At 69.5% G+C, this 112,788-nt stretch carries 99 protein-coding genes and 1 pseudogene (2 of these 100 cut by a window edge); 55 read left to right on the plus strand and 45 right to left on the minus strand.

The window, feature by feature from the left end; all coding sequences use genetic code 11:
- A protein-coding gene (locus tag ACIPV2_RS10855) for a GNAT family N-acetyltransferase (protein WP_400841124.1) crosses the window boundary here: on the minus strand, positions 1-127 show its start. The gene continues 383 nt to the left of window position 1, outside the view; the window shows 127 of its 510 coding nt (coding positions 1-127); the start codon lies at positions 125-127; its stop codon lies beyond the left edge, outside the window.
- A gap of 120 nt (positions 128-247) precedes the next feature.
- On the opposite strand from ACIPV2_RS10855, the gene ACIPV2_RS10860 reads away from it, so the two are divergent.
- From ACIPV2_RS10860 to rocD, 3 genes are all read left to right on the plus strand, one after another.
- The gene (locus ACIPV2_RS10860; RefSeq protein ID WP_400841126.1) at positions 248-808 is read left to right on the plus strand and encodes an acyl-CoA thioesterase; all 561 of its coding nucleotides are present in this window, start codon (positions 248-250) and stop codon (positions 806-808) included.
- Positions 809-978: 170 nt separating this feature from the next.
- Complete coding sequence (ddaH, locus tag ACIPV2_RS10865) at positions 979-1,863, plus strand: dimethylargininase (protein WP_400841128.1); 885 nt, start codon at positions 979-981, stop codon at positions 1,861-1,863.
- Complete coding sequence (gene rocD / locus ACIPV2_RS10870) at positions 1,860-3,080, plus strand: ornithine--oxo-acid transaminase (protein WP_400841130.1); 1,221 nt, start codon at positions 1,860-1,862, stop codon at positions 3,078-3,080. The genes ddaH and rocD overlap by 4 nt, the downstream gene beginning before the upstream one ends.
- Positions 3,081-3,175: 95 nt before the next feature.
- On the opposite strand, the gene ACIPV2_RS10875 is transcribed toward rocD, so the two are convergent.
- The 6 genes from ACIPV2_RS10875 to ACIPV2_RS10900 form a co-directional block, all read right to left on the minus strand.
- Positions 3,176-3,397 (minus strand): hypothetical protein, encoded by a 222-nt coding sequence (locus tag ACIPV2_RS10875; protein WP_400841132.1) that lies wholly within the window; start codon positions 3,395-3,397, stop codon positions 3,176-3,178.
- Positions 3,398-3,519: 122 nt separating this feature from the next.
- On the minus strand, positions 3,520-5,379 hold the full coding sequence (locus ACIPV2_RS10880) for a BCCT family transporter (RefSeq protein ID WP_400841134.1): 1,860 nt from the start codon (positions 5,377-5,379) through the stop codon (positions 3,520-3,522).
- A gap of 29 nt (positions 5,380-5,408) precedes the next feature.
- On the minus strand, positions 5,409-5,675 hold the full coding sequence (locus ACIPV2_RS10885; RefSeq protein WP_400841136.1) for a hypothetical protein: 267 nt from the start codon (positions 5,673-5,675) through the stop codon (positions 5,409-5,411).
- Between the two features lie 31 nt (positions 5,676-5,706).
- Positions 5,707-6,891 carry a multidrug effflux MFS transporter gene (locus ACIPV2_RS10890; RefSeq protein ID WP_400841138.1) on the minus strand — a complete coding sequence of 395 codons (1,185 nt, stop codon included), beginning with the start codon at positions 6,889-6,891 and terminating at the stop codon, positions 5,707-5,709.
- Positions 6,892-8,250: an MFS transporter gene (locus ACIPV2_RS10895; protein WP_400841140.1), complete on the minus strand. Its 1,359-nt coding sequence runs from the start codon at positions 8,248-8,250 to the stop codon at positions 6,892-6,894. It lies immediately after the preceding gene.
- Positions 8,247-8,678: a MarR family winged helix-turn-helix transcriptional regulator gene (locus ACIPV2_RS10900; protein WP_101188825.1), complete on the minus strand. Its 432-nt coding sequence runs from the start codon at positions 8,676-8,678 to the stop codon at positions 8,247-8,249. Before ACIPV2_RS10900 ends, ACIPV2_RS10895 begins: the two co-directional genes overlap by 4 nt.
- Positions 8,679-8,776: 98 nt before the next feature.
- Here ACIPV2_RS10900 and ACIPV2_RS10905 point away from each other — a divergent pair, with 98 nt between their 5' ends.
- The 5 genes and pseudogenes from ACIPV2_RS10905 to ACIPV2_RS10925 all read left to right on the plus strand — a co-directional run bounded on the left by ACIPV2_RS10905 (position 8,777) and on the right by ACIPV2_RS10925 (position 14,206).
- Positions 8,777-9,520 carry a copper homeostasis protein CutC gene (locus ACIPV2_RS10905; RefSeq protein ID WP_400841143.1) on the plus strand — a complete coding sequence of 248 codons (744 nt, stop codon included), beginning with the start codon at positions 8,777-8,779 and terminating at the stop codon, positions 9,518-9,520.
- Between the two features lie 51 nt (positions 9,521-9,571).
- Positions 9,572-10,453, plus strand: coding sequence for an alpha/beta fold hydrolase (locus tag ACIPV2_RS10910; protein ID WP_400841145.1), 882 nt, complete (start codon positions 9,572-9,574; stop codon positions 10,451-10,453).
- A 13-nt stretch (positions 10,454-10,466) separates the two neighbouring features.
- Positions 10,467-11,147, plus strand: a pseudogene (gene pnuC, locus ACIPV2_RS10915) (nicotinamide riboside transporter PnuC); the annotation flags it as partial.
- Between the two features lie 977 nt (positions 11,148-12,124).
- Positions 12,125-13,174 carry a biotin/lipoate A/B protein ligase family protein gene (locus ACIPV2_RS10920; RefSeq protein ID WP_400841147.1) on the plus strand — a complete coding sequence of 350 codons (1,050 nt, stop codon included), beginning with the start codon at positions 12,125-12,127 and terminating at the stop codon, positions 13,172-13,174.
- Between the two features lie 171 nt (positions 13,175-13,345).
- Positions 13,346-14,206, plus strand: a complete 861-nt coding sequence (locus tag ACIPV2_RS10925) for a DNA-methyltransferase (RefSeq protein WP_400841816.1) — start codon at positions 13,346-13,348, stop codon at positions 14,204-14,206.
- Position 14,207: 1 nt separating this feature from the next.
- Here the strand turns inward: ACIPV2_RS10925 and ACIPV2_RS10930 are convergent, their stop codons facing one another.
- Positions 14,208-14,846, minus strand: a complete 639-nt coding sequence (locus ACIPV2_RS10930) for a DUF6226 family protein (protein WP_400841149.1) — start codon at positions 14,844-14,846, stop codon at positions 14,208-14,210.
- Between the two features lie 32 nt (positions 14,847-14,878).
- Complete coding sequence (locus tag ACIPV2_RS10935) at positions 14,879-15,772, minus strand: LysR family transcriptional regulator (protein ID WP_400841151.1); 894 nt, start codon at positions 15,770-15,772, stop codon at positions 14,879-14,881.
- A gap of 160 nt (positions 15,773-15,932) precedes the next feature.
- Here ACIPV2_RS10935 and ACIPV2_RS10940 point away from each other — a divergent pair, with 160 nt between their 5' ends.
- Positions 15,933-19,409: a bifunctional proline dehydrogenase/L-glutamate gamma-semialdehyde dehydrogenase gene (locus tag ACIPV2_RS10940; RefSeq protein WP_400841153.1), complete on the plus strand. Its 3,477-nt coding sequence runs from the start codon at positions 15,933-15,935 to the stop codon at positions 19,407-19,409.
- 243 nt (positions 19,410-19,652) lie between these two features.
- Here ACIPV2_RS10940 and ACIPV2_RS10945 read toward each other — a convergent pair whose 3' ends face one another.
- Together ACIPV2_RS10945 and ACIPV2_RS10950 are read right to left on the minus strand one after the other, a co-directional pair.
- The gene (locus ACIPV2_RS10945) at positions 19,653-21,119 is read right to left on the minus strand and encodes a carboxylesterase/lipase family protein (protein ID WP_400841155.1); all 1,467 of its coding nucleotides are present in this window, start codon (positions 21,117-21,119) and stop codon (positions 19,653-19,655) included.
- Entirely contained in the window at positions 21,116-21,685 is a 570-nt protein-coding gene (locus ACIPV2_RS10950) for a TetR/AcrR family transcriptional regulator (protein WP_400841157.1), read from the minus strand. The genes ACIPV2_RS10945 and ACIPV2_RS10950 overlap by 4 nt, the downstream gene beginning before the upstream one ends.
- Positions 21,686-21,838: 153 nt before the next feature.
- On the opposite strand from ACIPV2_RS10950, the gene ACIPV2_RS10955 reads away from it, so the two are divergent.
- From ACIPV2_RS10955 to ACIPV2_RS10965, 3 genes are all read left to right on the plus strand, one after another.
- Positions 21,839-23,140 carry an MFS transporter gene (locus tag ACIPV2_RS10955; RefSeq protein WP_400841159.1) on the plus strand — a complete coding sequence of 434 codons (1,302 nt, stop codon included), beginning with the start codon at positions 21,839-21,841 and terminating at the stop codon, positions 23,138-23,140.
- A gap of 23 nt (positions 23,141-23,163) precedes the next feature.
- Positions 23,164-24,639 (plus strand): carboxylesterase/lipase family protein, encoded by a 1,476-nt coding sequence (locus ACIPV2_RS10960; RefSeq protein ID WP_400841161.1) that lies wholly within the window; start codon positions 23,164-23,166, stop codon positions 24,637-24,639.
- Between the two features lie 67 nt (positions 24,640-24,706).
- Positions 24,707-26,941 carry a glycoside hydrolase family 3 C-terminal domain-containing protein gene (locus ACIPV2_RS10965; protein ID WP_400841163.1) on the plus strand — a complete coding sequence of 745 codons (2,235 nt, stop codon included), beginning with the start codon at positions 24,707-24,709 and terminating at the stop codon, positions 26,939-26,941.
- Positions 26,942-27,017: 76 nt separating this feature from the next.
- Here the strand turns inward: ACIPV2_RS10965 and ACIPV2_RS10970 are convergent, their stop codons facing one another.
- From ACIPV2_RS10970 to ACIPV2_RS10980, 3 genes are read right to left on the minus strand one after another with little or no spacing between them, the layout of a single operon-like run.
- Complete coding sequence (locus ACIPV2_RS10970) at positions 27,018-27,488, minus strand: DUF3237 domain-containing protein (RefSeq protein ID WP_400841165.1); 471 nt, start codon at positions 27,486-27,488, stop codon at positions 27,018-27,020.
- The gene (locus tag ACIPV2_RS10975; RefSeq protein WP_400841167.1) at positions 27,485-28,735 is read right to left on the minus strand and encodes a flavin-dependent oxidoreductase; all 1,251 of its coding nucleotides are present in this window, start codon (positions 28,733-28,735) and stop codon (positions 27,485-27,487) included. The genes ACIPV2_RS10970 and ACIPV2_RS10975 overlap by 4 nt, the downstream gene beginning before the upstream one ends.
- A gap of 29 nt (positions 28,736-28,764) precedes the next feature.
- Positions 28,765-29,445, minus strand: coding sequence for a TetR/AcrR family transcriptional regulator (locus ACIPV2_RS10980; protein WP_400841169.1), 681 nt, complete (start codon positions 29,443-29,445; stop codon positions 28,765-28,767).
- Between the two features lie 150 nt (positions 29,446-29,595).
- Between ACIPV2_RS10980 and ACIPV2_RS10985 the strand changes: the two genes are divergently transcribed.
- Genes ACIPV2_RS10985 through nikE form a run of 5 tightly spaced genes read left to right on the plus strand, consistent with a single transcriptional unit; the run spans position 29,596 to position 36,431 of the window.
- Entirely contained in the window at positions 29,596-31,290 is a 1,695-nt protein-coding gene (locus ACIPV2_RS10985; RefSeq protein ID WP_400841171.1) for an amidohydrolase, read from the plus strand.
- Entirely contained in the window at positions 31,287-32,939 is a 1,653-nt protein-coding gene (locus ACIPV2_RS10990) for an ABC transporter substrate-binding protein (RefSeq protein WP_400841173.1), read from the plus strand. Before ACIPV2_RS10985 ends, ACIPV2_RS10990 begins: the two co-directional genes overlap by 4 nt.
- A 38-nt stretch (positions 32,940-32,977) precedes the next feature.
- A complete protein-coding gene (locus ACIPV2_RS10995; RefSeq protein ID WP_400841175.1) occupies positions 32,978-33,934 on the plus strand; it encodes an ABC transporter permease in 957 nt (318 codons plus the stop codon).
- On the plus strand, positions 33,931-34,800 hold the full coding sequence (locus ACIPV2_RS11000; protein WP_400841177.1) for an ABC transporter permease: 870 nt from the start codon (positions 33,931-33,933) through the stop codon (positions 34,798-34,800). Before ACIPV2_RS10995 ends, ACIPV2_RS11000 begins: the two co-directional genes overlap by 4 nt.
- A complete protein-coding gene (gene nikE, locus ACIPV2_RS11005; RefSeq protein ID WP_400841179.1) occupies positions 34,797-36,431 on the plus strand; it encodes a nickel ABC transporter ATP-binding protein NikE in 1,635 nt (544 codons plus the stop codon). Before ACIPV2_RS11000 ends, nikE begins: the two co-directional genes overlap by 4 nt.
- A 315-nt stretch (positions 36,432-36,746) precedes the next feature.
- Here nikE and ACIPV2_RS11010 read toward each other — a convergent pair whose 3' ends face one another.
- Both ACIPV2_RS11010 and ACIPV2_RS11015 read right to left on the minus strand, forming a co-directional pair.
- Positions 36,747-38,132: an aspartate aminotransferase family protein gene (locus tag ACIPV2_RS11010; RefSeq protein WP_400841181.1), complete on the minus strand. Its 1,386-nt coding sequence runs from the start codon at positions 38,130-38,132 to the stop codon at positions 36,747-36,749.
- An 18-nt stretch (positions 38,133-38,150) separates the two neighbouring features.
- A complete protein-coding gene (locus ACIPV2_RS11015) occupies positions 38,151-39,635 on the minus strand; it encodes a CoA-acylating methylmalonate-semialdehyde dehydrogenase (protein WP_400841184.1) in 1,485 nt (494 codons plus the stop codon).
- A 99-nt stretch (positions 39,636-39,734) separates the two neighbouring features.
- Here ACIPV2_RS11015 and ACIPV2_RS11020 point away from each other — a divergent pair, with 99 nt between their 5' ends.
- A complete protein-coding gene (locus ACIPV2_RS11020; protein ID WP_400841187.1) occupies positions 39,735-41,288 on the plus strand; it encodes a PucR family transcriptional regulator ligand-binding domain-containing protein in 1,554 nt (517 codons plus the stop codon).
- Positions 41,289-41,467: 179 nt separating this feature from the next.
- Here ACIPV2_RS11020 and ACIPV2_RS11025 read toward each other — a convergent pair whose 3' ends face one another.
- The 3 genes from ACIPV2_RS11025 to ACIPV2_RS11035 are packed head-to-tail and all read right to left on the minus strand — an operon-like array spanning position 41,468 to position 43,724.
- Positions 41,468-41,821 carry a cupin domain-containing protein gene (locus tag ACIPV2_RS11025; RefSeq protein ID WP_400841190.1) on the minus strand — a complete coding sequence of 118 codons (354 nt, stop codon included), beginning with the start codon at positions 41,819-41,821 and terminating at the stop codon, positions 41,468-41,470.
- Positions 41,818-43,215: an NAD(P)/FAD-dependent oxidoreductase gene (locus tag ACIPV2_RS11030; protein ID WP_400841193.1), complete on the minus strand. Its 1,398-nt coding sequence runs from the start codon at positions 43,213-43,215 to the stop codon at positions 41,818-41,820. Before ACIPV2_RS11030 ends, ACIPV2_RS11025 begins: the two co-directional genes overlap by 4 nt.
- 41 nt (positions 43,216-43,256) lie before the next feature.
- The gene (locus ACIPV2_RS11035) at positions 43,257-43,724 is read right to left on the minus strand and encodes an Lrp/AsnC family transcriptional regulator (RefSeq protein ID WP_101188838.1); all 468 of its coding nucleotides are present in this window, start codon (positions 43,722-43,724) and stop codon (positions 43,257-43,259) included.
- 100 nt (positions 43,725-43,824) lie between these two features.
- On the opposite strand from ACIPV2_RS11035, the gene ACIPV2_RS11040 reads away from it, so the two are divergent.
- A complete protein-coding gene (locus ACIPV2_RS11040) occupies positions 43,825-45,258 on the plus strand; it encodes a gamma-aminobutyraldehyde dehydrogenase (protein ID WP_400841196.1) in 1,434 nt (477 codons plus the stop codon).
- Between the two features lie 39 nt (positions 45,259-45,297).
- Here ACIPV2_RS11040 and galK read toward each other — a convergent pair whose 3' ends face one another.
- Both galK and galT read right to left on the minus strand, forming a co-directional pair.
- On the minus strand, positions 45,298-46,497 hold the full coding sequence (gene galK / locus ACIPV2_RS11045) for a galactokinase (RefSeq protein WP_400841198.1): 1,200 nt from the start codon (positions 46,495-46,497) through the stop codon (positions 45,298-45,300).
- The gene (gene galT / locus ACIPV2_RS11050; RefSeq protein WP_400841201.1) at positions 46,494-47,678 is read right to left on the minus strand and encodes a galactose-1-phosphate uridylyltransferase; all 1,185 of its coding nucleotides are present in this window, start codon (positions 47,676-47,678) and stop codon (positions 46,494-46,496) included. The genes galK and galT overlap by 4 nt, the downstream gene beginning before the upstream one ends.
- Before the next feature lie 71 nt (positions 47,679-47,749).
- Here galT and ACIPV2_RS11055 point away from each other — a divergent pair, with 71 nt between their 5' ends.
- The 3 genes from ACIPV2_RS11055 (at position 47,750) to ACIPV2_RS11065 (ending at position 49,654) form a co-directional block, all read left to right on the plus strand.
- Positions 47,750-48,724 (plus strand): LacI family DNA-binding transcriptional regulator, encoded by a 975-nt coding sequence (locus ACIPV2_RS11055; protein ID WP_400841204.1) that lies wholly within the window; start codon positions 47,750-47,752, stop codon positions 48,722-48,724.
- Positions 48,725-48,885: 161 nt separating this feature from the next.
- Positions 48,886-49,251 (plus strand): YidH family protein, encoded by a 366-nt coding sequence (locus ACIPV2_RS11060; RefSeq protein WP_400841206.1) that lies wholly within the window; start codon positions 48,886-48,888, stop codon positions 49,249-49,251.
- A gap of 43 nt (positions 49,252-49,294) precedes the next feature.
- Positions 49,295-49,654 (plus strand): DUF202 domain-containing protein, encoded by a 360-nt coding sequence (locus tag ACIPV2_RS11065; protein ID WP_400841208.1) that lies wholly within the window; start codon positions 49,295-49,297, stop codon positions 49,652-49,654.
- A gap of 12 nt (positions 49,655-49,666) precedes the next feature.
- On the opposite strand, the gene ACIPV2_RS11070 is transcribed toward ACIPV2_RS11065, so the two are convergent.
- The 3 genes from ACIPV2_RS11070 to ACIPV2_RS11080 are packed head-to-tail and all read right to left on the minus strand — an operon-like array spanning position 49,667 to position 52,755.
- Positions 49,667-50,623 (minus strand): formylglycine-generating enzyme family protein, encoded by a 957-nt coding sequence (locus ACIPV2_RS11070; RefSeq protein WP_400841210.1) that lies wholly within the window; start codon positions 50,621-50,623, stop codon positions 49,667-49,669.
- A gap of 39 nt (positions 50,624-50,662) precedes the next feature.
- Complete coding sequence (locus ACIPV2_RS11075) at positions 50,663-51,691, minus strand: zinc-dependent alcohol dehydrogenase family protein (RefSeq protein ID WP_400841212.1); 1,029 nt, start codon at positions 51,689-51,691, stop codon at positions 50,663-50,665.
- Positions 51,692-51,747: 56 nt separating this feature from the next.
- Positions 51,748-52,755 (minus strand): hydroxyacid dehydrogenase, encoded by a 1,008-nt coding sequence (locus tag ACIPV2_RS11080; protein WP_400841214.1) that lies wholly within the window; start codon positions 52,753-52,755, stop codon positions 51,748-51,750.
- Between the two features lie 169 nt (positions 52,756-52,924).
- Here ACIPV2_RS11080 and ACIPV2_RS11085 point away from each other — a divergent pair, with 169 nt between their 5' ends.
- The 9 genes from ACIPV2_RS11085 (at position 52,925) to ACIPV2_RS11125 (ending at position 61,906) form a co-directional block, all read left to right on the plus strand.
- On the plus strand, positions 52,925-54,562 hold the full coding sequence (locus tag ACIPV2_RS11085) for an MDR family MFS transporter (protein ID WP_400841216.1): 1,638 nt from the start codon (positions 52,925-52,927) through the stop codon (positions 54,560-54,562).
- Position 54,563: 1 nt separating this feature from the next.
- Positions 54,564-55,019, plus strand: a complete 456-nt coding sequence (locus ACIPV2_RS11090; RefSeq protein ID WP_101188845.1) for a MarR family winged helix-turn-helix transcriptional regulator — start codon at positions 54,564-54,566, stop codon at positions 55,017-55,019.
- A 68-nt stretch (positions 55,020-55,087) separates the two neighbouring features.
- Complete coding sequence (locus ACIPV2_RS11095) at positions 55,088-55,564, plus strand: MarR family transcriptional regulator (protein ID WP_400841219.1); 477 nt, start codon at positions 55,088-55,090, stop codon at positions 55,562-55,564.
- A gap of 143 nt (positions 55,565-55,707) precedes the next feature.
- Positions 55,708-56,862 carry a Gfo/Idh/MocA family protein gene (locus tag ACIPV2_RS11100; protein WP_400841221.1) on the plus strand — a complete coding sequence of 385 codons (1,155 nt, stop codon included), beginning with the start codon at positions 55,708-55,710 and terminating at the stop codon, positions 56,860-56,862.
- Positions 56,859-58,052, plus strand: coding sequence for a dihydrodipicolinate synthase family protein (locus ACIPV2_RS11105; RefSeq protein ID WP_400841223.1), 1,194 nt, complete (start codon positions 56,859-56,861; stop codon positions 58,050-58,052). Before ACIPV2_RS11100 ends, ACIPV2_RS11105 begins: the two co-directional genes overlap by 4 nt.
- A complete protein-coding gene (locus tag ACIPV2_RS11110) occupies positions 58,049-58,912 on the plus strand; it encodes a sugar phosphate isomerase/epimerase family protein (protein ID WP_400841225.1) in 864 nt (287 codons plus the stop codon). The genes ACIPV2_RS11105 and ACIPV2_RS11110 overlap by 4 nt, the downstream gene beginning before the upstream one ends.
- Before the next feature lie 49 nt (positions 58,913-58,961).
- Entirely contained in the window at positions 58,962-59,762 is an 801-nt protein-coding gene (locus tag ACIPV2_RS11115; RefSeq protein ID WP_400841227.1) for a sugar phosphate isomerase/epimerase family protein, read from the plus strand.
- Between the two features lie 9 nt (positions 59,763-59,771).
- Complete coding sequence (locus ACIPV2_RS11120) at positions 59,772-60,797, plus strand: LacI family DNA-binding transcriptional regulator (protein WP_400841229.1); 1,026 nt, start codon at positions 59,772-59,774, stop codon at positions 60,795-60,797.
- A complete protein-coding gene (locus ACIPV2_RS11125; protein WP_400841231.1) occupies positions 60,794-61,906 on the plus strand; it encodes a glycerate kinase in 1,113 nt (370 codons plus the stop codon). Before ACIPV2_RS11120 ends, ACIPV2_RS11125 begins: the two co-directional genes overlap by 4 nt.
- A gap of 48 nt (positions 61,907-61,954) precedes the next feature.
- Here the strand turns inward: ACIPV2_RS11125 and pgm are convergent, their stop codons facing one another.
- Positions 61,955-63,598: a phosphoglucomutase (alpha-D-glucose-1,6-bisphosphate-dependent) gene (gene pgm / locus ACIPV2_RS11130; protein WP_400841233.1), complete on the minus strand. Its 1,644-nt coding sequence runs from the start codon at positions 63,596-63,598 to the stop codon at positions 61,955-61,957.
- A gap of 123 nt (positions 63,599-63,721) precedes the next feature.
- Between pgm and pheA the strand changes: the two genes are divergently transcribed.
- On the plus strand, positions 63,722-64,663 hold the full coding sequence (gene pheA, locus ACIPV2_RS11135) for a prephenate dehydratase (RefSeq protein WP_400841235.1): 942 nt from the start codon (positions 63,722-63,724) through the stop codon (positions 64,661-64,663).
- 208 nt (positions 64,664-64,871) lie between these two features.
- Here the strand turns inward: pheA and ACIPV2_RS11140 are convergent, their stop codons facing one another.
- Together ACIPV2_RS11140 and ACIPV2_RS11145 are read right to left on the minus strand one after the other, a co-directional pair.
- Positions 64,872-65,795, minus strand: coding sequence for an endonuclease domain-containing protein (locus ACIPV2_RS11140; protein ID WP_400841237.1), 924 nt, complete (start codon positions 65,793-65,795; stop codon positions 64,872-64,874).
- 392 nt (positions 65,796-66,187) lie between these two features.
- On the minus strand, positions 66,188-67,231 hold the full coding sequence (locus tag ACIPV2_RS11145; RefSeq protein ID WP_400841239.1) for an LLM class flavin-dependent oxidoreductase: 1,044 nt from the start codon (positions 67,229-67,231) through the stop codon (positions 66,188-66,190).
- Between the two features lie 71 nt (positions 67,232-67,302).
- On the opposite strand from ACIPV2_RS11145, the gene ACIPV2_RS11150 reads away from it, so the two are divergent.
- Positions 67,303-68,997, plus strand: a complete 1,695-nt coding sequence (locus ACIPV2_RS11150) for a cation:proton antiporter (protein ID WP_400841241.1) — start codon at positions 67,303-67,305, stop codon at positions 68,995-68,997.
- Positions 68,998-69,016: 19 nt separating this feature from the next.
- Here ACIPV2_RS11150 and ACIPV2_RS11155 read toward each other — a convergent pair whose 3' ends face one another.
- Both ACIPV2_RS11155 and ACIPV2_RS11160 read right to left on the minus strand, forming a co-directional pair.
- Positions 69,017-69,232 carry a DUF2795 domain-containing protein gene (locus tag ACIPV2_RS11155; protein WP_101188852.1) on the minus strand — a complete coding sequence of 72 codons (216 nt, stop codon included), beginning with the start codon at positions 69,230-69,232 and terminating at the stop codon, positions 69,017-69,019.
- A gap of 60 nt (positions 69,233-69,292) precedes the next feature.
- On the minus strand, positions 69,293-69,715 hold the full coding sequence (locus ACIPV2_RS11160) for an Hsp20/alpha crystallin family protein (RefSeq protein WP_101188853.1): 423 nt from the start codon (positions 69,713-69,715) through the stop codon (positions 69,293-69,295).
- 127 nt (positions 69,716-69,842) lie between these two features.
- Here ACIPV2_RS11160 and ACIPV2_RS11165 point away from each other — a divergent pair, with 127 nt between their 5' ends.
- Positions 69,843-70,130, plus strand: coding sequence for a MerR family transcriptional regulator (locus ACIPV2_RS11165; RefSeq protein ID WP_400841244.1), 288 nt, complete (start codon positions 69,843-69,845; stop codon positions 70,128-70,130).
- Between the two features lie 129 nt (positions 70,131-70,259).
- Here ACIPV2_RS11165 and ACIPV2_RS11170 read toward each other — a convergent pair whose 3' ends face one another.
- Positions 70,260-71,690 (minus strand): dicarboxylate/amino acid:cation symporter, encoded by a 1,431-nt coding sequence (locus tag ACIPV2_RS11170; RefSeq protein WP_400841246.1) that lies wholly within the window; start codon positions 71,688-71,690, stop codon positions 70,260-70,262.
- A 211-nt stretch (positions 71,691-71,901) separates the two neighbouring features.
- On the minus strand, positions 71,902-72,174 hold the full coding sequence (locus tag ACIPV2_RS11175; protein ID WP_400841248.1) for a helix-turn-helix domain-containing protein: 273 nt from the start codon (positions 72,172-72,174) through the stop codon (positions 71,902-71,904).
- Positions 72,175-72,190: 16 nt separating this feature from the next.
- Here ACIPV2_RS11175 and ACIPV2_RS11180 point away from each other — a divergent pair, with 16 nt between their 5' ends.
- Both ACIPV2_RS11180 and ACIPV2_RS11185 read left to right on the plus strand, forming a co-directional pair.
- Positions 72,191-75,979 (plus strand): DEAD/DEAH box helicase family protein, encoded by a 3,789-nt coding sequence (locus ACIPV2_RS11180; RefSeq protein WP_400841250.1) that lies wholly within the window; start codon positions 72,191-72,193, stop codon positions 75,977-75,979.
- Positions 75,912-76,133, plus strand: coding sequence for a type ISP restriction/modification enzyme (locus ACIPV2_RS11185; protein WP_400841818.1), 222 nt, complete (start codon positions 75,912-75,914; stop codon positions 76,131-76,133). The genes ACIPV2_RS11180 and ACIPV2_RS11185 overlap by 68 nt, the downstream gene beginning before the upstream one ends.
- Before the next feature lie 246 nt (positions 76,134-76,379).
- On the opposite strand, the gene ACIPV2_RS11190 is transcribed toward ACIPV2_RS11185, so the two are convergent.
- Together ACIPV2_RS11190 and ACIPV2_RS11195 are read right to left on the minus strand one after the other, a co-directional pair.
- Entirely contained in the window at positions 76,380-76,787 is a 408-nt protein-coding gene (locus ACIPV2_RS11190) for a PIN domain-containing protein (protein WP_400841252.1), read from the minus strand.
- Complete coding sequence (locus tag ACIPV2_RS11195) at positions 76,784-77,053, minus strand: type II toxin-antitoxin system Phd/YefM family antitoxin (RefSeq protein WP_400841254.1); 270 nt, start codon at positions 77,051-77,053, stop codon at positions 76,784-76,786. The genes ACIPV2_RS11190 and ACIPV2_RS11195 overlap by 4 nt, the downstream gene beginning before the upstream one ends.
- A 138-nt stretch (positions 77,054-77,191) precedes the next feature.
- Between ACIPV2_RS11195 and ACIPV2_RS11200 the strand changes: the two genes are divergently transcribed.
- The 5 genes from ACIPV2_RS11200 to ACIPV2_RS11220 are packed head-to-tail and all read left to right on the plus strand — an operon-like array spanning position 77,192 to position 85,358.
- Positions 77,192-78,640: a DUF3375 domain-containing protein gene (locus ACIPV2_RS11200; protein ID WP_400841256.1), complete on the plus strand. Its 1,449-nt coding sequence runs from the start codon at positions 77,192-77,194 to the stop codon at positions 78,638-78,640.
- A complete protein-coding gene (locus tag ACIPV2_RS11205) occupies positions 78,637-79,335 on the plus strand; it encodes a DUF4194 domain-containing protein (RefSeq protein ID WP_400841259.1) in 699 nt (232 codons plus the stop codon). Before ACIPV2_RS11200 ends, ACIPV2_RS11205 begins: the two co-directional genes overlap by 4 nt.
- A complete protein-coding gene (locus ACIPV2_RS11210; RefSeq protein WP_400841261.1) occupies positions 79,322-82,645 on the plus strand; it encodes an ATP-binding protein in 3,324 nt (1,107 codons plus the stop codon). The genes ACIPV2_RS11205 and ACIPV2_RS11210 overlap by 14 nt, the downstream gene beginning before the upstream one ends.
- A complete protein-coding gene (locus tag ACIPV2_RS11215) occupies positions 82,645-83,790 on the plus strand; it encodes a Wadjet anti-phage system protein JetD domain-containing protein (RefSeq protein WP_400841263.1) in 1,146 nt (381 codons plus the stop codon). The genes ACIPV2_RS11210 and ACIPV2_RS11215 overlap by 1 nt, the downstream gene beginning before the upstream one ends.
- A 56-nt stretch (positions 83,791-83,846) precedes the next feature.
- Positions 83,847-85,358, plus strand: coding sequence for a DUF222 domain-containing protein (locus tag ACIPV2_RS11220; protein ID WP_400841265.1), 1,512 nt, complete (start codon positions 83,847-83,849; stop codon positions 85,356-85,358).
- 150 nt (positions 85,359-85,508) lie between these two features.
- On the opposite strand, the gene ACIPV2_RS11225 is transcribed toward ACIPV2_RS11220, so the two are convergent.
- Positions 85,509-86,492, minus strand: a complete 984-nt coding sequence (locus ACIPV2_RS11225; RefSeq protein ID WP_400841267.1) for a helix-turn-helix transcriptional regulator — start codon at positions 86,490-86,492, stop codon at positions 85,509-85,511.
- 97 nt (positions 86,493-86,589) lie between these two features.
- Between ACIPV2_RS11225 and ACIPV2_RS11230 the strand changes: the two genes are divergently transcribed.
- Positions 86,590-87,042: a VOC family protein gene (locus ACIPV2_RS11230; RefSeq protein WP_400841269.1), complete on the plus strand. Its 453-nt coding sequence runs from the start codon at positions 86,590-86,592 to the stop codon at positions 87,040-87,042.
- 125 nt (positions 87,043-87,167) lie between these two features.
- Here the strand turns inward: ACIPV2_RS11230 and ACIPV2_RS11235 are convergent, their stop codons facing one another.
- The 3 genes from ACIPV2_RS11235 to ACIPV2_RS11245 are packed head-to-tail and all read right to left on the minus strand — an operon-like array spanning position 87,168 to position 88,767.
- Positions 87,168-87,407: a helix-turn-helix transcriptional regulator gene (locus ACIPV2_RS11235; protein WP_101188799.1), complete on the minus strand. Its 240-nt coding sequence runs from the start codon at positions 87,405-87,407 to the stop codon at positions 87,168-87,170.
- Complete coding sequence (locus ACIPV2_RS11240; protein WP_400841271.1) at positions 87,404-88,144, minus strand: hypothetical protein; 741 nt, start codon at positions 88,142-88,144, stop codon at positions 87,404-87,406. Before ACIPV2_RS11240 ends, ACIPV2_RS11235 begins: the two co-directional genes overlap by 4 nt.
- Positions 88,144-88,767, minus strand: a complete 624-nt coding sequence (locus ACIPV2_RS11245) for a DUF2975 domain-containing protein (protein ID WP_400841273.1) — start codon at positions 88,765-88,767, stop codon at positions 88,144-88,146. The genes ACIPV2_RS11240 and ACIPV2_RS11245 overlap by 1 nt, the downstream gene beginning before the upstream one ends.
- Before the next feature lie 314 nt (positions 88,768-89,081).
- Here ACIPV2_RS11245 and ACIPV2_RS11250 point away from each other — a divergent pair, with 314 nt between their 5' ends.
- The gene (locus ACIPV2_RS11250; RefSeq protein WP_400841275.1) at positions 89,082-91,601 is read left to right on the plus strand and encodes an ATP-dependent Clp protease ATP-binding subunit; all 2,520 of its coding nucleotides are present in this window, start codon (positions 89,082-89,084) and stop codon (positions 91,599-91,601) included.
- A 63-nt stretch (positions 91,602-91,664) separates the two neighbouring features.
- On the opposite strand, the gene ACIPV2_RS11255 is transcribed toward ACIPV2_RS11250, so the two are convergent.
- Both ACIPV2_RS11255 and ACIPV2_RS11260 read right to left on the minus strand, forming a co-directional pair.
- Entirely contained in the window at positions 91,665-92,465 is an 801-nt protein-coding gene (locus ACIPV2_RS11255) for an SDR family oxidoreductase (protein WP_400841277.1), read from the minus strand.
- Positions 92,462-92,986, minus strand: a complete 525-nt coding sequence (locus tag ACIPV2_RS11260) for a MarR family winged helix-turn-helix transcriptional regulator (RefSeq protein WP_400841279.1) — start codon at positions 92,984-92,986, stop codon at positions 92,462-92,464. Before ACIPV2_RS11260 ends, ACIPV2_RS11255 begins: the two co-directional genes overlap by 4 nt.
- 101 nt (positions 92,987-93,087) lie before the next feature.
- Here ACIPV2_RS11260 and ACIPV2_RS11265 point away from each other — a divergent pair, with 101 nt between their 5' ends.
- The 3 genes from ACIPV2_RS11265 (at position 93,088) to ACIPV2_RS11275 (ending at position 94,894) form a co-directional block, all read left to right on the plus strand.
- Positions 93,088-93,591 (plus strand): amino-acid N-acetyltransferase, encoded by a 504-nt coding sequence (locus ACIPV2_RS11265; protein WP_400841281.1) that lies wholly within the window; start codon positions 93,088-93,090, stop codon positions 93,589-93,591.
- A gap of 9 nt (positions 93,592-93,600) precedes the next feature.
- Positions 93,601-94,245 carry a hypothetical protein gene (locus ACIPV2_RS11270; protein ID WP_400841283.1) on the plus strand — a complete coding sequence of 215 codons (645 nt, stop codon included), beginning with the start codon at positions 93,601-93,603 and terminating at the stop codon, positions 94,243-94,245.
- A 235-nt stretch (positions 94,246-94,480) separates the two neighbouring features.
- Positions 94,481-94,894, plus strand: a complete 414-nt coding sequence (locus ACIPV2_RS11275) for a dehydrogenase (RefSeq protein WP_400841286.1) — start codon at positions 94,481-94,483, stop codon at positions 94,892-94,894.
- Positions 94,895-94,905: 11 nt separating this feature from the next.
- Here ACIPV2_RS11275 and radA read toward each other — a convergent pair whose 3' ends face one another.
- Positions 94,906-96,273, minus strand: a complete 1,368-nt coding sequence (gene radA, locus ACIPV2_RS11280) for a DNA repair protein RadA (protein WP_101188791.1) — start codon at positions 96,271-96,273, stop codon at positions 94,906-94,908.
- Between the two features lie 143 nt (positions 96,274-96,416).
- On the opposite strand from radA, the gene ACIPV2_RS11285 reads away from it, so the two are divergent.
- Entirely contained in the window at positions 96,417-97,487 is a 1,071-nt protein-coding gene (locus ACIPV2_RS11285; protein ID WP_400841288.1) for a cytochrome P450, read from the plus strand.
- 91 nt (positions 97,488-97,578) lie between these two features.
- Here ACIPV2_RS11285 and ACIPV2_RS11290 read toward each other — a convergent pair whose 3' ends face one another.
- Positions 97,579-98,805 carry a nitrate/nitrite transporter gene (locus ACIPV2_RS11290; RefSeq protein ID WP_400841290.1) on the minus strand — a complete coding sequence of 409 codons (1,227 nt, stop codon included), beginning with the start codon at positions 98,803-98,805 and terminating at the stop codon, positions 97,579-97,581.
- 181 nt (positions 98,806-98,986) lie between these two features.
- Here ACIPV2_RS11290 and ACIPV2_RS11295 point away from each other — a divergent pair, with 181 nt between their 5' ends.
- The 4 genes from ACIPV2_RS11295 to narI are packed head-to-tail and all read left to right on the plus strand — an operon-like array spanning position 98,987 to position 105,838.
- Entirely contained in the window at positions 98,987-102,709 is a 3,723-nt protein-coding gene (locus tag ACIPV2_RS11295; RefSeq protein ID WP_400841292.1) for a nitrate reductase subunit alpha, read from the plus strand.
- The gene (gene narH, locus ACIPV2_RS11300) at positions 102,706-104,385 is read left to right on the plus strand and encodes a nitrate reductase subunit beta (protein ID WP_400841294.1); all 1,680 of its coding nucleotides are present in this window, start codon (positions 102,706-102,708) and stop codon (positions 104,383-104,385) included. Before ACIPV2_RS11295 ends, narH begins: the two co-directional genes overlap by 4 nt.
- Positions 104,382-105,077: a nitrate reductase molybdenum cofactor assembly chaperone gene (narJ, locus tag ACIPV2_RS11305; protein WP_400841296.1), complete on the plus strand. Its 696-nt coding sequence runs from the start codon at positions 104,382-104,384 to the stop codon at positions 105,075-105,077. Before narH ends, narJ begins: the two co-directional genes overlap by 4 nt.
- Before the next feature lie 2 nt (positions 105,078-105,079).
- Positions 105,080-105,838: a respiratory nitrate reductase subunit gamma gene (gene narI / locus ACIPV2_RS11310; RefSeq protein ID WP_101188808.1), complete on the plus strand. Its 759-nt coding sequence runs from the start codon at positions 105,080-105,082 to the stop codon at positions 105,836-105,838.
- 277 nt (positions 105,839-106,115) lie between these two features.
- On the opposite strand, the gene ACIPV2_RS11315 is transcribed toward narI, so the two are convergent.
- The 4 genes from ACIPV2_RS11315 to ACIPV2_RS11330 are packed head-to-tail and all read right to left on the minus strand — an operon-like array spanning position 106,116 to position 108,863.
- Positions 106,116-106,823 (minus strand): ATP-binding cassette domain-containing protein, encoded by a 708-nt coding sequence (locus ACIPV2_RS11315; RefSeq protein WP_400841299.1) that lies wholly within the window; start codon positions 106,821-106,823, stop codon positions 106,116-106,118.
- A complete protein-coding gene (locus ACIPV2_RS11320; RefSeq protein WP_400841820.1) occupies positions 106,820-107,623 on the minus strand; it encodes an ABC transporter permease in 804 nt (267 codons plus the stop codon). Before ACIPV2_RS11320 ends, ACIPV2_RS11315 begins: the two co-directional genes overlap by 4 nt.
- 47 nt (positions 107,624-107,670) lie before the next feature.
- Positions 107,671-108,462, minus strand: coding sequence for a molybdate ABC transporter substrate-binding protein (gene modA, locus ACIPV2_RS11325; protein ID WP_400841301.1), 792 nt, complete (start codon positions 108,460-108,462; stop codon positions 107,671-107,673).
- On the minus strand, positions 108,462-108,863 hold the full coding sequence (locus tag ACIPV2_RS11330) for a molybdopterin-binding protein (protein ID WP_400841303.1): 402 nt from the start codon (positions 108,861-108,863) through the stop codon (positions 108,462-108,464). The genes modA and ACIPV2_RS11330 overlap by 1 nt, the downstream gene beginning before the upstream one ends.
- A gap of 144 nt (positions 108,864-109,007) precedes the next feature.
- Between ACIPV2_RS11330 and ACIPV2_RS11335 the strand changes: the two genes are divergently transcribed.
- The 4 genes in view from ACIPV2_RS11335 to ACIPV2_RS11350 are tightly spaced (each overlapping or abutting the next) and all read left to right on the plus strand, a layout consistent with a single transcriptional unit that may run on beyond the window.
- Positions 109,008-110,219 (plus strand): ThiF family adenylyltransferase, encoded by a 1,212-nt coding sequence (locus ACIPV2_RS11335; protein ID WP_400841305.1) that lies wholly within the window; start codon positions 109,008-109,010, stop codon positions 110,217-110,219.
- Entirely contained in the window at positions 110,216-111,442 is a 1,227-nt protein-coding gene (gene glp / locus ACIPV2_RS11340) for a gephyrin-like molybdotransferase Glp (RefSeq protein WP_400841307.1), read from the plus strand. Before ACIPV2_RS11335 ends, glp begins: the two co-directional genes overlap by 4 nt.
- Positions 111,442-111,915 (plus strand): cyclic pyranopterin monophosphate synthase MoaC, encoded by a 474-nt coding sequence (moaC, locus tag ACIPV2_RS11345; protein WP_101188781.1) that lies wholly within the window; start codon positions 111,442-111,444, stop codon positions 111,913-111,915. The genes glp and moaC overlap by 1 nt, the downstream gene beginning before the upstream one ends.
- Positions 111,912-112,788, plus strand: the 5' portion of a protein-coding gene (locus ACIPV2_RS11350; RefSeq protein WP_400841309.1) for an NTP transferase domain-containing protein. 11 nt of this gene lie beyond the right edge of the window; 877 of the gene's 888 nt are visible here — the first part of the coding sequence; it begins with the start codon at positions 111,912-111,914; its stop codon lies off the right edge, out of view. Before moaC ends, ACIPV2_RS11350 begins: the two co-directional genes overlap by 4 nt.

Raw genomic sequence — 112,788 nt, forward strand, 5'->3', positions numbered from 1 at the left:
GGGCGGCCTTGCTGATCAGGTGGTCGTAGGTCTCGTGCCAGCACTGCGCATGCACGCGGCCCAGAGCCTCCGCATCGACATCGCGGACGGGACGGACGATGATCTCGGTATGGGCTTCGGTGCTCATGTGCGTGACTCTACGCGCCGCCGTCGCGGAGGTGAAATCGGCGAGGGACACACACCCGGGCCTGTGGTTATCGGCCAATGAAGTTGGGCGATCCATCGTGGATCACTACTATCGCCCCTTGTGAATGTGATCTGGCGCACCCTCCTCGTCATCCTCCAGGCCCGGCTGCGCACGCGACGCCGCGGTGCGCTCGATCCGTCGGCGATCAGCCGCATCCGGCTCACGACGCTGCCCACCGACATCGACATCCTCCGGCACATGAACAACGGCCGGTACCTGTCGCTGTTCGACCTCGGGCGCTGGGACCTGCTGATCCGCACCGGGCTCTTCGACGCGATGAACTCCCGCGGCTGGTACGCGGTCGTCTCGAGCGAGACGGTCACCTTCCGCAAGTCGCTGCAGCTGTGGCAGCGCTTCGACGTCGAGTCGCGCTTCGTCGGTCACGACGAAAAGGCAGTCTTCCTCGAGCACCGTGCTGTGGTCGACGGCGAGGTGTACGCGCGGGTGATCGTCAGATCCCGGATGCTGCGCCGCGGCGGCGGCATCGTGAGCAACGAGGAGCTGTTCGCGGCCGTCGGCAAGCCGGCGGGTCTGCCCGAGGTCGAGCCGTGGATCCACGACTGGGCGTCGGCCTCGGCACTGCCGTCGACGAAGAAGCCGGCGCCCAGCGTCTGGCGCTGACGGCAGTCGCGCCCATTCAGGCGCGGATGCTGGCGGCACCCAGCATCCGGATGCAAAAATAGGTGTGGCGTGCCTGTGTCGCATCTTCCCCGTGCTCCGACCGAGGAGCGGGTCGAACTTCCGCCAGGCCCCTGGACAGCGTCCGCCGCACCTTCTTCCGAGGAGCACTCATGTCCACGCCTGAAACCGCTACGATCGTCGACACCCCGCTGGCCACCCGCACCGCGCACCGCCGCCGCTACCTGATGTGCCGGCCCGAGCATTTCACGGTCAACTACTCCATCAACCCGTGGATGGAGCCCGCCCGACCCACCGACACGGCCAACGCCGTTGCGCAGTGGCAGAAGCTGTACGACCTGTACCTCGAGCTGGGCCACGAGGTCGAGCTCATCGAGCCGCTCGCCGGCTACCCCGACATGGTCTACACCGCCAACGGCGGGTTCGTCATCGGCGGGCGCGCCTACGTGCCGGAGTTCCGGTTCGTCGAGCGTCAGGGCGAGGCGCCCGCGTTCGCCGACTGGTTCCGCGCCAACGGCTTCGACACGGTCATGCCGGAAGAGGTCAACGAGGGGGAGGGCGACTTCCTGCTCGTCGGCGACGTGATCCTGGCCGGCACCGGCTTCCGCTCGACCGGAGACAGCCACCGCGAGGTCGGCGACGTCTTCGGGCGCGAGGTCGTCTCGCTCAACCTCGTCGACCCCCGCTTCTACCACCTCGACACGGCCATCGCTGTGCTCGACCCGGTGCAGGGCGTCGAAAACGGCGGCCCTGAGCACGCCAACATCGCTTACCTGCCCGGCGCCTTCGACGACGCCAGCCGCGCGATCCTCGAGGAGCGCTTCCCCGACGCGATCCTCGTCTCCGATGAGGACGGCGCGGTGTTCGGCCTGAACTCCGCCAGCGACGGATACAACGTGATCATCTCGCCGCGCGCGAAGGGCTTCGAGACGCAGCTGCGCGAGCGCGGCTACAACCCGATCACCGTCGACCTGTCCGAGCTGCTGCTCGGCGGCGGCGGCATCAAGTGCTGCACTCTCGAGCTGCGCGGTGCATGATGTCGACGATCGAGACTGAGACCGTGATGCCCGAGGGTGCGAGCCCCGAGCCCCACGTCGCCGAGAACTACCACCCGCTTCCCGTCGTGGTCGCCGAGGGCGAGGGCGTCTGGGTGACGGATGCCGATGGCAAGCGCTACCTCGACCTGCTGGCCGCGTACTCGGCGGTGAACTTCGGCCACCGGCATCCCGCCATCGTCGAGGCGCTCATCACGCAGCTGGGTCGCGTCACGCTCACCAGCCGTGCATTCATGAACGACCAGCTGGAGCCGTTCGCCGCCGCGCTCGCCGAGCTGTGCGGCAAGGACCTCGTGCTGCCGATGAACACCGGGGCCGAGGCGGTCGAGACCGGCATCAAGGTCGCCCGCGCCTGGGGCTACCGGGTCAAGGGCATCCCCTCGGGCCGGGCGCGGATCATCGTCGCGGCCGGAAACTTCCACGGCCGCACGACCACGATCATCAGCTTCAGCGATGACGAGCAGGCGCGCGACGACTTCGGTCCGTACACGCCCGGTTTCGACACCGTGCCGTACGGGGACGCGGATGCGATCGCTGCGGCGATCACCGATGACACCGCGGCGGTGCTCATCGAGCCGATCCAGGGCGAGGGCGGCGTGATCATCCCGCCCGAGGGCTACCTGCGCCGCGTGCGCGAGATCTGCGACGAGAAGAATGTGCTGTTCATCGCCGACGAGATCCAGTCCGGCCTCGGCCGGGTGGGCGAGACGTTCGCCTGCGACCGGGAGGGCGTCGTACCCGACCTGTATCTGCTCGGCAAGGCACTCGGCGGGGGCATCCTGCCCGTATCGGCCGTCGTCGGCGACCGCGACGTGCTCGGCGTCATCCGTCCCGGCGAGCACGGCTCGACGTTCGGCGGCAACCCGCTCGCGGCGGCGGTCGGCGCCAAGGTCGTCGAGATGCTCAGCACCGGTGAGTTCCAGGAGCGTGCTCGTCAGCTGGGCGCGCATCTGGCATCCGGGCTCGAGTCGCTCGTCGGGCATGGCGTCAGCGCGGTGCGCATCGCCGGCCTGTGGGCCGGCGTCGACATCGACCCGGCCTACGGCACCGGCCGCGATGTGGCGGAGAAGCTGCGCGAGCGCGGCGTGCTCGTCAAGGACACGCACGGTCAGACGATCCGCATCGCGCCGCCGCTGGTGATCCGCGCGACCGAGCTCGACTGGGCTGTCGAGCAGCTGCGCCTCGTGCTCGAGGGCTGACCCCCGCGCCCGCATCGCATCGCACTGAGAAACCACTTTCGGCATGACGAACCACGCTTGCGTGTGTTTGTCACGCTGAGGGTGGTTTCTCAGCGTCAGGAGACCGGCACGGTGATCGTGTGCCAGCCCGAAGCGCCGTCGGGGGCGGGCGGGGCGACGGCGTCGGTCTGGACGGTCCCGTCGGCGGCGATCGCGCGGCAGCGGATACTGTGCTCGCCGGGCTCCGCGCGCCAGGGCATCCGCCACTGCACCCAGGTGTCGGCGGAGAGGGCGGATGCCAGCTCGGCGTGCTCCCACGGGCCGTCGTCGATCTGCACCCCGACGCCGGAGACGCCGGTGCCCGGCCGCGAGACTTCCGTTGCAGCACGAGACCGAGCGCACAGCGCCATGTCTCGTGCCGGAACGGAAGTCTCGCCGGAAGCGGGCAAGCCCCAAGGGGTCAGTCCTTCAGGAACGGCCCAGCGTCCTGCTGACGGGCATCGGGATCATCGAGCCCCGACAGCTCGTCTTCGGCGATCAGCTGGTCGACGTCGCGCGTCGACGGTGTCGCGTCGACGTGGCTCTCCGCCGAGAGGGCACTCGGCGTCGCGCGAGTGGGGTCAGCCGGCGCGACGGGAAGCCGGAACGTGCGCTGCACACGGCGCACCCACCGCGGCTGCGCGCCGAACACCCCCGTCGCGTCGTGTGCCTCGACCTCGAGTCCGTAGTAGTCGCCGATCTTGTCGATGAACTGGGCCCGCTCCGCCTTCGCGTACGCGCGGCGCTCGCGGCTGAACGCGACCACGGTCGACCAGCACATCAGCAGCATGACGATGCTGAACGGCAGCGCGATGGTGATCGCTGCTGTCTGCAGGGCTGTCAGCCCGCCGGACATCAGCAGCGCGATCGCGAGCAGTGCGGTGACCGCGACGAAGAAGGTGCGGATCCATCGCTTGGGCTCCGGCTCGCCGCCGGTGGCGATCATCCCCATGACCAGCGCACCGGAGTCGGCGGACGTGATGAAGAAGATCGCGAGAAGCAGGATGGCGCCGATGCTCACGATCGTCGAACCGGGCACGTTCTGCAGCAGCGCGAACAGAGCGCCCTGCAGATCCACCGACCCGTCGGCACCGGTGAGCGCACCTGGCTCCCTCAGCTCGAGGGCGAGAGCCGATCCGCCGAGCACGGCGAACCACAGGATGCCGAGCAGCGTCGGCACGAGGATCACACCCACCACGAACTCCCGCACCGTGCGGCCCTTCGAGACCCGTGCGATGAAGATGCCGACGAACGGCGCCCACGAGATCCACCAGCCCCAGTAGAACGAGGTCCACGACGCCTGCCACTGCTCGCCCGCCGCGCCCTGGAAAGCGCTGACGTTGAACGACAGTCCGACGAAGTTCTGGATGTAGTACCCGATCGACTGCACGAAATCGCGAAGCAGGAACTCGGTGGGCCCCATCACCAGCAGGTAGACCACCAGGAGTCCTGCGAGCACGAGGTTCGCGTTCGAGAGCCACTTCATGCCCTTCGTCACGCCGGACAGCACGGACATGAGCACGAACACCGAGATGATCAGGATCAGGATGATCTGAGTGAATTCGTCGGGATCGGCGATGCCGGCCGCGTGCAGGCCCGCGCTCATCTGCAGCACGCCGAGACCGAGCGAGGTGGCGACGCCGAACAGCGTGCCCACCAGGGCGATCACATCGATCGCGTGGCCCCAGCCCCCCTCGACCTTCTTGCCGAGCAGCGGCTCGAGGGTCCAGCGGATCGATATCGGACGGCGCCGGCGGTGGATGGCGTACGCGAGCGCCAGCCCGATCACGACGTAGATCGACCAGGCGTGCACGCCCCAGTGCAGGTAGGTCTGGCCCAGCGCGGCCTGAGCCAGTTGAGCAGGGGTGCCTGTGACTCCTGGTCGGGGGTTGGTGAAGTGCGACAGCGGCTCACTGACGCCGTAGAACACGAGGCCGATGCCCATTCCCGCGGCGAACAGCAGCGCGAACCAGCTCATCGCCGAGAACTCCGGCTCTTCGTCGTCGCGTCCGAGCTTGATGTCGCCGAATCGACTGAAGCCCATGAACAGGCAGAACGCCACGAAGAAGGCGGCGATCAGCACGTAGTACCAGTTGAAGGCGTTGACGATGCTCGTCTGCACCGCCTGGAACGCCGTCTCGGCGACACCGGGCAGCAGCAGGGCGAACAGCGCGAACGCGAGGACGATGATGGCGGCGGGCCAGAAGACCCACCGCAGCACCTGCGGGGTGCGCTCCGTCGAGGTGCCGCTCGGATCCGACCCGTCTCTGCTTGCGCTCATGCCGCTCACGGTACCGGCACCTGGCGCCGTCACGCGGGAGTGTCGTCGGGGTCGAGCGATTTCAGGGCGTCGCGCTCGACGGCTGTGTCGGCCGTGAGCTGGTCCTCGGTGTTCTCATCGCCGCCGAGTGGGGCATCATCGTCGACGGGCTCGGAAGCGGTGTCGTCGGCGGATGCCTCGGTCTGCGCCTGCCTGGCCTCCTGCTGGCGCGGCAGGCCGCTGCCCAGCGGATCGTGTCCGGGGACGTGCGGGTGCTGACCGTCGGGGGAGCCGTACATCGGGGTCTGCTCGTTCATGCCCGCGAAGGTATGCGCCCGGCGGCGCCGGTCACACCCCCTTGACAGTGCGCGGCTGGCAGAGGAGCAGGAGCAGGGCGAGGGTGAAGGATGCCAGCATGGTGGCGCCCATGACGGTCGCAGACACCCCCAGCATCGAGACGAGCGGCGGCACGAAGGCGCCCAGCAGCATCGTCAGCGTGCCGAGCACTGCCGACGCCGAGCCGGCGCCGTGCCGGATGCTCCCGAGCGCGATCGCGGTCAGCGATGGGTTGTTCACTCCGTGCGTCGCCATGGCGATGAAGAGCGGTACGAGCACCCAGGGCACGGCAGATCCCAGCATCCCGGCCAGCGTCATCGCCAGCGATGCGGCGATCGCCGTGCTCAGCGTCCACCTCACCAGTCGCACGCCTTGCACTCGGCCGGCGAGGCGCCGGTTCAGCTGCGCCATGGCCATGATGCCGAGGGAGTTCGCCGCGAACACGAGCGCGAACGACTGAGCGGTGAGCCCGAACTGCTGCTGCAGCACGAACGGCGAGAGCTGCAGGTAGGTGAACAGGGCGACCGAGGCGAAGCCGAGCGTGACCGCCGTCAGCATGAATGCGCGGTTGCCCAGCGCCGCGCCGATGCCGCGGAAGTCGCTGCCGATGCCGCCGGTCGTGCGGTCGACGCGCTCCAGCGTCTCGGGGACCGATGTCGCGGCGACGACCAGCAGCAGAGCGCCGATGACGGCGAGCACGATGAACACCCCGCGCCAGTCCGAGAAGGTGGCGACCGCCCCGCCGACGAGCGGGGCGAGCACGGGAGCGACACCCATCACGGCGGCGAGGGTCGAGAACGCCGCGATCGCCTGGGTGCCGGAGAACACGTCGTGCACGACGGCTCGAGCGACGACCATTCCCGCGGCGCCGCACAGCCCCTGCACCATGCGGATGGCGATCAGCGCTTCGATGGTCGGCGCGAACGCGCAGAGCACGGAGGTGACGGCGAATCCCGAGATCGCGACGATCAGCGGCATCCGGCGGCCGAAGCGATCACTGATCGGCCCCCACAGCAGCTGCCCGAGGGCGAGGCCGATCATGCAGGCGCTCATGGTGAACTGCGTGAGCGATTCGGATGCGCCGAGGTCTGCGCCGAGCTGCGGCAGCGACGGGAGGTAGACGTCGAGGGAGATGGGGCCGAAGGCCGTGAGCGCGCCGAGCGCCAGCATGAGCCGACGCGAATGCTGCCGTGCCATTCAGCTCTCGCCGTCGCGCGGATCGGCCATCCGGATCGGCGTGGTCGTGGTGGGCCGATCGTCGAACGAGCCGGGGTCCATGGCCCGGATCACCGACAGCGGGCGCGTCTCGTCGAGAGTGAGTCGGAAGCGTCGTCCGTCCCGGCGGTGCAGCCGGCCCGACCACAGCGTCCATCCGACCCCGATCCCGAAGGCGACGACCCCGGCGATGCCCCCGACCGCGATGGCGGTTCTGGCTGAGAACGTGTCGACGATCCACCCGGCGATCGGCGCGCCGATCGGAGTCGAGCCCATGATCACCGCCATGTACAGCGCCAGCACGCGGCCGCGCAGCGCCGCGTCGGTCGTGGTCTGCACGTACCCGTTGGCGGTGGTGAGCATCGAGACCGTCGAGAAGCCGACCAGGATCAGGACGGCGGCGTACGACAGGTAGGTGGGCATGAAGGCGGAGACGAGGGATGCCACGCCGAACCCTCCTGCGGCCATCACCAGCACCCGCACCCGGGCCCGATCGCGGCGAGCGGCGAGCAGTGCGCCGGCCAGTGAGCCGATCGCGAGCACCGAGCTGAGCAGGCCGTAGCCGTCGGCGTCGCGCCCGAATTCGAGCGCCATGGTCGATGCGAAGATCGGGAAGTTCATGCCGAACGCGCCGATGAGGAACACCATCACGAACACGACCAGGAGGTCGGGCCTGCCCCGCACGTAGCGGAAGCCCTCGCCGAGCCCGCCGCCGCCGCGCCTGCTCTTCACCCGCGGAGTGAGCTCATTCACCCTGATCAGAGTCAGCGCGACGATCATCGCGAGGAAGGTGACCGCGTTGGCGACGAACACCCAGCCCGAGCCCAGCAGCACGATGAGGATTCCGCCGACGGCAGGTCCCACCAGACGAGCCATGTTGAACGCCGCGGAGTTCAGCGCCACGGCATTCGAGGTGTCCTCCAGGCTGACCATGTCGGAGACGAACGCCTGCCGGGCGGGGGCGTCGAACGCGTTGGCGACGCCGAACGCAGCCGCGAAGACGAGCATGAGCGGCAGGGTCATCACGCCCGTGAGCAGCAGGGCGGCCACACCGAGGGCGAGCATCATGAGTGCGGTCTGCGTGCACAGCAGAACCTTGCGTCGATCGAAGCGATCGGCCACCCAGCCGGTGAGGCTCACGAGCACCAGGGGAGGCCCGAACTGCAGGGCCATGGTGACGCCCATCGCCGTGGCGTCGTTGTCGGTGAGCTCGGTCAGCACCACCCAGTCCTGTGCGGTGGCCTGCATCCAGCCGCCGATGTTCGAGATGACGCCGCCGGCGAACCAGGTGCGGTAGTTGAAGCTGCGGAACGAGCGGAACATGCCGGAGGAGGCGCTCATGCGTCGGCCATCCTCTTCAGCAGGGCCGAGGCCGCGTGCAGCACGGCGAGCTCGTCGCCGTCGAACCGCTGCGCGTCGACCAGGTCGGCCATCAGGCGATTCCGCTTGCGGATCGTCTCGGTCACGACGCTCTCGCCCTGCGGGGTCAGCTCGACGTACACCCGGCGCCGGTCGCTCTCATCGGGCACGCGGATCACCAGTCCGAGCTCGGCGAGACCGTTCACGGTGGCGCTCATGGTCGGCGCGGTGACGTGCTCGTGCTCGGCGAGGCCCGACAGGGTGCGGCGCCCGTGTGCGCGCAGCGCGCCCAGGGCGGCCAGCTGCGCATCGCTCATGGCGTCGACCGCACGGGCGGATCGAAGGCGTCGGGTGAGGCGGAACAGCGCGTAGCGCAGCTCGGCGGCGGAGTCATCGAAGTCAATGGTCATTACTTAGATAGTCTAACTAATGTTCTCGCCGGCGGCGCTGGTGAAAATGATGTGCACGAATGTGTCGCCTTCTGGACGCGAATGCGAGAATAATTCTCATGCTCCTCGACCTCGAAGTCGCCGTCCAGAACACCGCCGGCATGCGCATCGCACGCGAGATCGGCGCCGCACGGGTCGAGCTCACGCAGGCGCTCAGCCTCGGCGGACTCACCCCCTCGCGCGGCACCGTCGAGCTCGCTCTCGAGGCGGGTGAGGGCGGCGGACCCGAGGTGCACGTGCTGATCCGCCCCCGAGCCGGCGACTTCCACTACGACCGCGACGAGTTCGCGGTTATGGAGCGGGACATCCGCGACGCGCTCGCCGCAGGGGCGCACGGTGTGGTGATCGGATGCCAGGACGCGACCGGCACGCTCGACCGCGACGGCCTGGCGCGGCTGCGCGACGCGGCCGAGGGCGCGTCGATCACCCTGCACCGGGTGATCGACACCACCCCCGACCCGCTTGCCGCGCTGCACCTCGCGCGCGAGCTGAGACTTCGCCGCGTGCTGACCTCGGGGGCCGCCTCGCGCGCGGTCGATGGTCTCGACGTGCTGCGCGCTCTCGTGCGCGAAGCGGCGGGAGACATAGAGGTGATGGCCGGCGGCGGGATCACCGCGGCCGATGTCGCCACCGTGGCCGGCGCAGGCGTCGATGCCGTGCACTTCTCCGCCAAGCGCACCGTCACCGTCGACGGCGGGGTGCGCCTGGGCTCCGCCAGCGACGGCGTCGGCGGCCATGAGGTCACCGACCTCGAGGCCGCGCGTTCGATCGTCGACGCGCTCGCGAAGTCGCAGGCGGCCTGACGGCGGGGCGGCAGGCGGCCCGCGCCGAGCCCGCTCCGTAGACTCGAAGGCATGGCCGCCCCTCGCACTGCTGAGTTCGTCGATGCCCACGGCATCGCCATCGTCTACGACGTCTACGAGGCCGCGGGCAACGCCAGGGGAGTGGTGCAGTTGCTGCACGGCGTGGGCGAGCACGCCGGCCGGTACGTCCGCACCATCGACGCGCTGGTCGCGGCGGGGTTCCACGTCTACGCCGACGACCACCGAGGACACGGCCGCACGGGCATCCGGCAGCACGGCGGTCCGGCGAAGCTCGGCCGCCTGGGCCCAGGCGGCCTGCGCGCGACCGTCGACGCGTGCTGGCAGCTCACCGAGATCATCCGCGGCGAGCATCCCGACCTCCCGCTCGTCCTGCTCGGCCATTCGTGGGGGTCGTTCCTGGCGCAGATGCTGCTGAACCGGCATCCGGAGGCCTATGACGCGGTCGTGCTCACCGGATCGGCGCTGCGCACCCCGACCGATCTCAACCCGCGCCCGCTGAACGCCCGATGGAAGGGGCCGAACGCGCACGGGCTGGAATGGCTCTCGCGCGACGAGGCGATTTGGGCGGCGTTCCGTGACGACCCGCTGACGACCGAGGTGCCGCTGCTCACCCTGTTCGGACCGGTCGAGGCGGCGCGCCTGTACGGACTGCCGAAGAAGAACCTTCTGGGGTCCCTGAGCTCGTCGAAGGGGATACCGGTGCTGCTGATGGTCGGCCGCGACGACCCGGTCGGCGGCCCGCGCAGCGTGCACAAGCTCGCCGACGCGTACCGCAACCGGTCGGGCCTGACCGACGTGACGACGCTGGTCTACCCCGACGCGCGGCACGAGCTCTTCAACGAGCTGCAGCAGGACGACGTGCGCGCCGACCTGGTCGCCTGGCTCGAGTCGCGCATCCCGGCGAAGGCCTGAGGTGCCCGACGTCCTGCAGTGGCTGATCGACGCGTTCAACGCGCAGATCGCCGTCGGCTCATCGACGCTGCTCGTGCGGGAAGTCGTCGGCAACGTCTTCGGTCTCGCCAGCGCTCTGGGTGCGATGCGCCGCCGGCTCTGGGCGTGGCCGATCGGGGTCGTCGGCAATCTGCTGCTGCTCACCGTGTTCCTCGGCAGCCTGTTCGGCACCGAGCACGCCGCGAACCTGCTCGGGCAGGCCGGTCGTCAGGTGATGTTCATCGCGGTGGCGATCTACGGCTGGGTGCGCTGGCGGCAGGCTCGCGACAGCGAGGGGCATGCCGTCACGCCGCGGTGGGCATCAGGGCGCACGCGCGTTCTGCTGGTCGGGGCTCTGCTGATCGGGACGGCGGCGCTCACCCCGCTGTTCCGGATGCTCGGATCCTACGAGCCGGTGTGGAGCGACGCGTGGACGTTCGTCGGATCGCTGCTGGCGACCTGGGCGATGGCCAAGGGCTGGGTCGAGTTCTGGCTGATCTGGGTGGCGGTGGATGCCGTGGGCGTGCCGCTGCTGTTCTCCGCCGGCTACTACGCCACCGCGTTCATGTACCTGTTCTACGGCGCGTTCACGATCGTCGGCTTCTTCGTGTGGATGCGCGCCTCGCGCGGCGCCAAGCCGCGCATCGACACAGACCTGCCCGACCCGACCGTGCGCGGTGGGCGAGTGACGTCACGGACTCGGCGACTCGGCCGCCTGCCACAGCCCGAGAAGCACGTACGCAAGACCGCCGATGAGCAGTCCTGCCCCGACGGCAAGAGCCATCTCGCGTCGGCGAAGAGGGATGCGGGTCCCGAGCGCACCGACCCCGACGACGGCCAGGCCGCTTAGCAGGGTCGCGAAGAGAAGCACGATGCTGAGCAGGAACCCGGCAACCGAACTGACCAGGAGCGCCGCACCCGTGGTGCGATTCCGCTGGCTGTGCTCAGTCATATGAAAGGTAGCAATTTTCAGAAGGTATAGGTGGCGTAATGGTAGCTAAGTAGACTACTGCAGTCTCCCCACTTATACATGTTCTGATAATAGGACCACGTGCCGCCCGTGCTGGTGGTGATCTTCGTGGCATTGTGGTTCGAGTAGGTGGCAACCAAGGGATTGCAGAATGCGAAGTTCTGGAATCGCGCAATAGTGTCCGAATATGTAGCTGTGTCTAGGGGAGTGTACCCGGTCATGGTCCACCCAGTGTTGGTCGCTTGATACCGATAATGGCTGCCGGAGTATCCGCCTGACGAGTTCCAGAACCGCTTCGTACTGGTTTTCGTGACGGTCAGACTTATCGGATCTTCGATCCACGCAAGAAGACTGCGCGGGTGCTCTTTCCTTCGGACTCGAACTGGCAGCCTTCTAGAATCATGTTTCCCTTGACGCTTTCGAACCGCGCACCGGGTTTCACGTGCATTGGATTCCCCTATGAATCGGCCCGCCCTAGTTGGGAAGACGATACGCCTCGACCAGCGCTGCGACAAGCGCCATCAAACGGGGTAGTCGTGAGAACGGCTGGCGAGATCGGTAAGCAATGTCGTTTCATGCCAGAGTTCCTCCGTCAAGGACTGCTCACTGCTCCCGCTGGCGGTCGTCCCGCATCATCGACACCCGGCCGGACGGTGCGGGGCGGCCGCAGTTAAGCTGGACGGGTGCATGGTGAGTACAAGGTTCCCGGTGGAAAGCTCGTCGTCGTCGACCTCGAGGTCGACGACGGACTGATCCGCGACTTCCGCCTCGCGGGCGACTTCTTCCTCGAGCCGGACACGGCGCTCGAGGCCATCAACGCCGCTGTCGACGGCATGCCGGTCGAGGCCGACGCCGCAACGATCGCCGCCGCCGTGCGCGCGGCGCTGCCCGAGGGCGCCCAGTTGCTCGGCTTCTCGCCCGAGACGGTCGGCACGGTGGTGCGCCGCGCCCTGGTGACCGCTCCCGGCTGGCGTGACTTCGACTGGGAGATCGTGCACGAGAAGGCCGTCTCGCCGCGCATGAACCTCGCGCTCGACGAGGTGCTCACCGCCCGCGTCGGGGAGGGGCGCCGGCGCCCGACCCTGCGCATCTGGGAGTGGAACGAGTCGGCCGTCGTGATCGGATCGTTCCAGTCGTACCGCAACGAGGTCGACCCGGAGGGCGCAGCAAAGCACGGCTTCGACGTCGTGCGCAGGATCTCCGGCGGCGGCGCGATGATGATGGCCGCCGGCCAGATCATCACCTACTCGCTATACGTGCCCGCCGCGCTCGTGCAGGGCATGACGTTCGCCGATTCGTACGCCTTCCTCGATGACTGGGTGCTGCAGGCGCTTCGATCCGTCGGCATCGACGCCACCTACCAGCCGCTCAACGACATCGCCTCGCCCACCGGCAAGATCGGCGGCGCGGCGCAGAAGCGTCTGGCAAACGGCGGTGTGCTGCACCACGCGACCATCTCGTACGACATCGACGGGCAGACGATGACCGAGGTGCTGCGGATCGGGCGCGAGAAGCTCAGCGACAAGGGCACGACCTCGGCGGCCAAGCGCGTCGACCCGCTGCGCACGCAGACCGGTATGGAGCGCAGCGAGATCATCGACCGCTTCAAGGCCACCTTCCGTGCGCTCACCGGGGCGGAGGACGGCGGGATCACCGCCGACGAGTACGCGGCCGCCGAGGCCCTGGTCGAGAGCAAGTTCGCGACCGACGCGTGGCTGCACCGTGTTCCTTGAGTGCAGGGCGTCGTGAGTGTGACATCTCCCACCTGGGTCCCTGAGCCTGTCAAAGGGTCGGGCGATGCTTCGGCAGGCTCAGCAGCCCAGGATCGGCCCGCCGCAGCAGCCCAGGACCGGCCCGCCGCAGCAGCCCAGGACCGGCCCGCCGCGGCGACGGGGACCGTCGAGATCATCGAGGGCGACAATCTCGCGGCCGCCGCGTCGCTGGCATCCGGATCCTTCACCCTGATCTATCTCGACCCGCCCTTCAACACCGGTCGCACTCGCGGCCGCGAGGTGGTCACCGCGCGGCGCAGCGTGCCCCCCGAGGCGGATGCCGTCGACGCAGAGCCGCTCGAGGTCGCGAAGGAGATCCGGTACGGGTTCCATGGGCACTCGTACGAGCGAGTGCGCGGCATGCTGCGCACCTTCGATGACCGCTTCGACGACTACGGCGACTTCCTCATGCCGCGGCTCGAGGAGGCCTGGCGGCTGCTCGCCGACGACGGCACCCTCTACCTGCACCTCGATTACCGCGAGGCGCATTACGCGAAGGTGATGATGGATGCCGTGTTCGGGCGCGACTGCTTCCTCAACGAGCTGATCTGGGCCTACGACTACGGCGCGAAGTCGCGCAGCCGCTGGCCCACCAAGCACGACACGATCCTTGTGTACGCGAAGAACCCCGGCCGGCACGTGTTCAACGCCGACGACGTCGATCGCGAGCCGTACATGGCCCCCGGTCTCGTCACCGCCGAGAAAGCCGCCCGCGGCAAGCTGCCCACCGACGTGTGGTGGCACACGATCGTGCCGACCACCGGCCGCGAGAAGACCGGCTACCCCACGCAGAAGCCCGAGGGAGTGCTGCGCCGCATCGTGCAGGCGTCGTCGCGGCCCGGCGACCGGGTGCTCGACCTGTTCGCGGGTTCGGGTACGACCGGAGCGGTCGCCTCGGCCCTCGGGCGGCATGCGGTGCTCGTCGACGACAATCCCGAGGCGGTCCGCGTGATGCGCGAGCGGATGCCGCACGCCCAGGTCCGACCGGTCTGACTCAGCGCGCCGGCGGCCAGGCCGCCCACGCCTCGGTTCGGCCGGTGAGGATCGGCAGCGCTGCGGTCAGACGTTCGGGCGGGAAGTCCTCTGCGCGGGCCTGCCCCGAGCTCGACCCGTTCGGGAACGTCGTCTCGGACTCGACCCACGGGCGACGCCCGCGGTCGATGCTCTCCCGGTAGTTCCCGGTCACGACTGCGAGGACCTGCTCTTCGAGACGCTCGGCCTCGGCCGTCCACTCCTCGTCGCACGCCTCGCATCCGCAGGTCGGATAGTGGAAGTCGTGCAGCAGCCCGGCGTGCAGGAAGACGCCGGGGTACGCCGTGAACACGAAGGTCAGCACCGCGCATGCCGGGTCAGGCGGCCGGATCCGCACGGCGCGGACGACGTCGGGATGCGGGTGGAGCAGATCGGATGCCACCTCGACGCCCTCCTGCACCTCCACGTCGTACGTGGTGCGGAGGTGGGCGACGAGGGCGTCGGCGACGGTGTGCAGGGGCGCGAAGCGCTCGGGATGCCGATCCACCGAGTAGGTGTCTTCTGGTGGGGAGTCCGGCCACCTGCGCCCGTACTCGATCACCCGGCCGTCGTCGTCGCGGAACACCGGCGACGCGATCGCGGGGCGGAGGTATGCGGTCACCTGCCCATCTTCACGCAGGGTCGGTGGGCCGTCTAGGGCGCGACGCGGCGGTGGGCGGCGAAGGCGTCGCGCAGCGCGGTGCGCACCACATCGACCGCCTCGTGTGCGCGCGAGGCGGCGCGCACCGCGGTGAACACCTGGCGCACCGGTGAGCCGGGCAGGTCGCCGACGGAGAGCGGGCTGGGCTCGTCGCCCCAGATCAGGTCGGGCAGCATGCCGACGGCATGACCGGATGCCACGAGGCGGACGTGCGCGGTGAGGTCGGCGGCCTCGAATCGCACGTCGGGCTCGAACCCGGCGGCACGGCACTGCTGCACCGTCCACTGCCGCACGGCGGTTCCCTCGGGCTCCATCACCCAGGCGCGATCACGCAGCTCCTGCAGGGCGACCGGAGGCTCGGCCGGCGGCAGCACGATGCGGATGGGGTCCTCGCCCAGCAGCTCGTGCACCACCCCGTCGCGCTTCTCGCGCGTCTGCCCCGGGTACTGCTCGGCGATGACCAGGTCGAAGCGCCGAGCCCACAGCTCGAACAGACTCTCCTCGGGCGGCAGCTCGGCGAGCTCCACACGCAGCCCGGGGGCGCGCTCGGCCAGCAGGGTCAGCGCGGCCGGCACGATGGTCTGCGCAGCGGTGGGCATCGCAGCGATGCGCACCGGCTCCCAACCTGCGTGCGCGGTCAATGCGGCACGTGCCTCCTCGTCGAGTTCCAGAGCTCGTGCGGCGTACTCGGCCAGCATCCGGCCCTGCGGGGTCAAGCGCACCCTGCGGCCGTCGGGCTCGAGCAGCGCGACTCCGGCCTCCTTCTCCAGCAGCGAGAGCTGCTGTGAGACGGTCGAGGGGGAGTAGGAGAGGAAGGCGGCGACCTCCGCGATCGTGCCGCGCAGCGCCAGCTCATGCAGCAGGCGCAGCCGTCTCAGCTCGAACATGTCAGTTCCTCTGATGAACGCGTTTCGTCTCGCTCGCGGTTCCTGAGCGACGAGCGCAGCGACGAGTCGAAGGGCGCTCAACGACCGGTGGGGATATCGAACAATACTATTCAGAAACGATCGCTTTTCTTGCACGGTGTCCCCGGGGCATCCTGTAGGAATGAGCACTTCTGCGCCCGCCTCCGAAGCATCCATCGCCGAACTCGCCGCGCTCGGCGACGACGCCGTCGCCCTTGTGAAGAAGTGGCTCGTGGAGAGCCGCGACGTCCCGACGGATGCCGCAGGCGAGCGCCTCGCCGGCGTGCTGCGCGATCCGAACGGACTCGACTTCACCGTCGGGTTCGTCGACGGCGTCGTGCGCCCCGAAGACCTCAAGGTCGCCGCGACCAAGCTGAAGGAGCTCGTGCCGCTGACCCCCGGGTTCCTGCCCGCGCCGATGCGCGCCGCGATCGGCCTCGGCGGCTTCACCGCCGGCATGCTGCCCGGCGTGGTCGTTCCCTCGGCCCGCGCCGTGCTGCGGCAGATGGTGCGCCACCTCATCGTCGACGCGCGCGACGAGAAGCTCGGTGCCGCCATCAAGCACATCCGGGAGACGCAGGGCGTGAAGCTCAACATCAACCTGCTCGGCGAGGCCATCCTCGGACGTGAGGAGGCGAAGCGCCGTCTCGAGGGCACCCGCCGTCTGCTCGAGCGCGACGACGTCGACTACGTGTCGATCAAGGTGTCGTCGACCGTTGCCCCGCACAGCCCGTGGGCCTTCGACGAGGCCGTCGCCGACGCCGCCGAGGCGCTGCTGCCGCTGTACCGGATCGCCGCGCGTGGCTCTTCGACGGGCTCAGGGACCCAGAAGTTCATCAACCTCGACATGGAGGAGTACAAGGACCTCGACCTCACGATCGCGGTCTTCACGAGCATTCTCGACCGACCCGAGTTCAAGAGCCTCGAGGCCGGCATCGTGCTGCAGGCGTACCTGCCCGACGCGCTCTCGGCGATGATGCGCCTGCAGGAGTGGGCCGCCGCCCGCGTCGCCGACGGTGGAGCGCCGATCAAGGTGCGCGTCGTCAAGGGCGCCAACCTGCCGATGGAGACCGTCGACGCCGAGACCCACGGCTGGCCGCTCGCGACCTGGTCGTCGAAGCAGCAGTCCGACTCGTCGTACAAGGCCGTGATCGAGTACGCGCTGCGCCCCGAGCACATCGGCAACGTGCGCATCGGCGTCGCAGGGCACAACCTGTTCGACATCGCCCTCGCCTGGCTGCTCGCTGAGAAGCGCGGCGTCACCCAGGGAGTCGAGTTCGAGATGCTGCTCGGCATGGCCACGGCCCAGGCCGAGGTCGTCAAGCGCACCGTCGGCTCGCTGCTGCTCTACACGCCCGTCGTGCACCCCGACGAGTTTGACGTCGCGATCGCCTACCTGATCCGCCGTCTCGAAGAGGGCGCCTCGCACGAGAACTTCATGTCGGCCGTGTTCGACCTCGACACCGATCCGGCGCTGTTCGAGCGCGAGAAGCAGCGCTTCCTGGCATCCATCCAGACCGTCCCCGTCGAGGTGCCTGCCGCGAACCGCACGCAGAACCGCCAGTCGCCCGACCCTTCGGCGGGCTCAGGGGCCCAGGAGGGATACGTGTTCCAGAACACGCCCGACACCGACCCGTCGCTGGCCGGCAACCGCGCCTGGGCTGACGCGATCCGCTCGCGGATGGTCGGCTCGACGCTCGGCGACGAGACCGTCGCGGCCAACACGCTCAGCACCTCGGAGCAGCTCTCCGAGCGCATCGCCACGGCCGTGGCATCCGGTGAGGCATGGCGCGCCCTCGGCGCCGCCGGCCGCGCCGAGATCCTGCACCGCGCCGGTGACATCCTCGAGGCGCGCCGCGCCGATCTGCTCGAGGTCATGGGATCCGAGGCGGGCAAGATCATCGAGCAGGGCGACCCAGAGGTCTCCGAGGCGATCGACTTCGCGCACTACTACGCCGAGAGCGCCAAGAAGCTCGCCGACGTCGACGGCGCGGTCATGCAGCCCGTCGGACTCACCGTCGTCACCCCGCCGTGGAACTTCCCGGTCGCCATCCCGGCCGGCTCCACCCTGTCGGCGCTCGCCACCGGTTCGCCGGTGATTATCAAGCCCGCCCGCCAGGCCCGCCGCTCGGGCGCCGTCATGATCGAGGCGCTGTGGGAGGCCGGCGTGCCGCGCGACGTTCTGCAGTACGTGCAGCTCGACGGGCGCGAGCTCGGCACCCAGCTGGTCAGCGACCCGGCTGTCGGTCGCGTGATCCTCACCGGGGGCTTCGAGACCGCCGAGCTGTTCCGCGGCTTCCGTGCCGACCTGCCGCTGCTCGCCGAGACGAGCGGCAAGAACGCCATCATCGTCACCCCGTCGGCCGACCTCGATCTCGCCGCGAAGGACGTCGCGTACTCGGCCTTCGGCCACGCCGGCCAGAAGTGCTCGGCCGCCTCGCTCGTGGTGCTCGTCGGCTCGGTCGCGAAGTCGGAGCGCTTCCGCCGTCAGCTCATCGACGCCGTGCGCGCCTACGAGGTGGGCATGCCGGAAGACGGCACGAACCGCATCGGACCGCTGATCGGACCGGCCGAGGGCAAGCTGGTCGGCGCCCTCACCGAGCTGCACCCCGGGCAGTCCTGGATGCTGGAGCCTGCGAAGCTCGACGACGCCGGTCAGCTCTGGAGCCCTGGCATCCGCGACGGCGTGCAGCGCGGCAGCGAGTTCCACCGGGTCGAGTACTTCGGCCCCGTGCTCGGTGTCATGACCGCCGACTCGCTGACCGAGGCGATCGACATGGTCAACGACATCGACTACGGCCTCACCAGCGGCATCCACTCCCTCGACGTCGACGAGGTGCAGCAGTGGCTGGCTTCGATCGAAGCCGGCAACGTGTACGTCAACCGCGGCACCACCGGTGCCATCGTGCAGCGTCAGCCGTTCGGAGGCTGGAAGAAGGCGGCCGTCGGCGCCGGGTCCAAGGCAGGCGGCCCGAACTACCTGGTCGCCCTGTCGGAGTGGACGGATGCCGCGGTGCAGTCGGCCACGACGCTCGACGCGCTCGCGTCATCGGCCGCGGCCCTCGTCGAGGGCGCCGACGCCGAGTGGCTGCGCGGCGCGCTGGCCACCGACATCGACGCGCTGGCAGCCGAGTTCGGCGTCGTGCGGGATGCCACCGGCCTCATCACCGAGCAGAACGCGCTGCGCTACCAGGCGCTGCCGGTCACGATCCGCTTCGAGGGTGGCCGCGTCGCCGAGCTGCTGCGCGTCGCCACCGCCGGAGCGCGCCTGCGCGCACGGGTGACCGTGAGCTCCGCATCCGCTCTGCCCGCGCCCGTGGTCACCTGGCTCGGTGCGCACGATGTCGTCGTGGTCACCGAGGACGCCGCGACCTGGGCATCCCACGCCCGTCGCCTTGCCGCCGCGGGTGGCCGCGTGCGCCTGATCGGCGCCGACGCGCTGGAGACCGCGACGGCCGTCGAGGGATCGCCGAGCCTCGCGATCTACGCCAACCCGGTCGTCTCGGCCGGTCGCGTCGAGATGCTGACCTTCCTGCGCGAGCAGGCCGTGTCGATCACCGCGCACCGCTTCGGCACGCCGCACCGCTACGACATCCCGCTGCTCGAGCCCGTGCGCTGAGTCGCGCGGCCGGTGGCCTTCTCGTCACTGGCTCTCTCGCCCGCTGGGCCCATATGGTCGCCTCCCCTCGTGTGAGGCGGCCATATGGGCCCTGTGCGTTGCATGGCGTTGGTGTCGCTCTCGCTGACTGGTCCCGGATGGTCGCTTCCTCTCGTGTGAGGCGGCCATATGGGCCGAGCGAGCAGATTTGACGGGGTTCGCGGTGTGGCGCCAGCCTCGCGGTGTTGCGCGAGACGCGCGGCGTCAAACCAGGGGCAGGGCGTCGTCGTAGGCCGAGCGGGAGAGCGCGGGCTGGTCACCGAACACGCGGGTGGTGCCGGGCTCGGTGCGCCAGGCCGGCCAGCCGGGGTCGCCGTCGCGGATGAACGAGACCGCGGCGGCGTGCATCTCATCAGCGAGGTGCTGTGGAGGATCGTCGCCTGCGATGCGAGCCACGTGCGGGTCGTCGAGGCAGTCGAACCAGAACGGCACGTCGAGGCAGTGGTACGACCACCCGTTCGTCGGCGACGTCCAGGCGAACCGGTACGCCCAGGTGCGGGCATCCCGTCTGGTCTCGGCGATCCGCACCACGAGCGAGCGGAACACCCTGTCGGTCACGAAACGACCGAGCGCCGCACCCGAGCCTCGCCGAGCCCGGTTCGCCCGGCGCCAGCCGCGACGCAGCGCGCGGGTCTTCTCGACAAGCAGCAGGGCGAGCGGCACCGGCACCCAGCGCAGGATGCGCGGGGCGCCGTCGAATACCATCGTGAACTCGTCGTCGGTCGCCCCGAGCAGCAGCGGCTTGTCGGCGCCCACGCCCGCGGCGTACGAGTCGACGGTCGGGCGGGTGATCAGCGCGCCGTCGATCACCGGTCCCCACGGCAGGCCGTCGGTGAGGGTCGCGGTGGTGGCGGCGAGGCGGGTCTTGCCCAACAGGGACGCCTCGTACTGGCGCCGCGTGAGTTCGCGCTCCTTCACACCGCGGAAGCCCTCGAGCGTCGGCTCGCAGCCGATCATCGATGCCAGACGCTCGCTGCGTCTCTTCGCGCGGTCGCGTGGCAGGTCGCCGAGGGCGCCGCTGATCGAGATCGCCGCGCGGAACAGATGCTGGGCCTCGGGCATCCCGAGTAGCGTCAGCACCGCGCCGCCGCCGGCGGACTGCCCTGCGATCGTCACACGGCCAGGGTCGCCGCCGAAGCCGTCGATGTTGCGCTGCACCCACTCGAGCGCGGCGAGCCAGTCGCGCACGCCGCGGTTGTCTGGCGCGCCGTCGATCAAGCCGAAGCCGTCGAAGCCGAGTCGGTACGAGATCGCGACGGTGACGATCCCGTCGCGCACGAAGGCGCGCCCGTCGTACCAGGGGCTGGCGGGCGAGCCCGAGGAGTACCCGCCACCGTGGATCCAGACCAGCACAGGGGCGCTGCCGGCGATCGCAGGGGTGAAGACGTTGAGATTCAGGGTCGCGGTGCCGGGGATGCTCGGTTCGGGGATGATCGCATTCGGCTCCTCGCGTCGCTGCGGCGTGGGGCCGTACTGCGTCGCATCGAGCGGATCCGCCCACGGCGTCACGGGCTGCGGAGGCTGGAACCGCCGGCGGCCGGTCGGCGGTGCAGCGTAAGGGATGCCGAGGAAGGCGAGCGATCCGTCGGGTCGGCGGATGCCTCGCACCGGGCCGTCTGCTGTCTGCGCGATCAACGCGTCGCTCGCGGACTCGTCTTCGGTGTCGTTCATACCGGGCGGAGCACCCGCAGGAACTCCTCCAGATCGGCGGCCATGTCGATCGTGGGGTCGAGCATCCACGCGGTCTGCAGGCCGTCAGCGGCGGCGTGCAGCACGCGCATGACCCACTCCGGTGAGACGTCGGCGCGGATCTCGCCCTCCTGCTGCGCCTCGGCCAGGGCATCGCGCGCCATCGTCTCGAGCATCGCCGTGCGGTCGAGGAAGAATTTCCGTGCGGGGTGCTCGGCGTCACCGGCATCGGCGGCGAGCCGGGCGTACAGGTGCACCAATCCGGGCACCGATGCGTTGTGCCGCACGATTGCGACCAACGATTCGGCGAAGCTGAGCCCCTCGTACTCCTCGGTGTCTCGGGCGTCGCGCGCGGCCAGGATGGCGACGAACAACTCCTCCTTCGAGCCGAAGTAGTGCAGCAGCCCGGCGGGGCTGAGACCGGCCGCCTCGGCGATCTCGCGCACGGAGGCCTTCCCGTACCCGCGCTCGGCGACGACGGCGAGCGCCGCGGCGAGGATCTCCTCGCGTTTGGCCACGCCCTTCGCATATGCCCCTCGTCGTGCCATGGCTCCACACTACCGACGCACACTAAAGCCGAACATTGTTCGAGAATAGCTTGCGTTACCCTCGCCGGGCCTGCAAGCATGGAAGCAAATACCGAACACCGTTCGGCATCCGGCCCTTTCCGACCCATTCTCACCGCTCGACGAGGAGCAGACATGTCCGCACCCGATCCGATCGTCGCCGTCGCGCCCACCGGCGTGATCTCCGCCACCCCACCCCGGGCGGGGGAGCCGGCTGCCAGTCCGCCCGCGGGGCGGGCGTTGCGCGCTGGACTGCTGGTCGCCGCGCTCACCCTCTATGCCACATACGGCGGTCTCGTCGTCATCCTGCTGCCCACCCAGATCGCCCTGCTGGACGACGCGAACAAGGTCGGCAACCTTTTCATCGTGACGACCGTGTCGTTCGTGTTCACGCTGTTCGCCCAGCCCCTCGCCGGCGCGCTCAGCGACCGCACCCGCTCGCGCTTCGGCCGACGTGCGCCGTGGATGGTCATGGGAGCACTGGTCGGCGGGATCTTCCTGTTCGGTATGGGCTCGCTCACCGACATCCTGTGGATCACCGTCTTCTGGGTGATCATCCAGGTGGCTCTCAACTTCCTGCAGGCGCCGCTGACCACGATCACCGCCGATCGCTTCACGCGGTCGCAGCGCGGCGGCGCGAGCGCCATGATCGGCCTCGGAACCCAGCTCGGCATGACCGTGGGCGTCATGCTCGCCGCTGCCCTGGGCACGCAGCTGGGCATCGGGTACTCGACCTTCGGCATCGCCGTCATCGTGATCACCGTGCTGTTCGTGCTCGTCAACCGCGACTGGTCGTCGAAGGATGCCGCGGTGGCTGACTTCAACTGGGCGACGTTCTTCAAGGGGTTCTGGGTCAACCCCCGCCGGCACCCCGACTTCTTCTGGGCGTTCACCGCCCGCTTCCTGCTGATCCTCGGCTACTTCGTCGTCGCGGCGTACCAGCTCTACCTGCTGACGGACTACATCGGCATGTCGATCGTCGAGGCACAGGGCGCCACGGTCACCCTCACGCTCGTGTCGTTGGTGCCGACGCTGGTGGCGATCCTGCTCTCGGGCTGGTGGAGCGACAAGGTCGGCCGCCGCAAGGTGTTCATCTACGTCGCATCGGTCGTGATGGTCGCGGGCCTCGCTGCCCCTCTGATCATGCCCGACATGACCGGGATGATCGTGCTGAGCATCGTCAACGGCATCGGCTTCGGACTGTACATGTCCGTCGATGCGGCACTGATGACCGAGGTTCTGCCCAGCGAGGGATCAGACGCCGGCAAGGACCTCGGCATCCTCAACGTCGCCACCAACATTCCCCAGGCGCTCAGCTCGGGCATCGCCGCGCTCATCATCACCTCGCTCGGGGGCTACCCGATGCTGTTCGTGTTCGGGATGATCTTCGTGGTGCTGGCCGCGATCGCGATCGCTCCGATCAAGGGCGTGCGATGACAGGCGTGACGAGAGGAGACTCCATGACCGAGCAGACCACAGACCTCGTCGAGGTGCAGACTGCGGCAGGCCGCGTGCGCGGGCGCTGGCGCCCCACCACCGGCAGCACGGGCAATCCCCGGTCGGCGGCGTTCCTCGGCATCCCGTTCGCCGAGCCGCCGGTCGGTGAGCTGCGATTCGCCGCCCCGGTGCCGAAGGCGCCGTGGCAGGGCGTGCGGGATGCCCTGGCCTTCGCACCCACGACGCAGCGCGGCGACCCCGGCGTGACCCTGATCCCCGAGCCGAGCGTTCCGGGGGAGAGCACTCTGAACGTCAACGTGTTCACACCGGATCCGGCGGTCACAGCCCCGGGAGGGGGTCTGCCCGTGCTGGTGTGGATCCACGGCGGCGGGTACTTCGCCGGGTCTCCGGCCAGTCCCTGGTACGACGGACGCAACTTCAACCGCGACGACGTCGTCACCGTGACGATCTCGTACCGGCTCGGCTTCGACGGGTTCGGCTGGATCGGCGGCGCGCCTTCGAACCGCGGGGTGCGCGACTGGCTGCTCGCCCTGGAGTGGGTGCAGCAGAACATCACCGTATTCGGCGGCGACCCTGCGCGGGTCACCATCGCCGGGCAGTCCGCCGGCGGTGGAGCGGTGCTCACCCTGCTCGGGATGCCGAGCGCGCAGCACCTCTTCCGTGGCGGGTACGCGATCTCGGGTGCGCTCGGAGACGTCTCGGCCGCCCGCGCTGAGGCGTTCGGGCGGCGAATGGCGGCGGATGCCGGGGTCGAGTCGACACTCGAGGGCTTGCGCAGCGTGTCGGAGGAGCGGCTGCTGGAGCTGCAGAAGAAGGCCACCGAGAACCTGATGGACTCGATCATCGACGACGGGCTCCCGCTGGGACCTGTGGTCGACGGCGATTTGCTGCCGCAGACCACTCGCGAATCGCTGCGTGCCGGAGTCGGTGCTGACAAGCCGCTTGTGATGGGGGCCACCGACGACGAGTTCACGATGGCGATGGCCGACGTGGCCAAGACCCTTCGCTGGGTGCCCACCGGCATGCTGCTCGGCAAGCTCGGCGTGCCGCGCAGTCGGCGTAAGGCGTACCTCGCCGCGAACGCCGACGTCGCAGCCCTCGGCAAGACCAGGCTGGCGGGCCGGGTGCTCACCGACCGGATGTTCCGCACCGCGGTGCTCGACATCGCCGCCGATCGAGGCCCGGCACCGACCTGGCTGTACCGATTCGCGTGGCCGTCGGGAGCGTTCGGGTTCGCCGAGCACTGCCTCGATGTGCCGTTCTTCTTCGACTGCCTCGACGGTCCGGCGATGCAGCCGCTCGCCGGACCCAACCCACCGCAGGCGCTCGCCGACGAGGTGCACTCGGCCGCCGTCGCGTTCGTGCGCGACGGTGATCCGGGATGGCCGCGGCTCGATGCCTCCGGCACTGCGCGTGTGTACGACACCCCCACCCGCGACGAAGCCAAGGCGTACCGCTCGGTCGACGCGCTGCGCTGAGCCGTGCAGACCAGCCGCACCTGAGCCGCGCTTGAGCCGCGACCCATCCGAGATCAGAAGGAACCCCATGACCGACCTCACATCCCTCACTCTCGAGCAGAAGGCATCCCTCACCAGCGGGGCCGACTTCTGGCACACGAAGCAGGCTCCGGGAATCCCGGCGATGATGCTCACAGACGGCCCGCACGGACTGCGCAAACAGGCGGGCGCCGGCGACCACCTCGGACTCGACGACAGCGTTCCCGCGACCTGCTTCCCTCCCGCGGCGGCGATCGCGTCGACGTTCGATCCGGCGCTGGCCGAACGGATCGGCAGCGCTATCGGTGTCGAGGCGGCCATCGAAGACGTGGCGGTGGTGCTGGGGCCAGGAGTCAACCTCAAGCGCTCGCCGCTGTGCGGCCGCAACTTCGAGTACCTCTCCGAAGACCCGCTGCTGGCCGGGGTGATGGGTGCGGGGCTGGTGCGCGGCATCCAGTCGCAGGGCGTCGGCGCGTCGCTCAAGCACTTCGCCGCGAACAACCAGGAGACCGATCGCATGCGCGTGTCAGCCGACATCGACGCGCGCCCGCTGCGCGAGATGTACCTGCGCGCCTTCGAGCGCGTCGTCACCGACGCCCAGCCGTGGACCGTGATGTGCTCGTACAACCGCGTCAACGGCGTGTACGCGTCGGAGGACCCGTGGCTGCTCACCCAGGTGCTGCGCGACGAATGGGGCTTCGACGGTCTCGTCGTCTCGGACTGGGGCGCTGTGAACGACCGGGTCGCCGCTCTCGTGGCCGGTCTCGATCTCGAGATGCCCGGCGGCGACGGCACGACCGACGCCCAGATCGTCGCGGCGGTCCGGGACGGCTCGCTCGACGAAGCCGTGCTCGATCGCGCGGCCGGCCGCGCGGCGGCGCTCGCCGGCAAGGCGCAGGCCCGACCCGCGGCATCCGGCCCGCTCGACGTCGAGGCGCACCACGCCCTCGCCCGCGAGGCGGCCGCGCGGTCCATCGTTCTGCTGAAGAACGATCCGGTCGGCGAGGGGAGACAGCCGCTGCTGCCGCTCGCACCGGATGCGTCGATCGCGCTCATCGGGGAGTTCGCGCGCACCCCGCGCTTCCAGGGCGGCGGCTCGTCGCACATCAACCCCTCCCGCGTCGATTCCGCGCTCGACGCGTTCACCGCAGTCGCCGGCGACCGGGTCGCGTTCGCAGCGGGCTTCCCTGTCTCCCGCGCTTCCGCCGCAGATACCGAGACGCTCGGCGCAGAGGCCGTCGCCCTCGCGGCTTCGCGCGACATCGCCGTCGTCTTCCTCGGGCTGACGGATGCGGAGGAGTCGGAGGGATTCGACCGCGAGCACATCGATCTGGCGCCTCGGCAGCTCGAGCTGCTGGACGCCGTGCTCGCCGTGAACCCGAACACCGTCGTCGTGCTCTCGAACGGCGCCGTCGTGGCTGTGCCGTTCGCTGAGCGAGTGCCTGCCATCGTCGAGGCGTGGCTGCTCGGTCAGGCCGGCGGGTCGGCGACCGTCGATGTGCTCACCGGCGTCGTGAACCCGTCGGCCCGCCTCGCAGAGACCATCCCGCACCGGCTCGAGGACACCCCGGCGTTCGGATCGTTCCCCGGCTCGTTCGGCCATGTGCGCTACGGCGAGGGGCTGTTCGTCGGGTACCGCTGGTACGACCAGCGCCGCATGGACGTCGCGTTCCCGTTCGGTCACGGGCTCTCCTATACGCGCTTCTCCTACGGGACGCCGAAGGCGTCGGTGAACGAATCCGGCGACGTCGTCGTGCGCGTGCCCGTGACCAACGCCGGCGAGCGGGATGGGCGCGAGGTGGTGCAGCTGTACACCGGTCGTGCCGGCTCGGCCGTCGAGCGTGCGCCGCGCGAGCTCAAGGCATTCGCCTCGGTGTTGATCGCGGCGGGCGCCACAGCGGACGTCGAGCTGGTGGTGCGGCGCGAGGACCTCGCGTATTGGGACATCCGCGTCGACCGGTGGGTCGTCGAGGGCGGCCCTTACCGCATCGAGATCGCGGCCTCCAGCCGCGATATCCGCGCGGGTGTCCAGGTCGACGTCGTCGGCGACGAGGTGCACCAGCCGCTGACCCGCGATTCATCTCTGGGTGAGCTGCTCTCGCATCCGATCGTCGGCGCGATCGTGCGCGAGCAGCTGATGGATGCCGACGACGAGCCTGGCGAGGATGATTTGATGGCGAAGATGATGGAGTCGTTCCCGATCGGGCGACTCGGCGCCTTCCCGAGCATGGGCGTGACAAGGGAACAGGTCGACGCGCTGATCGAGGCCGGAAACGCCGGCTGATCCGCTCTGCCCACAGAGGCGAAACGCCGGTCAGCGGGTGTGCTGACCGGCGTTTCCCACCTCCGAGGAGGGAGAGTCAGCCGATGCGGTGCGCGCGGTAGAGCACCGTCGAGGTGCGTCGCTCGGCGGATGCCAGGAACAGGGAGCGCTGCAGTGCGGCCAGCCGGGGTGACGCGGTCTCCACCCGCACGACCGTGCGGAACTCGTACTCGTGCGGGTCGACGTCCTCGCCGCGCGCGAGGCGCTCGAGCACCTCGGGAGTTCCTGTGCGCAGGCCCGAGGCGTGCAGCAGAAGCAGCTCGCCTTCAGCGGTGCGCGCCGTGTACCGGGCATCCACCTCGATGGTGCCGTCGGGGCGCACGACCTGCCAGTCGGCGCCGCCGGGCAGCAGGTCGGCTTCGACGGCGCCGGTGATGCGGCCGCCGAGGATCGGGACGACGCGGCGGAGGCCCGCGCTGGTCGTTCCGTGCACCTCGGGCGCGCCCAGGTCGACCGTGACGTCGAACGCGGGGGTCAGCGTCGGCAGGGGAAGCGCGTCGAACGTCATGCGCGCACCGCGGACAACGAGGCGCGCTCGTTCAACGTCGACGGGTGGAACCCGGCGGCCCGCTTGTAGCCGTTCGCCACCTCTTCGAGCTCTTCGGCGGAGATCACGTCGTGTACATCGGCGAACCCTTCGGGGGCGCGCTCGCGGGCGATCTGCATGACCCGCTCGGGGCCGGTGGCGCGAGTGGTCGCGAGCAGCTCTGTCATCGCGGGCCGTCGTGCGTGCTCGTAGGCAGCGAGGGCGGGGTCGATGTCGGGCTCGGTGGCGAGGTGGAAGGCGAGGGTGCGCGCGTCGAGAATGGCCTGCGAGCCGCCGTTCGAGCCGTTCGGGTACATGGCGTGCGCGGCGTCGCCGAGAAGTGTGGTGCGCCCGAACGTCCAACGGGGAAGGGCATCGCGGTCGACCATCGGGTACTCGAGGATCTGCTCGGCCGCCGAGATGACTGCCGGGATGTCGAGCCAGTCGTACGTCCATCCCTCGAACAGCGCGGCAATCGGCCAGGGGTCGACGGAGCGGTTCCAGTCTGCATCGGGGGATCCGGTGCCGCGGCGCTCGGCGATGAAGTTCACCCGTGCGCCCGCATCGCCCGGCTCAGCGGCGAGCGGGTACGCGACGAACTTCTGTTCGGGGTCGCCGGCCATGATCATGGTGCGTCCGTCGAGGAACTCGGGCACCACGGCGACGCCGCGCCACAGCGTCAGCCCGCTCCACGGCGGCGCACCCTCAGCGGGGTAGCGCAGCGCGCGCAGGGCGGAGTGGATGCCGTCGGCGCCGACGATCACATCGCCTTCGGCCTCGACCTTCAGGCCGTCGGCGTTCTCGAACCGGGCGATCTCGCGGCCGTGATCGCCCGTGCGCACGTCGATGAGCCGATGACCGAGACGGATCACGTCGCCGAGGCGCTCGATCACGGCATCCCGCAGTGCGAGCTGCAGCCGACCACGGTGCACCGACAGCTGTGGCCAGCGGTATCCCGCCTCGACTCCGCGTGGCTCACTCCAGATCAGCTGACCCTGGCGATTCATGTAGCTGAGGGTCGCCGGAGCCACGCCGAGCGTGCTGATGCGGTCGTCGAGGCCCAGCTCGGTGAGCTCGCGGATGGCGTGCGGCAGCAGGTTGAGGCCCACGCCGAGGCCGCGGATCTCGGTGGTGCGCTCGTGGATCTCGATGTCGCGGAAGCCGGCGGCCTCCAGGCTGAGGGCGGTTGCGAGGCCGCCGATGCCGGCGCCGACGATGACGATCTTCATTGATCTCTCCAGGTGGTGGGATTCAGAGGTCAGGATGCCGCGGTTCGCGCGGCGGATTCGATGATGAGGTCGACCCCCATCAGAAACAGATCGCGGTCCTGCAGATCGGCGAGCGCGGCGCTGTTGGCGGCGATGAGGGGGAAGGCGCGCGGGTCGGCGAGCAGGGGGGCGTCGAACCAGGCGTTCTCGTCCCCGCCGTCGCCGTCGCCGTCGCGTTCGGCGTGACTGCGCGCGATACCGGCGGTCACGGAGAGCACGTGGGTGGCCATCAGGGCGTAGTGCCGCACGAGCTCGTCGTCGCGGAGTCCTGCCCGGTGGAACGCGTCGAGCATGAGCTCGACGGCGGCGAGTTCGCCCGCGCCATGGGTGGTCAGCGAGGTAGCCTCGATGGCGATGGCCGGATGCCGGCGGTACCACTCGAGGGTAGAGATGGCGAGGGCTCGCAGACGCTCGGACCACTGGTCTGCGGGCACGTCGACCGATGCGACGGCCCGCGCGTTCAGCTCGTCGAGCAGGGCCGCCATCAGGGCTTCCTTGCTGCGGAAGTGCCGGTAGATCGCCGTGGGATCGGCGCCGAGTCTGGTGCCGAGCTCGCGCACCGAGACGGACGAGACACCGGGGGTGGATGCCAGGTCGAGCCCGGCCTCGATGATGACCCGGGGGTCGAGCCGGGCACGGGTGGTGCGGTCGGAGTCTGCGGCTTTCGCCATGGTGAGCGTCTCCTCGATCGGCGGATGAGCGGTCGCTACATCGTGCCACGCGGGCCACGACGTGCGCAACAATGCTGTCAACAGTGTTGACATCGGTGTTGCGCATCCCATAACGTGAGGCGATCCACACTTCGACGAGGAAGGAACGGAATGACGGACATCGTCTTCCACGGCGGCGCGGTCTTCACCGGCTCCGGTGAGCCCCTGCAGAACCACGCGGTCGTGATCCGCGACGGACGCATCGCCGCCGTCGCCCCCGAGGCGGAGGCTCTCGCCTTCGCAGCCCCCGGCGCTGAGCGCATCGACCTGGCCGGCGCCCTGCTGAGCCCCGGCTTCCAGGACGCGCACATCCACGCGGTCGGCGGTGGCGTCGAGCTGCTGCAGTGCAACCTCTCCGACGCGGAGTCGGCGGAGGAGGCGGTCGAGCTCGTGCGCGGCTACGCCGAAGCCAACCCCGATGAGGAGTGGATCCTCGGCGGAGGGTGGTCGATGGATCACTTCCCCGGCGGCGCGCCCGGGCGCACGCTGCTCGACGAGGCCGCCCCCGGCCGGCCCGTGCTGCTGCTGAGCCGTGACCACCACAGCGCGTGGGCGTCGAGCGAGGCCATCCGCCGCGCTGGGCTGAGCGCCGAGACCGCGGACCCCGCAGACGGGCGCATCGAACGCGAGGCCGACGGATTCCCGGCGGGGACGTTCCACGAGGGCGCCGGTGACCTGTTCGAGGAGGTGCGGCCGAAGACCGACGCCGACCTCGCCTACCGCGGTCTGCTGCGCGCCCAGGAAGAGCTTGTCCCGCTCGGCATCACCGGATGGCAGGATGCCATGGTCGGGCAGGGCAACGCAGCGCTCGCCGACCCGCTGCCCGTCTACGAGCGCGCGCTCGCCGAAGGCACGCTGCAGGTGCACGTCACCGGCGCCCAGTGGTGGGTGCGCAGCGGCGGCCTCGAGCAGGTCGAGCACATGGTCTCCGAGCGTGACCGCGTGTCGGCGATCGAGCCGGCCGGGCGCCTCAGCGTCGGCACCACGAAGATCATGGTCGACGGCGTCGCCGAGAACCAGACGGCGGCCATGCTCACGCCGTACCGCGATCACCACGGCCACGACACCCACAACCACGGTCTGAGCTTCATCGACCCGGAGAAGCTGCGCGAGTACGTCACCGCCCTCGACGCGGCAGGTCAGCAGGTGCACATGCACGCACTGGGCGATCGAGCCGTTCGTGAGGCCCTCGACGCGCTCGAGGTGGCCCGGGCGGCCAACGGCGCGACCGATGGACGGCACCACCTCGCACACCTGCAGGTGATCGCCGAGGAGGATGTGCCGCGCTTCGCCGAGCTCGATGCCGTCGCGAACCTGCAGGCGCTGTGGGCCACGCACGAGGACCAGCTCGACGAGCTCACGCTGCCCTTCCTGCAGGACGGACTCGTCGAGCGCCAGTACCCGTTCGGCGACCTCGTGCGCGCCGGCGCCCGCCTCGCGGCGGGAAGCGACTGGCCGGTCTCGAGCGCCGCGCCGCTCGATGCCATCCACATCGCCGTGAATCGCGCCTACCCCGGCTCCGATCGCGGCCCCCTCGGCGGTGCGCACCAGTGCCTCGACCTGGCGACCGCGCTGGCCGCCTACACCTCGGGCAGCGCCTGGGTGAACCACCGCGATCACGACACCGGCAGCATCCGCGAGGGCTACCTCGCCGATCTCGTCGTGATCTCCCCCGACCCGTTCGGCCTCCCGGCCGAAGAGCTGCACCGCACCCGCGTCGAGCAGACCTGGATCAACGGCCGCCGGGTCCATGACAGCAGCAGCACAGCATCCGCCCTCACCGACCCGTCCAGGGAGTCCTCATGAACCCGACCCGCACCGCCCGTCCGGTCGCCTTCGGCGCCGCCGTCCTTCTCGCCGCCGGTCTGCTGACCGGCTGCGGCCCGGCCAAGAACAGCACGGACGGCGCCGACGGCGGCAAGGCGCTCGACTGGGAGCTCACCACCCAGACCGCGGAGCCGAGCGGCGACATCGACAGCTTCACCTTCGCAAGCTACTCAGAGCCGTACTCGCTCGACTACGCCTACGCGTTCGACTACAGCGACAACCAGGTGCTGGCGAACGTCTGCGAGTCGCTGCTGCGCCTGAACCCTGACTTCACGGTGTCACCCGCGCTCGCCGAGAAGTTCGAGCACACCACCCCGACCACGTGGGTCTACACCATCCGCGACGGCGTGAGCTTCCACGACGGCACGCCGCTGACGGCCGACGACGTGGTCGCCTCGCTGAGCCGCCACCTCGACCCGGCCGTCGGGTCGTCTTGGTACTCCGTATACCAGAACGTCGCGAGCATCGAGAAGACCGGCGACCGTGAGGTCACCGTCACCACGAACACCCCGGACTCGCAGTTCAACCTCTCGATGGGCGGCTCCGCCGGCGTCGTCGAGTCTGCGGCCACGTTGGAGGAGAAGGGCCAGGACTACGGCAACTCGTCGGGCCTCGTCAACTGCACCGGACCCTTCTCGCTCACCGAGTGGAGGTCGGGAGAGTCGATCACACTCACCCGCAACGACGACTATTGGGACGACGAGCTGAGCGCCCGCTCGGGCGAGGTCAAGTTCGTCTTCATGGGCGACTCCACCGCCCGCGTCAACGCGTTGAAGTCTGGCGATGTGGACGGCTCGTGGATGATCCCGATCGAGGCTGTGCCGCAGCTGCGCCAATCCGGCAAGGGCGACGCGCTGTTCGCCCCGAGTACCTCAGTCGGGGACCTGGTGATCAGCAACCTCGAGGGGCCGCTGGGCGACCTGCGGGTGCGAAAGGCACTGCTGCTCGCCATGGACCGTGAGGGCCTCATCCAGGCCGCCGTGCGCGGCGTCGGCGAGGTCACCGACGTCTTCACCACCGAGTCGGTGTGGGGTGACGCCTCGGATGCCGCGCGCACCGCGGCCTTCGATGACATCACCTCCTACGAACAGGATCTCGAGGAGGCCAAGAAGCTCATCGCCGAGGCCGGCGTCGAAGGTGAGGAGCTCACCTACGTCACCGCGCCGATCGGCAACGACTTCGCCGTCATCTCGCAGGCCACGGCGGCCGCCGCACAGTCGATCGGGCTGAAGCTCAAGGTCGAGTCGGTGAGCCCCGCCGCCTACACGGCGCTCTTCTCCGACCCGAGTGCACGCGAGGGCGTCGACCTGTTCTACACCAGCTGGTACCTCTCCAGCCCCGACGCGCTCGAGATGTACTCGGTGCTGCGTACCGGCGAGTTCAGCAACTACGGCAACTGGTCGAACCCGGAGTTCGACGAGGTGGTCAACCAGGCGATCGCGACCGATGACCCCGCCGAGCGCAGCGAGCTGACCGCCAAGGCGCAGCAGATCGCCAACGCCGAGCTGCCCTGGCTGCCCCTGTTCCAGGGGCCCATCCCGCTGTTCCTCGGGGAGCGCATCACCGGTCTCGAGCCGTCGATGGCGTTCCTGTACTACCCGTGGGCGGCCACGATCGGCGCCCGCTGATCGGCATCCGTCCCCCTACCCGAAGGAGGCTGCCGGACATGAAGACCACCCGACGCGTCGTCGGAAAGCTGGGAGGACTCCTCCTCACGCTCTTCCTGGCATCGCTGCTCGTCTTCTTCTCGCGCTTCGTCGTGCCCGGTGACCCGGTGCGGTTCCTGCTGCGCGGGCGCAAGCCCAGCGGGGAGGCGATCGCGCAGATCACCGCGCAGTACGGACTCGACCTGCCGCCCTGGCAGCAGTATCTGAAGTGGGTGGGCGGCATGGCGCAGGGCGACTTCGGCCGCTCGCTGCAGTACCGCCAGGACGTGTCGGTGGTGCTCGGCGAGCGCCTGCCCGTCACGCTGACGCTGGTGGTCATGGCTGGTCTGCTGATCGCCGTGGTGGGGCTCGTGCTCGGAGCCATCGCCGCGCTGAACCGGGGCAGGGCGACCGACCGAATCATCCTGATCGGACTGACGGTGCTCGGCGCCATCCCGTCGTTCGTCGGATCGATCGTGCTCATCGCGATCTTCTCGGTGCAGCTGGGCTGGTTCCCCACCTTCGGTTCCGGGGAGGGCTTCCTCGACCGCGTGCACCACCTGATCCTCCCGTCGATCGCGCTCGGACTCGTCTTCATCGTGCTGGTCGGAAAGGTCACCCGCTCGGCGATGGTCGAGCAGCTGACGCGCGAGCACGTCGAGGTCGCCACCAGCCGCGGACTCTCCCGCGGGACGGTGCTGCGGCGGCACGTGCTGCGCAACTCGCTCGGTCCGATCCTCACCGTGTCGGGCGTGCTCGTCGCGGGCTTGATCGTGGCGAGCACGATCGTCGAGGCGGCCTTCGGCATCTCCGGAGTCGGCTCGCTGCTCGTGCAGTCGGTCGACAGACTCGACTTCCCCGTCGTCCAGGCGATCGTGCTTCTCGTGGTCACGGCGTTCGTGGTCATGAACGCGATCGTCGACATCCTCGAACCCTGGATCGACCCTCGATCCGCAGCCGGAGCAGGTGCCCGATGACCGCGACCGCAACGCCCACCATGGCGGTGAAGCTGCTGCGCGCGCCGCGCGCGGCCCGACCGCACATCACCTTCACCATCAGCGCCGCGGTGCTGATCATCGTCACCCTCGCCGCGATCCTCGCGCCCTGGGTCGCCCCCTACGACCCGGACGCCGTCGACTTCTCGGCCTTCCACGCGCCGCCCTCGGCCGCGCACTGGCTGGGCACCGATGCGCTCGGTCGTGACATCCTCAGCCGCGTGATCCACGGCGGACGCACCGCCCTGGTCGGTCCCCTGCTCGTCGTCGTGTTCTCGACCTTCCTCGGCATCCTGCTCGGGCTCATCGCTGGATGGCGAGGCGGCTGGATCGACGCCATGCTGGGCCGGGTGTTCGACGTGCTGTTCGCCTTCCCCTCGCTGCTGATCGCGATCATGGCGGTCGCGCTGTTCGGCAAGGGGCTGGTGGCCCCGGTCATTGCGATGAGCATCGCCTACGCGCCGTTCGTCGCCCGCCTCACTCGCAGTCTGATCGCCGCGGAGCGCCATCGACCGTATGTCGCCGCATACCGCGTGCAGGGCTTCAGCGGCCCGTGGATCGCGCTGCGCAGAGTGCTGCCCAATGTGGTGCCGATCGTCGGCGCGCAGTCCACCCTGAACTTTGGCTACGTGCTCGCCGAGCTCGCCGGCCTGTCGTTCCTCGGCCTCGGCGTGCAACCGCCGACCGCCGACTGGGGCGGCATGATCAACGAGGCCCAGGCGGGTGTCGCGGCGGCGCAGTTCCTGCCCGCGATCGTGCCCGCCGTCGTCGTCGTCATCGTCGTGGTCGCCGTGAACATCCTCGGCGAGGAACTGTCCGACCGCATCGGAGGGGAGATCCCCGCATGATCACCACAGCGAAGACCGAGCGAGCCGCAGACTCGGCGACCCTGCTCGACATCAACGGGTTGACGCTCGACCTGGCCGACGGCCGGAGGCTGCTGCACGACATCACCCTCACCGTCGCGGCGGGCGAGACGGTCGGCCTGGTCGGCGAGTCGGGGTCGGGCAAGTCGCTCACCGCGCGAAGCGTGCTCGGGTTGCTGCCCGAGGGTGCGGTCGTCGGCGGCACGGTACGCGTCGAGGGGCAGTCGCCGCTCGACGGGGGAGCGCCGCTGCAGGGCATCCGACGCAAGGCTGCGGCCATGGTGTTCCAGGATCCGCGTGCGGGCATCAACCCGATGCGCACGGTCGGCGACCACGTGACCGAGGCGCTGCGCCTGGCTCCCGCGCCCGGTGAGAAGCCGTGGCGCAACCAGGCGGCACGCGGCAGGGCCGAGGAGCTGCTCACCGCGGTGCGGCTGCCCGCTCCCGCCGAGCATCTCGACCAGCATCCGCATGAGCTGTCGGGCGGCATGCTGCAGCGCGTGATGATCGCCGGAGCGCTGACCACCGGCCCACGGCTGCTCGTCTGCGACGAGCCGACCACGGCCCTCGATGTGACCACCCAGGCCGAGATCGTGCAGGTCCTGCGCGAGCTGTGCGCTCAGCGGGGGATGGGGATGCTGTTCATCACCCATGACCTGAACCTCGCCGGGTCCCTGTGCGACCGCCTGGTCGTGATGAAGGACGGGGCGATCGTCGAGCAGGGCCCGGCGCGTGACGTGCTGGTCGCTCCCACCGCCGAGTACACTCGGCACCTGGTCGCCGCGACCCCCCGCATTGCGGGCGAGGCCCGCAAGCCGTCGGATGGGCCGCAGGCGGATGCCATGGTGCAGGTCGCCGGTGTCTCGAAGACGTACCGGGTGCGCGGAGGCCATGAGGTGAAGGCCGTCGTCGACGCCGACCTGGTGATCCCGGCCGGCGGAGCGCTCGCGGTCGTCGGCGAATCGGGATCAGGCAAGTCGACCCTGGCGCGCATGATCGTCGGCTTGGAGGGCGTCGACAGCGGTGAGATCCGCATCGGCGGACGCTCGGCCACCGACCGGCCGCGCACCCGCGTCGAGCGGCTCGCCAGGGCCAAGAGCGTGCAGATGGTGTTCCAGGATCCGTATCTGTCGCTCGATCCGCGCATTGCCGCCGGCCGCGCCGTCGAGGACGCGCTGATCCTGCACACCGGCATCTCACGCGAGGTCGCCCGCGAGCGTGCGCTCGACCTGCTGATGTCGGTGGGGCTGGACGCTGAGCACGCGGCCGCCCGGCCGAAGACCCTCTCCGGCGGTCAGCGGCAGCGCGTGGCGATCGCCAGGGCGCTCGCGATCGAGCCCGACCTTCTGGTGATGGATGAGGCGACAAGCGCGCTCGACGTGTCGGTGCAGGCGCAGGTTTTGGACCTCGTCGCCGACAGCCGGCGCAGGCAGGGCCTGACGCTGCTGTTCATCAGCCACGACCTCGCCGTCGTCAGGCGGGTGTGCGAGCAGACGATCGTGATGCGGCGCGGAGAGATCGTCGAGCGCGGAGCCACCGATCAGCTGCTGGCGGCCCCACAGCACGAGTACACCCGGCTGCTGATCGATTCGGTGCCGGTCCCGGTCGTGTGAGCGGACCCCGGTGCGAGCGGGGTCTGCGCTCGTCCGGCACACTCTGACTCGCTCCCTTGCATCGGAGTGTCTCGCCGATGCGGGGTCAGTCCGGTACGGAAAGTGGCGCGGGAGCGCACGTTTCTGGCCCCGCACCGGTCGCGGCATTCGGTGCGGACCCGGCCGACGTGCTTCCACGCGCGATGCGGGGTCACTCCGGTACGGAAAGCGGCCCCAAGCCGTACGTATCTGACCTCGCACGGCCCGAACGGGACGGAAACGCCGGTGAGCGGATAAGCTCACCGGCGTCTCCCGTCCGCCCGAGGGTGCGGGGCGTCAGGCCGTGTAGCCGTCGGCCACCGTGAGGGCCTCGTCGATCGCCGACAGGCCGCGCACGAGCTCGTCCTCGGTGATCACCAGCGGCGGGGCGATATGCGTGCGGTTGAAGTGCACGAATGGCCACACGCCGGCCTTCTTCGCGGCCGCCGCGAACGCACCCATGGGAGCCGCGTCCGCCCCCGACGCGTTGAACGGCACGAGCGGCTCGCGGGTCTCGCGATCGCGCACCAGCTCGACGGCCCAGAACAGACCGCGCCCGCGCACCTCGCCCACACTCGGGTGCGTCTCGGCCCACGAGCGCAGCGTCGGCTCGACCACGCGCTCGCCGAGGTCGCGGACCCGCTCGAGGATGCCGTCGCGAGCGAACACCTCGAAGGTCGCCACACCGACGGCGCATGCCAGCGGGTGCCCCGAATAGGTGAGTCCTCCCGCGAACGGCGTGGTGTCGAAGTGCGCGGCGATCCGGTCTGAGATGACCACACCGCCCAGCGGCACGTACCCCGAGTTCACGCCTTTCGCGAAGGTGATCAGGTCGGGCTGCCCGCCGTACGCCTGGAACCCGAACCATTCGCCTATGCGGCCGAAGCCGACCATCACCTCGTCGGCGATGTACACGATGCCGTGCCGGTCGCACAGCTCGCGCACGCCCTGCAGGTATCCGGGTGGCGGCACGAGCACACCGTTCGTGCCGACCACCGACTCGATGATGATCGCCGCGATCGTCGACGGACCCTCGAGCAGGATCGTCTGCTCGAGGTGCGCCAGCGCGCGCTCGCTCTCCTGCTCGGGAGTCTCGGCGTGGAACGGCGAGCGGTACAGGTACGGCCCGAAGAAGCGCACGGCCCCGGTGTCGCTGACATCGTTGGCCCAGCGGCGCGGGTCGCCGGTGAGCGATATCGCCGTCGACGTCGACCCGTGATAGCTGCGGTACATCGAGAGCACCTTGCGGCGCCCCGTCGACTGGCGCGCGAGGCGCACCGCGTACTCGTTCGCCTCGGCGCCGCCGTTGGTGAAGAACACCTTCTCGAGGCCCTCGGGCGCGACGCCGGCGATCAGCCTGGCGAGTTCTCCGCGCACGTCGTTCGCGACCGACGGCTGGATGGTCGCCAGACGTCCCGCCTGCTGCTGGATCGCGTCGACGAGATCCGGATGCTGGTGCCCGAGGTTCAGGTTGACCAGCTGACTCGCGAAGTCGAGGTACGCGGTGCCGGCGTAGTCCCAGAACGTCGAGCCCGCCCCGGTGGCGACCGGAACCGGGTCGATGAGCGCTTGCGCGCTCCAGGAGTGGAAGACGTGCGCGCGGTCATCGGCGCGCACCTGCGCCTCGGCTTCAGGGGCGGGCAGCGTGTGCGTCGCTCCGTGCCGGTCGGTGTACTGGCTCATGATCCTGATCGTCCTCGCTCAGTGGTTGCTCGGGAAGCCGAGGTCGACCTGGGCCGGGGTGTGGCCGGGCCAGCGCGTGGTGACGACCTTCGAGCGCGTGTAGAAGTTGATCGACTCGGGGCCGTAGATGTGCGAGTCGCCGAACAGCGAGTTCTTCCAGCCGCCGAACGAGAACGCGCCGACCGGCACGGGGATCGGCACGTTGACGCCGACCATGCCGACCTCGATGTCGAATTCGAACTGGCGGGCGGTGCCGCCGTCGCGGGTGAAGATCGCCGTGCCGTTGCCGAATGCGTTCGCGTTGATCAGCTCGACCGCCTCGACGTAGCTGTCGACCCGCACGACCGAGAGCACCGGACCGAAGATCTCGTCTTCGTACACCTTCATGCCGGGCTGCACGTCGTCGAGCAGGGTGACCCCGGTGAAGAATCCGTCGCCGTCGAACTGCTTCTGGGTGCCGTCGACGACGACGGTTGCGCCCTCAGCGGCCGCGCCCTCGACGTAGGAGACGACCTTGTCGCGGTGCTCGCGGGTGATCAGTGGGCCCATCTCGGAGGCGGAGTCGGTGCCGTCGCCGATGCGCAGATCGGCGATGCGGGTGCGGATGCCATCGATCAGGTCATCGGCGATGTCGCCGACGGCGACCAGCACGGAGACCGCCATGCAGCGCTCGCCGGCCGAGCCGTAGGCGGCCGAGATGGCGGCGGCCGCGGCGCCGTCGAGGTCGGCGTCGGGCATGACGACCATGTGGTTCTTCGCGCCGCCGAGCGCCTGAACGCGCTTGCCGTTGGCCGCCGCTCGTTCGTAGATGGACTTCGCGATCGGGGTGGAGCCGACGAAGCTGATCGCGCCGATGTCCTTCGATTCCAGGAGTGTGTCGACGGCCACCTTGTCGCCGTTGACGACGTTGAGCACACCGTCGGGCAGACCGGCCTCCTGGAACGCCTTGGCGATCCAGATGGCTGCAGACGGGTCCTTCTCGCTGGGCTTGAGCACGACGGTGTTGCCGCAGGCGATCGCCGAGGCGATCATCCACAGCGGGACCATCACAGGGAAGTTGAACGGGGTGATGCAGGCGACCACGCCGACGGGCTGCTTGACCGAGTGCACGTCGACGCCGCGCGAGACCTGCTCGGCGCGCTCGCCCTTGAGGTGGTGCAGCAGGCCGGCGGCGAACTCGACGTTCTCGATGCCGCGCGACACCTCGCCGGCGGCATCCGAGAGCACCTTGCCGTGCTCGCTGGTGACGATCGCGGCGAGCTCGTCGGTGCGCTCGGCGAGGATCTGCCGCAGCCGGAAGAACACGTCGGCGCGCTTGATGAGGCTGGATGCGCGCCACGCGGGCTGCGCGGCCTTGGCCGACGCGATCGCCGATTCGACCTCCTGCGCGCTGGCGGCGGCGACCTGGCGGTGCGCCTCACCGGTGGCGGGGTTGTAGACAGGCAGGGTCCGGTCGGTGGTGCCGGTCTCGGCGCCGTCGACGTAGTGACGGATCGTGGTCACGGAGGTTCTCCTCATCGAGTGGTTCGGGCTGACTCGCACAGACTGACCGAGGAGGCTGTCTGGCTCGCTTCTCATGATTCCAGCGGCAAGAATGGGTACGTGGCCGCAGAGCGTACGGAAGATGACCGCATTCAGACAGATCGTCCGGACGACATCGCCCTGCCGCGCGTGCGCGACGTGCTCGACGCCGGTGTGCTGGCGTCGGGTGATCCGCAGGTGCTCGTGGGCGGCATCCCGCTGGATGCCAGGGTGCGCTGGGTGCACGTCTCGGACAGCGACGAGGTCGCCGGTCTGCTTGACGGCGGTGAGCTGCTGCTGACGACCGCGGCGGGGTGGAGCGGCACGGACGCGGCGCTGCGGGCCGTCGCGGCGAGCCTCGCCGAGGCCGGGGCGGCGGGCATCGTGCTCGAGCTCGGGGCGCGCTTCCCGGTCGCACCGCCCGCGCTGATCACAGCGTGCCGGGCTCACGGCCTCGCTCTGATCGCGCTGGAGCGCGTGGTGAAGTTCGTGACCGTCACCGAGGCGGTGCACCGGCGCATCATCTCCGGCCAGCTGGAGGCGCTGCAGGAACGGCAGCGTCTGCACGAGCTGTTCACCGGCCTCACGCTGCGCGGAGCTCCCGCCGATACCGTCGTGCATGCCGCCGCGCAGACGCTGCATGCACCCGTCGTACTCGAGACTCTGGGCCGCGAGGTCGTCACCGCTGAGCTGTGGAACGAGACCGCGCGCGATGTGCTCGCCGACTGGGCGACCCTCTCGCGAACGGGCGACGGACTGCTCGCCGTGCCGGTCGAGGCCCGCGGCGTGCGCTGGGGCACGCTCGTCGCGCTGCCCGGGGTCGAGCATCCGGCGGGACGGATGACCGTGCTCGAGCTCGCTGCGACCGCCCTCGCCCTCGCGCGTCTGGCGGACGGGCCCGACGAATGGGCCGTGCTGCCCGCGCGCGATCTGGTCGACGCGGTGCTCAGCGGCAGGCACACCGGCGACGAGGATGTCGCGGCTCGCCTGCAGGCGGCGGGACTGCCCGTTCGGGGGCGGGTGCTCGGCGTGTTGGTCGCCGAGGGGGCGGATGCGGCGGCGCTGGACGCCCTGATCGCCATCCTCACCGCAGTCGAGGCCACCGATCGCGGGGCCGCCCGGGCGCTGGGCACCGTGCATGACGGCTCGGCCGTGATGCTGGTGTCCGCACCGGCGGCGCTGCGCGCGAGCGCGCTGAGCCGAGCCGCGCTCGAGGCCGCGGTGGGGCTCGCCGTGGGGCCGGAAGTCCAGACGGTGGCTCAGCTGCTGGCATCCGTCCGCCCCACTCGTCTGCTCGCCGCGCGACTGCGCGCGGGCGAGGTGCGTCGCGTCGACGACCGGCCGCTCACCCGGCTGGTCAGCGAGCTCGGCGACGACCACCGGCTGCAGGAGCACAGCGAGCGGCTGCTCGCGCCGCTGATCCGGTACGACGAGCAGCATCAGGGCGATCTGTTGCGGGTGCTCGCCGCTGTGGTGGCGCATCCCGGCAGTCGCACGGCGGCGGCATCGGCTTCCCACCTGTCGCGGTCGGTGTTCTACCAGCGCCTCGCCGTGATCTCCGACCTGCTCGGCGCCGACCTCGACAACGGCGAGACGGTGGCGGCACTGCACCTCGCGATGCTGGCGCGCGGCTGACCCGGTGCCCCCGCCCGCAGTTTGCCTTCCGGCCCGCCCGCATACGAAACGGGGGCCGACACTCCAGATGTCGGACGCTTCCAGGCAACGCGTCCGACATCTGGAGTGTCGGCCCCCTGGGCGCACTGGAGTGTTGGCTCCCTGGGCGCACCGCCGGGGCAGCCCCGTGTGCACGCGGGTCAGGCGATGTACACCTTGCGAAGCGTCTCGTGCACGGTCCACACAGTCTGCATGCCCGCGGCCAGGCGCACCACGGAGCCCGCTCGCACCTCGATCGACGGCAGCGACGGCTCGACGAACTCGACCCGTGCGCTGCCGGCGACCACGATGAACACCTCGTCGATCTCCGTGTCGACCGCGGCGCCCTCGGTCATCTCCCAGATGCCCAGTTCGACCCCGGCGAACGGGCCGAGCTCCCGGATGCCCGTGCTCGGGGCCCCGGCCCTGACCACGTCCTCGGGCAGCGCGGCATGCTCGAGAGGGGAGCGCAGGGCATCCGTCACGACGCCGGCAGTCTGCAGCGTCAGGCTCACGAGTCGAACCCCATCCCGACGGCGTCCAGCGCCTTGAGCAGCAGGTTGCGCTTGCCCTCGTTGTGGTCGGCGTGGTCCATCGACTTGCGCACGAGGTTGACGCCGATGGAGGCCGCGGGCTCGGGTGGGAAGGGGATGGGCTTGGTGCGCACCATCTCGAGGCGGGTGCGCTCGGTGTCGAGGCCCGCGAGCTCGTCGAGCATGACATCGGCGGCGAACCGGCTTGCCCCGACACCGAGGCCGGTGAATCCCGTCGCGTAGGCGATGCGACCGCCGCGAGCCGTGCCGAAGAACGCGCAGAAGCGGCTGCACGAATCGATCGCCCCGGCCCAGCGGTGCGTGAAGCGCAGGCCCTCCAGCTGAGGGAACGTCGTGAAGAAGTGCGACGCGAGCTTGCGGAAGCTCTCGGGGCGCTCCTCGTACTCGGCGCGCACCTTGCCGCCGAAGTGATAGACCGCGTCGTAGCCGCCGAACAGGATGCGGTTGTCGGCGCTGAGGCGGTAGTAGTGGAACTGGTTCGCGCTGTCGGCCAGGCCCTGACGGTTCTTCCAGCCGATCGAGTCGTACTGCTCGGCGGTGAGCGGCTCGGTCATCAGCACGTAGTCGTACACCGGCACGGTCATCAGGCGGTTGCGCTTGAGCAGCGACGGGAACACGTTCGTGGCCAGCACGACGTGGTCGGCCATCACGGCCGCGCCACCCGCGACGGTGACCGTCTGGCGACCTGAGCCGCTGATGCCGGTGACGCGACTGCGCTCATGGATCACCACGCCCAGTTCGGTCGCGACCCGGGCGAGCTCGACGGCGAGCTTGGCCGGCTGGATCATCGCGCAGCCCTCGCGGTCCCAGTTGCCGGCGAGGTAGGTGGGGGAGGCGACCTCGGCGCGCACGGCGTCCTGATCGAGGAAGCCCTCGCCGTGCAGCCACTCGATCTGGTGCGGCTCGACGGCGACGGCGAGCTGCCCGGTGCGCTCCCAGTCGACGTCCATGCCATAGCGCTCGACCGACGCCTGGATGCCGTCGAGATTCTCGAGCCCGAGTCGCTCGAGCTGCTCCATCTCGTCGGGCCAGCGGTTCATGCCGTTCTCGTAGCCGTGCGTCAGGCTGGCCTCGCAGAAGCCGCCGTTGCGACCGGATGCCGCCCAGCCCACGCGGGCCGCCTCGAGCAGGATGACGGAGCGCTGCGGGTCGCGCTCCTTGGCGCGCACCGCCGTCCACAGGCCGGCGTAGCCGCCGCCGACGATGACGAGATCGGCGTGGGTGCTCGTGGTGAGCGCGGGATGGCTGGGCCGCTCGATGTCGTCGAGCCAGAAGGCGGCGTGCTTGGTGTCGCGCAGGGCGGCGTCGATCAGGCCGTCGTGCGGGCGCGAGCGCTCGAACACTGTGGTGCCCATGGATCACGTTCTCTCTCGAAGGGGGGCGGTGCAGCTGAGGGTCAGCGCGTGCCCCAGTTGTAGAAGTCCTTGTGCAGGCCGGCGTAGATGAGGCTCTCGGTGTGCTCGACACCCGGGATGGCGCGCACCCGCATCGAGACGAGTTCGAGCAGATCCTCATCGGTCTCGCAGATCGCCTCGGCGAGCACGTCGAAGGTGCCGAGGGTGACGACGACGTACGCGATCTCGTCGAACGCCTTGACGGCCTCCGCCACCTCCCGGGGATCGCCGGAGGTGCGGATGCCGATCATCGCCATCCGCGCGAAGCCCAGCTGTCTCGGGTCGGTGACAGCCACGATCTGCATCACGCCCGAATCGGTGAGGCGCTGCACGCGCTGTCGAACGGCCGCTTCGCTGAGGCCGACCGCGCGGCCGATCTCGGCGTAGGGCCGGCGTCCGTCCTGCTGCAGCAGCTCGATGATCCGCTTCGAGACGTCGTCCAGCGCGGTGGTCTTCGACTTGTCGGTCATGTGCTGATCTTGACATGGCAAACACGTATCGGCAACCGTATTCGCGGACAACAGACAAGAAAACTTCTGAATCCGCAGTTTCTGTCGCTAGAGTGACCGAATGGCAACGACGACGCTGCAGAACCACATCGGCGGATCCCTGCGAGACGCGCACGGCACCGAAACGCTCGACCTCATCGACCCGGCCACCGAGGAGGTGTACGGTCGCATCCCATTGTCCGACGCGCACGACCTCGACGCCGCATATGCGGCCGCAGCGTCCGCCTTCCCGATCTGGCGCGACACGACCCCGGCCGAGCGGCAGCTCGCGCTGTTCCGGATCGCGGATGCCATGGCATCCCGCGCCGAGGAGTTCGCCGACCTCGAATCGCAGGACACCGGCAAGCCGCGGAACACTCTCGTCGCCGACGAGATCGAGCAGTCGATCGACCAGCTGCGCTTCTTCGCCGGCGCCGCCCGCAGCCTCGAGGGGCGCGCGGCGGGGGAGTACGCCGCCGGGCACACCTCGTACGTGCGTCGCGAGCCGATCGGCGTGATCGGCCAGGTCACACCGTGGAACTATCCGCTCAACATGGCGGTGTGGAAGATCGCCCCCGCGCTCGCCGCGGGCAACACGGTCGTGCTCAAGCCCGCCGAGTCGACCCCGCTGTCGACCCTGCTGCTCGCCGAGATCGTCGCCCAGCACACCCCAGCCGGAACCCTCAACGTCGTGCTCGGCGCCCGCGACACCGGTGCTGCGCTCGTCGCGCACCCGGTGCCGCAGATGGTCGCCATCACCGGATCGGTGCGGGCCGGCATGGCGGTCGCCGAGTCGGCGGCATCCGACCTGAAGCGCGTCCACCTCGAGCTCGGCGGCAAGGCGCCGGCCATCGTCTTCGATGACGCGTCGATCGAGAAGGCGGTGGATGCCATCGTCACCGCCGCGTTCTTCAACGCGGGCCAGGACTGCACGGCCGCGACCCGCGTGATCGCGCACTCCTCTGTGCATGACGAGCTGGTGAAGGCCCTCGTCGAGCGCACCCGCACCCACGCGCGCACCGGTGGGCCGCAGGAGGAGGGCGTGCTGTTCGGGCCGCTCTCGAGTGCTGCGCAGCTCGCGCAGGTGCAGGGCTTCATCGACCGGCTGCCCGCGCATGCCACGATCGAGACCGGCGGGCGCCGCCAGGGCGACAAGGGGTGGTTCTTCGAGCCGACGATCGTCTCGGGCATGCGACAGGACGACGAGGCGGTGCAGAACGAGGTCTTCGGTCCTGTGCTCACCGTGCAGTCGTTCGAGACCGACGACGAGGCGCTCGAGATGGCGAATGGCGTGCGCTACGCGCTCGCGGCGTCGATCTTCACGCGCGATCACACCAGGGCGATGCGGTTCACGCGGGACCTCGACTTCGGGTGCGTGTGGGTGAACACGCACATCCCGTTCGTGTCGGACATGCCGCACGGCGGCTTCAAGCACTCGGGCTACGGCAAGGATCTGTCCCAGTACGGCTTCGACGACTACACGCGCATCAAGCACGTGATGACCGCGCTCGACTGACGTCGTCGTCCGAGGCGGGCGTCAGCCGGGCGCTTCCTATCAGGCGTCGCGGCGCGGTCCGTCGGAGGGATGCACGGTGAACACGTGCGGTGCGCCGAATCCGGCATCCGCGAAGGCCCGGGTGACGGCATCCGCGATCCGGTCGACGCCGTCGCGCTCGACCAGCGCGATCGCGGCGCCGCCGAAACCGCCGCCGGTCATCCGCGCTCCCACCGCGCCCTGCTCGAGCGCCGTCTGGACGGCGAGGTCGAGCTCGGGCACCGAGATCTCGAAGTCGTCGCGCATCGACGCATGCGAGGCGACCAGCAGGTCGCCGATCGCCCGGGGGCCGTCGGCGCCGAGCACGCGCACGGTGTCGAGCACGCGCTGGTTCTCGGTGATCACGTGGCGCACCCGCCGGAAGGTCACGTCGTCCATCAGCTCCGCAGCGCGAGGCAGGTCGGCCTCGGACGCGTCGCGCAACGACGGGATGCCCAGCAGCGCAGCCCCACGCTCGCACGCGTCGCGCCGCTCGCGGTATCCGCCGGTGGAGTGCGAGTGGGACACCCGCGTGTCGATGACGAGCACCTCGAGTCCCTCGGCGGTGAACCCGGTGGGCACCGATTCGGTGTCCAGCGACCGGCAGTCGATGAACGTCGCGGCGTCGGCACGGCCGAGCATCGACGCCATCTGGTCCATGATCCCGGTGGGTGCGCCGACCGCCTCATTCTCGGCGCGACGGCCGACCTGCGCGAGAGTCACCGGGTCGAGCCCGAGGCTCCAGAGATCGTTCAGGGCGGAGGCCACGGCCCCTTCGATCGCGGCGGACGACGACAGGCCGGCCCCGACCGGCACGTCGGAGGCGATCGCGATGTCGACGCCGCGCCGCGCAGCGTCGGGGGCCGCCAGCTGCAGAGCCCAGGCGACACCGAGCACGTAGGCGGACCACTCCGGCACGGCGGGTTCGGATCCGCTGGGGTCCTGAGCTTGGCGATGGGTGGGGAAGAGGGCATCGAGTTCGGCCAGGGCGACCTCGACCGGCTCCGTCGCGAACGTCGACGTCACGCGGATGCGGTGGTCGTCGCGCGCGCCGGCGGCGGCGAACGTGCGATGCGGGATCGCGAACGGCAGCACGAACCCCTCGTTGTAGTCGGTGTGCTCGCCGATGAGGTTCACGCGCCCTGGCGCCGACCAGACGCCCTCGGGGTCGCGTCCGGTGAGCCGGGTGAACAGCGTGCGGGCGTCGTCGAGCGCGCTCATGCGGTCACCTCCGGAACAGAGGCGATGGCCGCGCGCAGACGCTCCGCCGCGACCTCCGGAAGGATCTCGGCGGTCCACGCGCCCATGGCGGCCTCCGAGCCGGCGAGGAACTTCAGCTTGTCCTCGGCGCGCCGCGGGCTGGTCAGCTCCAGGCGCATGCGCACGGTGTCGCGTCCGATGTTCACCGGGGCCTGGTGCCACCCGGCGATATAGGCCGTGGGGGTCGAGTACAGCGCATCGACCCCCCGGAGCAGACGCAGGTAGAGCGGGGCGAGCTCGTCGCGCTCCGCGTCGGTGAGGGCCGCGAAGTCCGGTGCGTGGCGGTGCGGCATGAGCTGCACCTCGAGGGGCCAGCGGGCAGCGAAGGGCACGAAGGCCGTCCAGTGCTCGCCCTGCAGCACGACGCGGTCGGAGTCGCGCTCGGAGTCGAGCACGCGCGTCATCAGGTCGGGAGCGGAGCGGTGGATGCTCTCGAGCAGCCGCTGCGTGCGCGGTGTGACGTACGGGTAGGCGTAGATCTGCCCGTGCGGGTGCGGCAGCGTGACGCCGATCGCCTCGCCGCGGTTCTCGAAGGGGAACACCTGCTGGATGCCGGGCAGCGCAGACAGTGCCGCGGTGCGGTCGGCCCAGGCTTCGATCACCGTGCGTGCGCGGGTGACCGACTGCGTGCCGAAGGAGCCCTGATGGTCGGGGCTGAAGCACACGACCTCGCAACGGCCGACGCTCGTGCGCGTTCGACCGAGCCCGAGCTCGGCGAGATCGTTGAGTCCGCGCGGGGAGTTGCGGGCCTCCGGCACACCGCCGGTCGCCTCGCTCAGCGCGGGACCGAAGGCGGGCGAGCGGTTCTCGAAGACCGCCACGTCGTAGTCCGCCGGCACCTCGGACGGGTTGCTCGGCGTCTGCGGAGCCAGCGGGTCGGCGTCGGCGCTCGGCATCATGACCCGGTTCTGACGCGCGGTGGCGAAGCTGATCCAGTCGCCGGTGAGGACGTCCTGTCGCATCGTTGCGGTCTCCGGCCTCGCGTCGAGCGCGCGGGTGTCGACGGCTCGGTCTGCACCGAGGGCCGTGCCGGGGTCGTCGTAGTAGAACAGCTCGCGGCCGTCGGCGAGTCGTGTGGCGCGCTTGACGACGCCGGCGCCGAGTTCGGACGTGCGCAATTCAGGAGAGTGTGCCGTGTTCACGTCAACACGGTACCCCCTCCGCCGTGATAACGTCAACACGCCAGTTGTGCTCTCGAATCGGAGGAGGCCGGATGCCGCAGCCTGCGCGCGTGTCGATGGCGATGGTCGCCCACCGGGCCGGCGTCTCGGGGCAGACCGTCTCGCGCGTCGCGAACGGCAGTCCCCGGGTGGACCCAGAGACGCGGGCACGCGTCGAGCGGGCCATGGCCGAGCTCGGCTACCGCCCGAACCGCGCGGCGCGTGCCCTGCGCACCGGCCGCAGCCAGACCCTCGGCCTGGTCGCGCAGACCCTCGCCACGGTCGGGAACTCGCGCATGCTGCAGGCTGTCGCCGACGCGGCGGCCTCCCGCGGCTACGCGCTGACCGTCCTCACCCTCGGTGCGGATGCCGACATCGCCGACGCCTTCGATCGTCTCCACGACCAGGGTGTCGACGGCGCCATCGTGCTGAACGAGGCCACCGCGCTGGCGCGCGACGCGGCATCCGCAGGGCTGTGCCTGGTCGTCGTCGACTCGCCACCCGACGAGCGCTTCACGGTCATCGGCACCGATCACGCCGCGGGCGCGCGCGATGCGACCGAGCACCTCCTGAGTTCCGGGCACCGCACCGTGCACCATCTCGCCGGGCCTTCCGGGTCGTTCGCCGCAGCCGAGCGCGAGCGCGGCTGGCGCGAGGCGCTCGCCGCCGCAGGCGTCGAGCCGCCCGACGTCATGCGCGGAGACTGGAGTGCGGCATCCGGCTTCGAATCGGTGGCGCGGATGCCGGCCTCCGGCGTCACCGCGATCTTCGCCGCGAACGACCAGATGGCGCTGGGTGCGCTGCGGGCTCTCGCGGAATCCGGGCGCCGCGTGCCCGACGAGGTCGCGGTGATCGGCTTCGACGACATCGCCGACGCCGCGAACTTCCAGCCGCCGCTGACGACCGTCCGTCAGGACTTCGACGCCCTCGGCGAGCTGACCGTCGACGCCCTCGTCGAGTGGATCGAGGGCGCGCGGCCCGCCGACCTGCTGCTCGCCCCCGCGCTGATCCGTCGAACGAGCGCCTGAGCTACCGCGAGATCAGGATCCGCGTGAAGCGTCGGCGCAGGTGCTGCGTGTCGTGCGGAATGCGGTCTCTGCGCCGTGCCGATCGCTGATATCCGGCCGCACGACGTGAAATGATCTCTCCATGCGTCCGACTCAGGGCGCATGACAGGAGGCCTGAGCCGGTGAGTGCAGACCGCAGATTCCCCAGCGCCGTGTTCGGCCGGGGTGCTGAGCCCGATGTGCGGTTCTCGCTGGCCAACGAACGGACGTTCCTCGCCTGGACGCGCACTGCGCTCGCGCTGATGGCGGGCGGTGTGGCGCTGGAGGCGCTGGCGCTCGACCTGTACGCGCCGCTGCGTCTGGCCGCCTCGCTCGTGCTGATCGTCACGGGCATCGTCCTGCCGGTGATCGCCTGGTTCGAATGGGCCCGGGTGGAGCGCCGGATGCGCGAGGGCCGTCCGCTGCCGCATCCGCCCACCGGCATCGTGCTGGCCGTGGCCGTCATCGCCGCCGGAGTGCTGGTGCTGCTCGCGACCCTGTTGCGATGAGGGCCACGGCGAGCCAGGCGATGAGCGCGATCGTGACGGTCCCGTGACGCACCGGCATTCTGAGCGCAGAACCGGCCCGTTCGACGCCGGCCTGCAGCTGGAGCGCACCTCGCTGTCGTGGCGCCGCACCGCGCTGTCTGTCGCCGTCGGGTCGCTGGTGTCGCTGCGACTGCTGCCCGAGTGGCTGGGTGGGGCCGAGTGGGTGATCCCCGGGATGATCGGTCTGCTGCTTGCCTGCCTGCTCTGGGCAGTGTCTCATCGGCGGCACCACGCGTTCATGCTCAGGCGGTCGCGCGGTGACGAGCCTCGCATCGGCGGAGCGCTCGCGCTGATGCTGATCGCCGCGAGCGTGGCATCCGTGGGCCTGCTCGCTCTGATCGCGGTTCTGCTCACGCGACTCTGACCCGCCGCGCGTTCAGAGCGCGACGGTGCGGAAGCCGGCGTTGCCCATCGACGAATCCGGGGTGTTCTGCGAGCGCGCCGAATTGCGGTAGCGATTGCAGTACGAGATGTGGCACAGGTAGCTGCCACCCCGCAGCACGCGCGCCTGCCCGTGTGACGGTCCGGTCGGGGCATCGCCGGGGGAGACCCGGTAGAAGTCCGGATGGAACCAGTCCGAGGTCCATTCCCAGACGTTGCCGACCATCTGCCAGAGGCCGTAGGCGTTCGGCTCGAACGTGCGCACCGGCGCCGTGGTCAGCCAGCCGTCGTCGAGCGTGTTCACTCGCGGGAAGTGACCCTGCCAGATGTTGGCGCGCCAGCCGCCGGCATCCACCTCATCGTCGCCCCAGGGATACTTCTTCTGCTCGAGCCCGCCGCGGGCGGCGTACTCCCATTCCGCCTCGGTGGGCAGGCGGCGCCCGGCCCACGTGCAGTACGCCTGCGCGTCGGACCAGCTGACATGCACGACGGGGTGATCGCCGAGGCCGTCGAGACCCGAACGCTGTCCGCCGGGCCGTCGCCAGTCGGCACCCTTCACGCCGAGCCACCACGGGGTGCCGGGCGGCCGGCCCATCACGTCGCGCTCGTCGGCGGCGAGAGCCAGGTGGAACACGGCTGAGAAGCCGAAGCGCTCCGCCTCGGTCTCGTAGCCGGTCGCGTCGACGAAACGGGCGAAGGCGTCATTGGTGACGGTGGTCGCGTCGATCGAGAACGCCTCCAGCGTCACAGGATGCTGCGGCACCTCGCCGTCTCCGGGATTGCGATCGCCCGAGGAGTCGCCCATGACGAAAGTCCCTGCGGGCACGAGCACCTGCTCGAGGGTGTGCTGAGCGGCGACTCCCGACGCTGCCGCACCGAGGCGCAGCGGGATCGAGCCGAAGGTGCTGCGCGATGGCGTGCCGCATCCGCACGAGCAGTCAGCGCCCACCATCCGTCCTTCCCTGCGCCGCTGCGGCGCTCTGCTTCGAGCCTATCCGGCGAGCTCGAGCATCACCTTGATCGCGCGGCGCTCATCCATCGCACGGTAGCCCTCAGCCGCGTCGTCGATCGACAGCGTCTGGTCGAACACTGCGCCGGGGTCGATCTGGTCCCTCATGATCCGGTCGATCAAATCGGGCAGGAAGCGCCGCACCGGCGCAGGCCCGCCGTGCAGGTGGACGCCCGACAGGAACAGCTCCTGCCCGTCGAGGCTCACGCCGTGCGAGACGCCGACGAAGCCGACATGGCCACCGGCGCGGGTCGAGCGGATGGCCTGCTCCATCGCCTCCTGCGTTCCGACCGCCTCGATGGTGGAGTGCGCGCCGTAGCCGCCGGTCATCTCCTTGATCGCCGCCACGCCGGCATCCCCTCGCTCCTCGACGATGTCGGTCGCGCCGAAGCGGCGGGCGAGCGCCTGCCGGTCGGCGTGCCGAGACATCGCGATGATGCGCTCGGCGCCCAGCTGCGACGCCGCGAGGATGCCGAGCAGGCCCACCGCCCCGTCACCGACCACGGCCACCGTCTTGCCTGGGCCCGCCTCGGCCGCGACGGCCGCGAACCATCCCGTGCCGAGCACGTCGGACGCGGCGAGCAGGCTGCGCCTACGCTCCGGCGTGATCTCTCCGGTCACCTTGACGAGCGTGCCGTCGGCCCAGGGGATCCGGGCGTACTCGGCCTGTGTGCCGATCGACCCCATGCCGACGACGTGGATGCATCGGGACTGATACCCCGCCTGGCAGATCTCGCAGGTGTTGTCGGATGCCATGAACGACCCGACGACGAAGTCCCCGACCTGGACGTCGCGCACCTCGGAGCCGATCTGCTCGACGACGCCGATGTACTCGTGGCCCATCCGCGACGGTCGCCTCACCGGGGAGATGCCGCGATAGGGCCACAGGTCGGAGCCGCAGACGCAGGCGGCGTCGACGCGGATGATGGCGTCGGTCGGCTCCACGAGCTCGGGGGTCGGGACGTCCTCGACCCGGACGTCGCCGGGTCCGTGCATGATGACTGCGCGCATGCCTCTACTCCACCACCGCGGCGCGCGATGCGCGACCCCCGAAACGGCTCAGCGGGTCACGCGCTGATCGCGAGCTCGGCCCTGGACACCGGATGCCTGGCCGGAGCCCCCGCGATGTACGCGGCGAGCTCGTTGAGGGCGGCGTCGGCGAGCCGTCTGGTCTCGGTGCCGAGCGAGCCCGCGAGGTGCGGTGTGATCGCGACGTTCGGCAGGTGGCGCAGCTCCGAGTCGGCGGGCAGCGGCTCGGGCTCGGTGACGTCGAGCAGCGCATCGAGGCGGCCCGTGCGGCACTCGCCGAGCAGTGCGTCGTGATCGAGCAGCGCGCCGCGTGCGGTGTTGATCACCGTCGCGCCGTCCGGCAGCGTGGCCAGCTCCGCGGCGCCGATCATGTGCCGGGTGGCGGGCAGCGAGGGGGCGTGGAGGGAGAGCACGTCGACCTGCGGCAGCATCTCGTCGAGCGGCAGCAGCGTCGCGCCCGCCGCTTCGACGGCGGCGGCGTCGGCGAAGGGGTCGGCGACGAGGGGGCGGATGCCGTCGAACGGGCGCAGCAGCTCGACCACCCGGCGCCCGATGCGCGAGAACCCGACGATCCCCACGGTGCGATCGACGTTGCCGATCCGTCGCGCAGTCCAGGCGTTCCAGGTGGCATCGTGCGGGGCACGCAGGTGCGTGAAGGTGCGCTTGCCGGCGAGCAGGATCGCACCGAGCGTGAACTCGGCGACCGGCATCGCGTTGGCATCGGCCGCGGTGGTGAGCCGGATGCCGCGGGCCCACAGCTCATCCGAGACCAGGTGCTGCACGCTGCCGGCGGCATGCAGCACCGCGCGCAGCCTGGGCATTCGTGCCAGACGTTCCGCATCGAGCCGGGGAGCGCCCCACGACGTGAGCAGCACCTCCGTCTCGGCGAGCAGAGCGGCGTGAGCCGGATCGTCGAGGTCAGTGATCAGCATCCGGCTGCCTACGTCCGCCAGCGACGCGAAGCGGTCGCGACGTGGCTCGTCGAACAGCAGTGCGAACGCATCGGCGTCCATGACGGCGTGGGCGCGGGGACGGATCCTGCTCATGACCTGCTCTCTTCGACGCACGGGGAGACGTCTGCTCGACTTCAGTGAAGTGCTCCCCGCGGAGAAGTGCAAGGCGGCGGGAATGGTTGACCGCGCGCAATAGTTGAGAAATATCAACTAATCCAGTATCGTTGACGAAGATCAACTATCTTTCAGGAGCGTCACCCCGTTGAATTCCACCCCATCGCCCACCGCTGAGGCTGTACGCACGCCTCGCGAGGTCTTCACCGCCATCTCCGGCCTCATCGTCGGCATGTTCGTCGCCGTGCTCTCGGGCACCGTCGTCTCGACATCGCTGCCCGTCATCATCGCCGACCTCGGCGGAACCCAGGCGCAGTACACCTGGGTGATCACCGCCAGCCTGCTCGCGACCGCCGTGTCGACCCCGATCTGGGGAAAGCTCGCCGACCTGCTCGACCGCAAGGTGCTCGTGCAGCTCTCGCTCGTGCTGTTCACCGCGGGCACCGTGGCGGCCGGATTCGCGCACAGCATCGACATGCTCATCGCCATGCGCGTGGTGCAGGGCCTCGGCGTCGGTGGTCTGATGTCGCTCGTGATGGTCGCAGTCGCCCTCATCATCTCGCCCCGTGAGCGCGGCAAGTACATGGGTGTCGTCGGCGGCATCATGGCGCTGGCCACCATCGGCGGCCCGCTGCTCGGTGGATTCATCACCGACGTGTGGGGCTGGCGCGCCAACTTCTTCGTCGGCGTGCCGTTCGCCGTGCTCGCGCTCGTGCTGCTGCAGGTCACCCTGCACCTGCCCAAGCCGCAGAACGTGAAGGTCTCGATCGACTACCTCGGCATCGTGCTGCTCGCAGTCGGCGTCTCGGCGCTGCTGATCTGGGTCTCCATGGGCGGCCAGCAGTTCGACTGGGACTCCGTCACCAGCTACGCGCTCGCCATCGGATCGGTCGTCGTGCTCATCGGGTTCGTCGTGGTCGAGCTTCTGGTCAAGGAGCCGATCATCCCGCTCTCGCTGTTCCTGAACCGCACCTTCACCCTCTCGGTCATCGCGTCGATCGCGATCGGCGTCTCGATGTTCGCCACCTCGGTGTTCCTCGCGCAGTACTTCCAGCTGGCCCGTGGCGCCACGCCGACCGAGTCCGGTCTGATGACCATCCCGATGATCGTCGGGCAGATGGGCGCGTCGATCATCATCGGCCAGCTGGTCAGCCGGTTCGGCAAGTGGAAGGGCTGGATGCTGCTCGGCTCCGTCCTCACCGTCGCCGGCGTCAGCCTGATGTCCACCCTGCGCTACGACACCCCCTTCCCGCTCGTCGCGGTGTACATGTTCGCCTTGGGCGCCGGACTCGGCATGGTCATGCAGAACCTCACCCTGATCGTGCAGAACGACACCCCGGCACGGCAACTGGGCGCCGCCTCGTCGGGCGTGAACTTCTTCCGCACCATCGCCGGCACCATCGGCGTCACCATCATGGGCTCGATCCTCGCGACCAACGTCGCCGAGTACATCAAGAACGGCTTCGCCGGCTTCAAGCCGAGCTCGCCCGAAGAGCTCGAGGCGCTGAAGGAACTGGGATCGGGCAACGTGCCGAAGATCGGCGACCTGCCCGAGGCCATCCGCACCGTCGTCGAGTCCGCTTACGGGCACGGCATCGCCGACGCGTTCATCATCGCCATCCCGCTGGCCGTGATCGGCGTGATCGCCATCGCGTTCATCCGCAATAAGCCGCTGTCGACGAAGAACTCCGCCGAGCAGCTGCGCGAGCAGGCCGAGGACTCGGCGATCGAGGTCGCCGGTGCTGAGGTCGGCGCGGCCACGGGCAGCGTGCAGGTGGTGCGCTGACATGCAGACCGGGCACGCTGAGCACGAGCAGGAGGTCGACAACGTGCTTGCCGACTTCCAGGGGCATCTGAACCTCATCTTCGCCCGTGCCAGAACGCTCTGGAAGGAGTCTGCGGCTCGGGTCCACCCCGACCTGCAGCCCTCCGGCTACAAGCTGCTGTCGTACGTCGCCCGCACCGGTGATGCGAACGCGCATCGGCTGGCCGAGCTGTTCGGCATCGACAAGTCGATGGTGAGCAGGCAGATCCGGATGCTCGAGGACTTCGGTCTGCTCGAATCCCGTCCGGACGAGCGGGACGGACGACTGCGAGTTCTCACCGCAACGCCTGAGGCGCAGCGCACCCTCGCGACCCTGCGGGCCGAGTACGCCGAGCGCATGCGCGCGGTGCTCGCCGAGCTGACGCCCGACGAGGTCACCGCGGCCTCGAAGGCGTTCCGCCTGCTCGCCGAGGTCTGACTTCGCCGCACGGCCGCATGCGCGCCTGCGGGCCGCGTGCGCGGGCGGCCCGCGGTTAGGCTGGCGACGTGAACGATGTGCCGGCTGATCCCACCGAGCGCGGGGAGACCCTGGAGGGCGCGGCGCTCGACGAGGCCGTGCATCGCGTGGAGCGGGAGCTGGGGCGGCTCTTCGCCCGCATCCGCGTCGGCTGGCGCGAGGCGGCCACCAGCGTGCACCCCGATCTGCAGCCCCTCGGTTATCAGATGCTCGCGGCGATCGTCAGCGGGCATGCGACCACCGCGGGTGACCTGATCGAGCGGCTGCAGACCGACAAGTCGGCCGTGAGCCGGCAGGTCGGTCAGCTCGCCGAGCTCGGACTGGTCGACAGCATCCGGGATCCCGACGACCGCCGCGCGCGGCGTCTGGTCGCGACGGAACTCGCGACCGCGCGCGTGACCGCGGCGCGAGCGGCTTACGAGGGGCGGCTCGTCGAGCGACTGCGCCGCTGGTCGGCCGACGACCTCGATCGCGTCGCCGATCTGCTGGACGAACTGGGTCGCTGAGGGCTGCTCACCACCCGTCGCTGACGCGCTCGCTTGCATTCGGAGTGGCAACATGGTTGCATCTGGGAAAGCGCTTACCCATTCCTCTCGAGGAGAGGGCATCCGGCGCTGAGAACCTCGATCAGCTGACAGACAGGAACACCATGACCGACGTGCGTGAGATCGGCATCATCATGAACGGCGTCTCCGGACGCATGGGCTACCGGCAGCACCTGGTGCGCTCGATCCTCGCCATCCGCGACCAGGGCGGCATCGAACTGCCCGACGGATCGAAGATCACGGTCAAGCCGCTGCTCGTCGGCCGCAGCGAGGCGAAGCTCGCCGAGCTCGCCGCGAAGCACGGCATCGACGATTACACCACCGACCTCGACGCGGCCCTCGCCGACCCGCGATGGGAGATCTACGCCGACTTCCTCGTGACCAAGGTGCGCGCCACCGCGATCCGCAAGGCCATCGCCGCAGGCAAGGCGATCTACACGGAGAAGCCCACCGCGGAGTCGCTGGAGGAGGCCCTCGAGCTCGCGAAGCTCGCTCAGGATGCTGGAGTCAAGACCGGAGTCGTGCACGACAAGCTGTACCTGCCGGGTCTGCAGAAGCTGAAGCGGCTGATCGACTCGGGCTTCTTCGGCCGCATCCTCTCGGTGCGCGGCGAGTTCGGATACTGGGTGTTCGAGGGCGACTGGCAGCCCGCGCAGCGACCGAGCTGGAACTACCGCAGCGAGGACGGCGGCGGCATCATCAGCGACATGTTCCCGCACTGGAACTACGTGCTCGAGAACCTCTTCGGCGAGGTGAAGAGCGTCTACGCCCAGGCCGCCGTGCACATCGCGGATCGCTGGGACGAGAAGGGCGAGCACTACACGGCAACGGCCGAGGACGCCGCCTACGGCATCTTCGAGCTCGAGGGGGGGGTCATCGCCGAGATCAACTCGTCGTGGACCGTGCGCGTGAACCGTGACGAGCTGGTCGAGTTCCAGGTCGACGGCACGCACGGCTCGGCCGTGGTCGGGCTGTTCGGCGCCAAGATCCAGCCCCGCAACGCCACTCCGAAGCCGGTCTGGAACCCCGACCTCGAAGACACCCACGACTACGACGCCGACTGGCAGAGCGTGCCCACGAACGACGTCTTCCTCAACGGCTTCCGCCAGCAGTGGGAGGAATACCTCGCGTCCTACGTGCTCGGCACGGACTACCCGTTCGACCTGCTCGCGGGTGCTCGCGGGGTGCAGTTCGCCGAGGCGGGTCTGACCTCGAGCGCCGAGGGCCGCAAGGTCGCCATCGAGAGGCTGTCGCTGTGACGACGCTCCGTCTGCTCTCGGCATCCGGCGATCTCTCCGACACCGCTCTCAACGACGCCGGGGCCTACACGCGCCCCACGGCACCGCTGCGCTCGCGAGTGGCGTACGCGGCAGCCCACGTCGTGCCGAAGGCGCACGCCGACAACACCCCGGGCCGGCTGGCCGACATCGACTGGGATGCCACGCTCGCCTTCCGCCGCAACGTGTACTCGTGGGGGCTCGGCGTGGCGGATGCCATGGACACCGCCCAGCGCAACATGGGCCTCGACGCCGCGGCGACGCGCGAGCTGATCGCACGCAGCGCCGAGGTGGCGCGCGAGGAGGGCGGCTCGGTCGTCGTCGGGGTGAACACCGATCACGTCGACGAGACGCACATCTCGCTGCAGCAGGTCATCGACGCCTACGTCTCGCAGCTCGAGTTCACCGAGCAGCAGGGGGCGGGTCCGGTGCTGATGGCATCGCGTCACCTGGCCCGCGTCGCCACCTCGCCCGACGACTACCGCCGCGTCTACCGTGCGGTGCTCGAGCGCGCCACCACCCCCGTCGTGCTGCACTGGCTGGGAACCGCGTTCGACCCCGAGCTGGAGGGCTACTTCACTTCGGCTTCGCTCAGTACAGGCGGATCGACCGAGTGGCAGACGGCGGCCGAGGTCCTGCTCGAGATCATCGCCGACGACCCCGCGAAGATCGCGGGCGTGAAGATGAGCCTGCTCAACGCCGAGAGCGAGATCTCGGTACGCGAGCGGCTTCCTGAGGGTGTGCGCATGTTCACCGGCGACGACTTCAACTACGTATCTCTGATCGGCGACGCGCAGGTGGGCCGGCGGTCGCACTCCGACGCGCTGCTGGGCGCCTTCGCCGCCATCACGCCGGTCGCCTCGGCGGCGATCCAGGCGCTCGACGACAGTGACGATGCAGCCTATCGCCGCATCCTCGGCCCGACCGAAGAGCTGAGCCGTCAGATCTTCGCTGCGCCGACGTTCTACTACAAGACCGGCGTCGCGTTCCTGTCGTGGCTGAACGGTCACCAACCCGCGTTCCAGATGGTCGGCGGACTGCACTCTGCGCGCAGCCTGCCGCACCTCTCGCGGATCGTCGAACTCGCCAACGCCTCGCTCGCGCTCGAGAATCCTGAGCTGGCGCGGGAGCGCTGGCACGGAATGCTGAAGCTGAACGGACTGGACGCATGACGACTCCCGACCCGCGCCTGTCGATCAACCAGGCGACGATCAAGTACGCCGATCTCGCCACCGCTCTGCGGGTGACAGTCGACGCCGGCGTGCAGTCGATGGGGCTCTGGCGCGAGCCGGTGAACGAGGTCGGCCTCGATACTGCGGTGAAGATGCTCGCCGACTCGGGCCTGCGCTTCTCCACCCACTGCCGTGGGGGATTCTTCACCCTCCCGGCCGGGGCCGAGCGCGACGCCGCCCTCGACGACAACCGTCGAGCGATCGATGAGACCGCAGCACTCGCCGCAGCCGGCGCCGACGGCTCGACAGCCGTGCTCGTGCTGGTCGCGGGCGGGCTGCCGGAAGGTTCGCGCGACCTGACCGGAGCGCGCGAACGGGTTCGGGATGCGATCGGCGCGCTCGCCCCCTATGCGCGGAGCGCCGGGGTCACCCTGGCGATCGAGCCCCTGCATCCGATGTTCGGCTCCGACCGCTGTGTGGTGACCACACTCGGCCAGGCGCTCGACATCGCGGCCGACTTCGACGCCGACGTGGTCGGAGCGGCGGTCGACACCTTCCACATCTGGTGGGATCCGCAGGTGCACGAGCAGATCGCCCGGGCGGGGCGCGAGGGCCGGATCTCGACGTACCAGGTGTGCGACTGGAAGACGCCGTTCCCCGCCGACGTCCTGCTCTCGCGGCACTACATGGGCGACGGCATCATCGACTTCGCCTCGCTGACCCGCGCCGTCGTCGAGACCGGCTACGCCCGCGACATCGAGGTGGAGATCTTCAATGCCGACATCTGGTCGGACGCGCCCGAGAAGGTCGTCGCCCGCACAGCCGAGGCCTTCGCTGCGACGGTCTCGCCGCACCTGTGACCGCACGATGTGATTTCGTAGGGATGTCGGCACGATCAGGGAGGCGCGCATGATCAGACCGGGTCTGTGCTCGGTGACGTTCCGGCAGCTCTCGCCGGGGGAGGTCGCCGCGCGGGCGGCCGAGGCCGGGCTCGAGGTGATCGAATGGGGTGGCGACGTGCACGTGCCGCCGGGGAATGCCGAGCATGCGGCCGAGGTCGCGGCGGCGACGACGGATGCCGGTCTCGCGGTGTGCTCGTACGGCTCGTACTTCCGAGCCGGGCCCGACGAGCCGCTCACGCCTGTCCTCGACAGCGCCGCGGCGCTGGGAGCGGATCGCGTGCGGATCTGGGCCGGTCGCGTCGATTCGTCCGACGCGAGCCCGCAGCAGTATGCGCAGATCGTCTCCCGCCTTCAGGATGCCGTCGCCGAGGCATCCGAGCGCGGTGTCGCTCTGGCTCTGGAGTTCCACCGGCGCACGCTCGCCGACACCCCGGCGTCGACGCTGCGGCTGCTCGCCGACGTGCCGGGGCTCTCGACCTACTGGCAGCCCACGGTGGACGTGTCCGACGAGGTCGCACGCGATGAGTACGAGCAGGTCGCGGCGCACACCAGCGCCGTGCACGTGTTCTCGTGGTGGCCCTTCGACACGCGCCTGCGTCTCGACGAGCGCGCGGGCCTGTGGCATCCGCTCTTCGTCGCGGCTTCGGCGCAGCCGGTGCCGCCGCGCGACGCGCTGCTGGAGTTCGTCGTCGACGACGATCCCGCGCTGCTTCCCGCCGAGGCTGCCACCCTTCGCGCTTTCCTCGCTCACGAGCGCTCGCCCGCATCATCCGATCCGGCGACGGGTCGGGATGCCCGCCGTCGCTAGGCTGTGGCCATGACCGTCGACGGCTCGTCCGCGCGCATCTCGCCGCCCACGCTGCACGACGTGGCACGCGCGGCAGGCGTCTCGCTCGCGACGGCCTCGCGTGTGCTCAACGGCTCCGAGCGCAAGGTGGCCGACTCCTTCCGTGAGCGCGTAGAGAGGGCGGCCGACGAGCTCGGCTACACCGCGAACGCTTCGGCCCAGGCCACCGCGAGAGGCACCTCGGCCGCCATCGCGCTGCTCGTCGCCGACATCGCCGACCCCTATTTCGGGCTGATCGCCTCGGGCGTCGCCCGCTCGGCCGACGCCGAGGGGCTCATCGTCACCGTGGCCATCACCGAACGCGACCCCGACCGCGAGGTGCGCATCCTGCGCGCCTTGCGCGGTCAGCGCCCGCGCGGCGTGATCCTCGCCGCCTCACGGGCGGAGAACCAGGGGGCGTCGAGCATCGCCGAGCTGTCGGCGTTCCGCGCGCTGGGCGCACGGACCGTGACATTCGGCGACGGGGGCGACCGCCGCATCCGGATCGACAACCGCGACGGTGCAGAGCGACTGGGCAGCGAGATGGCACGGCTCGGTTACCGCCGCGCGATCGCCATCGCCGCGGCCGAAGGTGTGCGCACCTCCGACGACCGCCTTGCCGGTTTCACCGAGGGCTTCGCAGCCGGAGGCGGTGGGGTCGATCGCGTGCACCGGGGCTCGTTCGAGCGCGAGTCCGGAGCCGCAGCGATGGCCGCGGCTCTCGCCGAGGGGGTGGATGTCGGGACTCTCGTCTTCGCGCTCAGCGACGTCATCGCTGTGGGCGCCATGACGGCGATCCGCGACGCCGGCCGCCGCGTGGGCGATGACATCGCCGTGTGCGGGTTCGACGACGTGCCGGTCAGCAGCGACGTCACCCCGCGACTGACCACCGTGCACGTGCCGCTGAGCGAACTGGGCGAGCATGCCTTCCGTGCCGTCGTCGACCGGGAGTGGACCCAGCCGCCCGCAGGTCTCGAGGTGCTCGTGCGCGAGAGCACGCCGGGAGTGTCACGGTGAGGCGGGTCGTCTTCGCCCCGGACAGCTTCAAGGGCACCATCGCCGCCGCCGATGCGGCCCGCGCGCTGGCGGGGGCGTGGATGTCTGTCGAGCCGGGCGTCGAGGCGGTGCTGCGCCCCATGGCCGACGGGGGAGAGGGCACGGTCGCCGCCTTCGCCGCTGCGGTGGCGGGCGCGCAGCCGATGCCGATCACCGTGGACGGCCCTGCCGGACGGCCGATCGAGACATCGTGGCTGCTGCTGCCGGCAAGCGTCGAGGCAGCCGACGGCACGGCTGTCGTCGACATGGCCTCGACGTCGGGCATCGAGCTGCTCGACAGGCTGCGACCCTGGGATGCCGATTCGCGCGGCTTCGGCCAGGCGATCGCGGCTGCACTCGACCACGGCGTCTCGCGGCTGGTGCTCGGCATCGGCTCGAGCGCGTCGACCGACGGAGGCACAGGCATGCTGCGCGCGTTGGGTGCCCGCTTCCTCGCTGCGGACGGCTCGGAGGTCGCGCCAGGCGCACGCGGACTGCCCGACATCGTCGAGGTCGACCTCGACGACCTGCGCCCCGCCCCGGAGGTGCGGGTGCTCACCGATGTCACCAATCCGCTTACCGGACCCCGCGGCGCGGCGGCTGTGTTCGGCCCGCAGAAGGGGCTGATCGACGTCGTCGACCAGCAGCGGACGGATGCCGGTCTCGGCCGCCTCGCCGAACTGCTCGGCCTCGATCCGGACGTGCCCGGCGCAGGCGCCGCGGGCGGAGTGGGCGCCGCGCTGCTCGCCTGGGGTGGTGCGCTGCTGCCCGGCGCGGCAGAGGTCGCGCAGCTGATCGGGCTTGCGGATGCCATCGCCGACGCCGATGTCGTCGTGACAGGAGAAGGCGCCTACGACGGGCAGTCCGGAGACGGCAAGGTGCCCTCGTTCGTGGCATCCCTCGCCGCTGAGTCGGGCCGCGACACGCTGCTCGTCGCCGGACGCATCGACCCCGACGCCGACACCGGCCTGTTCGCCGACGCCCGCTCGCTCACCGCGCTCGCCGGGTCGGGCGCGGCCGCCCTGGCCGAGACCGCGCGGTGGCTGCACGAGGCCGGCCGGCAGCTCGCGCGCGCCGCGCCGGGTTCCTGAGCCGCACCCGATTCCTGCGCGAGCTCAGCGAGACGACGAGCGCCGGCTTCAGCCGCCCAGGGCGGCGGTCACGACGGCGCGCGCCTCCTCCTGCACCTGCGCGAGGTGCTCCGGCCCCTTGAGGCTCTCGGCGTACAGCTTGTAGACGTCCTCCGTGCCGGACGGACGCGCGGCGAACCAGGCGTGCTCGGTCTGCACCTTCAGGCCGCCGATCGCCGCGCCGTTTCCGGGTGCGTGCGAGAGCTTCGCCGTGATCGGCTCGCCGGCCAGGTCGGTCGCGCCCACGGCATCCGGGGCCAGCTTGCCCAGCGTCGCCTTCTGCTCCGGCGTCGTCGGGGCATCCACCCGCTGGTAGGCCGAGGCGCCGAACGCCTGCTCGAGCTCGCGGTAGCGCTCCGACGGCGTCTTGCCGGTCACGGCGATGATCTCGGCGGCGAGCAGGCAGAGCAGGATGCCGTCCTTATCGGTCGACCACACGCTGCCGTCCCTGCGCAGGAACGACGCACCGGCCGACTCCTCGCCGCCGAACGCGACCGAGCCGTCGAGCAGACCGGGCACGAACCACTTGAACCCGACCGGCACTTCGAGCAGGCGACGGCCGAGCGACTCGGCGACGCGGTCGATGATCATCGACGACACGAGCGTCTTGCCGATCGCCGCATCGCGCGGCCATTCGGTGCGGTGCGAGAACAGGTAGTCGATCGCGACCGCGAGGTAGTGATTGGGGTTCATCAGCCCGGCATCCGGGGTGACGATCCCGTGCCGGTCGGCGTCGGCGTCGTTGCCGGTCAGCACGTCGTAGTCACCGCGCTTCGCGACGAGGGAAGCCATCGCACTCGACGACGACGGGTCCATGCGGATCTTCTCGTCCCAGTCGAGCGTCATGAAGCGCCAGGTCGGATCGACCTCGGGGTTCACGACGGTCAGCTCGATGCCGTGCATGTCCTTGATGAGCTGCCAGTACTCGACCGACGCGCCGCCCATCGGGTCGGCGCCGATGCGCACGCCGGAGCGCTTGATCGCGTCGATGTCGATGATCGACGGCAGATCGCGCACGTACGCGTCGCGGAAGTCGTACTCGCCGATCGAATCGCCGTCGACGTCGGCGTACCGGATGCGCGTGACACCCTCGAGGCCGGCCTCGATCAGCTGGTTGGCGCGCTGGGCGATCCAGCCGGTGGCGTCGGTGTCGGCCGGCCCGCCGTGCGGCGGGTTGTACTTGAAGCCGCCGTCGCGAGGCGGGTTGTGGCTGGGTGTGACGACGATGCCGTCGGCGCGGGCGGGGTCGTCGGCGGCCATCCCGCGGTTGTGCGTGAGGATCGCGTGGCTGAGCGCCGGCGTCGGCACCCACGAGTCGCGCGAGTCGGTGCGCACGTCGACGCCGTTCGCGACGAGCACCTCGACGGCGCTGCGCTCGGCGGGCAGCGACAGTGCGTGCGTGTCGCGACCGAGGAAGAGCGGGCCCTGGATGCCCTGTTCGCGGCGGTAGTCCACGATCGCCTGCGTGGTGGCGAGGATGTGGTCCTCGTTGAAGCTGCTGCTCAGCGCGGAACCGCGGTGCCCGCTGGTGCCGAAAGCGACCCGCTGCGCGGCGACCGACGGGTCCGGATGCCGGTCGTAGTAGGCGGCGATCAGCTCGTCGACGTCGATGAGGTCTTTTTCCTCCGCGGGGAGGCCGGCTCGGCTCGTCATGGGGATAGTCTGCCCCTCCTCGCCCGGTCGCGCACCTCAGCAGATGACGGATGCCGATATGGGCGCGTTCGTGGTAGTGAAACGACTCGAAGGGCCGGGAAGCGGCAGGGCTAGGCTGACGAGGTGACCGAACGCCGCACCTACAGCTATCTGGGCCCCGCAGGAACCTTCACCGAAGCAGCGCTCGACCAGGTGCCCGAGGCCCGCGGTCACGACTGGAAGCCCGTCCACAATGTCGGCGAGGCGCTCGCCGACGTGCTCGAGGACCGCAGCCACGCCGCGATGATCGCGATCGAGAACTCCGTCGAGGGCGGGGTGTCGACCACGCTCGACGCGCTGGCCACGCTGCCCGGGCTGCGCATCATCGGCGAGTACCTGGTGAAGGTGAACTTCGTGCTCGTCGGCAAGCCGGGCGTGCGGCTGGAGGACGTCGACGTCATCGCCGCGCATCCCGTCGCCTACGCGCAGTGCCACAGCTGGCTGGGGGAGCACCTGCCGCGGCACGCGCATGTGCCGGCGGCCAGCAACGTGGCATCCATCCTGGGCGTGCTCGACGGGACGACGCCCGCCCAGGCAGCCATCGCCGCGCCCGGGATCGTGCAGCATCATGACGTCGAGGTGCTCGCCGAGCGGATCGGCGACAACGACAACGCCGTGACGCGCTTCGTGCTCGTGTCGAAGCCGACCCCGCCGGGGGAGCCGACCGGAGCCGACAAGACCTCGCTGATCGTCGAGCTGCCCGACGACCGCCCCGGTGCGCTGCTCGACATGCTCGAGCAGTTCTCGACGCGCGGCATCAACCTGTCCCTGCTGCAGTCGCGGCCGGTCGGAGACGCGCTCGGCCGGTACCGCTTCGTGGTGGATGCCGACGGGCACGCGTACGACGAGCGCATGGCCGACGCGCTGCTCGGCATCCGCCGGTTCAGCCCCCGCGTCGTCTTCCTCGGCTCGTACCCCCGCGCCGACCGCAGGATCGTGCATTACCCCGAGCGCTACGCCGACGGGGTCTTCGTCGAGGCGCGCGACTGGCTGCGCGCCCTGCTGCACGGCGAGCCCGAGGCGTAGCCACGGGACTTCCCGCGGCCGGCGCGGGGGTCGATCGTGTACGGGAATTCGCCCGTAAGCGTACGTAACTGACCTCGCTGCGGGACGCGCGTGCGGTCGCGAGCCGGTGGTACCTGGTTCTGCCAGGCGCGGGGTCGATTGTGTACGGGAATCGACCCGGAGTCGTACACAACTGACCTCGGCAGTGCGGCGTGGGCCGACCGATCGGTCAGGCTGTTCGGGATGCGATGGCGCCGCGGATGCGGTCGATCAGCGCGCCGGCGTCGTGGAGGTCCTCCTGGGTGAGACGGATCACGATCCAGCCCATCGCCTCCAGCTCTCTTTGGCGCTGGATGTCACGCCGCCACTGCTCGACACTGGTGCGATGTCCGTCGCCCTCGTACTCGATCGCGATCTTGAGATCGGGGTAAGCGAGATCGATACGCGCGACGAGTCTGAAGCCGTCCAGCGCTCTGTACTGCACGGTCGGATCCGGTAGCCCGTGCGCCCGCATGAGAAGTCGCGTCTCCGTCTCCTTCGGCGATTCGACGCTGTAGCAGGCGAGGGGCAGCGCCTTCCGAATGGTGCCGCATCCGGGAAACCGGCCCCACACGTCGAGGCGCTGCGCAATGTCCTCGATCATCACGAACGGACGGCCCAGCCGAAGTGCCGGATAGTTGTCAGCGGTGGTGAGGATCGCGTCGACGAGTGTCACGGCGTCGAGAAGCGAGAGCCCCTTCGCGCACGAGAAGAGCGTGGCTACTGGATCCAGCACGGGCACGTCGTCGACCCGGTGGATGGTGAGCCGCTCGGCGGCCAGCCGGAACCCCGCGACGCCGGCGGTGCGCGGGCGGGTACCACTCGTGGGCACGAACACCTGCAGTGTCTGATCCTCCTCCCACGCCGCGGGAACAGGCATCCGCCAGATTCGTGCTGCCGTTCTGCCACCGAAGCGCTGGTCCGGAGCGAGGCGCGGTGCGTAGGCCTTCACTCGGCCATCGAACGTCTCGGGTTCCGCGGTGACTCGGATGCCGTGATACGGCCGAGCGAGGTCAGGGGCATCTCGACGCCTTCGCGGCACGCCGGCGCCGGATGCCTCTTTGACGGTGAACCGATCACCGAGCTTGCGGGGAAGAGGGGCCTTGGCTCGCATCCGCCCATGGTGAGCCCCCGTCGGGCTGTGCTCGCATGCGTATGCCGGTCTCGGTGGACAACGCGTGGATCCGATCCACCTGTGGACAAGCAAGACGCCGGAGTGCGAGGTCAGTCGTGCACGGCACCGGCTCCCGAAACGTACGTGATTGACCTCGCAGCGTGCGCGATGGGAACCGGAACCGTCGCTGGCGCGGCCTGCGCTCATGGCGGGGTCACAACGGTACGGCTGCGTGCCCGGAAACGTACGTGATTGACCTCGTACCGCGCGGGATGGGCGCCAGAGCCGACGTGCAGGCGCCACAAGCAGGTGCCGGGTCAAGAACGTGCGGTTCCGTCGCCGGGAACGTACTCAATTGACCCGGCAGCGACCGGACCGAGCACGAGCGCGCCTTACGCCACCAGCAGGTCGAGCGTCTGCGCCCGCCCGGTGGCGGCATCCAGCGGCTCGCCGTCGTAGGCTCCGGCGACCGGCGACACCATGATCTCGTCGACGCCGTGCTGCGCGGCGAATGCGGCCAAGGACGAACGCACCTCGGCACCCTCGCCGATCAGCCAGCGCTGGCGCATCGCGTCGATGACGGTCTGCTCCTGGGCATCCGGATGCTCGGCGAGACCGCGCTGAGCCTCCTCGACCGTCTCGAGCGGCGTCATCGGCTTGTTGCTGCGCAGCCGCGCCATCGCGCGCAGCTGCGGCAGGGCGCGGGCCTCCGCCTCTTCAGACGAGGGCGCTGCGACCACGTTGGCCGTGAGGAAGGTGAGCGGGGCGCCGAGCGTCTCAGAGGGGCGGAACTGCGACCGGTACAGATCGAGGGCGCGCTCGAGTCCGACTCCCGCGAAGTGATTCGCGAACACGTAAGGCAGGCCGTGCGCGGCCGCGAGCTGGGCGGAGTAGTTGCTCGATCCGAGCAGCCAGATGGTGGGGGCTCCGGATGCCGCGGGCGTCGCCTTCACGCCGTACTCGCCGCCGCTTGTGAAGCGCACCGTCGCTCCGTCGGACTGCAGCATCGCGGCGATGTCCTGCACGTGCGAGGGGAACCGCTCGACGTCGCCGGCGGTGCCGGACTGGCGCAGCAGATGCGTGATGACCGGGTCGCTGCCGGGTGCACGGCCGATGCCGAGGTCGATGCGTCCGGGGGCGAGCGCCTCGAGCGCGGCGAACTGCTCGGCGACGATCAGGGGCGCATGATTCGGCAGCATGACCCCACCCGAGCCCACGCGGATCCGCTGCGTGCGCGCAGCCGCAGCCGCGATCAGAACCGGGGGCGTGGTCGACGCGACCGACGGCATGTTGTGGTGCTCGGCGAACCAGTAGCGGGCGAAGCCGAGGGCGTCGGCGTGCTGCGCGAGCGCCATCGACGAGGCGACGGCCTGTGCGCTCGTCTGGCCGGTGCGGACGGGAACGAGATCTAGGACGGAGAGCGCGGGAGTAGTCATCGTCAGGAGACAACGTCCGTCACCGCGTCCGCATTCCGCATCGGACGCATCGCAGGCGTACCCTTCCTGGAATGGAGCCCAGCATCTTCTTCATCGTCGTCGGCGCTGTCGCGGTGGCAGCCGTGGCCCGCCGAAGGGGGTGGCCTGCACCGCTGCTCGTCACCGTCGTCGCGCTGCTGGCATCCTTCCTTCCCTTCGTGCCGGATGTCGCGATCGACGGCCACGTGCTGCTGAACATCGTGCTGCCGCCGCTGCTGTACTCGGCGGCCCTGGATGTGTCGTTCCTGAGCTTCCACCGGGCGATGCCCCAGATCCGGCGATTGGGCATCGGTCTCGTCGTCGTCACCGCAGTCGTCGTGGGGCTGCTGGCGTGGTGGATCATGCCCGAGCTCACCCTCCCGGGCGCCCTGCTGCTGGGGGCGATCGTCGCCCCTCCGGATGCCGTGTCCGCGGCGTCCATCGGACGCCGGCTGGGCCTGCCGCGCCGGGTGATGACGGTGCTGTCCGGGGAGAGCCTGATCAACGACGCCACGTCGCTGACCATGTTCCGGGTGTTCGCGGCGATCGTTGCCGGTGCCACGGTGTCGCTCTGGGGCGGGATCTGGCAGTTCATCCTCGCGGTGGTGGTCGGAGTCGCGGTGGGGCTGGTGTTCGGCGTCGCGCTGCATCAGCTGCGGATGCGCGTCGACGATCCGGTCGTGAACGGCACCTTCGGTCTGCTCGCGCCGTTCGGCGCCTACGCGATCGCCGAGCAGCTGCTCGGATCCGGCGTGCTGGCGGTCGTCGCGATGGGTCTGTTCGTCGGCTTCAACGCGCCGAAGACCAGCTACGCGACCAGGCAGCAGGAGGCGCCCCTGTGGCTCTCGGCCGACTTCCTGCTCGAGTCGTTCGTGTTCGCGTACATCGGGCTGCAGTTGCCCCGCGTGGTCGGCGAGCTGAAGGACGGCGAGGGAGGCTCGATCATGCTGCTCGCGGTGGTCGTGCTGCTGGCGGTGCTCGTCGTCCGGCCGCTCTTCGTCTACCCCGCGGGCGCGTGGGGACAGCGCTGGACGCGGCTGCGTCTGCGCAGATGGGAGAAGATGTCCGCCGCCAAGAAGGTGCTTCCCATCGCGGAGGGGCCGGGCCGGCGGCGTCGCCTCACCGAGGACCAGCTGCGCCGCCGCCTGACCGAGACCACCCTCTCGTGGCGCGATAACGCGGTGGTCTCGTGGGCCGGCATGCGCGGAGTGGTCACGCTGGCGACGGCGCTCGCCGCAGCCGATCTCGCTGGTCTCGATGCGGGGGCCTCGGACGCGATCGTCGTGGTCGCGTTCGTCGTGACCGTCGGCACCCTGCTGCTGCAGGGGCTGACACTGCCGTGGCTGATCCGGGTGCTGGGTGTCGTGGACGACGAGGAGGCGCAGGAGGATGCCAAGCAGCTGGAGGCCATGCGCGAACGCAGTCGCGAGGTCGGCAAGGCCTACCTGCGCGAGGCGAGGCGCACGTGGGCGAAGGAGTACGGCGAGGACCAGCTGTCGGCGTTCGACAGGTATGCCGAGCGACTGGTGCGAATGCAGGCGGGCGCCGACCAGGCGGGCGAGGAGACCGTGCGTCCCTCGCCGGAGCAGTTCGCGGCGATGGCGAAGGGATGGCTGTCGGCGCGGCGCGACCTGCTGCTCGAGGAGCGTCGTGCCGGCAACCTGAGCGAGGAGGTCATGCACGAGCTGATCGCGGCGATGGATGCCGAGGAGCTCGCGCTCGACACGAGGGTGGCGCTGCGCACCTGAGCGCCGCGTGTGCGCGGGGTCAGGCCGCCACGAGCGCGTCGGCGGATGGCCTGGCCAGGTGGAGGCTCGTGAGGATCTGCCAGCGTGCGCTGTAGCTGTGCCCGCGGAGCTGCTCGAGAGCGGCGATGTCGTCGCGGTCGAGCCCGTCGCGGATGGCCTCTCGCAGCAGGTCGTCCTTCGTGGCGGGGAACTCCATCTCGGTGAGGAACCGTCGGAGTGCGGCGGAAGGTGACATCGGACATTTCCTTTCCGGATCGGGTGGGGAGCGCCCGGGCCGGGCGCTCCCCACTGTGGATCAGGCGCTGATCGCCTCGCGGGTCTCGGTCGACTCGACCTGGATCCGGCGCGGCTTCGCGCGCTCGCTCACCGGGATGATCACCGAGAGCACGCCGCTGTCGTACGACGCGCTGATGCGCTCGAGGTCGACGCCGTCTCCAAGGGTGAACTGCCGGAAGTAGGTTCCGGTGCCCCGCTCGCGAGCGATCCAGCGCATCCCTTCGCCGGTGTCGGCAGTGCGCTGCGCACGGATCGACAGCTGCGAGCCGTCGAGATCGACGTCGATCGAGCCGGGGTCGGCGCCCGGGATGTCGGCATGCAGGACATAGCGGTCGCCGTCGCGGCACAGGTCCACGGGCATCACGCGCGGTGCGCGCACGGAGTCCAGCACGCTCGCGGCGAATCGATCGAGCTGACTGATCGGGTCGAGGGTCATGGCCATGGTGTTCTCCTCTCACTATGGGCCGCCGGTCGGCGGCTCTGCGGGTGGATGCAGGGAATCTGCATCCGTCGATGTATATTTATAGCTCCCGGTCGAACAGATTTCAAGTACCCAGAACGGATGCCAGATGGCCGATCGCGACACCGCCACCCCGCTGTACGGGATCGCCGTAGCCGCCGACCTCGCCGACGTACCCGAGGCGACGCTGCGGCTGTACGAGCGCCGCGGCCTGCTCACGCCCTTCCGCAGCGACGGTGGCACGCGGCGCTACAGCGACGACGACATCGCACGTCTGCGCCGGGTGGCGGAGCTGCGGGATGCCGGGGTGAACCTCACCGGCATCGGCCGCGTGCTCGACCTGGAGGACGAGAACGGCGACCTGCGCCGCGAGCTGGAGGAGCGCGTGGAGCGCTGACGCGGTTCGTGGCGAGTGACTCCTCTCGCCGGCGTGGGCTCCGCGTGCGGACAGACGGTGAACGGGCATCCGGATGCCGAAAGCGCCCCGCCCGAGAAGGGCGAGGCGCTTTCTGGATGAAGCGGGAGGTCAGCGTGCGCCGGCCGGCTCCTTCGTGGCATCCGGCTCCGCGGCGTCCGCGTCGTCGACGTCCTCGGCGAACGGCAGGCCGTTGCGGGGAGCGTTGTAGAGCTCCTCGTCGAGGATGCCCTCGCGCTTGGCGACGATGGTCGGAACCAGCGCCTGACCTGCGACGTTGACCGCGGTGCGGCCCATGTCGAGGATCGGGTCGATGGCCAGCAGCAGACCGACGCCCTCGAGCGGCAGGCCCAGCGTCGACAGGGTGAGCGTGAGCATCACGATCGCGCCCGTGGTGCCGGCGGTGGCGGCCGAGCCGACGACCGAGACGATGACGATCAGCACATACTGGATGAAGCTCAGCTGGACGTCGAAGAACTGCGCGACGAAGATCGCCGAGATCGCCGGGTAGATGGCGGCGCAGCCGTCCATCTTCGTCGTCGATCCGAGCGGCACCGCGAACGAGGCGTAGCCGGAGGGCACGCCGAGGTTGCGCTCGGTGACGCGCTGGGTGAGGGGCAGGGTGCCGATCGAGGAGCGGCTGACGAAGGCCAGCTGCACGGCGGGCCACACGCCCGAGAAGTACTGCTTGATCGACAGGCCGTGGGTCTTCACGAGGATCGGGTAGACCACGAAGATCACCAGAGCGAGACCGATGTAGATCGCCCCGGCGAACCAGGCGAGCGAGGTCAGCTTGTCCCAGCCGTACTTCACGACCGCCGCGCCGATGAGGCCGAAGGTGCCCAGCGGGGCGATGCGGATGATCCACCACAGCACGCGCTGGATGACCTTGAGCAGCGATTCGGTGAAGGCCAGGAACGGCTCGGCCTTGCGGCCGGCCTTCAGCGCGGCGATGCCGACGACGGCGGCGACCACGATGACCTGCAGGATGTTGAAGCCCACGCTCGACGTGTAGCTGCCCTCGACGGCGCCGGGAGCGGTCGACACGGTCAGGCCGAGGAAGTTCTGCGGGATCAGCCCGAGCAGGAAGTTCCACCAGGTGCCGACGGCGCCCGGCTCGCCGGTGCTCTCGAGGCCCGCGCCGGCCTTCGCGCCCGGCTGGATGGTCAGGCCCAGCACGATGCCGATCGACACCGCGATGAACGCGGTGATCGCGAACCACAGAAGGGTCTGTCCGGCCAGGCGCGCAGCGTTCTGCACGCGGCGCAGGTTGGAGATGCTCGCGACGATCGCGGTGAAGATCAGCGGCACCACGGCGGCGCGCAGCAGGGTGACGTACGAGCTGCCGATCCGGTCGAGGGTGTCGGACAGGGGCGTCGGGTTGGTGCCGCTGGCGCCGAGTGAGACGGCGATCAGGCCGACGCCGATGCCCAGGATGAGCGCGGCGATGATCTGGAACCCGAACGAGGTCAGCAGCTTGCGGACCGGGCCTCGGGTGTCGGGCGCCTTCTGGGCGCGCGCGGTGGAAGAAGAGGTGCTCAAGGGGACTCCAATTGTCTGCGCGGAGTGCGCTTCACGTGGGACTAAACGCTAGGCGGAACGTCGTATTCCTGCGAATAGATGTGACGAAGCGTGACGCCCTCGCCTTCCCCGGCCGCGGAGCAGCACCCCCCGCGCCCTCGAGCGAGCCCCCTCCTCGGTCGTTGAGCGAGCGAAGCGAGTCGAAACGTAGCGACCGCCCACCCAACCTCCCCTACGCCCGCCGCCGCCCGTCTTCCGCAGACAGGGCGAACATCTCCGCGGTGACCCCGTCCAGCAGCATCCCGGGCTCGACCTTCAACGCATCCGCGATCCGCACCAGCGTCGGGATGCCCATCAGCGCGCGGCCCTTCTCGTAGCCGCGAATGTTCGACGAGTCGATCTGGGTGAGCACCGCGAGTTCGTCCTGCGTGATGCCTCGGCGCCTGCGTTCGTCCGCGATCAGTTCGCCGATCCGAGCGGCGGCAGGGGAGGGGACGCGGGGCACCTGACCAGCGTCATGAATGTCCACCACATGTGCCAGGGTTAACGCACCCGGGTACAAGTACCGATCCGGGGTTGACGCCCTGGAGGTGCAGATGGCCGGCGCGCCCAATGCCGATGCGCTCGACGCGCTGCTCGTCGAATTTCGCGGTCTGGCAGACAGCAAGCGGATGGCCGGCAGCTATCTGGAGCAGCTGGCTCGCCACTATCTGACCGTCGAGCCGCTCTGGGCGGATCAGCTCGGGGCGGTCTGGCTGTGGAAGGACTGGCCCGGGCGGGGCAACAGGCCCGACACCGGGATCGACCTCGTCGCGGAGATCCAGGGCGGCGGCCTGCTGGCCGTGCAGGTGAAGTTCTTCGCCGAGACCCACCGGATGCAGAAGGGCGACCTCGACTCGTTCTTCGAGGCGATGGGCAAGGACCCGTTCACCGAAGGCCTGGTCATAGACACGACCAGCGCGCCATGGTCGACGAACGCCGAGGAGGCGCTGAAGAACCGGACCAAACCGGTGCGGCGCGTCTCGCTCGCCGAGCTCCGCCACAGCGCCATCGACTGGTCGACGTACGAGCTGCTCAAGCCCGAGGTGGCACCTGAGAGGCACGCGCTGAAGACGCTGCGCGCTCACCAGCACGAGGCCGTGCACGCGGTGATGGAGGGGCTCGCCCCGGGCAGCGGGCAGGACCGCGGCAAGCTGCTCATGGCCTGCGGAACGGGCAAGACGTTCACCGCACTCAAGCTCGCTGAGCGCTGGACGAATGAGGTCGCGGGAGGTGCGGCGACCGTTCTGTTCATGGTGCCCTCGCTGGCGCTGCTGCAGCAGTCGCTGGAGGAGTGGTCACGCGAGCGCGACCCCGAGATGGGATTCCGTGCGTTCGCCGTCGGCTCCGACACGAACATCGGGCGTCGCAAGAACGACGATCTGACCAGCGTCATGATGGAGGACCTCGGCGCGCCGGCGACGACCGACGGCCCGACACTCGCCCGTCTGCTCGGCGATGTCGACGAGGCGCACGAGGGGCTCACCGTCGTCTTCTCGACCTACCAGTCGATCGAGGCAGTGGCCGAGGCGCAGCGCCTCCGCGGTGACACATTCGATCTCGTCATCTGCGACGAGGCGCACCGCACTACCGGGGTGACCCTCGCGAACGAGGATGAGTCGCACTTCGTCAAGGTGCACGACAACGCAGTGATCCCGGCATCCGCCCGCGTCTACATGACCGCCACCCCGCGCATCTTCGCGCCGGAGGTCAAGAACGCCGCCTCGCAGAAATCGGCCGAGCTCGTCTCGATGGACGACGAGGAGCTCTTCGGCAAGGTGCTCTACCGCATCGGCTTCGACGAGGCCGTGCGCAGCGGACTGCTCACCGACTACAAGGTCGTCGTGCTGGGCATCAGCGAAGACGAGATCGTCGAGTCGCTGCAGCAGGAGCTCGCCCAGGGAGGGCGGGAGCTCGCGGTCACCGATGTCGCCAAACTCATCGGATGCTGGAACGCCCTCGCCAAGCGCAACGCGGGGGCGATCGCGGAGGGATTCGGCGCCGACGCCGCCCCTATGCGCCGCGCCGTCGCCTTCGCGAAGGACATCAAGACCTCCGTCGGAGTCGCGGGTGACTTCACCGCGCTGGTCGAAGGTCATCTCTCGAACATCGAGAACGACGATGACACCGACGACCTGACGGTAGAGGCCGAGCACGTCGACGGCACGATGAACGCCACGCGTCGTGGAGAGCTGCTCGACTGGCTGAAGGCCGCTCCGGAAGAGGACCAGTACGGGCGTCCGGTGGCCCGTGTGCTGACGAACGCACGGTGCCTGAGCGAGGGCGTCGACGTTCCGAGTCTCGACGCCGTGCTGTTCCTCAGCCCGCGCAAGAGCCAGGTCGATGTCGTGCAGGCCGTCGGCCGTGTGATGCGCCGCGCCGAGGGCAAGCGGCTCGGGTACATCGTGCTGCCGATCGCCATCCCGGCAGGTGTCGCGCCGGAGGAGGCGCTGAACGACAACGAGCGGTACAAGGTCGTGTGGCAGGTGCTGCAGGCGCTGCGCGCCCACGATGAGCGACTGGACGCGGCGATCAATCAGGCGGCGTTCACAGGCAGGCTGCCCGAGCAGGTGGTCATCGAGCACGTGCCTCTGACCTCGCAGAAGAAGAGGCAGGGGTCGGCCTTCGACTCGGAAAGCGGTCCGAGTGACAACCCGGGATCCAGCACTTCCGACGGCCCGTCGCATCTCGCACCGACGTTGCCGGGGCTGACGTCGACGGCGGATGCCTGGAAGGACTCGGTCTACGCGAAGCTCGTCGCCAAGGTCGGCGACCGCATGTACTGGGACGACTGGGCCGGCGACATCGCCCTGATCGCGCAGCGCTTCATCGCGCTGATCACCGCGCATGTGAACGCTGACGGCGCTGACCGCACGCCGTTCGACGGCTTCGTGAAGGCGCTTCGTGCCACGGTCAACCCCGACGTCGTCGAGGCAGAGGCCATCGAGCTGCTGGCGCAGCACCTCATCACCAAGCCGGTCTTCGAGGCGATGTTCCCCGAGGGGTCGTTCACGCAGGACAACCCGGTGTCGACGGCGATGGAGCAGGTGCTCGCCACCTTCGACGAGAACAGCGCGTTCGCCCGCGAGCGGGAACCGCTCGACGTGTTCTACAGCCGGATCACCGAGAAGATCCGCGGGCTCGACAGCGTGCGCGCGAAGCAGCAGATGCTCGTCACGCTGTACGACAAGTTCTTCACCAAGGCCTTCCCGCTGCTCGCCGACCGCATGGGCATCGTCTTCACGCCGGTCGAGGTGGTCGACTACATCCTGCGGTCGGCGGATGCCGTGCTGCACCAGCACTTCGGCAAGCGCCTGTCGGATGAAGGGGTGAACATCCTGGAGCCGTTCGTCGGCACCGGAACCTTCCTGACCCGCCTGATGCAGACCGGACTGATCAAGCCCGAGGACCTCACGCGCAAGTACACGCAGGAGCTCTTCGCCAACGAGATCGTGCTGCTCAGCTACTACATCGCCGCCGTCAACATCGAGAGCGTGTACCGCGAGCTGTGCGCAGAGCATGGGATCGAGCCCGCTTCGGGAGGTTTCGAAGGGATCTCGCTCACCGACACCTTCGCGATGGATGAGCGGGACAGCCAACTGGCCGGGGGAGTCTTCCCTGAGAACACGGCGAGGCTCGAGAAGCAGCGCGCGACGAAGTTCGACGTGATCGTGATGAACCCGCCCTACCGGGCGGGGCAGTCGAGCGCGAACGATGGGGCGCAGAACGCGAAGTATCCGAAGACGGATGCCCGGATCGCCGAGACCTATGCGAAGCGGTCGACCGGAGCGAACAAGAACGGGCTCTACGACTCGTACTACCGGGCGCTGCGCTGGGCGACGGATCGGCTCGGCGACCAGGGAGTGATCGCGTTCGTCTCGAACTCGGGATTCGTGGATGGCGGAACCGCGGCCGGAGTCCGACTCAGCTGGGGAGACGAGTTCAGCGACATCATCGTCTACAACCTTCGCGGTAACCAGCGTGTCAAGAACTGGCAGGCAGAAGGCGGCAAAGTCTTCGGTGAAGGGTCGCAGACCTGCATCGCGATCACGCTGCTTGTGAAGGACCTGTCTTATGAGGGTGTCGCGCGCGTTCACTACGCAGATGTGGGCGACTTCCTGAGCCGCGAGGAGAAGCTGGACAAACTCCGAGTGGAGGTACAACTCGCATCTCACGATCACCGGCATCCCCGAGGACGAGGCGCTGTACAAGGTCGGCGGCCGCAGCCCGCTCGAGTGGGTGATCGACCGCTACCAGGTGAAGGTCGATAAGGCCTCCGGCATCGTCAACGACCCGAACGCCTGGCTGCGCGAGCACGAGAACCCGCGCTATGTCGTCGACCTCATCCGTTCGCTCGTTACTGTAAGTCTCGAGACCCAGCGACTGATCGCGGAACTGCCGAACTTTGAGGTCATTGAGTCCTGAACGAGTTGAAAAAGCGTGGGGCTTCATGTTTCTCAAGGCAGCCGGGCGGGACGATCCCCTCATCGAGTTCGAGCAGCTGACGGCGGGCATCCGCGAGGTCGGATCCGGCAGTACCCGGACCGGCGAGGCGGTCGCCGTGAAGTTCAGGGATCCGGACGGCCGGAGAGATCGGTCGGGTCGTCCGATCCCGCACACGTTCGTGCTGTTCGGAGATCTGGCCAGTCAGGTTGTTGGTGATTCCCTGGATCAGAGCTCGATGACCTCCACAAGGTCTTCGAGCCCGCGGAGGTCGCTGCTGTTTCTGGTGATGATCGGCATCCGGTGGGCCACGGCCGACGCGGCGATCATGCGATCCATGGTGTTGGCGCGCGGGCGCTGGCCTTGATCCACGGCTGCCCTCGTGATGCGTTCGTATTCGCGTGCACACGCGTCGTCGAAAGGCAGCCCAGGGCCGAGCAGCTGCGCGATGTCGATGAGCCGGGCGGTCCGGTGATCCAGCGACTTCCTGTCCTTCGCCGTCACCAGGCCCAGACGCAGTTCTGCATACGTGAGTGACGAGACGACCAGGCGCTCGAAGGGGAGGGCGGCCATGGCATCCGTGTCCATGGAGGTGATCAGGGCGGACGTGTCGAGCAAAGCGGCCGGCCGCTTCATGCGTCATCGCCCCAGGCGTCCCGGATCTCCTCGGCGCGCTCGGCGGCGAGTTCTGCCGCCCAGGCAGAATCATCTGCGTGCCGACTCAGGAGCGCAGCGACATGGGCAGGTGTCGCACCTGCGGTGACTGCCCTGCCGCCGTGCGGTACGAGGTCGGCGATCGGCTTGCTGCGCCGGGTAATCACGATCGCCTCCCCACCCTCCAAGGCGTTGATCGCAGCGGTGGGGTTCTGGCGAAGCTCCCTCAAGCTGAGTCTTAGGGTCATCCATCAATTGTAGTTCGCGAGCTACAATTGATGGGCGGACGAGAGCTGAGCTCTTAGTCGACTGCGGCGAGCAGCTCCGGTCACCGAGTGTCGGTAGCATCCGTCAGGATGGGCAAGGTCCCCATCTGAGGAGAATCCATGACCGCACTGGCGCAGGCGCACGCGCTGTCTCGACTGCTCGACGAGCACGTCGCGTGGCGCATGCTCCGCGCCGACAACGCGCCGGTGATGGTCTCAGTACTCGCCGCCCACCTCGGCGGCGAAGAGCGCCGCATCGAGAGTGAAGACCTCTATGAGCGCATCGACGCCGACCTCGACGAACTGCGAGCCCACGGGTTCGAGCTGCGCGGCACCGCTAAGGCGTATTGCGCCGACTGGCGCGCGGCAGGCTATCTCGTACGGAGGCCGGCAGAAACCAGCAGAGGCGAGACCTTCGAGCTGTCACCGGCGGCGCTGACTGCGGCGCGCTTCCTCGCCCAGCTCGCACAGCCCCGCCAGGCCGCCACTGAATCGCGGCTCGCGAGCATCGCATCACAGCTGCACCGGCTGGCCGTCGATTCCGACCCCGACGCGCGCACCCGCATCGCGCGCCTCGAAGAGCAGCGCGCACAGATCGACGCAGAGATCGAGGCGATCAACCGCGGCGAGTCGCCACCCGTCGACCAGGAGCGCGCCGTCGAGCGCGTGCGTGACATCCTGGCGATGGCAGAAGACATGCCCAGCGATTTCGCGCGGGTCCGCGCAGAGTTCGAGGGGCTCAACCGCGACCTGCGTGCGCGCGTGCTGGAATCGGATGCGGCGCAACGCGCTGTGCTCGATGACATCTTCCGCGGCGTGAACATGATTGACGAGTCCGACGCGGGTCGCAGCTTCACCGGCTTCGCCGGGCTGGTGCTCGACCCTGAGCGCGGCCAGGAGTTCGAGGATGACATACGGCGGGTGCTCGAGCGCGATTTCATCGGCGCGCTGAGCCTCGCCGAGCGGCGCTTTCTGCGCCGACTGCTGCGGACGCTGAAAGAGCGCAGCGGCGAGATCCACGACGTGATCACGACGTTCGCGAGGGGCCTGCGCCGCTACGTCCAGTCGCAGGAGTACGAGCGTGATCGCGTGCTGCGGCGAGAGCTGCGCGGCGCGCTCGCCGCAGGCCACGCGGCAAGCATCCGGATCAAGCCTTACAAGACGACCAACATCAGGCTGTCGCTGTCTGCCGTGCCGATGCGCAGCGCTGGCTCGCTTCGGCTGCACGATCCCGCTGCATACGACGCATCCGAGGCGGTCATCACCCATGAGGCAGCACAGGTCAGCATCGAAGAGCTGCGTGCACTCGCGCGCGAGACCGAGATCGATTTCGATGAGCTCACTGTCAACGTGAACGAGATGCTGAAGGACGTCGACGCTGTCACGGTCGGCGGGGTGCTCGAGCGATTCCCGGCGACACAGGGGGTCGCGAGTGTCGTCGGTCTGCTGGCCATGGGCGCCGCCCAAGGGGTGGCGAGCGATCCAGAACGTGTCACCTGGGTCGGCGTGGATGCCGTGACCAGGGCCGCGCGGATTCCCAGCTATCGGTTCACCGGGAGGGTGCTGTGACAGAGACGGATTCAACGGCAGCGGGCCGCGAGGCCGCCGCCGTCTCGAGGTGGCCCGGCGACACGGGCACGCTCGGCATCGACGCCCGACGGGCGCTGTTGAAGCTGATTCAGGGGCCCTACCTCTCGGCGACCCGGGCACCGGCCCCATGGTCCGCGTTGCTGGCCGACGAAGCGAGTATCCGCTCTCGCCTGCACGACCTCTTCCTCGATCTCGTGCTCGACCGCGACGCCGGCTTCGCATTCGTGCGCAACGCCGACGCCGGAGAACAAGATGCTCCCGTCGCCGTGAGATCCGAGCAGCTCACCTTCATCGACACCGCGATGCTGCTGGTGCTCCGGCAGATGCTGCTCAGCGGCGAGCACGACGGGCGCGTCATCGTCGGAAGGGATGACGTCTTCGAGCAGCTGGCGCCATTCCGCACCGAAGACCGTGACGAGACGGACTTCGCCAAGAGATTGAACGCCTCGTGGCTGAAGATGCGCAACAAGCTGCGCGTCGTCCACACCCTCACCGACGAGCGCGTCGAAATCTCACCCGTGCTGCGGATGCTGGTCGACGCCGATCAGGTGCGCATCATCGCCGTCGAGTACGAGCGAATCCGCTCGGGCGAACGCGACAGCAGCGGCACGGTCGCCGACCTGGGAATCGCGACACCCGATGACGACGAGGAGCGCGAAGATGACGTTGCTTGAGCTGCCCATCGAGGACACCGGGACGGATGACGGACATCCAGGGCAGTGGCGCCTCGCGCGTCTCGAGGTGGTCAACTGGGGCACCTTCGACGGTGCCCATCGCATCGACGTCTCTCGCAAAGGACATCTGATCACCGGAGCATCCGGATCAGGCAAATCGTCGCTGCTCGACGCGATCGCGGCAGTGCTCACCCCCGAACGGTGGTTGCGCTTCAACGCAGCCGCGCAAGATGCGTCCTCGCGCGCTGACGATCGCGGCCTGGTCAGCTACGTGCGGGGCGCCTGGAGCAAAGAGCCCGACGAGCTCGAAGACCGAGCCGTCAGCACGTATCTTCGCCCGCGGGCGACCTGGAGCGCGATTCTGCTGCGCTTCGAGAACCTGAACGATGCGCCGGTGAGTCTCGTTCGTCTCTTCCACCTGCCGGGCACGCTGACGGCGCGCGCTGACCTCAAAGATGCCTTCCTGCTGCTGCGCACCGAGATCGCCCTGACCGAGCTCGCCCCATTCGTCGCGAAGGGCATCGAGGCGCGCCGGCTGAAGGCGGCATTTCCCGACGCTGTGATCTCGACCGGCAGCCACGGCGGCTTCTTCACCCGGATGCGGCGTGTGTTCGGCATCAGCGGCGACAACGCCCTGCACCTGCTGCACAAGACGCAGTCGGCCAAGAACCTGGGCAACCTCGACACTCTGTTTCGTGCGTTCATGCTCGATCGGCCTGGCACCTTCGACCAGGCGCGCAACGCCACCGAGCAGTTCCGCGAACTCAACGCGGCGCACGAGCATGTGGTCGAGTTGCGTCGTCAGGCAGAGCACCTCGAACACATCGAAGAGGCGACGACGGGGTACGAGCGTGAGTCCGAGACGGTAGCCGAGTTGCAGCACCTCATCGAGGTGCAGCAGCCGTTCCAGGACCGTCTGCACCTGAAGCTCGCCCAGGCGCAACGCGAAGACCAGGTGGCGGAACTGGCCAGGACGCGGGACCGCGCAGCCGCCGCAGACGCGGCGAGAAACGAGGCCGACCGCGTCCTCAGCGAGGCGCGGATGCGCGAAGCGCAGCTCGGGGGAGTGGATGCCGGACTCGTGCGTCGCAGCATCGACGACGCGCGGCGTGAGGCGGCCCGCACTCGTGAGCAGGCTGCACGGTTCGCCTCCGAGCTGCGTTCTGCAGGGATCGAGCACGCGCCAACGGATGCTGCAGAGCTTGCAGCTCTGCAGGAATCCGCGCGCGCCGACCTCTCCGTTGAGCACGGCGATCATGGCAGCCACGCCATACACGAGCGGCATTCCGACACACGTCGGCGCGTGGAGAAGCTCGACGAGCAGCTGCAGTCGCTGAAGCACCGGCGCAGCAACCTCGAACCGCGGCTGCTTGACGTGCGCGAGTGGCTGGCGAGCGAACTGGGGGTCGGCGAGAAGACGCTTCCGTTCGGCGGTGAGCTGATCGACGTGCTGCCCGAGTACGCCGAGTGGACGGGAGCGATCGAGCGGGTGCTGCGTCCGCTCGCATCGGCGCTGCTGGTGCGCGACGCCGATCTGGTGCGCGTGCGACGTCTGATCGAGAGACGTCCGCTCGGCACCCGCCTGGTCATCGAGGCCGTGCCGGTGGATGCGACGACGCCGCGGCCCGCACAGGCACGCGATTCGCTGCTGCACCGCGTGCGCGTCGCCGACGGAAGGTTCCAGACCTGGATGCAGGCCCGGCTCTCGGACGCCTTCGACGTCTCGTGCGTGGCGAGCCCCGACGAACTCGATGGGGTCGAGCGCGGCGTCACCATCGGCGGTCAGATCAAGTTGTCTGCTCGTCGGTACGAGAAGAACGATCGCGTGCCGATCGATGACAGACGGCACTGGATCCTCGGCTCCGACAACCAGGCGAAGATCGACCATCTTCTCGAGCGCCGTGCAGCCGCTCAGCACGAGCTCGATCGAGCACGGGCTGAACTCGACGAGCATCTCGCCGCACATGACGTCGTCGTCGCCAGACGCCTGCTGCTCAAACGAGTGCTGGAACGCACCTGGGCAGAGTTCGACGTCACAGCAGCCGAACTGATGATCGCCGATCGTGAAGCCGAGCTGGCGCGCCTCACAGCACGCAGCCGGGACCTCGATGAGGCGTCGCGAGCCGTCGCTGATGCCGAAGAAGGCAAGCAGCGCAGCAACCAGGAGGCAGACAGGGCGAACGCGGCGCGTGCGCTCGCGGAGAGCGCGCTGCGCACATCGGATTCCCTGATCGAGCAGCTCACGGCGCGGCTGCACGGCGTCGCGGTGGCTGATGCCGACGTCACTCGGCTCGAGGCGCGTTACCGCGCTGTTCAGCGGCGGGTCGACACGGCCAACATCGGTGACATCGGGTTGAAGGTCGCGAACGCTCTGCATGCTGCGGCGAAGGATGCCGACGCGGCACGCGCCCGTTCGATGATGACGTTCACGCGCCTGGCATCCGAGTTCCGAAGCTCCTGGCCGGCCGCCGCGCCCGACCTGACATCCGACGTCGATGACCGCAACGGGTATCGCGCTCTGCTCGACAGCATCCGTGGCCGAGGTCTTCCAGAGCACGAGGAGAACTTTCGCCGACTGCTGCGCGAGAAGTCGCGGGATCTGATCGGGCATCTGCTCAGTGAGATCCGCGACGCGCCCAAGCAGGTAGAGGAGCGCATCGATCCGGTGAACGCGTCTTTGGGTCGGTCGCTGTTCGACGCCGACCGCTTCCTGCGGATCCGGGTGAAGACGAGGCGCTCACCGGACGCGACGGAGTTCATGACCGACCTGAAGGGCATCGTCGACGGGTCGTGGGATCAGAACGACCTGCGGGCCGAGCAGCGGTTCGCGGCGCTGAAGCGCATCATGGATCGCCTCGAGTCGGCCGAGAACGGCGATCGTGCCGATCACGCCTGGCGTCAGCGCTGCCTCGATACCCGCGAACACGTGACGTTCCAGGCGCAGGAGGTCGACCGCGCAGGCCGGGTGCTGAGCGTGCACGATTCGAGCGCCGGACTCTCCGGCGGACAGAGGCAGAAGCTCGTCATCTTCTGCTTGGCCGCCGCGCTGCGCTACCAGCTGACCGACGACGAACAGGATGTTCCGACGTACGGCACGATCGTGCTCGATGAGGCGTTCGACAAAGCCGACAGTCAGTACACCCGGATGGCGATGGACGTCTTCCGGGAGTTCGGGTTCCACATGATCCTCGCGACTCCGCAGAAGCTGCTGCAGACGATCGAGAGCTACGTCGGAGCCGTCACCTCGGTATCGAACCCGACGCGCAAGCAGTCGCTGCTGTCGAATGTGCCGTTCGAAGAGGTGGACTGATGCCTCTGAGCGTCGCCGACGCCCGAGCCCGCGCCGCGAAAGCGGTCGACAAGAGTCGCCGCGAGTGGGCTGCTCGCGGCGATGAGGGCCTTGGTGCACTCAGCATTCCGCTGAAACCGCCCACAGAGCGCGAGGTATTGGCCGACCCGCGTGCAGCGAGCGATTGGGCGGAATCCTGGCGGAACGTTCAGGGCGCAGGTCTCCAGGTCAGCTGGGCGTTGAAGAACTGGCCCAGCGTGGGCAGGCAGGAGCTGCCAGAGCGTCTTTCGCTGCACACGGCTGACACCATCGCCCGATTCGCCGGGCCTATCGTGTACCGCGATTGGGTGCGGATCCGAGACCGCGCGGGAGAGCTCCGTGCACGTTTCGGCGACGGTGACGAGATCGTCGCGGCGATCCAGCGTCGCGGGGGATCGATAGATCGGCAGTCGGACCTCGACTTCGCGCTGCTGCTCGAAGTGCTCACCTGGCTGCGGCGGCACCCGTCATCCGGTTATCGGTTGCGGCAGGTGCCCATCCCCGGCATGCATACCAAGTGGCTCGGCGCGCATCGCGCCCTCGTCGAGTCGCTGTATGCGGCTATCACGGGGGAACCGGATCTCGGCCTGGTGCCGTCGCCGGAGATGCTCCGGATCCGAATCCTCGACCCGGAGGCACGACCGGGAGGACTGAGTGACGTCACTGCGCCGATCGACGAGCTAGCGGCCCTGCAGATCCGCCCTCGCATAGTCATCGTCTGCGAGAACCTCGAGTCGGTGCTGGCGCTACCCGACTGGCCCGGGGCCGTCGCCATCCACGGCGGAGGGTACGCGGTGCCGATCCATCGCCTCCCGTGGGCGCGTGCGTCGAGGGTTCTCTATTGGGGGGACCTGGATGCTGACGGATTCGCGATCCTGCACCGGCTGCGCTCGAATGGCATCGACGCGGTCAGCGTGCTGATGGACGAGATCACACTCGCAGCGCACCGAGATCTGTGGGTGCCCGATCCGAACGGAGTTGCAGTGCGCATGCTGCCGTCGCTCACACAGTCTGAGAAGGGGACGCTCGATCGAATCGCTGCTGAGGGCGGAGTGCGGCTGGAGCAGGAGCGCCTGCCGTGGCCGTTGGCCATCGACGCGCTGCGGGTGGCGGCGGATCGACGGTGAGGGTGCAAGCCCGCCGCCCGATCTTCCAATGTCGGTGGCCCCTGCGACCATAGAGTATGGCAACTTTCACCGAGGTCGCGGAGCTCGTCCCGACCCTGCGCGACCGAGGCGACGCGTGCGCGTCGCTGACGCAGGCGCTGCACGCGGTGACCGCCATGACGGATGCCGAGGTCGTCGCCGTCCTGCGTGAATCCAACGAAGCGCTGCAGCACGCCGAGCAGCTGCGCCTGATCGCGGTCGGCGTCATCGCCATCCGCTCGCGCCGCGACGCCGGCCACTCCGGCGCTGCGCAGAAGGAGGGGCACAGCAGCGCGGCCTCGCTCGTGCAGAAGATCACCGGCTCGAGCAAGGCGGACGCCTCTCGGCAGGTGCGCGTCGGCGAGGCGATGCTCGGCGACGAGGCCGGTTCGCCTGAGCCGGATGAAGAGCAGCCGGATGCCCCGCAAGAGAGCAGCCAGGAATCGGATGCCCCGTGGCGGCCGATCGACTGGCGCGCGCCGCTCCGCGCCGCTCGCCGCGACGGGCGCATCAGCACGACTCAGTTCGACGTCATCGAACGCGGACTCGGTGAACCGCCGGCCGCCGAGGGCGCACTCGATGAACAGCAGTACAGAGACGCCGATGACCGCATCCGCGAGGCGTGGGCGGAAGCCGCCGAGCAGCTGATCGCAGAAGCCTCCGAGCGCACCGCAGAAGAACTCGGTGCCGCAGCCAGGGCGATTCGCGACCTGCTCGACCCGGAAGGCGCCGAACGGCGCTTCCTCGAGCGGCATGACAAGCGCTCCTACCGCGAGTGGACCGACCAGTACGGCGTGCGCAGAGCATCCATCGCATACGAAGACCACGGTGCGGTTCTCATCAGCACTCTGATCAACTCGGTGCTGCGCCCGCGCCGGGGCGGACCGCGATTCGTCGACTCCGAAGAGCAGGCCAAAGCGAAGGCTCTGGCCGACGACCCGCGAACAAATGAGCAGCTGCAGTACGACCTGATCATCGACCTGCTCCGCGCCGGCGCGCTCGCCGAGGCGAAAGACGTGTTCGGCACCCGGCAGGCGGGAGTGCGGCTGGTGCAGGTGGTGCGCGAAGATGGCACCCGAGCCGGCTATGCCGAAGACGGGCTCGGGGTGCTCCCGGCCTCCGCCGTCGATCAGCACATCTGCGACTCCGGCGTCGTCCCGGTCCGCGTCGACGCGTGCGGCAATCCGCTGGATGTCGGCCGAGAGCAGCGCCTCTTCACTCCCCGACAGCGCATCGCCCTCGCTCTGCGCGACGGAGGCTGCCGATGGCAGGGGTGCGACCGCCCCGCCTCCTACTGCGAGGCGCACCACATCGACGAATGGCATCGTGACAGCGGGCGCACCGATATCGACCGCGGGATCCTGCTCTGTCGCTTCCACCACATGGAACTGCATCACGGTGGGTGGCGCATTGCCCGCTCGGGCAGGGGCGATTTCCAGCTGCACGATCCCGGGGGAGGAGTGCGCGCCTTGCGAGCCCGAGGCTTCCTCTCGTACGCCTGGGGTGAGTTGGGCCCACCGCCGTTGCGATTCCGGCCGGCAGTCGCCTGACGGCGCCCCGCGCGAGAACCGGAAGCGCGAAGGGAACGCTCGCGGCAGTGGGTGCCCGGGAGGCGGTCGGCGGATGCACGTCCCCCGAGTTTCACGAAAGACGCGTGTGGGCGAAGGACGATTGGCGATTGGCGAGTCGGCATCCGCGAATCAGCGCGCGACCGCCCGCTCACTCGTCGCCCGATAGCGCGCGGCGAGAGTCTGGAACGCCGCAGCCAGCTCGGGCGGCCCGACGACTTCCATCGCGACCTCGAACCGGCCGAACGACGCGGCCAGCGAACCCCACGACCACGAACCCGCCTCCAGAGCGCACCTGCTCTCGTCGACGACAGTGACAGTCCCGTCACCGGCGAACGGCAGCACCTGCTGCGCCGGCAGATCGAGGATGACGGTGCCCCGACAAGCCCACTCATTCACGTTCGACCCCTTGAGGCGCCCCGACACGAACTCGCTCACGTCCCCGCCCGGCACGGGCCGTCGCGTGAACCGCGGCCCGTGCGGCGTGCGAGGACGGATTCGGTCGACGCTGTACAGCCGCCAGTCGTCGCGATCGAGGTCCCAGCCGAGCAGAAACCAGCGGCCATTCGACGTCACCAGATGCATGGGCTCAGCCCGCCGTGGCGCGATCGCAGCCGTCTCGGCCGGGCCGCGCTCGGCATAATCGAAACGCAGCACCTGCTGCGCGCGAATCGCCTCCGCGAGAACGACCAGCACCTCGAACGGCACCATCATCGGCGCCGGGTCGCCCGCACGCCCCACCGATGTCACTTCCAGCGCGTCCAGCCGGTGACGCAACCGCGACGGCATCACCTGCCGGATGGTCGCGAGCGCCCGGGTCGCGGCCTCTTCGATGCCACCCCCGATCGCCGGAGCGGTCTGCAGCGCGAGAGCGACGGCCACAGTCTGGTCGTCGTCGAACAGCAGAGGCGGCAGCTCACTGCCGGCGTCGAGCCGGTATCCGCCCACCGGCCCCATCGTCACCGAGATGCGGTACCCCATCTCGCGCAGCCGCTCGATGTCGCGCCGAACCGTCCGGCTGCTGGTGCCGAGGCGGGATGCCAGGAGCGGGCCAGGCCAGTCCCGACGGGTCTGCAGCAGCGACAGAAGACTCAGCAGTCGCGCCGTCGTCGTCATATCGGCAACTGTATTCGGCATCTAGGACAGAAATAGACCTATACGGCTGCGACTCTGACTGCAGCGGGCAAGAGGCCCGCCCTACCAAGGAGCAGACATGACCATCCAGACCACGACCCACCTCAACTTCCGTGGCCACGCGCGAGCGGCGCTCGAGTTCTACCAGTCCGTGTTCGGCGGACACCTCGTCGTCAACACCTATGCCGACTTCGGGATGCCGGCCGAGGTCCCCGGCTCCGACAAGGTCGTCTTCGGCCTCGTCGCCGCTGAGAATGGCTTCCGCATCATGGGCTACGACATCCCGGGCTTGGCCGAAGGCGGGATCGCCGGTGCCGGTTCGACCCGACGTGAGAACCACACCACCATCACCGACCAGGCGGTCTTCGTCTCGGTCGGCGCCGACACCCTCGATGAGCTCCAGTTGCACTGGGATGCTCTAGCGGACGGTGCCACGACCATCGAGCCGCTCGCAGCCTCGGCGTGGAGCGCCGGCTTCGGCATGCTCACCGACCGGTACGGCGTCACCTGGAGCTTCAGCGTCAACGGCTGACTCCGGCGCGCGTGCAATGGTATGGCCACACGCGTGGCACCGGCCCTCATCGATCGCGCAGGAATAACGTGACCCGCCGTGTCAGAAAGCGGCCCTTCTGTCGCACCGAAGTCACCCTGGAGCGATCACTCACGTGGCGCGAGCACGAGCAGATCGCCGACCTCGCAGTCGAGCGCCTCGCACACCGCACGCAGGGTCGAATAGCGAATCGCCCGCGCGCGATCGTTCTTCAGCACCGAGAGGTTCACGATGCTCACTCCCACGCGGGCACTCAGCTCGGTCAGGGTCATCTCGCGTTCGGCGAGGAGCTCGTCCAGGCGGCAGTGGATGCCCGTGAACTCGTCGGCCGCTTCTGCCGGCGTCACACCAATCCCTCCGTCTCGCGCCGCAGCTGCTCGCGCTCGTTCTGCAGTTGAGCTCCGAAGCGGAAGATCGCCGACAGGGCGAACAACCCGACCGCAAGGGCGAACGGCCACAGCTCCACGTCCAGCCCGAAGTTCAGCTGGGGAGCGGCAGAGTTCCAGTCCAGGGAGCGCACCGCCAACGTCATCCCGATCTGATGCAGCAGATCTCCGATGACCGCCGCAGACATCGAGACGATCGCGACGACCCCGAACGTGCGGGAGACGCTGGGGTGGAAAGGCTGTCGCTGACCCGCACGGCGGGTCGCGTTGTAGATCGCCCAGGCGATGGCCGCCGAGGCGGCGAGGGCGAGAAGAGTGCCGGCGAAGATCAGCAGCTGGATGCCGAACGGCACCGGACCGACGTACGAATCACCGCACAGCATTCCCACCTCGCCGCCGTACGTCTCGGGGCAGGCGCTCGAGTCGAGCGCGCTCTGATTCTCGCGGACGTAGGCCCACGCGTCGTCATCGAGCGCGACGCCCTCGCCGCCCATGGTGTCGAGGCCACTGAGACCGGCGCCGATCACCATGAGCCCGATGTACACCAGCGACGCGTTGCGCGTCACATCCAGTGCCAGCGTCGTGCTGCCCTGTCGTCTGGCCCGCCAGATCGAGATGGCGACGACGATTCCGGCGACGCCGAGCCACACAGCGAGCCAGCCCAACCCCGACAGCAGATCTTCGGATGAGAAGTACATCAGACCAGGCCCTCCGTCTCGCGCTGCAGCTTGTCACCGACGACGAACACCGAAGCGATGACCGCCAGAGCGAAGGCGGCGAGCACGAAGTTGAACGGCTCCACCGACATCACGGCCGTGTGGAACGGTCCGTCGATCGCGTGAGCCATCGCGGCGTTCGCGAGCATGTTGTCGAAGAACCGAGACATCGCCGCTCCGACCAGCCCGACCCCGCCGCCGATCCCCGCGATTCGGGTGTTCGTCTTGCTGAACACGCGCCCGCGCAGAATGTTGCGGCTGAGTGCGATCAGGCAGGCCACCACGACGACCACCGTGATCGCGAACGCGAGCTGACCCAGCACCCCGGACACCACGCCCGGGGCGCCCAATCCATCCACCGTGATGACGCCGCGATCCAGTTCGACCGTGAGGCTCGTGGGGCCGATCTGCGTATCCGCCATCGTGCCCAGGAACTCGACCAGCACCTCGATCGGGCCGCCGCCGACCAGCTCGGCGATGCGGACGGCCACGTTCCACACCGTCCACGCCGCGATCGCCACCCCAGCGACGACGAACAGCGCCAGGCTGACCGTGTCGCCCCTGCTCAGCGTGCGCTCCGGCGGAGCGCCGTCCCTGATCTTCATGATGCCCTCCTGTATCGATAGTCGTTGTTATCGCTTTTCGTTAACATAACGACCATCGATATGGGTGTCAATAGTTCGGGATGGCATTTCGACTCGCTGCGCTCGCTCAATGACCGGGGAGGGGTGCTCGATACCGGGGATGCATTTCGACTCGCTGCGCTCGCTCAATGACCGGGGAGGGCGCCCAATTACCGCCGGCCGGACGTCGAAGCGTATGCCGACGGCGAACACGGGCATTCCACCCCGTCGCGGTCGTTACTCTCGATGTACACGGCGCCACCGCCACTTCGCCCCGCGCGAAAAGGAGTCACAGCATGTTCGAGAGATTCACCGACCGAGCCCGCCGAGTGGTCGTCCTCGCCCAAGAAGAGGCGAAGATGCTCAACCACAACTACATCGGCACCGAGCACATCCTGCTCGGCCTCATCCACGAGGGCGAAGGAGTCGCAGCCAAGGCCCTCGAGAGCCTCGGCATCTCCCTCGACGCCGTGCGCGAGCAGGTTCAGGACATCATCGGCCAGGGTCAGCAGCAGCCGACCGGCCACATCCCCTTCACGCCTCGCGCGAAGAAGGTCCTCGAGCTGAGCCTGCGCGAAGCGCTGCAGCTCGGCCACAACTACATCGGCACCGAGCACATCCTGCTCGGCCTCATCCGCGAGGGCGAGGGCGTCGCCGCCCAGGTGCTGGTCAAGCTCGGCGCCGACCTCAACAAAGTCCGCCAGCAGGTCATCCAGCTGCTCTCCGGCGCACCCGGTCGCGAGACCGCCTCGGTCGGAGCCACCACCAACGAGAACCAGCAGGCGGCCCAGGGCGGCTCGCAGGTGCTCGACCAGTTCGGCCGCAACCTCACGCAGGCTGCGCGCGACGGCAAGCTCGACCCCGTCATCGGTCGCGAGAAGGAGGCCGAGCGGGTCATGCAGATCCTCTCGCGCCGCTCGAAGAACAACCCCGTCCTCATCGGCGAGCCCGGCGTCGGCAAGACAGCCGTCGTCGAGGGCCTCGCCCAGGCGATCGTCAAGGGCAACGTCCCGGAGACGCTCAAGGACAAGCAGCTCTACTCGCTCGACCTCGGCTCCCTCATCGCCGGCTCCCGCTACCGCGGAGACTTCGAGGAGCGCCTGAAGAAGGTCACCAAGGAGATCCGCACCCGCGGCGACATCATCGTCTTCATCGACGAGATCCACACCCTCGTCGGTGCGGGCGCCGCAGAGGGTGCGATCGACGCGGCATCCATCCTGAAGCCGCTGCTCGCCCGCGGCGAGCTGCAAACCATCGGGGCCACGACGCTCGACGAGTACCGCAAGTACTTCGAGAAGGATGCTGCGCTCGAGCGTCGCTTCCAGCCGGTCCAGGTGAACGAGCCGACCCTGCCGCACGCGATCAACATCCTCAAGGGTCTGCGCGACCGCTACGAGGCGCACCACAAGGTGCAGATCACCGACGGCGCCATCGTCGCCGCGGCGAACCTCGCCGACCGCTACGTCTCCGACCGCTTCCTGCCCGACAAGGCGATCGACCTGATCGATGAGGCGGGCGCGCGTCTGCGCCTCAGCATCCTGTCCTCCCCGCCGGAGCTGCGCGAGTTCGACGAGAAGATCTCGAAGGTCCGCCAGGACAAGGAGGCTGCGTCCGAGGAGCAGGACTTCGAGAAGGCCGCGTCGCTGCGCGACCAGGAGAAGGAGCTGCTCGGCGAGCGGCTGCGCCTCGAGAAGCAGTGGCGCTCGGGCGACGTCGCCACCCAGGCGGTCGTCGACGAGGGCCTGATCGCCGAGGTGCTCGCCCAGGCCACCGGCATCCCCGTCTTCAAGCTCACCGAGGAGGAGTCCAGCCGACTCGTCTTCATGGAGAAGGCGCTGCACCAGCGCGTCATCGGCCAGGAAGAGGCGATCGCCGCGCTCAGCCGCACGATCCGCCGTCAGCGCGCGGGCCTCAAGGACCCGAAGCGCCCCAGCGGCTCGTTCATCTTCGCCGGCCCCACCGGCGTCGGAAAGACCGAGCTCGCCAAGGCCCTCGCCGAGTTCCTGTTCGACGACGAGGCAGCGCTCATCTCCCTCGACATGAGCGAGTTCGGTGAGAAGCACACCGTCTCGCGCCTGTTCGGAGCCCCTCCCGGATTCGTCGGATTCGAAGAGGGCGGCCAGCTCACCGAGAAGGTGCGCCGCAAGCCGTTCTCGGTCGTGCTGTTCGATGAGATCGAGAAGGCCCACCCGGACATCTTCAACTCGCTGCTGCAGATCCTCGAAGAGGGTCGTCTGACCGACGGTCAGGGACGCATCGTCGACTTCAAGAACACCGTGATCATCATGACGACCAACCTCGGCTCGTCGGCGATCGCCGGTGGCCCGGTCGGCTTCCAGATCGAGGGCAACTCGCAGACGACGTACGAGCGGATGAAGGGCAAGGTCGACGAAGAGCTCAAGCGCCACTTCAAGCCCGAGTTCCTCAACCGCCTCGACGACATCATCGTGTTCCCGCAGCTGAACAAGGATGAGCTGCGTCAGATCGTCGGCCTGTTCACCAAGCAGCTCGCCGACCGTCTGCTCGACCGCGACATGACCGTCGAGCTGTCGGACACCGCGAAGGACAAGCTCATCGACATCGGCTTCGACCCGGCCCTCGGTGCGCGTCCGCTGCGTCGCGCCATGCAGCGCGAGATCGAGGACCAGCTCTCCGAGCGGATCCTGCACGGTCAGCTGAACAGCGGCGACCACGTGAAGGTCGACGTCGTCGACGGCAAGTTCGCGTTCGAGCACGCACCGCGCGGCGAGAAGGTCTCGGTCGGCATCAACACCGGCGGCGGCATCTCGACCACGCCCGACCTCGCGGCGGGCTGATCAGCTGAGACGCGGAAGAGGGCGGATGCCATGGCATCCACCCTCTTTCGCGTCTTCAGGGGATCAGCGAGGGTCGTTCCACGCCCAGATGTCCTCGCCGCGCAGCGTGACATCCGCGCCGCCGTCGTCATAGATCACCTGACCGGCCAGGTGGGTGTTCTCGACCCCGGTCAGCCAGATCAGGAGGTTCGCGATCGACTCCGGCGGCTGGTGGCTGTTCAGCGGCATGGGCACCGCAGCGTCGACCATCGCGCGCCCCTCGTCGGTGGCCAGCAGCTGCTCGGTCATCGGGGTGAGCACGGTGCCGGGGGCGACCGCGTTGAGCGGGATGCCCGCACCTGCCCACTCGGGCGAGATCGAGCGGCGGCGCACCCACCGCGACAGCGCGCGCTTCGACGCCGGGTACACCTGGTACGCCTCGCGCGGGCCCTGTGCAGTCAGCTCCTCAGCGATCGCGAGCGTCGCCGCCTCGTCGCCCGACAGTGCCGCATCGACCAGCTCGGGCGGGCTCGGCTGGAGCGAGGCCATCGACGAGACCACCGCCGCGCGCGGCGCGTCGGAGCGCTCCAGCGCCGGGCGCAGCGCCTCGAGCAGCTCGACGACACCGAAGTAGTTGACCGAGAGCGTCTTCGGGATCGGCGCCGAGATGCCCGCGCACGCGATCACGGCGTCGACGGTTCCGCCGGCGAGGTCGATCGCCGCAGCAGCGGCGGACTGACGGCCCTCCGCCGTGCTGAGGTCGGCCTCGATGTCGGCGTCGCGCAGATCGATGCCGATCACCCGGGCGCCGCGTTCGCGCAGCAGCCGCGCAGTGGTCTCGCCGATGCCGGACGCCGATCCGGTGACGACATAGGTGCGGTTCATGACTGATCCTCCTCAGATCTGCGCTCCGGGTGGGAGCGCGGCAGGTCCCCGGCTGAGTCGCCGGGGGAGTCGGTGACGCCCAGGCGGGCGACGAGGTCGGCGACCTGAGCGGCCAAGGCGGTGGCGTCGGCGCGCGAGACGTCACGCAGCGCGTGACGCATCATCCGGATGCCCTGCGCCAGCAGTCGCCGATGGGCGGCCGCGCCCTCGGCAGAGAGGCCGACGATGGTCGCCCGGCCGTCATTCGGGTCGGACTCGCGAGTGATCATGCCCGCGCGCTCGAGGCGGGCCAGCTGCTTGCTCACGGTCGGACGGCTGATGTGCATCGCATCGGCGAGATCGCCGGCACGGAGCGGCCCATGCAGGCCCAGGATGTACAGCGTCGACACGTCGCCCGCGTCCACGGTGACACCGGCGCTCTGCGCGACGGAGCGCTGCACATTCGGCGACGACCATCGCGCCACGAGAAGCGTGAGCGCCTGCAGCAGCTCGTTCTCGGGGGAGGGGGCGCCTGTGGGCATGCTCTCACTCTACATGTAGTTGCCTGAGGCAACCATAAGCACATCCCGACTCCCAGCTGACATGCGGATTCGCGGCGGGGGCGTCGATCTAGGGTGGAGCCGTGACAGACTTCCTCGTCCGCCCCGCCCGCAGCACAGATGTCATCGGCATCCACTCCCTGCTGGAGCCGCTCGTCGACCAGCGCATCCTGCTCGGCAAAGACCTCGCCGTGCTCTACGGCGCGGTGCAGGAGTTCGTCATCGCCGAGGCCGACGGCCAGCTGATCGGCTGCGGCGCCCTGCACGTGATGTGGGAGGACCTGGGCGAGGTGCGCACCCTGCTCGTGCGCGACGACTATCTGCGCCACGGCGTCGGCCGCGCGATCGTGACCGATCTCGAGCACCGCGCCCGGCAGCTCGGGCTCACCCGGCTGTTCTGCCTCACCTTCGAGACCGAGTTCTTCGCACGCCGCGGGTTCGAGCCGATCGGCGAGCAGGTCGTCGACGCCGACGTGTACTCCCAGCTGCTGCGCAGCGGCGATGCCGGCGTGGAGGAGTTCCTGGATCTCGCCCATGTCAAGCCGAACACGCTCGGCAACACGAGGATGATCAAGCACCTGAATTAGCCTGGACTCATGTCCCGTCAGTCCGCCGCCGTGTACCGTCGCCGCAGGCTCGCGGTGCTGCTTCTCGTCGTTCTCGTGCTCGCCGCCGTCGGCGGCGGAGTGTGGCTCGCCATCGCGCAGCCGTGGGCGGCGCCCGTGCAGGCCGATCGGACGCCCGCTCCGGATGCCAGTGCGCCGACGACCCCGTCCGGGAGTCCGAGCGCCTCACCGGAGGCGAGTCCGGAGCCCTCCGAGACGCCGGGCATCGCGGCCTGCACTCAGGAGGATGTGACCGTGACCGCCGTGACTGACGCCGACACGTACCCGGCCGAGGCGCTGCCGCAGCTGTCGATCCTGCTGGCCAACACGGGCGCCAGGGATTGCACCCTGAATGTGGGCTCCAGCACGCAGAGCTTCACCGTGAGCAGTGGGGATGATGTGTGGTGGCGCTCGACCGACTGCCAGTCGGAGTCGAGCGATATGATCGTGACGCTCGCGGCCGGCTCCTCGGTGCCCAGTGCGTCGCCGGTCGTCTGGGATCGCACGCGCTCATCGGCCGATACATGCGAGGAGCAGAATCGTCCGCGCGCACCAGGAGGAGGGGCCTCGTATCATGTCGCCGTGTCGATCGGTGGTTTCAGCAGCGAGACGCCCAAGCAGATTCTGCTGCGCTGAGCGAAAAGTCGATACCGACGCGAACTCATTCTCGATTCGTGGCTGACACGAACGATATTTTGGGATACCATGGAGGTCAGGTTCTCAGTTCTGTTGCGGCAAACCATCCCCAGTGGTGTCGACACCAGCGTCCCCAGCGCTTCGACAATCGCCGCGACCGAGAGCCGGAGGGCCCTCTCGAGTTCCCCAGTCCCCAATGGAGGACTCGAGAGGGCCCCACTCTTAGGCTGGTGTCATGGCGAAGAAGAAGTCAGGCAGCAGCAAGCGCCCCGCACCCGAGGACTTCCGCTCTGAGGCTCTGGCCCAGGCCCTCGAGAAGCAGGACATGGCGGCCGTCGCCCTCGCGCTCCGCAACGGCAACACGGTCGTGCCGCTGATCAAGCCCGGCGCCCGCGACAACCCGCTCGACAGCGGCGAGGTCTGGACGTACCGCGACACGAGCACCGGCGACGTCGCCCTGCTGCTGTTCAGCGACGCCAAGCACAAGCCGGCCAACCTGCCCCCTGGCGTCGGCATCTACTCGCCGACGTGGCTGAAGTCGTTCCTGACCACCCATCGCGGCGCCATCACCACGGTCTTCCTCGACATCGCAGGTCCGCACCCCATGCAGGCCGCGCCCGCCGAGCTGCTCAAGGCCCTCGACGCCTGAGTCGTCGCAGGTCAGAACGGCGGGATCGACGCCTCTGGGCGACGGTCGGTGGCCCGCGCGCGGATGTCCGTCAACGCGGAGCGCAGCGTCTTCGATCGGTCGTCGACCACCTGCTGGTAGCCGAGTCGTGCGGCCTCGCCGCGTCGCTGCGGCGCCTGGGTCACCGGCCGGATCTCGCCCGCCAGTGACAGCTCGCCCACCGCGGCGACCGTGCGCGGCACGGACCACTGCCGGATCGACCCGGCGACGGCGACCGCGATGGCCAGGTCGGCGGCCGGCTCGGTGAAGCGCACACCGCCCACGGTCGACACGTACACGTCGAGCTTCGAGGTCGCGATGCCCGCGCGCCGCTCGAGGATCGCCAGCACCATCGCCACTCGCGATGAATCGAGGCCGTGCACCACGCGGCGCGGGTTGGGCGCGTTCGACTCGATCGTCAGCGCCTGCACCTCGACCGGCAGCGCGCGCCGACCCTCCAGTGCGATCGCGACGCAGGTTCCGGGCTCTGCCGCGCCCTGCGAGAGGAACAGGCCGCTTGGGTCCGGCACCTCGGCGATGCCCGCGCCGGTCATCTCGAAGCATCCGACCTCGTCGGTCGGACCGAAGCGATTCTTCAGAGCCCGGATGAATCGCAGCGCGGTCTGCCGATCACCCTCGAAGTGGCACACCACATCGACCAGGTGCTCGAGCACCCGGGGACCGGCGACCTGCCCGTCTTTGGTCACGTGCCCGACGAGGATCACCGGCAGCCCGCGGTCTTTCGCCACGCGGATGAGCGACGCAGCCACTTCACGCACCTGGCTCGGCTGGCCGGCGGCGCCGTCGATCAGGCCGGATGCCACGGTCTGCACCGAGTCGACGATCACCAGATCGGGCTTCACCTCGTCGATGTGACCGAGGATCGTCGCGAGGTCGGTCTCGCTGGCGAGGTACAGCTCGTCGTGCAGCGCGTTCGTGCGCTCGGCGCGCAGGCGCACCTGGGCCGGCGATTCCTCGGCGCTCGCGTACAGCACGCGACGGCCCGTGCGGGCGGTGGATGCCGCCACCTCCAGCAGCAGCGTCGACTTGCCGACGCCCGGCTCACCGCTCAGCAGGATCGCCGCGCCGGGCACGATGCCCCCGCCCAGCACGCGGTCGAACTCGCCGACCCCACTGCTGCGTCGCGGGGCATCGGCGGTCGTGATCTGCGTGATCGGACGGGCAGCCCGACTCGCGAGCGGCGCCACGGCCTCGGTCTGCTTCACCAGCCCGGTCTTGACACCCTGCTCCTGCACCGTGCCCCACTGCTGGCACTCGCCGCACCGGCCGACCCACTTCGCCGTCGTCCAGCCGCATTCCGAGCACACGAAAGCGGGAGGGGCGGGTCTGCGGGTGGCCATGCAGCAAGGCTATCCTCGGCATCCGACACGACGGCATCCGGCGCCTCGGGATGCCCGGCCGCGGCGTCTTCGCTCGACCGTCTTTTCTCACGGTCGGGCTCTTCGGCCTCGCCGTTAGCCTGAGAGCGGCTGAAGGAGACACGATGACCGAGCCCATCCGACTGACCCGCCACGACGATGTGATCGCCGCGGCGCAGGATCCAGAGCGGTTCTCGAGCCGCACGTCGCACCACCTGCACGTGCCGAACGGCATGGACGGCGCCGAGCATCGCGCCTTTCGCGATGTCGTGGAGCGGCAGATGACTCCCGCGGTCGTCGCCTCGCTCGAGCCGATGCTGGCGGCGACCGCACGCGAGGTCGTCGCCGCGCTGCCGAGGAACGAGTCGATCGACGCGGTCGCCGACGTCGGAGAGGTGTTCGCCGTACGCGCTCAGTGCCGCTGGCTCGGCTGGCCCGCCTCCATCGAGGCCGAGCTGCGCGAGTGGATGGCCGAGAACTACGCGGCCGCGCGTGCGGCCGACAGCTCCCGCAACGCCGCAGTGGCCGCGTGGTTCGACGAGATCGTGAGCCGGCAGGTCGCCGCGCACCGCGACGGGTCAGAGCGTGACGGCACCGCCGACGACGCCACGCATCGACTGCTCGCCGAGCGCGTGCAGGGCCGCGCGCTGACCGACGATGAGATCGTCTCGATCCTGCGCAACTGGACGGCCGGCGATCTCGGCTCCCTGGCCCGCTGCGTGGGTGTCGTGGTGCATCGTCTCGCCGAGCATCCCCGATGGCAGGAGCGCATGCGGACGCTGGCGGGACGCGTGTCCGCGGACTCTGCCGAGCTCGACGCGATCCTCGGCGAGTGCCTGCGGATCGACGACCCGTTCGTGGCCAACAAGCGGGTCACCACCTGCCCGGTGACGACCCCGTCCGGCGTGGTTCTCGACGCAGGCTCGCCGGTGCTGCTCGACTGGACCGCCGCGAACCTCGACCCGGATGTCTTCTCGCCGGGCTTCGACCCGCACGCGCATGGCGAGCACAACCTCGTCTTCGGCGCGGGTCCGCACGTCTGCCCCGGCCGAGATCTCTCGTACGCCGAGCTCCGTGCCATCGCCGTCGCCCTGCTGGAGGGCACCGATGGCATCCAGTTCGCGCACGGTCGGCAGCCCACCCGGCACCTGCCGCCGCTGGCGGGGTGGGCGACCCTTCCGGTCATCCTCCGCTGAGCGGATGCCCGGCTGACCGGATGCCTGGCCGGATGCCCGGCCGGCCAGACGCCCGGCTGACCGGACGCCCCGGCCTCCGGGATGCCCTGGCTCAGGCCCCCTTGCGGCCCACATCCCTCAGCATCCCGGCGACGACCAGGGCGAATGCTCCGACCAGCACCAGCAGCCACAGGCCGAGGTGGTACGAGTTGGTCGACGCGTCGTAGGTCGCGCCCATCACGAGCGGCGGGAAGTAGCCGCCCAGACCGCCGGCTGCGGCGACCACGCCGCTGACCGCTCCCACCTTCTCCTTCGGAGTCGAGGGGCCGATCCAGGCGAACACGGCGCCCATGCCCAGGCCCATCGCCGACGCCATCAGGATGAACGTGACGCCGGTGACGATGCCCTCGGCCGGCTGCTGACCGACGATGTAGGCGAGACTCACGATCCCGCCCAGGGAGATGAGCGAGATCACCTTCGGGCCGAAGCGATCCGCCAGCACGCCGCCGATCGGACGCGCCACCACGGCTGCCGTGGCGAACAGGGCGGTGCGCATGCCGGCGCCGAGCGCGTCGACGTCGTCCGGGTAGATCGTCGTGAGGTACTTCGGGAGGAAGGTCGAGAAGGCCACGAATCCGCCGAACACGATGCCGTAGAGAAACGCCATCTCCCAGGTCACCGGCAGCTTCAGCGCGCCGATCACCTTCGGCACCAGCTTCTCGTGGTTCGGCTGCCACTGCGGCGATTCGCGCATGAAGAACCAGACCAGCGCCGCCATCACGACCAGCGCGGCGGCGATCAGCAGGTGGGTGGGCAGATAGCCGATGTCCTGCGCGAGCCGCGGGGTGAACATCGCCGACACCGCCGTGCCGATCATGCCCATGCCGAACACGCCGGTGGCGAAGCCGCGTCGCTCGGGTGGGAACCAGGCGCCCGAGAAGGGCACCCCGGCGGCGAAGATGGTGCCCGCCACGCCCAGGTAGAAACCCGCGATCATCAGCAGCGGGAAGCTGCGGATGCTGCCGGCGAGCGCCACCAGCAGCACCGCCGGCGCCGAGAGCAGCAGCACGAACGTGAACATCTTCCGCCCGCCGAAGCGGTCGGTCATCGCGCCGACGACGATGCGACCCAGGGCGCCGACCAGCACCGGCGTGGCGAGCATGAGGGATATCTGCCCCTCATCGAGGCCCATCTCGGTGGCGTAGGTCTTCTGGAGCGGCGAGATCGACATCCATGCCCAGAACGCGATGGTCGAGGCGAGGGTGGCGAGCAGCACCTGCCCGAGACCGCCCTTCAGCGCGGTCGACGGCGGTGCGGGGGAGGTGGTGGCGGCAGTCATCGTGCATCCCTTCGATACCGGCGACGGTAGCGTGCTTCGCGCGCGCTGGCTACGTCCCGAGCCGGAGAAAAGTCGTGCGGAACAATCTGCGCGGAGATGAATAAAAACGGCGCGTGCTTGCCTCATCGCCGCCTCCCGGACAGGATGCTGGAGTACCAGCCGTTCTCCGGAAGGAACAGAGATGACCCCCGGAACAAGTACTCACCGCGATGCCGCGACCGATGGTCCGCTCGCCGACGCACTGCTCAACATGGGCCGCTTCGTGCGGCCGGGCGAGACCTCGGAGGACCTGCGCGCGGTCTTCCTGCAGGGCGGCCGATCGGGCGATTCGTTCTACCGCGACCGCTGGTCGCACGACAAGGTGGTGCGCTCCACGCACGGGGTGAACTGCACCGGATCGTGCTCGTGGAAGGTGTACGTCAAGGACGGCATCATCACCTGGGAGGCGCAGCAGACCGACTATCCGAGCGTCGGTCCGGACTCGCCCGAGTACGAGCCCCGCGGCTGCCCGCGCGGCGCGGCGTTCAGCTGGTACACCTACTCGCCGACCCGGGTGCGGTACCCCTACATCCGTGACACGCTCGCCCGCCTCTACCGCGAGGCTAAGGCGCAGCATCCCGACCCGGTCGACGCCTGGGCGTCGATCGTCGAGGACCCCGTGAAGGCCAGGGCGTACAAGCGCGTCCGCGGCAAGGGCGGCCTGGTGCGCACCACGTGGGACGAGGTCATGGAGATCGCCGCCGCCGCCCACGTGTACACGGTCAAGGTCTACGGCCCCGACCGCGTGGCGGGGTTCTCGCCGATCCCGGCGATGTCGATGGTCTCGCACGGCGCAGGCTCCCGGTTCATGAACCTCATCGGCGGCACCATGCTGTCGTTCTACGACTGGTACGCCGACCTCCCCGTCGCCAGTCCCCAGGTGTTCGGCGACCAGACCGACGTGCCCGAGTCGGCCGACTGGTTCAACGCCGGCTACCTGATCATGTGGGGCTCGAACGTGCCCGTCACCCGCACCCCTGACGCGCACTTCATGGCGGAGGCGCGCTACCGCGGCCAGAAGGTCATCACCGTCTCGCCCGACTACACCGACAACACCAAGTTCGCCGACGAGTGGGTCGCCCCGCACCCCGGCACCGACGGCGCCCTGGCGTTCGCGATGGGTCACGTCATCCTGCGCGAGCACTTCGTCGAGAAGCGCACCGAGCGCTTCGAGGACTACATGCGCCGATACACCGACGCGCCGTTCCTCGTCGAGCTCGAGCAGCGCGACGGCGGCCTGGTGCCCGGCAAGTTCGTCACCGCCTCCGACCTCGACGGCGCCGACGCCGCGCAGCCGCGCGCCGACTTCAAGCCCGTGCTGATGGACGCCGACGGCACTGCTGTCGTGCCCAACGGCTCGCTCGGGCACCGCTTCACCCCCGAGGACGAGGGCCGCTGGAACCTCGACCTCGGTGATGTGGTTCCGCCGCTGTCGGTCGCCGACCTCGCGGACTGGACGGGCGAGGCTGCAGAGGTGCGCCTGCCGCGCTTCGACCTGAGCCCCGAGCCCGGTCAGGAGCACGCCGGCGGATCCGGCGCAGTCACCCGCGGCGTGCCGGTGCGCACCGTCGCCGGCAAGACGGTCACCACGGTCTTCGACCTCATGCTCGCGCAGTACGGCGTCGGCCGCGACGGTCTGCCGGGGCAGTGGGCCGCCGGCTACGACGACGCCTCCAGCCCGGGAACACCCGCCTGGCAGGAGGAGCACACCTCCGTGCCGGCCGCGCAGGCCGCCCGCATCGCGCGGGAGTTCGCCGACAACGCCGAGCGCAGCGGCGGCCGGTCGATGATCATCATGGGCGCGGGCGCGAACCACTGGTTCCACTCCGACACCATCTACCGCACCTTCCTCGCGCTGACGACGATGACCGGATGCCAGGGCGTGAACGGCGGCGGCTGGGCGCACTACGTCGGGCAGGAGAAGGTCCGCCCGATCACCGGCTACCAGCAGTACGCGGCTGCCGCCGACTGGAACCGGCCACCGCGGCACACCATCGGCACGGCGTTCTTCTACCTCGCCACCGACCAGTGGCGCTACGACGGGCTGCCGGCCGACCAGCTGGCATCCCCGCTGGGCCTGGGCAGATTCGAGGGCCGCACGACCGCCGACTGTCTGGTCGAGTCCGTCCAGCGCGGATGGATGCCGAGCTACCCGACCTTCGACCGCAACCCGCTTCACCTCGCCGACGAGGCCGAGGCCGCCGGCAAGGATCCCGCGCAGCACATCGTCGACAGCCTCGACGACGGCTCGCTGGCCTTCGCCGTGGAGGATCCCGACGCTCCGGAGAACTTCCCGCGCGTGATGAACATCTGGCGCGCGAACGTGCTGGGCTCGTCTGGCAAGGGCAACGAGTACTTCCTCAAGCACCTGCTCGGCACCGACGCGTCGGTGCGCGCACACGAGGCGCCCGAGGGCTCCCGGCCCGCCTCGATGACCTGGCGCGACAAGGCGCCGGAGGGCAAGCTCGACCTGCTGATGACCGCCGATTTCCGGATGACCAGCACCACGCTGTTCAGCGACATCGTGCTTCCGGCGGCCACCTGGTACGAGAAGCACGACCTGTCGTCGACAGACATGCATCCATTCATCCACGCCTTCAACCCCGCGATCGCACCGCCGTGGCAGACGAAGACGGACTTCGACACGTTCCGCATCCTCGCCGAGAAGTTCAGCGAGATGGCGCGCACGCACCTCGGCGTGCGACGCGACGTCGTCGCGACGCCGCTGCAGCACGACACCCCCGACGTGATGGCCACCCCGCACGGTCGGGTGCAGGACCTGCCGCGCGTGCCAGGGGTCACCATGCCGAAGCTGACCGTCGTCGAGCGCGACTATCCCAACCTCGCCGAGCGGTGGAAGTCCCTCGGACCGCTGACCGAGAAGCTGGGACTCACGACCAAGGGCATCACCTACCGCGCCGAGCCCGAGATCGAGCGACTCAAGCGCCTCAACGGCACCGTCACCACCGGCCCGTACGCGGGCAGCGTGCGCCTGGACAGCGACAAGCGCGCCTGCGAGATGATCCTGGCGATGTCGGGGACGAGCAACGGGCGCCTCGCCGTGCAGGGCTTCGAGAAGCTCGAGAAGCACACTGGGCAGAAGATGACCTTCCTCGCCGACGAGCACGAGGGCACCCACCTGAGCTTCCAGGACGTCTCGGTGCAGCCGCGCAGCGTGATCACCTCGCCGGAGTGGTCGGGATCGGAGCACGGCGGCCGCCGCTACACGGCGTTCGCCATCAACGTCGAGCACCTCAAGCCCTGGCACACCCTCACCGGGCGCCAGCATTTCTACCTCGACCACGACTGGATGGACGAGCTGGGCGAGGCACTGCCGATCTACCGGCCGCCGCTCGACATGCACCGGCTGTTCGGCGACGTCGTGCCGGGCAAGAGCACGCACACCGAGGTGCACGTGCGCTACCTGACCCCGCACTCGAAGTGGTCGATCCACTCCGAGTACCAGGACAACCTGTTCATGCTGTCGCTCTCGCGCGGCGGCCCCACGATCTGGATGAGTCCGAAGGACGCCGAGAAGATCGGGGTGCGCGACAACGACTGGATCGAGTCGTACAACCGCAACGGCGTCGTCGTCGCCCGCGCGAACGTCTCGCACCGGATGCCTGAGGGCACGGTGTACATGTATCACGCGAAGGACCGCACGGTCGACGTGCCGCTGAGTGAGATGAGCGGTCAGCGCGGTGGCATCCACAACTCCCTCACCCGCATCCTGCTCAAACCCAGCCACCTCATCGGCGGCTACGCGCAGCTGGCCTGGGCGTTCAACTATCTCGGACCCACCGGCAACCAGCGCGACGAGGTCACCACGATCCGCCGCCGCAACCAGGAGGTGCAGTACCGATGAAGGTCATGGCCCAGATGTCGATGGTGATGAACCTCGACAAGTGCATCGGATGTCACACCTGCTCGGTGACGTGCAAGCAGGCATGGACGAACCGGACCGGCGTCGAGTACGTCTGGTTCAACAACGTCGAGACCCGACCCGGCGTCGGCTACCCGCGCGGCTACGAGGACCAGGAGAAGTGGGGCGGCGGCTGGGTGCGCGACAAGCGCGGCCGGCTGCGGCTGCGCTCGGGCGGTCGCCTCGCGAAGCTGGCGCGCATCTTCTCGAACCCGAAGCTCCCCGAGATCGACGACTACTACGAGCCGTGGACCTACGACTACGACATGCTCGTGAACGCGCCCAGCGGCGCGCACACCCCCGTCGCCCGCCCGAAGAGCCTGATCACCGGCAAGGACATGAAGGTCGAGTGGTCGGCCAACTGGGACGACGACCTCGGCGGCTCGATCGAGACCATGCAGGACGACCCGATCCTGCAGAAGATGAGCGAAGAGGTGAAGGCCGAGTTCGAGAAGGCCTTCATGTTCTACCTGCCGCGCATCTGCGAGCACTGCCTGAACCCGTCGTGCGTGGCATCCTGTCCCTCCGGCGCGATGTACAAGCGCGCAGAGGACGGCATCGTGCTGGTCGATCAGGACGCCTGCCGCGGCTGGCGGATGTGCGTCTCGGGATGCCCGTACAAGAAGGTCTACTTCAACCACAAGACCGGCAAGGCCGAGAAGTGCACCATGTGCTATCCGCGCATCGAGGTCGGCCTGCCGACCGTGTGCTCGGAGACCTGCGTCGGCCGGCTGCGCTATCTCGGCCTCGTGCTCTACGACGCGGACCGCGTCGCGGAGGCCGCGGCCGTGGAGGACGAGCACGAGCTGCTGGCCGCGCAGCGGTCGGTGCTGCTCGATCCGCACGACCCTGCCGTGATCGAGGCGGCGCGGCGCGATGGCATCCCCGAGGACTGGATCGAAGCCGCCCAGCGCAGCCCCGTCTGGCGGCTCATTCACGACTACGAGGTGGCGCTGCCGCTGCACCCCGAGTACCGCACGATGCCGATGGTCTGGTACATCCCGCCGCTCTCGCCGGTCGTCGACGTCGTCACCGGCTCGGGCAACGACGGGGAGGATGCCAGGACGCTGTTCGCCGCGATCGACAAGCTGCGCATCCCGATCGGCTACCTCGCCGAGCTGTTCACCGCCGGTGACATCGCACCGGTCGACGCGTCGCTGCGCAAGCTCGCCGCCATGCGCTCGTACATGCGCGGAGTCAGCATCGACGACGAGCGCGACGAGCGGATCGCGAACGCGGTCGGCATGACCGGCACGGAGATCGAGGAGATGTACCGGCTGCTCGCCATCGCGAAGTACGAGGAGCGCTACGTGATCCCCGCCGCGCACTCCGAGCGCGCGCACGAGCTCGAGGAGATGGCCTGCTCGCTCGACTACGACGGCGGGCCTGGCATGGGCGGCGCTGGCGGCCCGTTCGGCGCGGCCAGCGGCACCTCGGTGCCCGTCGCCGTGGAGAACTTCCACGCGCTCGCCGACCGGCAGACCGCCGACCGGCCCTCGACGGGCGGGCGCGTCAACCTGCTCAACTGGGATGGCAACGGTCGCCCTCACGGGCTGTTCCCGCCATCGGATCGCGCCGAACCGCGCCAGTACGACGACGACTCGGCGGGTGCCTCGTGAGCACCGTCCTTCCTCCTCGCGTCACGCCGCGACGTCGGCTTCCGGACGCCCTGGCACCGGCATCCCTCACCGGCGCGCAGCGGCAGACCGTGCACATGCTGGCATCCCTCCTGCTCGACTACCCCGACGCGCAGTGGTTCGAGCGGCTCGACGTGTTCGCGGCGCACACCGCCACGCTGCCGGCGGTCGTCGCCGAGCCGATGCGGCAGTTCCTTGGTCGGGCGCGCGAGGCCGGGGCATCCGATTGGCAGCAGCGATACGTGACCACCTTCGACCTCAAGCGCAAGTGCTCGCTGTACCTCAGCTACTACGCCACCGGCGACACCCGCCGCCGCGGCACGGCGCTGGTCACGTTCCTCGACGCGTACCGCGCGGCCGGCTGGGAGTTCGACGCGGCCGAGCTGCCCGACTACCTGCCCGCCGTGCTGGAGTTCTCGGCACGATCGCAGTCCGACGTCGCCGACGCCGTGCTCGCCGCGCACCGCGAGGGCATCGAGGTGCTGCGCGCCGCGCTCGAGGGCATGGACAGTCCCTGGGCCGACGTCGTGCGCGCGATCACGCTGTCGCTGCCGAAGGTCGACCAGCGCACCCGCGAGCGCGTGCTCGCGCTCGTCAACGAAGGCCCGCCGACCGAGACCGTCGGCATGAGCCTGCCCATGCCCGCCTTCCGCTCTGTGCGATCTGGGGAGTGATCATGAACACCATGCAGTTCCTGCTCTGGGTGGCACTGCCGTATGTGTGCGCGGCCGTCTTCATCCTCGGACACATCTGGCGCTACCGGTACGACAAGTTCGGATGGACGACGCGGTCGTCGCAGAGCTACGAGAACCGGATGCTGCGCTGGGGCTCGCCGATGTTCCACCTCGGCATCCTCATGGTCATCGCCGGCCATGTCGTCGGCCTGCTCATCCCACGCGAGTGGCTGTACGCCATCGGGATCAGCGAGGAGATCTACCACATCGGCGCGACCGTGCTCGGCTCGTTCGCCGCGGTGCTGACCCTCGCCGGGCTCGCCATCCTCATCTTCCGGCGCCGTACGGTTCCCGCGGTGTTCCTCGCGACGACCGTGATGGACAAGATCATGTTCGTGTTCCTCGGCGCGACTCTGGCATTCGGCACCCTGGCGACCTTCGTGTACCAGGTGTTCGGATCGGGATTCCACTACCGCGAGACCATCTCGCCGTGGATGCGCGAGCTGATGATCTTCCGCCCCCGGCCCGAGCTGATGCTCGAGGTGCCGCTGCTGTTCCAGCTGCACGTGATCACGGCGTGCCTGCTGTTCGCGCTGTGGCCGTTCACGCGCCTGGTGCACGTGTTCTCGGCGCCGGTCGGGTACCTGTTCCGGCCGTACATCGTGTACCGCTCACGCGACGACCACCGCGGCTCGCGGTCGCCGAAGCGCGGCTGGGACCCGGTGTCGACCCCCGACCCCGCGCGCCTGCGCCGCCCCTGACCCGCCTGCGCCGCCCCTGACCCGCCTGCGCCGCCCCTGACCCGCCTGGGTCCCTGAGCCTGTCGAAGGGCGGGCTCCGGGACGTTCCCTTCGTTCGCAGAACGGGTGCCCCTCCCGCTTCGCGGGTCCCTCCCCGATGCTCACGCCGGAAACGTCCCTGCGCCCTCTCCGCGCACTGACAACCCCTTCCCGGTCGTTGAGCGAGCGAAGCGAGTCGAAACGGTCCACGGTGGCTCTGAGCTCTGAGCTCTGAGCTCTGAGCTCTGAGCTCTGAGCTCTACGCGGAGGCCGCGACGGCCTGGGCGAACGGAGTGCTCGGGACGGCCAGCACCTCATGAAGTGGGCCCTCTTGAGTCATCCGGCCGCCCTCGAGGATCAGCAGGCGGTCGGCGAGGGCATGAGCGTCGGCGACCGTGTGCGAGACGACGATCGTCGTCGTGCCGTGCAGCTGCTCGCGGACGACCTCGCGCAGCTGCGCGGCGGCCAGCACATCCAGTGAGCTGAACGGCTCGTCGAGCAGCAGCAGACGCGGTCGCGCGGCGAGGGCGCGGGCGAGTGCCACGCGCTGACGCTGGCCCCCGGAGAGCTGGTCGGGCCGGCGATCGCCGAGCCCATCGAGGGCGATGCGGGGCATCCACTCCTCGGCGACCGCGACCGCCTCGCCGCGAGACGAACCAGCCGATCGGGCGGCGAACGCGATGTTGCCGATGGCGGTCATGTGCGGGAACAGCAGCGGATCCTGCCCGAGCAGGCCGATCGCGCGCCGCGACGGGGGAATGTGCTGCGTGGCATCCGCCAGCCGGTCGCCGTCGATGTCGACGTGTCCTGCGTCGAGACGGGTGAGGCCCGCGATAGCATCCAGCAGCGTCGTCTTACCCGCGCCGCTCGGACCCATCACGGCGAGCACCTCGCCGTGACCCAGCGACAGGTGCACGTCGAGACCGGCGTGCGCGACGACGACGTGCGCGTCGAGAGCGCCCGTCACTTCAGCGCTCCCGGTCGCCAGGCGCGCACCAGCAGCAGCACCACGACCGCGGTCGCGAGCAGCAGGATCGACAGGGCGACCGCCGTCTCTCGACCGGTGCCGGCGCCGTTGAACGCCGTGTAGATCGCCAGCGGCATCGTCTGCGTCACGCCGGGGGCGTTGCCGGCGAACAGCGCGGTCGCACCGAACTCGCCGATGGCCCGAGCGAAGCACAGGATCACACCGACCACGATCCCCGGCCCCGCGAGCGGCAGCGTCACCCGCCACAGGACCCGCCACGGCCGGGCGCCGAGCGTCGCCGCGGTGCGCTCATAGCGGCCGCCGACGCTGCGGATGGTGCCCTCCACGGCGAGCACGAGGAACGGCAGAGCGACGAACGCCTGCGCGAGCACGACCGCCGTCGGCGTGAACGGCAAGGTCAGGTCGAAGGCATCCGACAGCGTCCGCCCGACCGGGCTGGTCCTGCCGAACAGGAACAGCAGCGCGACCCCGCCGACCATCGGCGGCAGCACCAGCGGCACCGCGACCAGAGCTCGCAGCAGGGCGGACCCGCGAGGTCCTGAGCGTGCCATCAGCAGCGCCAGCGGAAGTCCGAGCACCAGGCACAGCGCGGTGGCGGCCAAGCCGCTGACGAGGGAGAGCCGCAGCGCGTCGAGAGCGACGGGAGAGGTGATGTCCTGCCAGAGCGTCGCCCAGGATGCCCGGGTGATCAGCGCCAGCAGCGGAAGGATCAGCAGCAGCACGCCGAGGACCGCCGGGGCGATCAGGGTGAACGGCGTGCCGGTGCCGGTGTCGCGGATGCCGCCGCGCCGAGCGGTCGGGCGGAGGCCGGGAGCGGCATCGACCGTCACGGTGCCCCGAATCCGAGCCGCTGCAGAATCCGCTGCCCCTCAGGGCCGCGCACGAAGTCGGCGAAGAGGGTTCCCGTCTCCTCGGCATCCTTCAGCGCCACGATCGGGTAGCGGTTGACGACCTCGTCGGCGCCCTCGGGGGCGAAGCTCTGCACCTCATCGTCGCCGACCACATCGGTGGCGTAGACGAGCCCGGCATCCGCTTCACCCGCTGCGACCTTCTGCAGCACCGCGGTGACGTTCTGCTCCTGGCTCGCCGGAGTGACACGCACATCAGCGGCCTCGAGCAGCGTCGCGGTCGCGGCGCCACAGGGCACCTGAGGGGCGCAGAGCACGGTCACCGCGTCGGCGAGGTCGGCGAGCGTCTCGACATCACCGGGGTTTCCGGCGGGCACGGCAACAACCAGCGTGTTGGAGGCGAACAGCTGCGGGTCGGCGGCGAGCCCGCTGTCGATGAGCGACTGCATGCTGCGCTCGTCGGCGGTGGCCAGCACGTCGGCGCGTGCGCCCTCGATCAGCTGAGCCACGAGGGTGCTGGATCCGTCGTACACAATGGCGTTCACGGACACGCTCGGGTACTGCTCTTCGAACGCGACGGCGATCTCATCGAACGCGCTCCGCAGCGACGCGGCGGCGAACACGGTGACCTCGCCAGTCGGACCTGGTTGCTCGGTGCCCGGCCCCGATTTCTCGCCGTTCGGATCGAGGCTGTCGCCGCCGGGCGCGGACGTGCAGCCCGTGAGCAGCAGCACGCCGAGCAGCGTGACGATCCCGATCCGGCGCAGCATCACCGCAACGTCCCCTTCGGCGTCTCCACGATCACGTTGGTCGCCTTGATCACGGCAGAGGCGAGCGAACCGGGCTGCAGATCGAGCTGGCGAGCCGCCTCGGACGACAGCAGCGACACCACCCGGTGCGGCCCGGCCTGGATGTCGACCTGGGCCATCACCCCGTCGATCTGCACACGCGTGACGAGACCCGTGAAGCGGTTGCGCGCGCTGGTGAGCAGATCGGAATCGTCGCCGGGCGCGTCGGCCAGGCGCTGTGCGTGCTCGGCGAGAGCGGCTCCCGGGATGCGGGCGGGGGAGTCGCCGGTCACGGGCAGAGCACCGTGGTCGATCCAGCGCCGCACGGTGTCGTCGCTGACACCGAGCAGACGAGCGGCGTCGGCGATGCGATACGAGGTCATGCGCTGACTCTAGCCGTGCGATTCCCGCACATCCAGATCTGGCGGCTGGAAAACTCCGCATCTGCGGCGCGGCGAGCGCATGCCTCCGGCTTTTCCCGGCGAGCGGTGCTGGCTCGGCACGCGTGCGAACCGTACGCTCGGAGTATGTCCCTGCCCCCTCTCGTCGAGCCCGTCGCCGCTCTGAGTGACGCCGAGCGTCTGCGCACTGCGCGCCACCAGGTGCTCGCCGGTCTGGGCGAGCTCGGACAGCGCCGGCTGCGTGCCGCGCACGTCGCGGTCGTGGGGGCGGGCGGACTCGGAGCGCCCGTCGTGCTCGCGCTCGCCGCGGCCGGGATCGGAACGCTGACGATCATCGACGACGACGATGTCGAGCTGTCGAACCTGCAGCGACAGGTCATGCACCGCCGCGGCGATGTCGGCCGGCCCAAGGTCGACAGCGCCGTCCGCGTCGCCGCTGACCTGTCGCCCGAGACCATCGTCAGACCGCTGCGTTCGCGACTGGCATCCGACAACGCCGTCGACCTGCTCGCCGGCGCCGACCTGGTGATCGACGGCACCGACACCTTCGAGACGCGTCTGCTGGTGGCCGCCGCAGCCGAGCGCCTCGGCATCCCGCTGGTCTGGGGCGTGATCCAGGAGTTCGCCGCCCAGATCACCGTGTTCTGGTCGTCGCCGCCGGAGGGCGCCGACGCCGTCGTGCTCGCCGATCTCTACCCCGAGGGGAGCGTGGGCGAGCTGCCCACCTGCGCTGCGGTCGGCGTCTTCGGAGCCCTCTGCCTGCAGGCCGGGTCCATCCTCGCGATGGAGGCGATCAAGCTCATCACCGGCATCGGCGATCCGCTGCTGGGTCGAGTGCTCGTCATCGACGCCCTGCGAGCCAAGACGAGCGAGGTGCCGCTGCGCTCATCGCGCGCTCGCCCGACGGCGACCTCCGATTCGAAGCCGACCACCCCGCACATCACGGTCGCCGACCTCCCCACCGAATCGGAAGCCGGGACGCTGCTGATCGACGTCCGGGAGGATGCCGAGATCGCCACCGGCATGATCCCCGGCGCGACGCACGTGCCGCTGGCGCAGGTGCTCGCCGAGCCGTCCGCGATCGACCCCCGTCGCACCGTCGTGATCTGCCAGGCCGGAGTGCGCGCGCGACGCGCGGCCGAAGCGCTGCGCGCCGTCGGTGCCGATGCCGTCGTGCTGGCCGGGGGGATGGATGCCTGGAACGCCGCGCTGCCCGCCGAGGCGCCGCGCGCTCGGGAGGAGAACGCCGCCTCGGGAGGAGAGCCCGCCGAGCAGGCTCCTCCGCACGGCGCGAAGTCCTCCCCAACAGAAGAGTTCGAGCACGAGGCGACCGCATGAGAACCGTCGAAGAGCAGCTCGAGATCGTGCTCGCCGAGGTGCGGCAGCGCCCGCCCATCACTGTGCTGCTCGATGAGGCGCACGGCCTGACCCTGGCATCCGACGCTCGCGCGGTCAGCGCTGTGCCGGTCTTCGACAACTCCGCCATGGACGGCTTCGCCGTCCGCTGGGCTGACGTCGCGCAGGCGAGTCCCGAGAACCCCGTCAGCCTGCGCGTCATCGCTGACATCCCCGCCGGCAGCGCGCTCAACCCGGCGATCGCACCGGGGCAGGCCGCGCGCATCATGACCGGATCACCGGCGCCGACCGACGCCGACGCGATCGTGCCGTTCGAAGACACCGCCAGCGGGCTGGCCGGCTCGCTCGACACGGCGGTCGTGCAGCGGGCGCCGAAGGCTCAGAACGCGCACATCCGCCGCGCAGGCGCCGACATCACCGCAGGGCAGGTCGTGCTCACCGCCGGAACGCTGCTCGGTCCGCGGCAGCTGGCGGCACTGGCGTCCGCCGGCGTCGCGCGCGTCGAGGTCGCACGGCGACCGCGGGTGGCCGTCGTCTCCACCGGCTCCGAGCTCGTCGCGCCGGGCACGCCCCTGCAGCGCGGCCAGATCCCCGAGTCGAACGGCATCCTGCTCGCCGGGCTCGCCGCGGAAGCCGGCGCCGAGATCGTGCTGCGCCGCGTGGTCGACGACGAGGGTGACGGACCGGCCGACGCGGTAGCCGAGGCGAAAGAGCTCGACGCCGACGCGATCGTCTTCTCCGGCGGCGTCAGCGCCGGGGCCTACGAGGTCGTCAAGCAGAGCCTCGGAGACGACATGGAGTTCACCAAGGTCGCCATGCAGCCCGGCAAACCCCAGGGCTTCGGTGCGACCGCCGACGGGATGCTGATGTTCGGCCTGCCGGGCAACCCTGTCAGCGCCGCCGTGTCGTTCGAGGTGTTCGTGCGGCCGGCGCTCCTGCGCATGCAGGGGCGGGCCAGCATCCACCGGCCGCGGCAGCACCTGCGCGCAGGAGCCGACTGGCGCACTCCGCCCGGGCGCCGGCAGTACCTCCCCGCGGTGATCGACCGCACCGATCCCGCCTGCCCGCTCGTGCGCCCCGCGACCGCCGGCGGATCGGGCTCGCACCTCAGCGTTGGTCTCGGTTCCGCCGAGGCGTATGCCATCGTCCCCGCCGAGACGGAGCAGGTCTCCGCCGGCGACCTCATCGAAGTCATGGAGCTGTGATGACCTTCACCCACCTGGATTCCGCCGGACACGCCCGCATGGTCGACGTCACCGAGAAGACGCCGACCGTGCGCGCCGCCACCGCACGCGGATTCGTGCGCTGCGCGGCCGAAACCGTGGCGCTGCTGCGCGACGGCTCGGTACCCAAGGGCGACGTGCTCGCGGTATCGCGCATCGCGGGCATCCAGGCAGCCAAGCGCACTCCCGAGCTGCTGCCGCTCGCACACGTCATCGGCGTGCACGGCGCGGTCGTCGACCTCGACATCGAAGACGAGGGCGTGGCCATCGAGGCGACCGTGCGCACCGCCGATCGCACCGGCGTCGAGATGGAGGCTCTCACCGCCGTCTCGGTCGCCGCGCTGTCGGTGATCGACATGATCAAGGGCGTCGACAAGTCGGCGTCGATCGAGAACCTGCGCATCACCGCGAAGGAGGGCGGCCGCAGCGGATCATGGCGGCGGCCCGGCGAATGACACCGTTCACCCTCGGCGCGATCCTGCTCGTCGGCGGGCGCTCCACCCGCCTGGGCGGCGGCTTCAAGCCCCTGCTCGAGGTGGGCGGTCAGACGCTGCTCTCCCGGGCGGTCACCGCGGCGACGGATGCCCGATGCGCGCCGATCCTCGTCGTGGGACCAGAGCTCGACCCCGACGCACCCGTGCGGTGGGTGCGCGAGGAGCCGCCGTTCGCCGGTCCCGCTGCCGGCATCGCCGCAGCGGTGTCCGCTCTCGACGACGGAGCAGGCGACGAGGGCGTGCCGGAATGGATGCTCGTGCTCGCCGGCGACCTGCCGCATGTCGACGGTGTGGCCGCGCGCCTGAAGACAGCGGCGTGCGCCGCCGCGTCAGGCGCCGATGGGATCGTGTTCACCGCGGGCGGGCATCCGCAATGGCTCGCCGGCATCTACCGCACCGCCGCCCTGCGCGCGGGGGTGGACGCCCTCACCGGCGAGTTCACCGGCGCTTCGTGCCGCGCCCTGCTCGGCGGTCTCGATATAACGTGGCTGGCAGACGAAGATGGGATCACCGCCGACATCGACACACCGGCGGATCTGGCGCGTGTGCGCGCCGCATTCGAGGAGGAGCCCGTGAGCGAATCACCCCGCACCCTGCCCCCGGAGGCGCTCGACGAGTGGGCGCTCGCGCTGCGCGAGCGGTTCGGCCTGGATGCCGAAGACGTGCCGATCAGCCTGATCCTCGACCTCGCGCGCGACGTCGCCAACGGGGTCGCCAGGCCCGCCGCGCCGTTCAGCGCATTCGTCGCCGGTCTGGTCGCGGGCCGGGCCGGCGGCACGCCCGAGCAGGTGCGCGAGGCCGTCGCTGCGGTGGTCGAGCTGGCCGGTGACTGGA

The organism is Microbacterium sp. NPDC089987 (assembly GCF_044748505.1).
Lineage (GTDB): Bacteria > Actinomycetota > Actinomycetes > Actinomycetales > Microbacteriaceae > Microbacterium.

Excerpts from the sequence above, each read along its gene's own strand:
- ACIPV2_RS11295 (WP_400841292.1), top strand. The coding sequence starts at position 98,987 with ATGACCCCCGGAACAAGTACTCACCGCGATGCCGCGACCGATGGTCCG.
- ACIPV2_RS11080 (WP_400841214.1), bottom strand. The coding sequence starts at position 52,755 with ATGAGCAGGATCCGTCCCCGCGCCCACGCCGTCATGGACGCCGATGCG.
- ACIPV2_RS10950 (WP_400841157.1), bottom strand. The coding sequence starts at position 21,685 with ATGGCACGACGAGGGGCATATGCGAAGGGCGTGGCCAAACGCGAGGAG.
- ACIPV2_RS10960 (WP_400841161.1), top strand. The coding sequence starts at position 23,164 with ATGACCGAGCAGACCACAGACCTCGTCGAGGTGCAGACTGCGGCAGGC.
- ACIPV2_RS10990 (WP_400841173.1), top strand. The coding sequence starts at position 31,287 with ATGAACCCGACCCGCACCGCCCGTCCGGTCGCCTTCGGCGCCGCCGTC.
- ACIPV2_RS10945 (WP_400841155.1), bottom strand. The coding sequence starts at position 21,119 with ATGAACGACACCGAAGACGAGTCCGCGAGCGACGCGTTGATCGCGCAG.
- ACIPV2_RS11075 (WP_400841212.1), bottom strand. The coding sequence starts at position 51,691 with ATGCGCGCAGTCATCATGCACGGACCCGGCGACGTCCGGGTCGAGGAC.
- ACIPV2_RS10970 (WP_400841165.1), bottom strand. The coding sequence starts at position 27,488 with ATGACGTTCGACGCGCTTCCCCTGCCGACGCTGACCCCCGCGTTCGAC.
- ACIPV2_RS10975 (WP_400841167.1), bottom strand. The coding sequence starts at position 28,735 with ATGAAGATCGTCATCGTCGGCGCCGGCATCGGCGGCCTCGCAACCGCC.
- ACIPV2_RS10910 (WP_400841145.1), top strand. The coding sequence starts at position 9,572 with ATGGCCGCCCCTCGCACTGCTGAGTTCGTCGATGCCCACGGCATCGCC.
- ACIPV2_RS10955 (WP_400841159.1), top strand. The coding sequence starts at position 21,839 with ATGTCCGCACCCGATCCGATCGTCGCCGTCGCGCCCACCGGCGTGATC.
- ACIPV2_RS11260 (WP_400841279.1), bottom strand. The coding sequence starts at position 92,986 with ATGCCCACAGGCGCCCCCTCCCCCGAGAACGAGCTGCTGCAGGCGCTC.
- ACIPV2_RS11120 (WP_400841229.1), top strand. The coding sequence starts at position 59,772 with ATGACCGTCGACGGCTCGTCCGCGCGCATCTCGCCGCCCACGCTGCAC.
- ACIPV2_RS11195 (WP_400841254.1), bottom strand. The coding sequence starts at position 77,053 with ATGACCCTAAGACTCAGCTTGAGGGAGCTTCGCCAGAACCCCACCGCT.
- ACIPV2_RS11285 (WP_400841288.1), top strand. The coding sequence starts at position 96,417 with ATGACCGAGCCCATCCGACTGACCCGCCACGACGATGTGATCGCCGCG.
- rocD (WP_400841130.1), top strand. The coding sequence starts at position 1,860 with ATGATGTCGACGATCGAGACTGAGACCGTGATGCCCGAGGGTGCGAGC.
- ACIPV2_RS11275 (WP_400841286.1), top strand. The coding sequence starts at position 94,481 with ATGGCGAAGAAGAAGTCAGGCAGCAGCAAGCGCCCCGCACCCGAGGAC.
- ACIPV2_RS10985 (WP_400841171.1), top strand. The coding sequence starts at position 29,596 with ATGACGGACATCGTCTTCCACGGCGGCGCGGTCTTCACCGGCTCCGGT.
- ACIPV2_RS11070 (WP_400841210.1), bottom strand. The coding sequence starts at position 50,623 with ATGGTGGGCGCTGACTGCTCGTGCGGATGCGGCACGCCATCGCGCAGC.
- ACIPV2_RS11160 (WP_101188853.1), bottom strand. The coding sequence starts at position 69,715 with ATGGCCATGACCCTCGACCCGATCAGTCAGCTCGATCGATTCGCCGCG.
- ACIPV2_RS11190 (WP_400841252.1), bottom strand. The coding sequence starts at position 76,787 with ATGAAGCGGCCGGCCGCTTTGCTCGACACGTCCGCCCTGATCACCTCC.
- ACIPV2_RS11270 (WP_400841283.1), top strand. The coding sequence starts at position 93,601 with ATGTCCCGTCAGTCCGCCGCCGTGTACCGTCGCCGCAGGCTCGCGGTG.
- narH (WP_400841294.1), top strand. The coding sequence starts at position 102,706 with ATGAAGGTCATGGCCCAGATGTCGATGGTGATGAACCTCGACAAGTGC.
- ACIPV2_RS11210 (WP_400841261.1), top strand. The coding sequence starts at position 79,322 with ATGACGTTGCTTGAGCTGCCCATCGAGGACACCGGGACGGATGACGGA.
- glp (WP_400841307.1), top strand. The coding sequence starts at position 110,216 with ATGAGAACCGTCGAAGAGCAGCTCGAGATCGTGCTCGCCGAGGTGCGG.
- ACIPV2_RS11250 (WP_400841275.1), top strand. The coding sequence starts at position 89,082 with ATGTTCGAGAGATTCACCGACCGAGCCCGCCGAGTGGTCGTCCTCGCC.
- galK (WP_400841198.1), bottom strand. The coding sequence starts at position 46,497 with ATGAGCGCGCTCGACGACGCCCGCACGCTGTTCACCCGGCTCACCGGA.
- ACIPV2_RS11040 (WP_400841196.1), top strand. The coding sequence starts at position 43,825 with ATGGCAACGACGACGCTGCAGAACCACATCGGCGGATCCCTGCGAGAC.
- ACIPV2_RS11000 (WP_400841177.1), top strand. The coding sequence starts at position 33,931 with ATGACCGCGACCGCAACGCCCACCATGGCGGTGAAGCTGCTGCGCGCG.
- ACIPV2_RS11035 (WP_101188838.1), bottom strand. The coding sequence starts at position 43,724 with ATGACCGACAAGTCGAAGACCACCGCGCTGGACGACGTCTCGAAGCGG.
- ACIPV2_RS11010 (WP_400841181.1), bottom strand. The coding sequence starts at position 38,132 with ATGAGCCAGTACACCGACCGGCACGGAGCGACGCACACGCTGCCCGCC.
- ACIPV2_RS11165 (WP_400841244.1), top strand. The coding sequence starts at position 69,843 with ATGGCCGATCGCGACACCGCCACCCCGCTGTACGGGATCGCCGTAGCC.
- ACIPV2_RS11180 (WP_400841250.1), top strand. The coding sequence starts at position 72,191 with ATGTCCACCACATGTGCCAGGGTTAACGCACCCGGGTACAAGTACCGA.
- ddaH (WP_400841128.1), top strand. The coding sequence starts at position 979 with ATGTCCACGCCTGAAACCGCTACGATCGTCGACACCCCGCTGGCCACC.
- ACIPV2_RS11155 (WP_101188852.1), bottom strand. The coding sequence starts at position 69,232 with ATGTCACCTTCCGCCGCACTCCGACGGTTCCTCACCGAGATGGAGTTC.
- ACIPV2_RS10935 (WP_400841151.1), bottom strand. The coding sequence starts at position 15,772 with ATGTTCGAGCTGAGACGGCTGCGCCTGCTGCATGAGCTGGCGCTGCGC.
- ACIPV2_RS11140 (WP_400841237.1), bottom strand. The coding sequence starts at position 65,795 with ATGCGAGCCAAGGCCCCTCTTCCCCGCAAGCTCGGTGATCGGTTCACC.
- ACIPV2_RS11330 (WP_400841303.1), bottom strand. The coding sequence starts at position 108,863 with ATGACCTCGTATCGCATCGCCGACGCCGCTCGTCTGCTCGGTGTCAGC.
- narI (WP_101188808.1), top strand. The coding sequence starts at position 105,080 with ATGAACACCATGCAGTTCCTGCTCTGGGTGGCACTGCCGTATGTGTGC.
- ACIPV2_RS10895 (WP_400841140.1), bottom strand. The coding sequence starts at position 8,250 with ATGAGCGCCTCCTCCGGCATGTTCCGCTCGTTCCGCAGCTTCAACTAC.
- ACIPV2_RS11100 (WP_400841221.1), top strand. The coding sequence starts at position 55,708 with ATGACCGACGTGCGTGAGATCGGCATCATCATGAACGGCGTCTCCGGA.
- ACIPV2_RS11215 (WP_400841263.1), top strand. The coding sequence starts at position 82,645 with ATGCCTCTGAGCGTCGCCGACGCCCGAGCCCGCGCCGCGAAAGCGGTC.
- radA (WP_101188791.1), bottom strand. The coding sequence starts at position 96,273 with ATGGCCACCCGCAGACCCGCCCCTCCCGCTTTCGTGTGCTCGGAATGC.
- ACIPV2_RS11230 (WP_400841269.1), top strand. The coding sequence starts at position 86,590 with ATGACCATCCAGACCACGACCCACCTCAACTTCCGTGGCCACGCGCGA.
- ACIPV2_RS10905 (WP_400841143.1), top strand. The coding sequence starts at position 8,777 with ATGCTCCTCGACCTCGAAGTCGCCGTCCAGAACACCGCCGGCATGCGC.
- ACIPV2_RS10995 (WP_400841175.1), top strand. The coding sequence starts at position 32,978 with ATGAAGACCACCCGACGCGTCGTCGGAAAGCTGGGAGGACTCCTCCTC.
- ACIPV2_RS10940 (WP_400841153.1), top strand. The coding sequence starts at position 15,933 with ATGAGCACTTCTGCGCCCGCCTCCGAAGCATCCATCGCCGAACTCGCC.
- ACIPV2_RS10965 (WP_400841163.1), top strand. The coding sequence starts at position 24,707 with ATGACCGACCTCACATCCCTCACTCTCGAGCAGAAGGCATCCCTCACC.
- ACIPV2_RS11115 (WP_400841227.1), top strand. The coding sequence starts at position 58,962 with ATGATCAGACCGGGTCTGTGCTCGGTGACGTTCCGGCAGCTCTCGCCG.
- ACIPV2_RS10900 (WP_101188825.1), bottom strand. The coding sequence starts at position 8,678 with ATGACCATTGACTTCGATGACTCCGCCGCCGAGCTGCGCTACGCGCTG.
- pgm (WP_400841233.1), bottom strand. The coding sequence starts at position 63,598 with ATGACGAGCCGAGCCGGCCTCCCCGCGGAGGAAAAAGACCTCATCGAC.
- moaC (WP_101188781.1), top strand. The coding sequence starts at position 111,442 with ATGACCTTCACCCACCTGGATTCCGCCGGACACGCCCGCATGGTCGAC.
- ACIPV2_RS11255 (WP_400841277.1), bottom strand. The coding sequence starts at position 92,465 with ATGAACCGCACCTATGTCGTCACCGGATCGGCGTCCGGCATCGGCGAG.
- ACIPV2_RS10880 (WP_400841134.1), bottom strand. The coding sequence starts at position 5,379 with ATGAGCGCAAGCAGAGACGGGTCGGATCCGAGCGGCACCTCGACGGAG.
- ACIPV2_RS11150 (WP_400841241.1), top strand. The coding sequence starts at position 67,303 with ATGGAGCCCAGCATCTTCTTCATCGTCGTCGGCGCTGTCGCGGTGGCA.
- ACIPV2_RS10890 (WP_400841138.1), bottom strand. The coding sequence starts at position 6,891 with ATGGCACGGCAGCATTCGCGTCGGCTCATGCTGGCGCTCGGCGCGCTC.
- nikE (WP_400841179.1), top strand. The coding sequence starts at position 34,797 with ATGATCACCACAGCGAAGACCGAGCGAGCCGCAGACTCGGCGACCCTG.
- ACIPV2_RS11055 (WP_400841204.1), top strand. The coding sequence starts at position 47,750 with ATGCCGCAGCCTGCGCGCGTGTCGATGGCGATGGTCGCCCACCGGGCC.
- ACIPV2_RS10885 (WP_400841136.1), bottom strand. The coding sequence starts at position 5,675 with ATGAACGAGCAGACCCCGATGTACGGCTCCCCCGACGGTCAGCACCCG.
- ACIPV2_RS11145 (WP_400841239.1), bottom strand. The coding sequence starts at position 67,231 with ATGACTACTCCCGCGCTCTCCGTCCTAGATCTCGTTCCCGTCCGCACC.
- ACIPV2_RS11200 (WP_400841256.1), top strand. The coding sequence starts at position 77,192 with ATGACCGCACTGGCGCAGGCGCACGCGCTGTCTCGACTGCTCGACGAG.
- ACIPV2_RS11290 (WP_400841290.1), bottom strand. The coding sequence starts at position 98,805 with ATGACTGCCGCCACCACCTCCCCCGCACCGCCGTCGACCGCGCTGAAG.
- ACIPV2_RS11110 (WP_400841225.1), top strand. The coding sequence starts at position 58,049 with ATGACGACTCCCGACCCGCGCCTGTCGATCAACCAGGCGACGATCAAG.
- modA (WP_400841301.1), bottom strand. The coding sequence starts at position 108,462 with ATGCTGCGCCGGATCGGGATCGTCACGCTGCTCGGCGTGCTGCTGCTC.
- ACIPV2_RS11240 (WP_400841271.1), bottom strand. The coding sequence starts at position 88,144 with ATGTACTTCTCATCCGAAGATCTGCTGTCGGGGTTGGGCTGGCTCGCT.
- ACIPV2_RS11090 (WP_101188845.1), top strand. The coding sequence starts at position 54,564 with ATGCAGACCGGGCACGCTGAGCACGAGCAGGAGGTCGACAACGTGCTT.
- ACIPV2_RS11225 (WP_400841267.1), bottom strand. The coding sequence starts at position 86,492 with ATGACGACGACGGCGCGACTGCTGAGTCTTCTGTCGCTGCTGCAGACC.
- ACIPV2_RS10980 (WP_400841169.1), bottom strand. The coding sequence starts at position 29,445 with ATGGCGAAAGCCGCAGACTCCGACCGCACCACCCGTGCCCGGCTCGAC.
- ACIPV2_RS11030 (WP_400841193.1), bottom strand. The coding sequence starts at position 43,215 with ATGGGCACCACAGTGTTCGAGCGCTCGCGCCCGCACGACGGCCTGATC.
- ACIPV2_RS11220 (WP_400841265.1), top strand. The coding sequence starts at position 83,847 with ATGGCAACTTTCACCGAGGTCGCGGAGCTCGTCCCGACCCTGCGCGAC.
- ACIPV2_RS11245 (WP_400841273.1), bottom strand. The coding sequence starts at position 88,767 with ATGAAGATCAGGGACGGCGCTCCGCCGGAGCGCACGCTGAGCAGGGGC.
- ACIPV2_RS11335 (WP_400841305.1), top strand. The coding sequence starts at position 109,008 with ATGTCCCTGCCCCCTCTCGTCGAGCCCGTCGCCGCTCTGAGTGACGCC.